The following is a 114,574-nucleotide window of genomic DNA, read 5'->3' on the forward strand; positions in this document are numbered from 1 at the left end:
CCCGGCAAGTCCCTGAGCAATGGCATCACGAGCGCTCCCGAGCTTGGCCAGCCCATCTACGAGCGCGCTATCGAGGAGCATTACGATTACGAGCACGCACTCGAGCAGTGCGGCGTTGACGTGTCGGTGCTGCCGGCACTCGAGCAGTATCCCGACAGCTGCTTCGTCGAAGATCCGGCCGTTATCACTCGCTGCGGCGCCATCATTACCAACCCCGGTGCCGATAGCCGCAACGGCGAGAAGGATGAGATCGAGCCGGCCGTCCGCCGCTTCTTTGACGACGAGCATGTCAAGCACATCGTTTCTCCGGGCACGCTTGACGGCGGCGACGTCATGATGGTCGGTGACCATTTCTACGTCGGTCGCTCCGCTCGTACCAACGAAGAGGGCATTCGCCAGTTCTGCGAGATTCTCGAGGGCTGGGGCCTCGAGGGTTCTGAGGTTCCGCTGGAGGAGGTCCTGCACCTCAAGACGGGCGTCAACTACATCGAGGACAACAACATGCTCGTCTCTGGTGAGTTCATCGATAAGCCCGACTTTGCCCAGTACAACAAGATCGTCGTGCCCGAGGACGAGGCGTACGGCGCAAACTGCATCTGGGTCAACGGTACGGTCATCGTTGCCGAGGGCTATCCGACTGTGCTCAAGGCCGTGCAGGATCTGGGCTACAAGACGCTCGTCGTTGACACCTCCGAGTATCGCAAGGTCGACGGCGGCCTTTCTTGCCTGTCGCTGCGCTTCTAACGCGATAGCTGTAACAGTCTGATGATCGCTTGACCGATGGCCCGGCACCCGATTCGGGACGTCCGGGCCATCTTTCGTTCGATCACATGATGAAGGGGGTGCACATACAATGGCCTCTAAAGCTCAAAATGAAGAGATTATCGACCCTAATGGCCTCGATCTCTTTCGTCTGACCATGATGGTTATTACCGCCAGTATTTGTGGCGGCATCTTTTCGCTTGCCGGCGATATGGCAGCAGGCGGGGCAAATACCGGTGCGGTTATCGTCTCGTGGGGAATTTGCTTTATTGGCGTCTTTGCGCTGATGATGGTGTTCAACGGTTTGTCTCAGGCCCGTCCCGACCTGACCGGCGGCATCTATGCATACGCTGCGGCCGGTTTTGGCGATTACATTGGATTCAACTCCGCTTGGGGCTACTGGATCAGCGCATGTCTTTCCAACGTGAGCTTTGCGCTCTTGCTGTTTAGCGCGCTGGGCTATTTCTTCCCCGCGTTTGGCGCGGGTAACAACCTGCTTTCTATCGTCTGCGCCAGCGTGTTTTTGTGGTTCCTTACCGCCCTTGTGCTTCGTGGCGTTAAGGAGGCTGCGGGCATTAACACAATCGTCACGTTGGCGAAGCTGGTGCCGTTGGGGCTCTTTGTGCTGAGTATCGTGCTCCTGGGTAAGTTCAACGTCGATATCTTTATGGACAACTTCTGGGGAGAGCCGGCTGGTCCTGGCTTTGGCGAGCAGGTTGTCTCGACCATGATTGCCCTTGTCTGGGTCTTCACGGGCATCGAGGGCGCTGTCGTTATCTCGGGCCGTGCTAAGTACGTGCGTGACGTCGGCCGTTCGACGGCGCTCGGATTTGCGGCTGTATTCACGCTGTATCTGATCATCTCGATGCTGTCGCTCGGCATTATGCCGCGCGAGGAGATGGCACAGCTTGCAACGCCCTCCATGGCGGGAATTCTCGAGTGCGCAATCGGTCCGGTTGGTGCTGCCATCGTAAACCTTGGCGTTATCCTTTCGTTGGTCGGCGCGCTGCTGGGCTATGTCATCATTGCGTCCGAGACGCCGTTCGAGGCGGCGCGCCAGGGATCCTTCCCTCTGGCGTTTGCCAAGACGAACAAGCACGACGCCCCGGTGGTAACGGTTCTCGTGAGCTCCGGCATTACGCAGCTCTTCTTGATCGTGTCGTATGTGGCGGCGAGCACCTACCAGTTCTTCTATAGCTGCGCAGTCAACACGATTCTGGTTCCGTATGTCTGCTCGGCTGCCTATTACATGGTGATTGGTTGGAAGAAGGAGCATCTGGACGGACCGCATGCGCCAAGCGTCGGCAAGGCGCGATTCTTCGGCACGCTCGGCTTCATTTACACATTGTTCCTTGTGTGGTCGACGGGCCTCCAGGGCGTCATGATCACGACGATCCTTTTTGCTCCGGCCATTCCCGTTTATATGCTGGGCGAGCGAGGTCGCGGTAAGCCGGTACTTCCGCACCTGCACGACAAGCTGATCGCAGCGGTGGTCATTGTCGTGGCGGTCATCTCGCTGTATCTGCACTTTGCCGGCATTGCGCCGATAGTCTAAGACTGCGGCAAGCTTCATCGCTTGGTAAGCCGACGGAGGCGTCGCGTGCCGGTGCCGTTCGGTAATCCATAACTGACGTGGGCCTCTGTAACGTGCCTTTGTGAGCGCCCACCAAGCCCGCGCAGGTGACATTTGTTGCCAGCGCGGGCTTTTGCTGTTGCGGCGAAATGCTGCCGGCAGCTGGGGACGTTCCTATTGTGCCGGCACCCTGGGACACTCCTTGGATGTTCCGCATGCGACGGAGGGAACGGATCATTTTGTCGAGGGGCGGGCGGCTGTTTCGGTCCTCGGGGAAACCGCGTCCCGTTTCGAGAGCAGATTCCGGGCCGCAGTTTCCCCGAGGGCCCCATTGGGAAATTGCATCCCAGTCTGAGTGCCGATTCCGGGCTGCAGTTTCCGCTAGAGACCTCAACCGGAAAGCGCATCCCGTTTTGATGCTTCAGAGTGGGATGCGGTTTCCCCAGGAGGCCCCATCGGGAAACCGTGGCCCAGAATCCCCCTGCACCAATCTGCCGATTGAACGTTGCTGTATGTTCGCGCTATCATGCATGGATAAATTGGTTAGCCATGGCAAACGGTTAGCCATGGTGAACATAAATGCAACGCCCTGTGGGCGCCGGGGGAGGAACACGGACGTGAAGCTCGATACACTCGAGATTGGAAAGGACGCCGTTGTCGCATCGGTGACATCCGATGATCAGGCGCTCCGACAGCATATTTTGGACATGGGACTCACGCCGGGCACCGAAGTCACCATGATGAAATACGCCCCTATGGGAGATCCGCTCGAGATCCGTCTGCGTGGCTACGAGTTGACACTGCGCAAGGACGATGCCGCCCGCATTGAGCTCGTGGATGTGCACGACACCGATACCGGCCCGCGCGTTAACGCCGCAATCGGCACGACAGATCACCCGGCCCTGGGCGAGGGGACGTATTCGCCTCGTGCTGCCAAGACGGCCGTGCCCGAGGGCGCACCGCTGCACTTTGCCCTCGCCGGCAACCAAAACTGCGGTAAGACCACGCTGTTCAACCAGCTTACGGGCTCCAACCAGCACGTCGGTAACTTTCCCGGCGTGACGGTCGACCGCAAGGACGGCACTATCCGTAACCACCCCGAGGCGAGCGTTACCGACCTGCCCGGCATTTACTCCCTGTCGCCGTACACGGGCGAGGAGATTGTGAGCCGCCAGTTTATCCTTGACGAGCATCCCGATGCCATCATCGATATCATCGACGCCACCAATATCGAGCGCAACCTGTACCTGACGCTGCAGCTTATGGAGCTCGACTGCCCCATGGTCATCGCGCTCAACATGATGGACGAGGTGACGGCCAACGGCGGCGCCGTGGACGTCAACCTGCTCGAGAGCCTGTTGGGCGTGCCTGTTGTCCCCATTAGCGCTGCCCGCAACGAGGGTATCGGCGAGCTGGTGGATCATGCCTTGCACGTGGCGCGGTTCCGCGAGCGCCCCGGTCGCCTGGACTTCTGCGCGCCCGATGGCTCGGACGGTGGTGCACTGCATCGCTGCATCCACGGCATTGCCAACCTTATCGAGGACCATGCCGTGACGGCGCACATCCCGGTGCGCTTTGCAGCGACCAAGCTGGTTGAGGGCGACGAGCTGGTGACCGAGGCGCTTCACCTGGATCGCAACGAGCTCGACGCTATCGAGCACATCATTACCCAGATGGAGGGCGAGGCCGGCACCGACCGCCTGTCCGCGCTGGCCGATATGCGCTTTAGCTTTATCGGCGACGTGTGCGGGCGTTGCGTCGTCAAGCCGCACGAGAGCCGCGAGCACGTGCGCTCCGTCAAGATCGACCGCATCCTGACGGGTCGCTACACGGCCATTCCGGCGTTTCTGGTGATCATGGGCCTCGTCTTTTGGCTGACGTTTGGCGTGATCGGTGCGGCGCTGCAGGGACTCATGGAGGACGGCATCGCGGTCATCATCGCCTCGGCCGATGCGGGCCTCAAGGCGTTCGGAACCAACGATGTGGTGCGCTCTCTGGCTGTCGACGGCGTGCTTACGGGCGTGGGCAGCGTGCTGACCTTCCTGCCGATTATCGTCGTGCTCTTCTTGTTCCTCTCCATTCTGGAAGACTCCGGATACATGGCGCGCGTGGCCTTTGTCATGGATAAGGTGCTGCGTCGCTTTGGCCTGTCGGGCCGCAGCTTCGTGCCCATGCTCGTCGGTTTTGGCTGCACCGTGCCGGCTATCATGTCGACCCGTACGCTCCCATCCGAGCACGACCGCAAGATGACGGTCATGCTCACGCCGTTTATGAGCTGCTCGGCCAAGCTGCCGGTCTACGGTCTGTTGTGCGGGGCGTTTTTCCCGCAAGCGACAGTTCCCGCCATGGTCTCGCTCTATCTGATCGGCATCGTGGTCGGCTGCATCGCGGCTTTGGTGCTCAACCGCACGGCATTTAAGGGCGACCCGGTTCCGTTTATCATGGAGCTTCCCAATTACCGCCTGCCGAGCGTCAAGACGACGGTGATGCTGGCATGGGATAAGGCCAAGGACTTCATCACCAAGGCCTTTACCATTATCTTTGCCGCTACGGTGGTCATCTGGTTCCTGCAGACGTTCGATATCCGCTTTAACGTGGTCGCCGACCAGTCGCAAAGCCTGCTTGCTGGTCTGGGTAGCATCATCGCGCCGGTGCTGGCCCCGCTCGGTTTTGGCGACTGGCGTGCATCCACGGCGCTCGTCACCGGACTTATTGCCAAAGAGAGCGTCATCTCGACGCTCACGGTGCTTTTGGGCGCAACCTCTCCCGCGGCACTGTCAGCCATGTTTTCGCCGTTTACCGCCTACGTGTTCTTGGTCTTTACGCTGCTGTACCCGCCTTGCGTGGCATCCATCGGCGCCGTCAAGAGCGAGTTGGGCGCGCGCTATGCCGTGGCCGTATTCGCGTTTCAGGTGACGGTCGCCTGGATCGTGGCGTTTGTCGTGCATTCGGCGGGCATATTGCTGGGGCTGGCTTAGTTATTTATTGATGGCGCAACCTCTGTGTATTGAGTTGATTACGGCCCCGCATCTGTTGCTGACGGATGCGGGGCCGTTGCTATATAATCGCCCATCGCTCAAGACAATCGGAGAGGGTTCCTACATGACTCAGGCAAGACAAGATGGCATCTCGCTCAAGCAGTGGCTCCCGCTTATCGGGCTCGCCTGCTGTGCGTTCGTGTTCAACACGTCGGAGTTCATGCCCATCGGCCTTCTGACTGATATCGCCGCGTCGTTCTCGCTCACCGAGGCCCAGGCAGGCATCATGATCTCGGTCTATGCTTGGGGCGTCATGCTGCTGTCGCTGCCACTCATGGTGTTTGCCTCGCGCTTTGAGTTCAAGCGTATGCTGCTCGGCGTGCTCGCCGTGTTTTCTCTGGGTCAGTTCCTGTCCGCTGTGGCACCGACATATCCCATCCTGGTCTGTGCGCGCCTGGTGGTCGCTTGCGCACATGCCGTGTTCTGGTCGGTCGCCTCGATTATGGCCTCGCGCCTGGTTGACGCCCGCCACGGGGCGCTCGCCATCAGCATGATCGCCACGGGCTCGTCTATCGCGCAGATTTTCGGCCTGCCCCTCGGTCGTGCCATCGGCCTGGCCGTGGGCTGGCGCATGACGTTTGCCGTGGTCGGGGTCTTCTCTGCCGCCGCGGTGGTGTACCAGGCAGCGGTGTTCCCGGCCATGCCGGCGGGTGAGCGCTTTACCGTTAAGCAGCTGCCCGAGCTGCTCAAGAACCCGTTCCTGATCGCGCTCTACGCGGTCACGGTCTTTATGGCGACCGGCTATTACGCAAGCTACAGCTATATCGAGCCCTTCCTGGCGCAGGTCGCGCACGTCGATGCGGGTGCCATCACCATGACGCTGACGGCGTTTGGCTGTTCTGGTCTGCTCGGAAGCTGGCTGTTTGGCCGCCTGTTCGATGGGCATCGCTTCCCGTTCTTGGCTATCACGCTCTCCGGCGTGCCGGTGGCTCTGCTGCTTATGGCCCCCGCAGCCTCGGCGCTCGTGTTGGTGCTTGCCGTCTGCGCACTATGGGGCTGCTGCGCCACGGCCTTTAACGTGGCGTTTCAGGCCGAGCTCATCAAGTACACGCCGGCGGACTCGTCGGCCGTCGCCATGTCGATCTTCTCGGGCCTGTTTAACCTTGGTATCGGCACGGGCACCGCGATCGGCGGAGCCGTGGTTTCGGGTCCCGGTATCGCTTGGATTGGCTTTGCGGGCGGGGCGATTACCGTCGTGGGCGTCATCCTCGCCATCACGGTGCTGTTCCCGGCCATACACCGCGCAAAGCCTGTCGCCTAATCACGTCTCCTCATCAGTTGCGGTGAAATACGGACTGCTGAGCCCAATAAACCCGGCAAACAGTCCGTATTTCACCGCAACTTAGAAAGGGGCTGGGGTAGCTAAAAGAGCCCCGTCCCAAAATAGCTACCCTGCTGGGCATACAATGGATGTCGTTGTGTTGAGCTTGCCGGGAGGTTGCTATGTGGGCATACGAGACGACGTTCTATCAGATCTATCCGCTGGGCTTTTGCGGAGCTCCGCGCGAAAACGCCGCGCCCGTTGCCGAGGATGAGCTCGCCCAGGCTGCCAACGCTGCGCCCAACCCCGATGCGCCCATCATGAAGATCACCCAATGGGCCGACTACCTGCAAAAACTCGGTATTGGCGCTGTGCTGATTAACCCGCCGCTCGAGTCTGATAGCCACGGCTACGATACGCGCAGCCTGCGCCATATCGACCGCCGCCTGGGCGGGGATGCCGATTTTGCCGCCGTATGCGACACGCTGCACGTCCATGGCATCCGCGTGGTGCTCGATGCGGTCTTCAACCATGTGGGCCGTGGCTTTTGGGCCTTCCGCGATGTGCAGGAGCGTAAGTGGGACTCGCCGTACAAGGATTGGTTCCACATCAGCTTTGACGGCGATTCCTGCTATGGCGACGGCTTTTGGTACGAGGGCTGGGAAGGCCATTTTGAGCTCGTGAAGCTCAACCTGCAAAACCCCGCCGTGGTCGATTACCTGCTCGAGTCCGTGCGCCGCTGGGCCGAGGTCTTTGGCGTCGACGGTCTGCGCCTGGACGTTGCCTATATGCTCGACCGCGACTTTATGCGTCGCCTGCACGCCTTTACCCGTGAGCTCAAGCCCGACTTTGTGCTGATCGGCGAGACGCTTCACGGTGACTACAACCAGATCGTCAACGACGAGATGCTCGACTCCTGCACCAACTACGAGTGCTACAAGGGCCTGTACTCCAGCTTTAACTCGGTCAATATGTTCGAGATCGCGCATTCGCTGCATCGCCAGTTTGGCGGCGATCCGTGGTGCATCTACCGCGGCAAGCACCTGCTGTCGTTTGTCGACAACCACGACGTGCCGCGCCTGGCAAGCATCCTCACCGACAAGTCGTGCCTGCGTCCCGCCTATGGCATGCTCTTTGGCATGCCGGGCATTCCGTGCGTCTACTATGGCAGCGAGTGGGGGATTGCCGGCGAAAAGGGCGGCCCCGATGGTGACTGGGCGCTGCGACCTGCGCTCGATGAGCCTGCGCCCAACGAGCTGACGGCGTTCATCACGCAGCTTGCGCACCTTCGCTCGGCCGATGACGCGGCGGCCTGTGCTCTCAACTACGGTGCCTATCGCAACGTGGTGATCCAGAACAAGCAGCTGCTGTTCGAGCGCGCCTGTGATGACGCGACGGTGCTCGTGGCGGTGAACGCCGTGGGCGAGCCTTACACCTTTGGCGCCGGCGAGCTCAACGGGTCCTTTGTCGACCTGCTTGCCGACGATGCGCCCACGGTCGAGCTGACGGGTACCCTTGAGCTTGCACCCTACGAGGTGCGCTATCTGTTGAGAGCCTAGCCCATGGCCGTGTCTGACGAGGACTATCAACATATTGAGCATGGGTTTGAGCCTGTGTTCGACCAGCGCTCGCGCGTTTTGGTGCTGGGGTCGTTTCCCTCGGTGCTCTCGCGTGCAAATGCCTTTTATTACGGCAACCCTCAGAATCGCTTTTGGCGTGTGATGGCTGCGTGCCTCGGTGTGCCTGTGCCGCCCAACGAGGGCGATCCTTTGGCAAGCGGTGAGCCCGCGACGCTCGATGCCTCCATTGCTGCCAAGCGATCTATGCTGCTGAACGGCGGCGTGGGCCTGTGGGATGTGATCGAGAGTTGCGACATTAAGGGCTCGAGCGACGCGAGCATTCGCAACGTTGTGCCGGCACATATCGAGTGCATTACCGACGCAGCTCCCATTGAGCAGGTGATATGCAACGGTGGTACGGCTGGCCGGCTCTACAAGCGCTATCTACAAGAACGCACCGGGCTGCCCGCCATCGTCCTGCCCTCGACAAGTCCTGCCAATGCGGCTTGGCGTCTGGAGCGCCTTGTCGAGCGCTGGCACGAGGCAGTTGACTGGGCTGCTTTCTAATTTAGATATTTGATTGAGCATGGGCGCCGAGGCGTTTGATGATGGTGCGCCAGATCGGCGCGGGCAGCGCGGGCTCGACACGCACCATGCCGTCGGCGTCGACGCTACCGGCATTGCCACCGCCAAGCAGCTGCGCATGCTCAATGGAGCAGCCCATGCGCACAGCGCCCACGAGCTTATCCATCGCTTCCGAAAATGGTCGGCGCAAGAGGCCCATGCGTGGGGAATGGCGAAGCGCTGCGATGCCGCCGCCGGCGCAGATGACAACGCCGCCACACCACAATTGGCCCTGGCGCTCGCATGTCTTGTGCAGACGAACGGCGGCCCCGCGTGCCTGCTCAGCGCCCTCTTGTGCGGCTCGAATCACGGCATAGACACGCGTTCCCGTACCGCCAAAGCGATCGAGTATCTGCTCGACAGCGGTCATCGCCTCATCGTCAAATGCATCATCAACAGCGAGCACCATGCCATCGACCGCAACGGCGTCATTTGACTTCAAGTTGACCGGGCGGGGGAGTGCGGTGCCGGAAAGCTGTGCATAGGCGGCGATGGCATCCTGCAGGTCCCAGAGCAAAAACTCAAGATCGGCGCTATCGGGAATGCTGATATACGCAATGGTCTGCAGCGTTTTTGGTACATCGCCGCGTGCGGTCGTCTCCATGCCGCCTCCTTTCCGGTTGGTTTCCGTTTAGGTTACACCGTCTGGCGGCGCCTCGCCGCGCTATCCTAGTGCAACCCTTACGAAAGGAACGCCATGCGTCTGCCTATGAATACCTCGCTTGCCACGCTCAAGCCCTCCGGCATCCGTCGGATTAACGCGCTCGCCGCCCAGCACCCAGGGTGCATCGCGCTTGCGCTTGGCGAGCCCGACTTTCCCACGCCCGATATGATTAGCGCCGAGGTGACCGCCGCGTTGGACCGCGGTGACACGCACTATCCGCCCAACAACGGTCGCCCCGCCCTGCGCGAGGCACTGGCTGCCTACATGGGGGATGCGGGCCTGGTGTTTTCCGCCGACGAGGTCATCCTGACCGACGGCGCGACCGAGGCCCTGTCGGCAACATTCATGGCTATGCTCAACCCCGGCGACGAGGTCATTATCCCCACGCCGGCCTTTGGACTGTACGAGAGCATTGTCATGGCCAATCACGCCAAAGCGGTCTTTTTGGATACGGAGCCTGCGCAATTCCAGATTGACGAGGACGCACTTCGTGCTTGCGTGACGCCGGCGACCAAAGCCATCGTCATCTGCTCGCCCAACAATCCCACGGGCTGCATCCTCGACGCGGCATCGCTCGACGCCGTGGCACACGTGGCGGAGCAGGCAGGCATCTACGTGGTCTGCGACGACGTGTACAACCGTCTGGTCTACGTGGACGGCTACGAGCGATTTGCCCAGCGCCACCCGGAGCTACGCGAGCAGACGGTCGTCATCGAGAGCTTCTCCAAGCCCTGGGCCATGACCGGCTGGCGCTTGGGTTGGCTCGCAGCGGCAGCTCCCGTCATCGCCGAGATCGCAAAGGCCCACCAATACCTAGTATCGAGCGCCGTCTCCTTCGAGATGGACGCCGCCCGTGTGGCACTCACCGTCGACCCAGCCCCCATGCTCAAAGTCTACCGAGCCCGCCGCGAACGCGTACTCGCAGCACTCGGCGCCATGGGCCTGGACGTCGTGGAGCCCGCAGGAGCCTTCTACGCCTTCCCGAGCATCAAAAAGTTTGGCCTAACCAGCGAAGCCTTCTGCATCAAAGCCATCAAAGAGGCAAACGTAGCCCTAGTCCCGGGCGACTGTTTCGGCACCGAAGGCCACATCCGCCTCAGCTATTGCGTTTCCGACAAAGACCTGGACGAAGGCCTCCACCGCCTATCCACCTTCGTTTCAACCCTGTAGCCCAACGGGACCCAACCCATCAGCCCACCGACTTAAGGCTTATGAGTGGGGGCGTCAGCCAACGAAAACCCGGGCTGCCCAAAGTCAACGCAGGCACGCGCCGTCGAAGGCCAGGCGCAAGGTTTTCGTAGATTCCGCACGAGCCGAAGGCCACTTAATGTGGCCTTCGTGCGAGCCCAGGACTTGACCGAGCGAAAACCTTGCGCCTGGCCTTCGGCGGAGCGTGCCGGATGGTGGAATTGTGTGCAGCCCGGATTTCCGTTGACCGACGCCGGGGTCCCCGCCATAATACTTTCGTTCACGCACGAATCCGCTGCCAGAGACAGCCGGTGCAAACGGGCATCGCCCGCGAGCTTAATGGGATATCCCGCCAGCCGAGGTGGTCGAGTAGATATGTCTTCTCGCCCCCGTCGCTCATGCAGCGCGGGGGCTTTCTTTTTGGACATGCCCCCGTCACGTCCTTGTGGCGGACCGTGCCCGGAAAGAATTCGAGGAGGTGTAATTTATGCCCCAGCAGTACAAAATCGACAAGGTTGCAGAGATCGAGTCCCGTATCGCCGAGAACGCCGGTTTGTTCGTCGTCAACTACAACGGTCTGACGGTTAAGCAGGCTCAGGAGCTGCGTCATCAGCTTCGCGAGTGCGGCGCCGAGATGAAGGTCTACAAGAACAACCTGGTCAAGATCGCTCTCAAGAACCAGGAGCAGCCCGAGATCGACGAGATCCTCGCCGGCCCCGTCGCTTATGTGTTCTACGAGACCGAGCCGGTCGAGGCCGCTAAGGCCCTTAAGGACTTCTCCGCTAAGTCCAAGGGCGTCCTTGAGATCAAGGGCGGTATCTCCGACGGCAAGGCCGTTTCCGCTGATGATGTTAAGGCTATCGCCGAGCTGCCCACCAAGGATCAGCTTCTCGGTCAGATCGCCGGTCTCATCTCCGGTTTCGCTCGCGACATTGCTGTCTGCGTCAACGGCGTTTCCTCTGGTCTCGCTCGTTCGATCCAGCAGGTCTCCGAGCAGAAGGCAGCCTAGTCGCTGTTTTCACCCGCGGCGGCAACGCCGCACCCCTGGCGCATTCGCGCCGTGTTTTAACTGATCTCCGTGCACAGACACGGAAACCGAAAGGACTTAGAAATGGCTAAGCTTACCACCGATGAGATCATCGATGCTCTTAAGGAAATGACCCTTCTCGAGGCTTCCGAGCTCGTTAAGGCTATCGAGGATACCTTCGGCGTTTCCGCCGCTGCTCCTGCCGCTGTTGTCGCCGCTCCCGCTGCTGGCGCTGCTGAGGCCGAGGAGAAGACCGAGTTTGACGTCGTGCTCGAGGGCTTCGGCGACAACAAGATCCAGGTCATCAAGGCCGTCCGTGAGCTCACCAACCTTGGCCTGAAGGAGGCCAAGGAGGTCGTCGAGGGCGCTCCCAAGGCTGTTCTCGAGGGTGCCAAGAAGGAGGACGCCGAGGCTGCCAAGGAGAAGCTCGAGGCTGCTGGCGCTGCTGTCACCCTCAAGTAATCAGGCTTTCTCGCCAGATTTCTTTGCAGACGGGGTTCGCATTGCGAGCCCCGTCTTTTTTGTTTTTCGGTTCCTCGACATCGGTTGCTCAAACTGCCATGTTCTGTGATTTGCGTCGTATCGCGTGCCCTGCCGTTGGGCAATAAAATTGCACCATTCGAGCAATAATTTGCGTTGACCTGCTGAAGAATTGTCCCTGCCTTGTAGCGACATATAGTTCCAGCGGTAAGATGTTTGGGTATCGCAATTTGGTCTGCGGCTGTGTGCCGCACGCATGGGGCGCTTTTGCGCCTGCGAAAGGATCTTTGAATAACATGAAGGCAATCATCCCCGCCGCCGGTCTTGGCACGCGTTTTCTGCCTGGCACCAAGTGCACGCCCAAAGAGATGCTGCCGGTGCTCGACAAGCCCGTCATTCAGTACGTCGTCGAGGAGGCGCTCGGCCCCGAGGAAGTCGACGACGCCATCATCGTTACCTCGCCCGGTAAGCCCGAGCTACTGAACTACTTCCAGCCCGATCGCTCGCTCGAGAACCTGCTGCGCGAGCGCGGCAAGAACGCGTATGCCGATGCCGTCGCCCACGCTGGCGGTATGCCGGTCGACTTCCGTTATCAGTACGAGCCCAAGGGCCTCGGCCATGCTATCCGCTCTGCTGCCGACGCCGTAGCAGGGGAGAACTTCCTGGTTCTTCTGGGCGACTACGTTGTGCCTAATCGCGACATCTGCGACAAGATGCTCGCCGTTTCCAAGGAGCACGGTGGCGCTTCGGTTATCGCCGTCGCTGCTTGCTCGCCCGAGGAAGTCAGCCGCTACGGCGTTATCGCCGGTGAGCGCGTCGGTTCGCTCGAGGGTGCCGAGGACGTTGCCGATGCAGAGCCGGGCGCTGTCTGGCGTATCGGCGGTCTGGTTGAGAAGCCCGCTCCCGAGGCTGCTCCGTCCAACCTGTACATCGTCGGTCGCTACCTGCTGAGCCCGCTGGTCATGGACCTGCTGGCCGATCAGCAGGCCGGTAAGGGCGGCGAGATCCAGCTCACCGACGCCATGGCCCGTTCGCTCGACCGCGAGGCCATGTACGCCGTCGTCATCGACCCGCTGTCGGGCTACGACACCGGCACTCCCTCTGGTTGGATGGCCACTAACGCCCTCATGGCTGCAAACGACCCCCGCTTTGCCGATGCCTTCTGGGACGCCATCGACGAGCGCGGCGGATTGATGCGCAAGTAAGCCTTCGGGCACCGACATTTACGGGCGTGGACCTCGGTTCGCGCCCGTTTTTTATAAGAGCTGCGATTGCCGGCTCTCTGTTCACAGAAAATATATGAACAGATGTTCGATACACATACATCTACCTGCGTGTTTTCTGCCGAAAAACTTTGCTACTCCAAAAACTCAATTGCGTCAAGGCTTTTCTTGCCCAACGGTCGGTACCTGATAAACTATTAGGTTGCGATAACTGGCGAAGCTATGCCTCGCCAACCCACCGAGCATTTCCGTGAAGGAGGAAAAACCTGGTGACCTACGCATACACTGCCACTGAGCGCAAGCGCGTCAGCTTCGGGAAAATCCCGGAGGCCATGGAGCTCCCCAACCTTATCTCTGTTCAAAGGGAATCCTTTGAGCGTTTTAAGGACGAGGGCCTTCGTGAGGCGTTCAAGGAATCCAGCCCCATCCAGAGCCAGAACCATGTTCTCGAGGTTACCTTCGGCGAGCATCAGTTCGGCGACCCCGCGCACACTGTCGAGGAGTGCCGCGAGAAGGATATGACCTATCAGGCTCCGCTTCTGACCGACGTCCGTCTCACCAACAAGGAGACCGGCGAGATCAAGGAGCAGCTCGTCTTTATGGGCGACTTCCCCATGATGACCGATCAGGGCACCTTCATCATCAACGGTACCGAGCGTATCGTCGTCTCGCAGCTCGTCCGCTCCCCGGGCGTGTACTACAGCTCCGAGATGGATTCGGGCAAGCAGATCTACAAGGCCCAGATCATCCCGTCCCGCGGTGCCTGGCTTGAGTTTGAGGTCGACAAGCGCGACCAGCTCATGGTCTCCATCGACCGTAAGCGCAAGCAGAGCGCCACGATGTTCCTGCGCGCCCTTGGCATCGCCGTCACCAACGACGACATCATCGAGCTGCTCGGTAACTCCGATGTGATCAAGCGTACCCTGGAGCGCGACACCGCTCTCACTCGCGAGGACGCCCTCATCGAGATCTACCGTCGTCTGCGCCCGGGCGAGCCTCCCACCGTGGACGCTTCCCGCAGCCTGCTCGAGGGTCTTCTCTTCAACCCGCAGCGCTACGACCTGGCCCGCGTCGGTCGTTACAAGGTCAACAAGAAGCTCAACCTCACCACCGAGGAAGAGGTCACGGTGCTCACCGACGAGGATATCGTCGCGACGCTGCGCTACCTCCTGTCCCTCGCTGCCGGCGAGCAGGGCTTCAAGGTCGACGACATCGACCACTTTGGCAACCGCCGCATCCGCACCGTCGGCGAGCTTGTCGCCAACCAGTTCCGTATCGGCATGAGCCGTATGGAGCGCGTCGTCCGTGAGCGCATGAGCTCCCAGGACATCGACGAGATCACCCCGCAGTCGCTCATCAACATCCGCCCGATCGTGGCCTCCATCAAGGAGTTCTTCGGTTCCTCGCAGCTCTCGCAGTTCATGGACCAGGCGAACCCCCTGACCGGTCTGACCCACAAGCGCCGTCTGTCCGCACTCGGCCCTGGTGGTCTTGCCGGCCACAAGTCCGGCTCCAGCCGCCGCACTAACGTGCCGACGGCCGTCCGCGACGTTCACAACTCGCACTACAGCCGCATGTGCCCGATCGAGACCCCCGAAGGCCCCAACATCGGCCTGATCGGCTCGCTCGCCCTCTACGCCCGCGTCAACGAGTATGGCTTCATCGAGGCCCCGTTCCGTCGCGTCGAGAACGGCGTTGCCACCGACCAGATCGACTGGATGACCGCTGACGAGGAAGAGAAGCACGTCATCGCGCCGGCCAACACGCCGCTCGATCCCAAGACCAACGAGTTCATCACGACCGATGCCGAGGGCAAGCTTGTCCGTCCGCACACCGTGATCGCCCGTACCCGCGACTTCGACGGCTCCTTCGGCGCTCCCGCCGACGTGCCCGTCGAGGACGTCGACTACATGGACGTCTCGCCGCGTCAGATGCTCTCCGTCGCAGCCACGCTGATCCCGTTCCTTGAGCACGACGACGCCAAGCGTACGCTGATGGGCGCCAACATGCAGCGTCAGGCCGTGCCGCTGGTTCACCCCGCCGCTCCCTATGTCGGTACCGGCATGGAGCGCCGCGCCGCTCTGGACTCCGGCGAGGTCACCCTGGCCAAGAACGCCGGCGAGGTCATCTTTGCCGACGCCGCCAAGATCATCGTCAAGCATGCCGGTGGCATGGACGAGTATCACCTGGCCAAGTACCAGCGCTCCAACCAGTCCACCTGCATCAACCACCGTCCGCTCGTGCGCGTCGGTGACACCGTTGAGCAGGGCGAGCCCCTGGCTGACGGTCCTTCGACCGATCATGGCGAGCTCGCACTGGGCCAGAACCTCACCGTGGCATACATGCCGTGGGAAGGCTTTAACTACGAGGACGGTATCGTCGTGTCCGAGCGCCTGGTGGCCGAGGACCTGCTGACGACCATCAACATCACCCGTCACGAGATCGACGCCCGCGACACCAAGCTTGGCCCCGAGGAGATCACCCGCGAGATCCCGAACCTCTCCGAGGACATGCTTGCCAACCTCGACGAGGACGGCATCATCCGCATCGGCGCCGAGGTCGGCCCTGGCGACATCCTGGTCGGCAAGGTCACGCCTAAGGGCGAGAGCGCTCTGACCGCCGAGGAGCGCCTGCTGCGCGCCATCTTCGGCGCCAAGGCCCACGACGTCCGCGACACCTCCCTTAAGATGCCTCACGGCGCTTACGGCCGCGTTATCGACGTTGTCCGCTTTAGCCGCGAGAACGGCGACGACCTGGCCCCCGGCGTCAACGAGCAGGTGCGCGTCTACGTCGCCCAGCGTCGTAAGATCCAGCAGGGCGATAAGATCGCCGGTCGCCACGGCAACAAGGGTGTTATTTGTAACGTTCTGCCGGTCGAGGACATGCCCTACATGGCTGACGGTACCCCGATCGACGTTATCCTCAACCCGCTGGGCGTTCCTTCGCGTATGAACGTCGGCCAGCTGCTCGAGTGCCACCTTGGCTGGGCTGCTGCCTGCGGTTGGGATACCGAGCAGGCCGACTCCGACAAGTACGTCCCCGGTCCGTTCTTCACCGCGACGCCCGTCTTCGACGGCGCCAAGGAGGACGAGATCGCCGAGGTCATCCGTCGTGCCAACAAGAACATGCTCAACAAGGCCACCGCTGCCTTTGGCGATCACATGCGCCCCGAGTTCGTCACCCAGCTTGACGAGCGCGGCAAGACCCGTCTGTTCGACGGCCGTACCGGCGAGGAGTTCCGCGAGCCCATTACCGTGGGTACGTCCTACATCCTCAAGCTCGGCCACATGGTCGACGACAAGATCCACGCCCGTTCGACTGGCCCTTACAGCCTGGTTACCCAGCAGCCTCTGGGCGGCAAGGCCCAGTTCGGCGGCCAGCGCTTCGGCGAGATGGAAGTTTGGGCACTGTACGCTTACGGCGCTTCCAACGTCCTGCAGGAGATCCTGACCGTCAAGTCCGACGATACCGTGGGCCGCGTCAAGACCTACGAGTCCATCGTCAAGGGCGAGAACGTTCCTGTCCCGGGTATCCCCGAGTCCTTCAAGGTTCTCGTCAAGGAGATCCGCTCCCTCGCGCTGGACATCGAGCCCATGCACGATGCCGACGAGGACGCCTCCGCCCCTGTGACCGCCGAGGAGACCTCTGCTCTCGACGACCTGGCTGCGCTCGCCGGCGTTGACACCGACGTCGAGGCCGAGGATGCCGAGACCGCCGAGGCACCCGAGGCTGTCGCCGCCACGACCACTGATAAGGAGTAGTTGACTGTGGCAGATTTCGAAGCTACTGATTTTGACTCGGTAAAGATCTCCCTTGCCTCCGCCGACCAGATCCGTTCCTGGTCGCACGGTGAGGTCAAGAAGCCGGAGACCATCAATTACCGTACCCTCAAGCCCGAGAAGGACGGCCTGTTCTGCGAGAAGATCTTCGGTCCCGCCAAGGACTGGGAGTGCTCCTGCGGCAAGTACAAGGGCATCCGCTTTAAGGGCATCGTCTGCGAGCGCTGCGGCGTCGAGGTCACCTCGGCCAAGGTGCGTCGCGACCGCATGGGCCACATCGAGCTCGCCGCTCCCGTGTCCCACATCTGGTACTTCAAGAGCCCCACGAGCTTCCCGATGAGCCGTATGCTCGACATCAAGTCCAAGGACCTCGAGAAGGTTCTGTACTTTGCCAGCTACATCATCACCGAGGTTGACTACGAGGCTCGCGAGGCCGACGCTGACGACCTGCGCGAGGAGCTCGCCGCCGATCTGGAAGAGATCGATGCCGAGTGCGCCCGCCAGATCGAGTCCCTCAAGGAGCAGGGCGACCCCGAGAACTTTGACGAGTTCTCCGACGAGGAGCCGCTGACCCCCGAGGAGATCGCCTCTGGCATCGTCGACATCGAGGAAGAGTGCAAGGACGAGAAGCAGCTCCGCACGGACGCCTTCAACGCCTTCATGAAGCTCACCGAGCGCGACCTCATCTCCGATGAGCCGCTGTTCCGCGAGATGACCCGCTACTACTCCATGTACTTCAAGGGTGGCATGGGTGCCGAGGCCGTCCGCGACCTGCTCGCTGCCATCGACCTTCCTTCCGAGGCCGAGAAGCTCAAGGCCATCATTGCCGACGAGGATTCCCAGAAGCAGAAGCGCGAGAAGGCCGTCAAGCGCCTTGAGGTCGTTGACGCCTTCCTGAAGGGTGGCAACAGCCCCGCGAACATGATCCTGGACGTCATCCCGGTCATTCCGCCCGATCTGCGCCCGATGGTCCAGCTCGACGGCGGCCGCTTCGCCGCGTCCGACCTCAACGACCTGTATCGTCGCGTGATCAACCGTAACAACCGACTCAAGCGCCTGCTCGACCTGGACGCCCCTGCGATCATCGTGAACAACGAGAAGCGCATGCTCCAGGAGTCCGTGGACGCCCTGTTCGACAACGGCCGTCGTGGTCGCCCGGTCTCTGGCCGTGGCGGTCGCCCGCTCAAGTCGCTCGCCGAGGCCCTCAAGGGCAAGCAGGGCCGTTTCCGTCAGAACCTGCTGGGTAAGCGTGTCGACTACTCCGGCCGTTCGGTTATCGTTACCGACCCCAAGCTGCTGCTGCACCAGTGCGGTCTGCCCAAGACCATGGCGCTGGAGCTCTTCAAGCCCTTCGTCATGAAGCGCCTGGTCGAGCTTGGCAAGGTCGAGAACATCAAGGGCGCCAAGCGCGCTATCGACCGCGGTGCCACCTTTGTGTGGGATATCCTCGAAGAGGTCATCGACGGCCGCGTCGTGCTGCTCAACCGCGCACCGACCCTGCACCGTCTGTCCATCCAGGCCTTTGAGCCGGTTCTGGTCGAGGGCAAGGCTATCCACCTGCACCCGCTGGTCTGCTCGCCCTTCAACGCCGACTTCGACGGCGACCAGATGTCTGTCCACGTGCCGCTGTCCAGCCAGGCTCAGGCCGAGGCCCGCGTGCTCATGCTCTCTGCGAACAACCTGCGCTCGCCGGCATCCGGCAAGCCGGTCAACATCCCCTCGCAGGACATGATCATCGGTGTGTACTACCTCACCCAGGTCCGCGACGGTCTGCCGGGCGAGAACCACGTGTTCTCGAGCTTCGACGACGCGCTGCACGCCTATGACTGCCGCTCCGAGGTCGACATGCAGGCCAAGATTCAGGTCCGCGTGTCCGCCGAGAACGCCAACGTCATCAACGAGGACGGCACCCGTATCTTCCGCGTCAAGAATGGCAAGAACGAGTTTGTCGACTACGACGTCACCGGTAACAAGACCGCACGCTTCGAGACCTCTATCGGTCGCATCATCTTCAACCGCCAGTGCCTGCCCGAAGACTATGAGTTCATGAACTACAAGATGGTCAAGGGCGACGTGGCCAAGCTGGTTGCCGACTGCTGCGATCGTTACCCCGAGGCCAAGGTCGGTCCGATCCTCGACGCCATCAAGTACTCCGGCTTCCACTACGCTACCCGCGCCGGCCTCACCATCTCGGTGTGGGACGCTCTCATCCCTGCCGAGAAGCAGGAGCTGCTCGACCGCGCCCAGGCTAACGTCGACCAGATCAACGAGTACTTCGAGGAGGGCTTCATCAACGAGACGGAGCGCCACATCGAAGTCGTTAACGAGTGGACCGCTTGTACCGACAAGGTCGCAGCGCTCATGCTCGACTTGTTCGACGAGGAGAACCCGCTCTACATGATGGCCGACTCCGGCGCCCGTGGTTCTAAGACCCAGCTGCGTCAGCTCGGCGGCATGCGTGGCCTGATGGCAGACATGTCCGGCGAGACGATCGACCTTCCCATTAAGGCGAACTTCCGCGAGGGCCTGCTGCCGCTCGAGTACTTCATTTCGACCTACGGCGCCCGTAAGGGCCTGGTCGATACCGCATCCCACACCTCGGACTCTGGTTACCTGACCCGTCGTCTGGTCGACGTGGCCCAAGACGTCATCGTCCGTGAGGAGGACTGCGGTACGCACGAGGGCGTCACCTACAACCTCATCATCCCCGGCACCACCGACCTCAACACCGACCTCGTCGGCCGTTGCTTCATTGAGGACGTCGTGGCCCCCGATGGCACCGTGCTCTTTGAGCAGGACGGCTACATCGAGAAGGTCGCTGACATCCAGAAGATGGTCGATGCCGGCCTTAAGAAGGTCAAGCTTCGCGCGCTGCTCACCTGCCGCTCCAAGTACGGCGTGTGCCAGAAGTGCTACGGCTGGGATCTTTCCACCCGTCGTCCGGTCGCCATCGGTACCGCGGTCGGCATTATTGCCGCCCAGTCCATCGGCGAGCCCGGTACGCAGCTTACGATGCGTACCATTCACTCCGGCGGCGTCGCTGGCGTCGACGATATTACGCAGGGTCTGCCTACGGTCAGCCGTATGTTCGATATCGTCGGCAACGTCAACGAGAAGATCTTGGGTCGCGAGGCCGAGCTGGCTCCGTATTCCGGCCACCTCTCGATTAAGCCCGAGAAGTCCGAGTACGTGCTGACGCTCACCGACTCCGAGGACCACACCCGTGTCCTTGACGAGCGCCGCGTCCCCGCATCGGTGCGCTTTATGCCCGAGATCGAGGACGGCTGCGAGGTTCGCGCCGGCGACCAGATCACCAAGGGCTTCGTCAACTTCCGTAACCTGCGCAAGCTGACCGACATCGAGTCGACGATGCACACCTTCGTCGAGAGCGTCAAGGACGTCTACACCAGCCAAGGCGTCGACCTGAACGACAAGCACATCGAGGTGCTCGCACGTCAGATGCTGCGTCGCGTTCAGATCACCAACCCCGGCGACTCCAAGTACCTGCTTGGTCAGTACGTCGACCGCTACGAGTTCGCTGACGAGGTCGAGCGCGTTGCCCGTCTGGGCGGTCAGGCTCCCGTGGCCGAGCCCGTCATCCTGGGTACGCTCAAGGTCGCGTCCAACATCGACTCCTGGCTGTCGAGCGCTTCGTTCATCCGTACCGCCGGCGTCCTTACCGAGGCTGCTATTGAGGGCAAGGTCGACCACCTGCTCGACCTTAAGTCCAACGTCATCGTCGGTAAGAAGATCCCGGCTGGTACCGGCCTCAAGCCGTACGCCAACGCCAAGCTGACGTATCGCACGGCCGACGGCTACGTGGACATCGATGGTCCGGCTTCGCCCAACGCCAAGTCGCTGCCCGAGTGGGCTCCTGTGGAGCTCAAGGACCTGGACGAGCAGCTTCCGCAGCAGCTCGACTGGGCCGGCTACGACGAGTTCGGCGGTGCTGACGGTTCGTTCACCCGCAACGGCCACACCATCTCTGCTGAGAAGGCTCGCCTGTACCTGTTCGACGACCTGGGCGTGTCGCAGCGCTGGACCAACAAGTTCAGCGAGGTCGGCATCGAGACGGTCGGCGACCTGGTCGGCAAGTCCGAGGAGGATCTGCTGCGCATCGATGGCATCGGTGCCAAGGCGATCGAGGAGCTCCGTGACGGCCTGGAGGCCCACGACCTGCTCTACATCCTCGAGAACAACGACGACGTTGCCGACGAGGAAGACCTCTCGCAGCTGCTGCAGATGGTCTTTAGCCCCGACGGTCCGGACGACATCCTGCTGGGCACCTCCGCCACGCCGACGCATCACGCCGACGCCGACGAGGAGCTCCTGGGCGCCCCGATCGACGACAAGAAGGCTCCCGCCAACGGTGCCATCAACGAGGACATGGCTTCCCTCGACGAGCTACTCAACCAGCTCGTAGACACCGACGACGCCGAAGAGGCCAAGGACAACGACGAGGAGTAATTAGTTCCGCCGTTCTAACGAACGGCGGCGACCTCCGTCGCTGCGCGGCCCCCAGAGCTACAATCTGTCATTCAAAAGGCAGGGCATGACCAAAAGGTCAATGCCCTGCCTTTTTCATGCCACCTTGTACGCTCTGGGGGCCGCTCGCTTGCGTATGCTCAACTTGTTTCGTTCCGTTGATCACTTGCAAAAAAGGACAGGTTTATTTTGGTAGTTTTTCCTGCTTGAATTTGAAACATTCCGTTTGGTCAAAGCGTATCTATGGTGAGGGCCCCATCAAGAACCATCAGTGTCACCGGGAGGTGATTATGGAAGAACAAGCTTTTAGACAGGCGGTCGAGGATCACCGAGATGTCGTGTTCCGAATCGCCTTGACGTATCTGCGTGATCGCGCTGACGCCGACGATGTCGCTCAAGACGTCTTTCTTAAGTTGCTCAAAAGCGACGCGCAATTTGAAAACTGGGAGCATCTTCGTCGATGGCTTATCCGGGTCACGATCAATGAATGTAAATCTCTCTTTCGAAAGCCGTGGAGGCGCGTGGAGGATATTGAGAATCTGGCCGATTCGCTTTCGACGGCGCAGGAGGAGACCAAGGCGGTCCTGTCAGACGTTATGCGACTTCCGGAGCGATTCCGTATTCCTATCGTGCTCTATTACTATCTGGGCTTCTCGACTTCAGAAATTGCCGAGTTACTGCATGTGCCAGCCGCGACCGTTCGAACGCGTTTAGCTCGCGGCAGATCGAAGCTCAAGTTCATCCTAGAGGAGGGCGACCGTGAAATCCAACCAGATCAAGCAGGCCTTCGAGTCCGTCCAAGCCGATAGCGATCTTGCTGACCGTGTTCTTTATGCCGCTGCTGGCGAGCCGCTTCGCCGAAAGGGTCACGCGAAGCCTCTGTATGTTGCCGTAATCGGATGTCTTGCCGGAGTGCTGGCGACCGGAGGGGTCGCCTACGCTGTTGTCAATTCCAGTTATTTTGCCTCTGCCTGGGGAAACCATGGCAACGGAGAGTCCGTTACCTGGACAAATGGCGGCTCGTCGGGGACGAAATATACCTACACCAGAGAGTTTGGTGATGGTATCGCGCCCCAAAGCCTGGAGGGTGCAGTCCAGAAGGTCAATCTGTCCGTCGAGGGCAACGGCTATACGCTCGACATTCATGAGATGGCAATCGACGAGAACGGTTGCGGTGCTGTGACGTTTACATTGTCCAATCCGAATGGCGTTAACTACTACAAGCCGGCGGCAGAGCTTGGCGAACTTGTTCTCTATGGTGAAGAAGAAGGGGGCGTCAGTACACCCAGCATGAACTTCGGCGAGGAATGGGCTGATACACGCTGCACCATTGATAAAGACACATCAAGCGACGCGGTCATTAACGGCACGATGTACTTTGCATCTTGGAATCGCGATCGAGATTTACGACATGCGGTCACCTGGAATATCAGTTGGACGGAGGGCAAAGGTGAGGATGCGAAGGTGATCGAGGTATCGACGCCAGAGTTTAACGTCGGAGCGCACGTCGATACAAAAGAACTCCGCTCCGATGACTCGCCTCTCGAGATCAGTCCGTTTTCCATCCAGACGCACATCGATGATCTGGGCTATGAAGCAGTTGATCATAAACTGACCGTCACCTACAAGGATGGGTCAGAGCAGATTATCGAAGATGACGACGCAGGGGCGTACAATTTCTATGTTTCGATGGGACGCAATAGCGGAGAGAACATTTGGGTGCCAACGAAGTTGATTGATGTCGACCAAGTGGTTTCAGTAACGCTCGAAGGCACACGCTGCACTTCAACAGGGGGCGCCGAAACGTCGGAACCCTTTACCATCGTCTATTCGTAAGATTTGGGGCCGCTTTCTACTAGGGGAAGCGGCCTTCTTTGCGGTAAATGGGCGGTTAGACCGCACGATATTCGCCTGCATTCCTGAAGTATGCGGCAAAATCTTGATGGGTCGACCACACCGTATATGCTCAAGCGCTCTACCTGCGGGTTTATTATCGCAAAACCCCGGTGCGCTCGGCGGGTCCAGAATTTGCCGCATACTTCCGAAAGCGCCGCCGATTTCCATGCGACAGGTGAGAGCAGATCACCGTTGGAGCGCGACGTTTCCCCAGATAAAACCGACCAAAATAAACCTGTCCCTTTTTGGCAGGTAACGTTGCCCCGACGAGCACGTCGGATCCCCGGCCCGGGCGGCACAGGGGTTAAGTTTGTCGCGAGTTCCGCACGAGCCGGAGGCCACTTAATGTGGCCTCCGTGCGAGCCAGGACTGTAGAGCAGCAAACTTAACCCCTGTGCCGCCCGGCCCGGGGATCCGCCCCCGCGCACAGGAGGGGATTCCTTTTGTGTAGGCTTTGCGGAAATGTGCCAATTTTGGGATACGCCCGGCGGCGTGGTCTGTTGACGGCACAGCTAACGGCACGTATCCTATCGAACTGCGTGTTTCGTAGGGGGATGCTGACCCCTCGATTCAAGCCGTTGCACTTTACAGAAAGCTGGAATCATTCGAGAAGGAGTACGCTTTGCCTACTATTAACCAGCTGGTTCGCCAGGGCCGTCGTTCCGTGCCCAAGAAGTCCAAGAACGCTGCTCTGCAGCACAACTCCCAGAAGCGCGGCGTGTGCACCCGCGTCTTCACCACGAGCCCCAAGAAGCCGAACTCGGCTCTTCGTAAGGTTGCCCGTGTTCGCCTCGTCAACGGCATCGAAGTTACTGCTTACATCCCGGGTGAGGGCCACAACCTGCAGGAGCACTCCATCGTGCTCGTCCGCGGCGGTCGTGTCCGTGACCTCCCTGGTGTCCGTTATCACGTCATCCGTGGCGCCTACGACGCTGCTCCGGTCCAGAACCGTATGCAGGCCCGTTCCAAGTACGGTGCTAAGCGCCCCAAGGCTAAATAAGCCAGATAACGTTTTGATACTTTCGCCGTGTGCCGCCTAAGCGCCGCACGGTAGACACTTAAGGAGATTTCACATGCCGCGTCGTGCAGCAGCTAATCGTCGTGAGGTTCAGCCTGACGCCGTTTACAACAACCGCCTGGTGACTCAGCTCATCAACAAGGTCCTTCTTGACGGCAAGAAGGCCACCGCTGAGCGCATCGTTTACACCGCTTTCGAGATCGTTGCCGAGAAGTCTGAGGGTGGCGACGCTCTCGCTACCTTCAAGAAGGCTATGGACAACGTCAAGCCCACGCTCGAGGTTAAGCCCAAGCGTGTCGGCGGCGCTACCTATCAGGTCCCGATGGAGGTCAACTCCCGTCGTTCCACCGCTCTGGGTATCCGCTGGATCGTCAACTTCTCCCGCGCTCGCAAGGAGAAGACCATGGCCGAGCGTCTCGCCAACGAGATCCTCGACGCCTCCAACGGCCTGGGCGCTTCCGTCAAGAAGCGTGAGGACGTCTTCAAGATGGCCGAGGCCAACCGCGCGTTCTCTCACTATCGTTGGTAAGTTAAGGTAAGGAACTAACATGGCTAAGCCTAAGTACAAGCTTTCCGATACCCGTAACATCGGCATCATGGCCCACATCGATGCCGGTAAGACCACCACGACCGAGCGTATTCTTTACTACACCGGTAAGACCCACAAGATCGGTGAGGTCCATGAGGGCGCTGCCACCATGGACTGGATGGTTCAGGAGCAGGAGCGCGGCGTAACCATTACCTCCGCTGCTACCACCTGCTTCTGGAACAAGGACGGCAAGGACTACCGCATCCAGATCATCGACACCCCGGGCCACGTTGACTTCACCGCCGAGGTCGAGCGCTGCCTGCGCGTCCTCGATGGCGCTGTCGCCGTCTTCGACGCCGTTGCCGGCGTTCAGCCCCAGTCTGAGACCGTTTGGCGTCAGGCTTCTACCTTCAACGTTCCCCGCATCGCCTTCATCAACAAGTATGACCGCGTGGGCGCTGACTTCTTCAACGCTATCGAGACCATGAAGGATCGTCTCGACGCTAACGCCGTGGCCGCTCAGGTCCCGATGGGCGCCGAGGACAACTTCTGGGGCGTCATCGACCTGGTCACCATGACTGCATGGGACTTCAAGGCCGACGAGAAGGGCATGACCTACCCCGAGCCGATGGACGAGATCCCGGCTGAGTTCGCCGACATCGCTGCCACCAAGCGCGAGGAGCTCCTCGACGCTGCTGCCAGCTTTGACGACGAGCTCATGGAGAAGATCCTTATGGAGGAGGACTTCACCGTCGAGGAGCTCAAGGCTGCTCTGCGTAAGGGCGTTCTGGCCAACGAGCTCAACCTCGTCTTCGTGGGCTCCGCCTACAAGAACAAGGGCGTCCAGGAGCTGCTCGACGCTGTCGTCGACTACCTGCCCAGCCCGCTCGACGTTGAGGCCGTCACCGGTACCGATCCGGACACCGGCGAGGAGATCCAGCGTCATCCTTCCTTCGACGAGCCCTTCTCCGGCCTGGTCTTCAAGATCATGACCGACCCGTTCGTCGGTAAGCTCACCTACGTCCGCGTTTACTCCGGCCGCGCCGAGTCCGGCTCCTACGTTGTCAACGCTTCCAACGGTCAGCGCGAGCGCCTCGGCCGAATCCTCGAGATGAACGCCGCCGAGCGTATCGACCGTGACGACGCTGCCGCCGGCGACATCGTCGCTTGCGTCGGATTCAAGAACTCCACCACCGGTGACACCCTGTGCGCCGAGGGCAAGGAGATCGTCCTCGAGAAGATCGAGTTCGCTAAGCCCGTTATCGACGTTGCCATCGAGCCCAAGACCAAGGCCGAGCAGGACAAGATGTCCCTGGCTCTGACCAAGCTCGCCGAGGAGGACCCGACCTTCCAGGTGTCCACCAACCACGAGACCGGCCAGACCATCATCGCCGGCATGGGCGAGCTGCACCTCGAGATCATCGTCGACCGTCTGCTCCGCGAGTTCAAGGTTGACGCTAACGTTGGTAAGCCCCAGGTTGCCTACCGCGAGACCGCTGGTCACGACGTCGAGAAGGCTGAGGGCAAGTTCGTCCGTCAGTCCGGTGGTCGCGGTCAGTACGGCCACGCCGTCATCAAGCTCGAGAAGATGGAGGAGGGCTTCGGCTACGAGTTCGTCAACGCTATCGTCGGCGGCGTCGTGCCCAAGGAGTACATCCCGTCCATCGACAAGGGCATCCAGGAGGCCCTGAACACCGGTGTTATCGCCGGCTTCCCGGTCCTCGACGTTAAGGTCACCCTGTTCGACGGTTCTTACCACGAGGTCGACTCCTCCGAGGCCGCCTTTAAGATCGCCGGTTCCATGGCTATCAAGGACGCCCTCAAGAAGTCCGACCCGCAGCTGCTCGAGCCGATCATGGCTGTCGAGGTCGAGACCCCCGAGCAGTACATGGGCGACGTTATGGGCAACCTCTCCGGTCGCCGCGGCAAGATCGAGGGCATGGAGGATCGCAAGAACAGCAAGCTCATCCGTGCCAAGGTGCCGCTGGGCGAGATGTTCGGTTACGCTACCGACCTTCGCTCCCAGACCCAGGGCCGTGCATCCTACACGATGCAGTTCGACTCTTATGAGCCCGCGCCCAAGTCCATCGTGGACGAGGTCATGAGCAAGAACGCCTAAGTTCGAGCTCCCTGTTACGTAATCCGCGAGAGCATCTCTCGCACTCTTTGGAGGTTTAAGTTGGCTACCCAGAAGATCCGCATTCGCCTCAAGGGCTATGATCACGAGGTCGTCGATCAGTCCGCGAAGCTCATCGTCGAGACCGCTCAGAAGACCGGCGCTCGCGTTTCCGGTCCTGTCCCCCTGCCCACCGAGCGCAACCTGTACACGGTTATCCGCTCGCCGCACGTGAACAAGGACTCCCGTGAGCAGTTCGAGATGCGCACCCACAAGCGCCTCATCGACATCCTCGACCCCACCTCGGGCACCGTTGATTCGCTTATGCGTCTCGACCTCCCCGCTGGCGTCGACATCGACATCAAGCTCTAAGCGATATCGCTCATAGCTTAAAGGGCCCCGCTGCCGTTACGGTAGCGGGGCCCTTTTGTTTTGCATGATGGGTTTGGATCGCCGGGTAAGGCTGCCGAGCGGCTGGCTGTGGCGACCTACTCACTCAAGGGGCGCAATGACGCTTCCTCAAAATGGAAGGATCGCACGCCGTCCTCCGTTTCGATGCACGCACGACCAAAGCCATCGACCGTTTTAAAGATGCCTCGCGCCAGCTCGTCACCGGCAGGGGAGCGGGCGATAACGTGCTTTCCAATCCAATTGAGGTGAGCGACATATTCGCCGTGGACGGGCGCGAGCGGTCCGGTGTTTTCTTCCATGGCGTTGAGGCGTTCTGCCCAGGCATCTATAGCGTCTATAACTGCGTGATAGACCTCATCGAGGAGCATGTCGACAGCTGGAACGTTCTCGTTAAGGTTCGAGAGACCGATTGCCGGCAGGCCGCCATCGGGCACCTCTTGGGGCGCATAGTTCACATTGACACCAATGCCACAGACGGCGAAAGGTTTGCCTTCGTTATCGCGTGCGGCCTCGACCAGAATGCCGCCGAGTTTGCGTCCACGCGCGACCAGGTCGTTGGGCCATTTGAGGCCAATCTCGTTTGCAAGACCCTGTTTTTCGAGCGCCTCGAGCACCGCTAGGCCGCTGACGGCAGCAAGACCAGAGTACTTCGCAGGATTAACGCATGGACGCAGGACAATCGAAAGCAATAGGTTGCCGGCGGTTGAATCCCACTTGTGGCCGCGCCGGCCGCGTCCTGCTGTCTGAGCCCGGGCGGCAAGTCCTGTGCCGTGCGGCGCTCCCTGTTTTCCTGCTTCGAGCAGGTCATCGTTGGTCGATCCGGTTACGTCGACTATCGTTAATTTGGCATCCATAACGGCTGCTACCTCCTTAATGAATAAGTGAATAACGCAATGGTGTCGAGAGAGACACAATGTGAAGCCTTTGTCGCATTTGGACAATTTAATGTTAACACGTTAACAACGACTGAAATGCGCTATCCTCTCTTGGTCGATGTAAACACGTCAACAACTCAAAGGAGGTTAGTGATGGGTTTCACGATTCTTGGAACAGGCTCGGCGCTTCCTAAGCGCAGTGTTTCCAATGACGAGCTGTCCGAGTTCCTCGATACCTCGGATGAGTGGATTTTTACCCGCACAGGTATTAAGAGTCGCCACGTCTGCACCACCGAGTCACTTGACGACCTTGCCGTAGCGGCGAGCGAGCGGGCACTTCAGGTGTCCGGAATCGACGCGAGCCAGTTGGATCTGATCGTCTGCTCGACGACGACGGGTGACCACCTTGTTCCCGCCGAGGCGTGTGCCGTTGCTGAGCGACTGGGCGCGACGTGCCCTGCCTTCGATGTCTCGGCTGCCTGCGCCGGCTTCGTATTTGCGCTCGATGTTGCCGAGGGCTATATCGCCCGAGGACGAGCCAAGCATGTGCTTGTCGTTGCCGCCGAGCAGATGACGCGCGCGCTCGACTGGACCGACCGCGCCACCTGTGTGCTCTTTGGCGATGGGGCAGGCGCCGCGGTGATTGAGGCTGGGGGAGACAGCCCCCTTGCCGTTGAGCTTTCGACGGCGCCCGACGTCGAGACGTTGTGCGTTCCCGGTCTGGTCGGCACCTCGCCGTTTAAGGCCTCCGCAGATAGCGAGAGCGTGCTGTCCATGAATGGCCGCCGCGTGTTCAAGTTCGGCGTCAACGCGATTTGCGACACGGTCCATAAGCTTGCGAGCGATGCGGGCATTTCGGTCGAGGACATCGACCATTTTGTATTCCATCAGGCTAACGAACGAATCCTGAGTCAGGCGGTCAAGCGCCTCGGTGTGCCAGACAAGCGCGTGGTTCGAACGCTGCGCGAGACCGGCAACATTTCGAGCGCATGCATTCCGCTTGCCCTCGACCGGCTGGCAAACGCCGGTGCACTTCACACGGGCGACACCATCGCCCTCGTTGGATTTGGCGCCGGTCTGGATATAGGTGGCTATCTACTTCGTTGGAAGTAGTCGCACATAGGAAATAAAAACGCCCCTAGGGCACAAACAAAGGAGAACTACCATGGCAGATCAGAAGACCTTCGAGCGCGTTTGCGATGTTATCCGCGAGACCGCCGGTCTTGACGACGTCGAGATGAAGCCCGAGTCCACGCTCGAGGAGATTGGTCTCGACAGTCTGGGCACCGTCGAGATCCTCGTCGCCGTTGAGGACGAGTTTGGCATCCAGCTCGATACCGAGGAGAACCCCAAGACGGTCGGCGAGTTCGCCGATACGGTCGAGGCGGCATTGGAGAAGTAGAGATGCTCAAGACTCCTCTCTGCGATCTGATCGGCATCGAAAAGCCCGTGTTCCAGGGCGGTATGGCCTGGATCGCCGACGCCTCGCTGGCGTCCGCAGTGTCCGAGGCGGGCGGCTTAGGGATTATCGCGGCCATGAACGCCGACGCCAACTGGCTGCGCGACCAGATTCATGAGCTGCGCGCCAGGACGGATAAGCCCTTTGGCGTCAACGTCATGCTCATGAGCCCGTTTGCCGACGAGGTCGCGCGGGTCGTGATTGACGAACGGGTGCCGGTCGTCGTGACGGGTGCCGGCAATCCCACCAAGTACATGAAGGCGTGGAACGAGGCGGGCATCAAGGTCATCCCGGTCGTTGCCTCGGTGGCGCTGGCGCGTCTCGTGGCGCGTCGTGGAGCCACTGCCGTGGTTGCCGAGGGTACCGAATCAGGCGGCCATATTGGCGAGACCTCGACGATGGCACTGGTGCCACAGGTTGTCGATGCGGTCGATATTCCCGTGGTTGCGGCTGGCGGTATCGCCGATGGCCGCGGCGTGGCGGCCGCCTTTATGCTGGGCGCCGCCGGCGTGCAGGTGGGTACGCGCTTTCTGATCGCAGATGAGTGCACCGTATCGGAGCAGTACAAGGAGATGGTCCTGAAGGCCAACGACACCTCGACGCGTGCGACCGGCCGCTCGACGGGACACCCGGTGCGTGCCCTCAAGAGCCCCTTCACTAACGCCTACGCCAAGAGCGAGGCGGCGGGCGTAAGCGTCGAGGAGCTCGGGGCCATGGGCACGGGCGCCCTTCGCAAGGCCGCCAAGGACGGCAATTACGAAGAGGGCTCGTTTTTGTGTGGACAGATTGCCGGCATGGTCAACGAGCGCCAAAGTGCACGTGAAATCGTTGACGACCTGGTCGATGGCGCCGAGCACGTCCTGAAGGGTGCGTGCGCATGGGTGGCGTAGCGTTTCTGTTTGCCGGCCAGGGCGCCCAGCACCCCGCGATGGGCGTCGACCTGATCGAGGCATCGCCGGCGGCCGCCGAGGTGTTCGCCATTGTCGACGAGGTGCGCCCGGGGACCAGTGAGCAGTGCCGAAGCGCCTCCAAGGAGGAACTCTCGCAGACCGAGAACACGCAGCCGTGCGTGTTCGTTCACGATCTGGCAGCGGCTGTCGCCCTGCGTGAGCGCGGCGTGGTACCTGCCGCCTGTGCGGGTTTTTCGCTTGGCGAGGTCGCCGCGCTCACCTTTGCGGGGGCGTTCGATACGCGAGCGGGCTTTGAGCTCGTGTGCGAGCGCGCGGCGCTGATGGCCGCGGCTGCCGAGCGCCATCCGGGCGGCATGCGCGCCGTCATCAAGCTCGATGCGGCGCAAGTCGAGAACCTGGCAAAACAGGCCGGCGAGGACTGCTGGCCGGTCAACTACAACAGTCCGCAGCAGACGGTTGTTGCCGGAGCGCCCGAGGCGCTGCAGGAGCTCGACGTCCTAGTAAAAGAGGCTGGCGGCCGCGCTATGAAAGTCGCGGTGTCGGGCGCATTTCATAGCCCCTATATGGCCGAGGCGACTGAGGGGCTGGCGACGTATATCCAAGCCGGCCACGCGCCGTCACCGCTGCTGATTCCGGTCATGGCAAACATGACGGCGGCGCCCTATCCGGCGGACCCGCGAGCGGCATCGGATGTCTTGGCCAATCAGGTGAGTCATGCCGTTCGTTGGGTCGACACGCTGCATGCTCTGCAGAATCAGGGCATCGACACGTTTATTGAGGTCGGCCCTGGCAAAACGCTGTCGGGCCTGGCCAAGCGTACGCTGAGCGACGTTCGCGTGTATTCGTGCGAAACGGCCGAGCAGGTCGCAGCTATTGCCGACGAGCTCGCATAGTCCACAGGGCTGTAACCCGAAAGGAATGACATGGGCAACTTGAACAACGGCGCGCTCGAGCGCAACGACTCACGTCGTGTGGCACTGGTCACGGGCGGCTCGCGGGGTATCGGCCGCGCCTGCGCTGTCGGTCTGGCGGAGGACGGCTTTGATATCGCCGTCGTCTATGCCGGCAGCGTCGATGCGGCGCGCAAGACGTGCGAAGCCTGTGAGGCGGTTGGCGCCACGGCACGCGCATATCAATGCGACGTGGCCGATCCCGCTGCTGTCAACGCGTGCGTGGAAGCGGTCCTCAACGACTTTGGTTCCATTTGGGCGCTCGTCAACAACGCCGGCATCACCCGCGATGGCCTGCTCATGCGCATGGGCGATGACGCATTCGATCGCGTGCTCGATGTCAATCTCAAGGGAACATTCAATATGACGCGCGCGCTCACCAAGACCTTTATGCGCCAGCGCGGCGGTTGCGTCGTCAACATGAGCTCGGTCGTGGGCCTGATGGGCAATGCCGGACAAGCCAACTACGCTGCTTCCAAGGCGGGCGTGATAGGGCTTACCAAGGCGGTGGCGCGCGAGCTTGCGCCTCGTGGCGTACGAGCGAACGCGGTCGCTCCCGGGTTTGTCGAGACAGATATGACGGCAAAGCTCTCGGAGAAGGTGCGTACGGCAACCGAGGAACAGATTCCCCTTAAGCGCATGGCATGTCCCGAGGAAGTGGCCGGCGTGGTGCGCTTTTTAGCGAGTGATGCGGCTGCCTACATTACGGGCGAGGTCGTGCGCGTCGACGGCGGAATGGCGATGTAGAAACCAGGGCCGAAGAACGGCTTGGATGAGGAGACCATGATGGAACAGAGAGTTGCAATCACCGGCATCGGTGCCGTATCGCCGCTCGGCAACACCGCGCTTGCCACCTGGGCGGCCATGTGCGCCGGGACCTGTGGCATCGGCCCGATCACGCACTTCGATACCGATGCGTTTACCGTCAAGGTGGCGGCCGAAGTCAAGGGCTTTGACGGCAACGAGTACTTTGGCAAGCGTGACGCCAAGCATCTCGATCCCTGCGTTCAGTTTGCGCTGGTGGCTTCGGACGAGGCCATGCACGATGCGGGCTTTGATGCCGAAGGCGCCATCGATCGCGAGCGCCTGGGCGTTTACGTGGGGTCGGGCGTGGGCGGCATGCAGACGCTCGTCGACAACGTCCATACGATTGCCGACCGTGGGCCCCGCCGCGCATCGCCTTACATGATCGCGATGATGATCCCCAACATGGCATCGGGCAATATCGCAATCCGTCACAAGGCAAAGGGACCGACCCTGCCAGTCGTGACTGCGTGCGCGACCTCGGCCCATGCGGTGGGCGAGGCGTTCCGTGCTATCAAGCACGGCTATGCCGACGCGATCCTCGCGGGCGGTGCCGAGGCGGCCATTATCCCCGATGCTGTTGCAGGCTTTACGTCCTGCCGCGCATTGACCACCAACCCCGATCCCGCGACGGCCTGCCGCCCGTTCGACGCAGACCGCGATGGCTTTGTGATGGGTGAGGGCGCCTGCGTGCTGGTACTCGAGAGCATGGAGCATGCGCAGGCGCGCGGTGCGCACATTTATGCCGAGGTCGTGGGCTACGGCAACACCGATGATGCCTATCACATTACGAGCCCCGACCCCGATGCCGCCGGCATTGCCCGTGCGATATCGCTGGCGGTAGCCGAGGGCGACGTCAAGCCTTCCGAGGGTCTCTACATCAACGCCCACGGCACCTCGACCAAGCTCAACGATTCGTCCGAGACGACAGGCATTAAGCGGGCGCTCGGCGAGGACGCGGCGCGCGCCGCACATGTCTCGTCGACCAAGTCGATGACGGGGCACATGATCGGTGCCACGGGGGCCATTGAGGTCATGGCCTGCGCCATGGCACTCGAGCAGGGCGTGGTGCCGCCGACCATTAACTACCACACGCCCGATCCCGCCTGCGATCTTGATTACACGCCCAATCGCGCGGTTCGCGCCGACCTTACCTGGGCGCTTTCGACCAACCTGGGCTTTGGCGGGCACAACGCCGCCATCGCGCTGCGTAGATATACGAGGAGCTAGAGCATGGATTCCAAAAGACTTGCCGAGATAGCCGATGTGATGGAGGACCGCGGCCTCACGCGCGTACGCGTTGAGGAGCCCGATGGCACCGCGGTCGAACTCGAGCGCGCGAGTGTGGCGCAGCCGGTTGCCGTGCCCATGCCTATGCCGAGCGCCATGGCCGCTCAAGTTGCAGCTCCCACAGTCGCGCCTGCCGCACCGGAACCCGCCACGCAGACACCTGCCGCCGCGCCGGAGCCCAAGGGCACCGAGGTGACTGCTCCCATGGTGGGCGTCTTCTATGCTGCCCCTGCGCCGGGCGACGAGCCGTTTGTGCGCGTGGGCTCCAAGGTCAAGGCCGGCGAGACCCTCTGCATCATCGAGGCCATGAAGGTTCTCAACGAGGTGACGGCCGAGGCAGACGGTGAGGTGCTCGAGATCTGCGTGGCCGACGGCGACCTCGTGGAGTTTGGCAGCTGCCTCATGAGGATCGGATAGGTGATATCCATGAACAAAGAAGAGCTCAAGAAGCTGTTACCGCATCGCGAGCCGATGCTTTTGCTCGACGAAGCCGAGCTGGTGGGCGACGAGGCCCACGGCAAGATCACGATTACAGGCGACGAGTACTTTTTGCAGGGACATTTTCCGGGAAACCCGGTCGTTCCCGGCGTGATTCAGTGCGAGATGCTCGCCCAGAACTGCTGCGTGCTGCTGATGGGCGATGAGGAGGCGCGCGGCGCGACGCCGTTCTACACGAGTCTGGACAAGGTGCGCTTTAAGCGTCCGGTGCGCCCGGGCGACACGGTGGATCTGGTGTGCTCCATCACGCGTGCGCGCGGGCCGTTCCGCTTTGCGACGGGTACTGCGAGCGTCAACGGTGAGGTTTGCTGCCGCGCCGATATGTCTTTTGCACTCATGCACGAAAGTTAAGGAAGGCTCCATGTTCGACAAAGTGCTCATCGCCAACCGCGGCGAAGTCGCGGTCCGTGTTATCCGCGCGTGCCGCGATATGGGCATCAAGACCGTCGCCGTTTATTCCACGGCCGATGCGGACGCGCTACACGTGCAGCTTGCCGACGAGGCGTATTGCATCGGCGGCCCGCGTCTTGCCGAGAGCTACCTCAACGACGATGCCGTGCTCACCTGTGCCGTAAAGTCGGGAGCTAAGGCAATTCATCCCGGCTATGGCTTCTTTTCCGAGAAGGCGAGCTTCGTGCGCGACTGCGACAAGTTCGGTCTGGCGTTTGTCGGTCCTTCGGCCGAGGTGATCGACAGCATGGGCGACAAGGACGCCGCACGCCGAACGGCCGCTGCTGCGGGCGTGCCCATCGTGCCGGGCTGCGATTTGCTCAAAAGCCCCGAGGAAGCAACGGCCGAGGCCGAGCGCATCGGCTGCCCCGTGCTTATTAAGGCGCGCGCGGGCGGCGGCGGTCGCGGTATTCGCAAGGTCGAGCGCGTGGAAGATGCGGCAAAGGCGTTCATCGAGGCGCGTGCCGAGGGTGAGGCCGTTTTTGGCGACGGCGAGTGCTACATGGAGAAGTTCGTTGCGCCGGCGCATCACGTTGAGGTACAGATTATGGCCGATAAGCAGGGCCATGTGTTTTCGCTCGGCGAGCGCGAGTGCTCGGTGCAGCGCCGCAACCAAAAGCTGATCGAGGAGAGCCCCGCGCCGTGCCTCGACGGACGCGATGATATTCGCGCGCGCATGCACAAGGCCGCGCGCGACCTGGCTCGTGCCGTTGGCTATGAGGGCGCTGGCACCATCGAGTTTTTGTACTCAGATGACGGCAATTTCTACTTTATGGAAATGAACACGCGCTTGCAGGTGGAGCATCCGGTTACGGAGTTTGTGACCGATACCGACCTGGTTAAGTGGCAGCTGCGCGTGGCTGCCGGCCAGCCTCTGCCCTTTGAGCAGGAGGACGTACCGGTCCGCAACCACGCCATGGAGTGCCGCATCAATGCCGAAACGCCGGACTTTCTACCGTCATGTGGAACGGTCACCGCATTGCGTGTGCCGGGTGGTCCGCGCGTGCGCTGGGATTCCGCCATGTTTACCGGAGCGAAAGTTCCGCCGTACTACGACTCCATGCTCGGCAAGCTCATCGTGTGCGCGCCCACGCGTGACGGTGCCATTCGCAAGATGCGCTCGGCCCTGGGCGAGCTCGTGATTGAGGGCGTGAGCGAAAATAGCGAGCTTCAGCTCGACGTGCTGGCAAACGACGAGTTTTTGTCGGGCATGTATCACACCGATCTGATGGGGCATCTCTATGCTGATGAATAGAAAAGCGAAGACGGTCAATGTCCTTGAGGGGCCGATAACCGAGTCGTGCGCCGAGTTCCCCGCGCGCCACGTGTTTGTCAAATGCCCGGAGTGCCGCCGTGTGATCGATGAGGCGCGCCTGCACGACAACCTCGAGGTCTGCCCTCGTTGCGGCAAACACTTTCGCGTGAGCGGTCGCGCGCGCATGCGCATGACGGTCGACGCGGGTACCTTTGAGGAATGGGATGCCAATCTGGCGTCGAAGGACTTCCTCTCGTTTCCCGGTTATGCCGACAAGCTTAAGAGCGTGAGCGAGCGTTCGGGCGAGCGCGATGCCGTTGTGTGCGGCAGGGGCAAAATCTGCGGCTGCGATACCGCGCTCTTCTTTATGGATGCCAACTTTATGATGGGCTCAATGGGCTCCGTGGTGGGCGAGAAGATCTGTCGTGTCTTTGAGCGCGCGGCCGAGTTGGGGCTGCCGGTCGTTGGCTTTACCGTATCGGGCGGCGCCCGCATGCAGGAGGGCGTGACCTCGCTCATGCAGATGGCCAAGATTTCTGCGGCGGTTAGGCGCCACAGCGAGGCGGGCGGCCTGTATATCACGGTGCTCACCGATCCCACGACCGGAGGTGTAACCGCGAGCTTTGCCATGGAGGGCGACATTATCCTGGCCGAGCCCGATGCCCTGACGGCATTTGCCGGCCCGCGCGTGATCGAGCAGAACATGCACAAGCGTCTGCCCAAGGGATTCCAGCGTTCCGAGTTTTTGCTGGAGCACGGCTTTTGCGATGCCGTTGTTCCGCGTGGTGAGATTGCGCTCACGGTAGGCGAGCTGCTGGCGCTGCACGAAGGGCACGCGCCCGGCCTGGGGGCACCGCATGAGATCGTGCATACGGGTCGTCGCGACAAAAAGCTGGGACACTTGTTTAAGCGCTCGGTCGCACCAAAAAGCGCGCTCGAAATCGTCAAACAGACTCGCTCGGCGAACCGCGCCACGGCAGGCGAGATGATCTCGTTGGGTCTCGACGGATTCGTAGAGCTGCACGGCGACCGCTACTTTGGCGACGATGCTGCCGTGGTGGGCGGCATCGGCTGGAAAGACGGGCGACCCGTGACGGTTATCGCCATCGAGCGCGGTACCACGACCAAAGAGCGCATGCGTCGCAACTTTGGTATGGCACATCCCGAGGGCTACCGCAAGGCACGTCGCCTGATGCACCAAGCCGAGAAATTTGGTCGGCCGGTTCTGTGCCTGGTTGATACTTCGGGCGCGTTTTGCGGCATCGGTGCCGAGGAGCGCGGCCAGGGCGAGGCGATTGCCCAGAATCTCATGGAGATGAGCGGCCTTAAGACGCCGATTGTCTCGGTGGTGACAGGCGAGGGCGGCTCTGGTGGCGCGCTGGCGCTGTCCGTGGCCGACCGCATCCTGATGCTCTCAAGCTCGGCCTATTCGGTCGTGAGCCCCGAGGCCTGTGCGTCGATCCTGTGGAAGGATACCGAGCGCGCGAATGAGGCCGCTGAGGCGCTTAAGCTCACGGCCCCCGATCTGTTGGCGCTCGGCATCATCGACGGCATTGTCGACGATAGGGGCCTGTCGCATGAGGAGATCGCCGGTGCCGTCATGTCCTCGGCATTTGATGCCTTCGATACGCTTGGGCAGCTCGACGACGCGACCCTCACAAACCTCCGCTACGAAAAGTACCGCGCAATCGGTCAGTACCGCACGATGTGACAAAGGGACAGCCCGCATGTCACATTGGGAAAGGCGTTCCATGTCACAAGTTTCTAACACCTCGTTTACAACGACGGTTTCATCAAACGCCATGGCCGTGGTGGACTATCTGTCCAAAAGCATGATGTCGGCGCTGCCGTTTATTGTTTGCGCGGCGTTGTTCCGCACCGCCGCCGTCGTTATGGGCGAAGGCATGCTGGGCCTGTGGTCTGCCGATTCCGAAATCTATCGCCTGTTCTACAGTTGGCTCTATAACGCCGGCTACTACTTTTTGCCCATTTATCTTGGTTGGGCGGCCGCCCGCCAGCTCGGTTGCTCGGAGCAGCTGGGCATGATGCTGGGCGGCGTATTGATTGCGCCTGATCTGCTTAAGTTCGTCGATGCCGCATCGACGACGGGGGCATCGATGACTTCCGTGTATGGTCTGCTTCCCGCGCCGGCCAACGATTACACGACGACTGTTATTCCGGTTCTCATCTCGGTGCCCGTGCTATGGCGAGTGGAGTGTTTCTTTTCGCGCATTATCCCTCAGGCCGTGGCGTTTTCGTTCGTTCCGTTTGCGACCATGCTTGTCATGGTTCCGGTTTCGTTGTGTATCACGGCGCCGGCGGGCAGCTATCTGGGCATGCTGTTGGGCCAGCTTATGTTTATGCTTGGCAATTCCGGTGCCATCGTGTCGCTGCTCACGCTCATGGGGCTTGCCGCGGGCTGGGAGTTTCTTAAGATCGCGGGTATCAGCAACGTTGTCCTATCGCTTGCGTACGCGCAGTTTATGAGTGTGGGAACGGATTCGTGCATCCTGATTGCCGCGACGATGGCGACGTTCGCCGTTTGGGGCATGCCTTTTGGCGCGTCGCTTCGCGTTGCGGATAAGGACGAGAAGGCGCTCATGCTGGGCTATTCAATCTCGGGTGTTCTTGGCGGCGTAAGCGAGCCGGCGCTGTACGGTTGCGGCTTTAAATATGGCAGGTGCCTGACGTGCATGGCCATTGGCGGCGCCGTCGGAGGCCTTGTTGCGGCCGTGGGCCACGTTACGGCCTATACCATCGGCATGACGAATGTCCTCATGGTCATTGGCTTTGCCACAGGTGGTTTTTCGAACCTGGTGTGGTGCTGCGTTGCCGGCGGTGTGGCATTTGCGGTGTCTGCGGCGCTGAGCTACTGCTTTGGCGTGGTGCCGGCGAAGGGGCAGGTGGCAGAAGACGAAGCCGATTCGCCCGAAACCTCGAAGAGCGTGGCCGAGGCAAGCGCATAAATCGATTGACAAAGGGGCAGTCCCGCATGTCACATTCCAAGGCCGTGGCCCGTGTGGGCGCGGCCTTTTTGTATCTGGAGGACAAAGTGGCTACACTACAATCCGTTTGAGCAATAGATATATAGGTAGTACCGTGGGGGCGGATGTAGATGGTCGAGTGGATTGTTAAGCGCGCACAGGGTGACCGTGCGCGCGTGGGCACGTTGGCGGGCGTGGTGTGCATTATCGCCAATGTGGCACTTTGCGCTGCAAAGGGCGCAATTGGCGTGCTGTCGGGGTCGGTTTCGATTGTGGCAGACGCCATGAACAACCTGTCCGACGCCAGCTCAAACATCGTGAGCGTGCTTGGCTTTAAGCTGGCGAGTAAGCCCGCCGACCCCGAGCATCCTTACGGCCACGGTCGCTACGAGTACCTCTCGGGTCTAGTCGTGGCGGCGCTCGTGCTGCTGATTGGCGTTGAGCTGGTGAAGTCGTCGGTGGAGCGAATTGTCAACCCCGAGCCTGTCGAGTTCTCGCTTGCCCTGGTGGCGGTTCTAGTGCTTTCGATGGTCGTAAAACTCTGGATGGCGGCCCTCAACCAAAAGCTCGGCGATCGCATTGAGTCCGAGACGCTGCATGCGACCGCGCAGGATTCCAAGAACGATGTCCTTGCCACAGGCGCTGTGCTGGTGTGCGCAATTGTTTCACAGGTGACGCACATCAATCTTGACGCATGGGTCGGCCTTGCCGTTGGCGCCTATATTGGCTGGAGCGGTTTTGAACTCATCCAGGATACGGTGAGCCCGCTTTTGGGCCAGACGCCCGATCCTAAGCTGGTCAAGCACATTCGAGACAAGATCATGAGCTACCCCGGCGTTTTGGGCGTTCACGATCTGATGGTTCACGACTACGGCCCGGGCAGGAAGTTCGCAAGCGCTCACGCTGAGATGGCAGCCGAGGCAAGCCCGCTGGAAAGTCACGACACGCTCGATAACATCGAGCAGTCGTTTAGGAACGAAGACGGCATGATTGTCACACTTCACTACGACCCCATCGTGACCGACGATCCAAAGGTGGCGAGCATGCGCTTGCGCATCAACGCTATGGCTCAAGAGATCGATAGCCGCCTTTCGATTCATGATTTGCGCTGCGTGCCGGGCCCCACGCACACCAACGTGATTTTTGACTGCGTGCGTCCCTCGGATCTGCAGATGAGTGCCGAAGACGTAAAGCACGCGCTGGTACAACGGGTCGAATCGGAATATCCCAAGTCGATTGCCAAGATTACGATCGACGAAGACTACGTAGGGCATACCCACGAGTAGGGCCGAGCCGATAAAGCAAATGATGCAGAAGGGGAGAGCATGAAGAAGCTATATCTACTCCGCCACGGCCAGACAGAATTCAACGTCAAAAAGCTGGTCCAGGGCCGCTGCGATTCACCGCTGACCGACCTGGGCCGCAAACAAGCGGGAATGGCAGCCGCATGGCTCAAAGCCCACGGCGTCGTCCCCGACAAAGTGGTCTCATCACCCTTAGGCCGAGCCATGAACACGGCAAGTCTCGTCGCATACGAACTCCTCGGTCCGGACGCCGCAGTCGAGCCCTGCGAAGGCATCATCGAGCGCAGCTACGGCTCCTTCGAAGAGGGCCCGCACGACGCGCTACCTACCGACGTCTGGGATCCCGGCGAGGATCTGGTCCCCTTCGGAGGAGAAGGAAGCCGCGCGCTGCAAGAGCGCATGGTAGGCACCCTCACCAATCTCATGGGCTCCGAGGGCATCGAAACCCTCCTAGCAGTAAGCCACGGCAGCGCCAGCCGCCAATTCATCAAGGCTGCAGCCCCAGAGGGCTTCGAGCTCCCAGCAAAACTCCCCAACTGCGCCATCATGATTTTCGATTTCGATGAGGCAAAGCTACAAGCAGAAGGCGAGCCAATGCAATGTAAGTTCACCCTCCAGCAAATAGTGGACCCCCAACAAAGTAATTAGCTGAGCGAGCAGAGTTAAGCAGACATCAACGTGTCGTCTCCCGAGCACGGCGGAGGGCCGGAGAAATATATTAAGGTCATCGCGAGTTCCGCACGCAAAGGAGAGCACTTAATGTGCTCTCCGTCTTGCGCAGGACTGTAGAGCAGGGACCTTAATATATTTCTCCGGCCCTCCGCCGTGCTCGGGAGCCATCCACGCACTTTACCTGCGTGAACAATGTGAGTGAAATATGAATCTCGATGGATACGCCCGCAGCCGTGTATACTAAACAGCTGTGTGAAACCAGGGGAGTATTCTGACTGGACAAAATGCCTGCTTAATAGGGTTGTCAGGTAGTCCGGGCGTAATACAAGACTGGGGAGCACGTCGTGTAAGTAGTGGTCCTCTAGGGGCGTACGCTCGGTGGTGTACGCATTGTCCCAAGACCACGCGAGAGTTGGGATCATATCTTGATCAGCATGATTCTCGGCCGCAAGATTGGCATGACCCAGGTTTGGGACGAGGACGATAACGTCGTTCCCGTCACGGTCATCCAGGCTGGCCCCTGCGCTGTCTCGCAGGTTAAAACTCAGGCAACCGACGGCTATGACGCCGTCCAGATCGGTTTCGGCGACATCAAGGCCAAGAACGTGAACAAGCCCATGGCTGGTCACTTCGCCAAGGCTGGCGTCGAGCCTGTCCGCTTCCTTCGTGAGGTCCGCGTCGAGAACGGCGAGGAGCACAAGGTCGGCGAGGTCGTCACCGTCGCTGATTTCGCTGATGTCGAGAAGGTCGACGTCATCGGTACCTCCAAGGGTAAGGGCTTCCAGGGTCGCATCAAGCGCTGGGGTCAGCGCCGCGGTCCTATGACGCATGGTTCTCACTTCCAGCGTCACCCCGGTTCTATCGGTCAGTGCGCCTATCCTGCGCGCGTCCTCAAGGGCGTCAAGATGGCCGGTCACATGGGTAACGAGCGCGTTACCGTCAAGAACCTTTCCGTTGTCCGCATCGATGCCGAGCAGAACCTCATCTTGGTCAAGGGCGCTGTCCCGGGTGCCAAGAATGGTCTCGTCGCCATCCGTATGGCCTAAGGGCCCAGCCCATTTAGCCCAGCGTCATACCAAGGAGAACACTTAAATGGCAAAGTTTGAAGTAAAGAACAGCGAGGGCAAGAAGGTCGCCGAGGCCGAGCTCGCCGCTGAGGTGTACGGCATCGAGCCGAACATCCACGTTATGCACCACATCGTCAAGTGCCAGATGGCCTCTTGGCGTCAGGGCACCCAGTCCGCTAAGGGCCGCTCTGAGGTTTCCGGCGGCGGCAAGAAGCCTTGGCGTCAGAAGGGCACCGGCCGTGCCCGCCAGGGTTCCATCCGTGCTGCCCAGTGGCGTCACGGTGGCGTTGTCTTCGCCCCCAAGCCCCGTTCCTACGCTAAGCGTATGAACAACAAGGAGGTCAAGCTGGCTATGCGCTCCGCGCTGTCCGCCAAGCTGGCCGATGGCGAGCTCGTGCTCGTCGACGACTACGGCTTCGAGAAGCCTTCCACCAAGGCTGCCGTCGCCATGCTCAAGGCTCTCGGCCTTGAGGGCAAGCGTCTGACCATCATCGTTCGCGATGAGGACGTCAACGCCTACCTGTCGTTCCGCAACATTCCCAAGACGTTCATCATCACTGCTGACGAGGCCAACACCTACGATCTCGTCAACAACAACGCTGTGCTGATGCCCGCCGACATCGCCGCTCACTTCGGGGAGGTGCTTGCATAAATGACCGCCCACGAGATCATCATCCGTCCGATCGTGTCCGAGCGTTCCTTCTCCGGCATGGAGCTGAACAAGTACACGTTCGAGGTCGCCAAGGATGCTAACAAGTATCAGATCAAGGACGCTGTCGAGGAGATTTTCGGCGTCAAGGTCGTTCGCGTGAACACCCTGACGGTCAAGCCCAAGACCAAGCGCGTGCGCTATGTCGCCGGCAAGACCCGTTCTTGGAAGAAGGCCATCGTCACGCTGGCCGAGGGCGACACCATCGAGGTCTTTGGCAACCAGGCCTAAGACTCGCTGCTGTTGAGTGAGCTCATGCCTCCCAAATAGGGGAGGCGGGAGCTCAAGGTTTTGGGCGTATAAAATGGACACGCCCGGAACCGTGTATACGTCCGGTGTCATCGCACCCGAGGCAGAACCTCGAATCCCTGTCTGCGATGGCTAACGGATTCCTATTGAAAGGGATTGTAATGGCTGTAAAGCACCTTAAGCCGACCTCCGCTGGTAGGCGTTGGCAGACGATCTCCGATTTCTCCGAGATCACCTGCACCAAGCCCGAGAAGTCTCTTCTCGAGCCCCTGCCCAAGAAGGCCGGTCGTAACAACAACGGCCGCATCACCACCCGCCACCAGGGCGGCGGCGTGAAGCGTCGTTACCGCGTGATCGACTTCAAGCGCAACAAGGACGGCGTGCCCGCCAAGGTTGCCACGATCGAGTACGATCCGAACCGTTCCGCTCGCATCGCTCTGCTGCACTACGCTGACGGTGAGAAGCGCTACATCCTGGCCCCCAAGGGCCTCGAGGTCGGTCAGACCATCATGTCCGGTTCTGACGCCGACATCAAGCCGGGCAACGCTCTGCCCCTCGCCGACATCCCCGTCGGTACGCTCATCCACGCCGTCGAGTTCCAGCCGGGCAAGGGCGCCGCTATCGCTCGTTCCGCCGGTAACTCCTGCCAGCTGATGGGTAAGGAGGGCAAGTACGCTATCGTCCGTATGCCTTCCTCCGAGATGCGCCGCATCCTCGTTACCTGCCGCGCCACCGTCGGTGAGGTCGGCAACGCCGATCACGCCAACATCGTCATCGGCAAGGCCGGCCGTAAGCGTCACATGAACGTGCGCCCGACCGTCCGCGGTACCGTCATGAACCCTGTCGACCACCCGCACGGCGGTGGCGAGGGCAAGAACCACACCTCTGGTCGTCCCTCTGTTACCCCCTGGGGTAAGCCGACGAAGGGCCTTCGTACGCGCAAGAAGAAGAAGGTCTCGAACCAGCACATCATTCGTCGCCGTAAGAAGTAATTTCGGATACCGAGTTTTAGGAGAAAGCACTTATGAGCAGAAGTCTCAAAAAGGGCCCGTTCGTGGAGACTCGCCTTCTCTCGCGTATCACCGCGATGAACGAGGCTGGCAAGAAGGACGTCGTGAAGACCTGGTCCCGCGCGTCCACCATCTTCCCCGAGATGGTTGGTCACACCATCGCCGTCCACGACGGCCGCAAGCATGTGCCCGTGTATGTTACCGAGTCCATGGTTGGTCACAAGCTCGGCGAGTTCGCGCCGACTCGTACGTTCCGTGGCCACAAGGCCAAATAGGGGGTTAACCGTAAATGGCAACTAAGTCTATTGAAACTGAGGCCACCGAGGTTCGCGCCGTCGCTAAGTACGTGCGTGTTTCCCCCAGCAAGGCCCGCCTGGTGGTCGATCTGATCCGCCGCAAGCCTGTCGCTCAGGCCTTCGACATCCTCCACTTCTGCGACCGCGCCGTCGCCGTGGATGTCGAGAAGGTTCTCCGTTCCGCCGTTGCGAACGCCGAGAACAACAACGGTCTGCGTGCCGACAACCTGGTTGTCGCCGCTGCCTATGTTGACGAGGGTCCGACGCTTAAGCGCATCCGTCCCCGCGCCAAGGGTTCCGCTTCTCGCATTCTGAAGCGTACTTCCCACATCACCGTCGTCGTTGCTCCTCGAAAGGAGGCGTAAAGCTGTATGGGTCAGAAAGTCTACCCCACCGGCTTCCGTCTTGGCATCACCGAGAACTGGCGCTCCCGCTGGTTCGCAGAGAAGGATTACGCTAAGACCCTCGGTAACGATCTCGAGATCCGCAAGTACCTCGAGAAGCGTCTTTCCCGCGCAGCTGTCTCCCGCGTCGAGATCGAGCGCGCTGGCGACAAGGTGAAGGTCATCATCCTCACCGCTCGCCCCGGCGTTGTCATCGGTAAGAAGGGTGCCGAGATCGATACCCTCCGCACCGAGCTCGAGAAGGTCGCTGGCGTCTCCAAGGGCCAGCTCTCCGTCGACGTTGTCGAGATCAAGCGCCCCGAGCTCGACGCCAACCTCGTTGCTCAGTCTATCGCCGAGCAGCTCGAGGGCCGCGTTGCCTTCCGTCGCGCTATGCGCAAGGCTGTCCAGTCCGCCCGCAAGGCCGGCGCTAAGGGCATCCGTATCCAGTGCTCCGGTCGTCTCGGCGGTGCCGAGATGGGCCGTCGTGAGTGGTACCGTGAGGGTCGCGTGCCTCTGCACACCCTCCGTGCCAAGATCGACTACGGCACGGCTGTCGCCAGCACCACCATGGGCGCTTGCGGCGTGAAGGTCTGGATCTACCTGGGCGAGAAGCTCCCGGGCCAGCCTGTTCCCAACCCTGCACTCGAGGGCTCTTCCCGTCCTCGTCGTCGTAACTCCGAGAGGAGGGGTCAGTAGTGCTTGCCCCTAAGCGTATTCTTCACCGCAAGGTGCAGCGTGGCTCCATGAAGGGCCAGGCCAAGGGTAATACCGAGCTGCATTTCGGCGAGTTTGGTATCCAGGCTCTCGAGGCCCATTGGATCACCAACCGTCAGATCGAGGCCGCTCGTATTGCCATGACCCGCTACATGAAGCGTGGCGGTCGTGTCTACATCACGATCTTCCCCGATAAGCCCATCACCAAGAAGCCTGCCGAGACTCGCATGGGTTCTGGTAAGGGTAATCCCGAGGAGTGGGTGGCCGTCGTCAAGCCCGGCCGCATCATGTTCGAGGTCAAGGGCGTGCCCGAGGAGGTCGCTCGCGAGGCTCTGCGTCTTGCACAGCACAAGCTTCCCATCAAGACCAAGATTGTTGCTGCCAAGAACGCTGAGCAGCGCATCGAGAAGGAGATGGCTGAGGAGGCCGCTCTCGAGGCCAAGTGGGCTGCTGAGGACGCCGCCGCCGCCAAGGAGGAGAACTAATGAAGCCCGCAGAGATTCGTGAGCTCTCGGACGCTCAGCTCGTTGAGAAGCTGAAGGAAATGCGCGCCGAGCTCTTTAACCTTCGTTTCCAGATGGCCACCAGCCAGCTGGACAACACCGCTCGCGTCAACACCGTGAAGAAGGACATCGCTCGCGTCCTCACGGAGCAGCGCGCCCGCGAGATCGCAGCGGAGAAGTCCGCTGTCGCCGAGTAGGACCTAAGGAGAGAACATGACTGATTCGCGTAACTCGCGTAAGGTCCGTACGGGTGTCGTTACCTCCGTCTCCGGTGCCAAGACCATTGTTGTCACCATCACCGAGCGCAAGCGTCACCCCAAGTACGGCAAGATGATGACCAGCTCCAAGAAGCTGCACGCTCACGACGAGGAGTGCACGGCTGGCGTGGGCGACACCGTCCGCGTTATGGAGACCCGTCCTATGTCCAAGATGAAGCGTTGGCGCCTCATCGAGGTCGTCGAGCGCGCTAAATAAGCAGTCGCTCTTACGACTTGTACGTTTCCGAAGATGTGCGTATGCCTGGCTTGCATACCACGGGCCGTATAAAGGCTGCGCACCTCTCTTCGGTTCTTAGTTCGGAGGAACATCTACCATGATTCAGATGCAAACCATGCTGAACGTCGCCGACAACTCCGGCGCTCGCAAGATTCGCTGCATCAAGGTGCTTGGCGGTTCCAAGCGTCGTTATGCAGGCATCGGCGATGTGTTCATCGGTGCTGTCCAGGAGGCTACCCCTGGCGCCAACGTCAAGAAGAAGGACGTTGTCCGTTGCGTCGTCGTTCGCACCGTTAAGGAGATCCGCCGCAAGGATGGCTCCTACATTCGCTTTGATGAGAACGCCTGCGTTGTCATCAACAACGATGGTTCGCCCGTCGGCACCCGTATCTTCGGGCCCGTCGCTCGCGAGCTTCGTGACAAGAAGTACATGAAGATCGTCTCGCTCGCTCCCGAGACCCTGTAGTTAGGGGAGATATATGTATATCAAGAAGGGCGATAAGGTCCAGGTTCTCTCTGGTAAGGATCGCGGCAAGCAGGGCGTTGTCCTGCGTGCTCTCCCCGCCGAGAACAAGGTCGTTGTCGAGGGCGTTTCGGTCGTCAAGAAGGCCGTCAAGCCCAACGCTGCCAACCAGCAGGGCGGCATCGTTTCGCAGGAGGCTCCCATCGACGCCTCCAACGTCAATCTCGTTTGCCCCGAGTGCGGTAAGGTTACCCGCGTCGGTCACGAGAAGGACGGCAAGAACAAGCTGCGTGTCTGCAAGAAGTGCAGCCACAAGTTCTAAGTTGCCCGCAACATCAAGTTGCTAGCAAAGGCCCGGATGCCACGGCACCCGGGCCTTTTTCTATCCCTACTCGATGGCTTCGGTTCTGCCGTCCTGTCATTCCGGTTGCATCCAGTTTTCGGTGCCGTCTCGAATCGAGTGCCGCCAGGTGACACCCTGTCGCGTTTCGTCGGCTTCGGGGACAAAAGTCGGGACAACTCCAAAAACTATTTTCGAACTCAGGGCTTTGAGTTTTTGTTTTTGTCCCAAAGGGCGCGGCGGGATGCCTTTGGAGGCTCGATAGCGCCGAAAACGCCCGTTTTGAAACTTAAATGCCTTTTCGCGTGCAAGCCGCCAGCTGCAATAGGAAGTGAATCAACGCAGGTGGCTTTCAAGCAGTTTGCAAAACTGCAGGTCGCAGGTTTTCATTGCCAGTAGGAGAAATGAGTAGTCTCAGGTGGCTTGCCCATGAGTTGACGAACGGGATTTGAGATTACGCTGACGTCCGGAAACGCTTCGAGCACGTCGTTACGTTTTTGGGATTTGGGCGTAGCCCCTGCACCCGCGAGCGCGGGCCTTAAGCCCGCCGAGAGGGTGACGCGTCGAAAACGAAGGGGAAAGAGAGAAGGGGCCGTCCCTATCATTCAGGTTGCGACCGAAGAAGACAAGGAGACCCCCTGAGCCTGAATGATGCCCCACAGACCGCGTCCGACCGAGCTCAAGCCGAGCTTTTCCTGACGTCCGCCTTCGCGAAGATGATGGCTGGATCGGCTATGGATTGGCAACACTTATTTGGACGATTCCGGGAGGGACGGCCCCGCCTCCCTGAACTCGACCGGCGACATGTAGCCCAGCGTCGAGTGGATCCTGAAGTTGTTGTACCAGTGCACGTAATCCAAGAGCTTGGCTCGGCGCTCGTGCGTCCCTCCTCGGTCCTTCGGAGTGGCCGACGATCTCCCCGTTGCAGAGGTCGACGAGCAGGCAGACGTAGTTCCACGACGCCCCGACGCGCACGCAGGCCAAGTCGCTGCATATATGGGTGCACGGCGCCCTGCCGCCGAAGCCGCGCGCGACGACGTTCGACACGTCGGCCTCGTTGACCGCCCCGGGGTGCACCTTGAACCTCTTCCTGCCGTATGCGCCGGCCAGGCCGTTCTCCCTCATGATGCGGCAGACGCGGCGCCGGCTGACGGTAACGCCCGACCTCCCGGGCGACGCCTTGATCTTGCGCGATCCGTTCCGGCCCTTGCTGGCGGCGTGCGCCGCCGCGGCCGCCGTCGCCCCCGACATTAAGGTCCTCAAGGGCCGCGTCGTCTCCGGCGACCAGTTCGTCTCGCCCGCGGAACAGAAGGAGCGAATCCTCGCGACCTTCGGCGACCTGTGCTGCGAGATGGAGGGCTGCACCATCGCGCAGGCCGCCTATCTCAACGGCGTGCCCCTCGTCGTCGTGCGCGCCATCAGCGACAAGCCCTGCGCCGAGGGCCGGGTCGTCGACTACAACACCTTCGAGAAGAAGGCCGCCTGCGACTGCGCCCGCATCGCCGCGCGCATGGTTAAGCTTTAGGCCCTGCGCGCCGGGGCCCTTCTTTATGTTGGGACCCCGGCGCGCCGGGGCCCTTTCCAAAGCGAAGTGTCGAGCCGAAGTGTTGAGCGTCGGCCCTGAATGTTCAATGGCCGTTGTTTTCTGCCCCTCAAGTGGTGGACTTTTCCTCGGAGCTGTTGATTCCCCCACGCGCCCCCTTCCGTTCTCTGTTCTCCCCTTATACTCCTTGTACGAGGAGGTAAGAAGTCATGGACAAGACCACACAGGACAGCTTGGCAAAGAAACCCGTCGACATGAGGGACAGGATTCTCGAGCATCTCGAGGCCCTCACCTCTGCCGTCTCGCTCGACGACCTTGCCCGTCTGTCCACCTCCGACATCGCCGAGACGCTCATCATCTCCAGGAGCCTGGCGAGCCAGTACCTCAACGACCTTGTTCGCGCCGGTCTTGTGGTTAAGGTGGCGGGCAGGCCTGTCCGTTATTTTCATCGCCGCGCGTTCCAGAAGCGTTTTCAGGTAAAGCTCTCTGCAAGCGAGTACGCCTCGCTCGCCGACCTCATCCAAGCGACGGGAATCGCCGATCACCGCGACTTCGCGCGTGCCGTGGGCTTCGACATGAGCCTCAGCTCCGTTGTCGAGCAGTGCAAGGCTGCGGTTCAGTACCCTCCGTTTGGCCTGCCCATCCTCTTGAGCGGCGGCGTGGGTGTCGGTAAGTCTTTCCTTTCTCGCCTTGTGTACGAGTACGGCAAGAACCAGGGCTTGCTGTCCCGCGACTCCTCCTATGTGCGCATCGACTGCGCCGGGGTCCCGGACGCCGCCTCGTTCAACGGGCTTCTTGACGAGTCGATCGCGAAAGCGCGCGGGGGTGTGGTCTTTGTCAACGGCATCGAGGCACTCTCTCCCTCTGCGATGGAGCACTGCCTTGCGACGGCCCTCGGGCTCGATGCCTCCCAGGATGCGCCGCGCGCTCGCCTCGTTCTTTCGACGACGCTTTCCGCCGATGACCTGAAGGTTTCCTCGGCCTACAGCAAAATGCCCATCTGTGCCCGCGTCCCCTCACTCAAGGAGCGGACCCCCGAGGAGCGCGAGGATCTCATCTTGAGCTTCCTGCGCAGCGAGGGGTGCCGAATCGGTTCTGATGTGAAGATCAGCCGCGGCGCATACCGTTGCCTCGTGAACGCGGACTTTTCCGATAACATCGCCGGCTTGCGCGCCTGCGTGACGAACTGCTGCGCCAAAGCGTTCCTCAATCGCGAGGGCGACTACGTCGTCGTTCGCCCGTATCTTCTTCCCAGCGGGCTCCTCTCCTCCGCGCAGATCGATCAACAGCCCGACGATGGCGTTCTGATCGACGCGTCTCTGGATGCCGCCGAGAGCACAGGGCCGGTCGAGCAGGCGCTCGATGCCCTGTGCTCCCTCGATGAGCGATTCTGCGCCGGGGAGCTCTCTGTCTCCGAGCTTGTCTCGCAAGCTGTCTCCGCTGTGCGCGGCGTTGAGGATCACTTGATTTTCGACCACGGCGTCGCCTCCTCGAGGTCGCGCGCCTTCGAGCGCGTCGTGGGCGCGGTCCTTGCCGACGCAGGCTCTTCTTATGGCATCGAGCTTTCGAGGAAGGTCGCTTTTCTACTGGCCCAGGAGATTTGCCTGCAGTTGTGGCCGGGTATCGGCCTGGCTAAGCGAAAGTCTGCCTGTGCGGAGCAAATCTCCCATCTCCTCGGTGCCGTGACCTCCGAATTGCCGTTTGCCTCGAGTGTCTCCGATCAGGTCGCCGCAGACGTGGAAGGGGCGCTGGGAATCTCGCTCGATCACTTCACGAAGACGCTTCTGACGCTGTGCGTCGCATCGGAGTCTCGCGATGCGAAGGCCCTTCGGACGCTCTGCGTCATCTTGTCCCACGGCTACTCAACGGCGACGAGCATCGCCGACGCGGCGAACCGTATGCTCGGCATGCATGTGTACGAGGCTGTCGACATGCCCTACGACCAGCAGCTGAAGGACATCGTCGGTCCGCTCCAGCGCCTCGTCGACCGCCATTCCTACTGCACCGGGGTCGTGTTCCTCGTCGACATGGGCTCCTTGGAGGAGGCCTATAAGGCCCTCGAGAACGTTACCGACTCCACTATCGGCGTGGTGAACAACGTCTCTACCGGTCTTGCGCTCGAGATCGGGGTCGGGCTGCTCGGCGGCAAGTCCATCGCCGAGGTTCTTGGCGATGCGACCGCCGCGTGCGTGACGCACTGCAAGATGATCGAGCGCGTCAACCGTGAGGACGCCATCGTCTTCTGCTCCGAGTCCGGGGTCGACGCCGCGGAGAGGATACGCCAGCTCGTCTCGCAGAGCCTCCCGCGCACCATAGGCGCGCGCCTGCTCACGAGGCCCTTCAAGCAGCTCGTCGCGAACGGGTCGAACGACGCCGTTTTCTCCGAGCACCGCGTCTGTGCCGTCATCGGCACGGGAGACCCCGGGGTCGCCTCCGTCCCCTTCGTCGCCCTCGAGGACATCATGTCGACGGCGTCCGCCTCTAAGGTTGATGCCGTGTTCGGCAGGTGGCTTGACGCTTCCGAGCTCTCTTCTTTCCACGAGAAGCTGCTCTCGAACATGACGCTGCAGAACGTCATCCGCTCCATCACCATCCTCGACCCGGAGCGGCTATTCCATGAGATCGAGAGCGCCGTGCACGAGCTTCAGCGCAGGACAGGCGAGAAGATCGGCAGTAACGCCATCATTGGGCTCTACGTTCACCTCTGCTGTCTCGTCGAGCGCCTTGTTACCAGAAACCCCATTGAGACCTACGTTGGCCAGGACCGCTTCGAGGAGGAACGCGCCGATTTCATCGAGTCCTTCAGGCAGAGCTTCTCGAGCATCTCGACGCGCTATCGCGTAGAGGTTCCCGTAAGCGAGATCGCATATGTCTTCGACTACATAAGCGTGAGCGCCGCCCCGGCGCGAGAAGAGCGCCTCGGCTCCTCGGACCTCCTGCTCGACGAGTGACCTTCCCCGCGCCGCCGCAAGCTGACCGCGCGTCCTCAATAATCCGATAACCCCTTGCCCGGCGCGAATCCGGATAGCGCCGAGGCAGTACCGAACGTAAAACTTCATTTGATAGGAGCAAACATGAGTGTTGTTATGGCACGAATCGACAATCGCCTGCTTCACGGCATCATCGTGACGCAGTGGGCCCCGGTGTCGGGCGCGACCCGAGTCATGGTCATCGACGACAAGGTCGCCGGCGACGAGGTCCTGAAGTCCACCATGAGGATGGCGCGCCCCGCGGGCATGGCCGTCTCGATCATCTCCGAGCAGACTGCGCTCAAGAACTTCGCGGCGGGCAAGTACGACCGCGAGAAGGTCTTTGTCATCGCCAAGGAGCCCGAGACGATCCTTCACCTGGTCGAGTCGGGCATCGAGCTCCCGTCGCTGATCGTCGGCGGCTCTCTTGTCAAGGAGGGCGGCGTCCAGCTCACCCAGCGCGCCTATGCCTCCGCCGAGAACGTCCAGAGCTACAAGGCGCTCATCGCCCGCGGCGTCAAGGTGACGGCACAGTTCGTGCCCGCCGACAAGCCCGTCTCCGTCGCCGACCTCATCTAAGGAGGGATCATGGTCAACTTCACTATCCTGCAGGTCGTCCTTTTGACCCTGCTGGCCTTCATCAAGCACGTGGACTACTACGGCATCCCGATGATCTTCGTCAACTATGCCGTCTTCTGGGGCCTTATCACCGGTGTCGTCATGGGCGACTGGCAGACCGGTCTCGTCATCGGCGGCACCATCCAGCTCATGCAGCTCGGCGTCGCGGGCTTCGGCGGCTCGTCGATTCCCGACTACGGCACGATGGCCATCATCGCCACAGCCTACGGCGTGACCCTGGGCGCGGACACGGGCCTCGCCATCGGCCTGCCGGTCGGCATGCTCGGCATCCAGCTCGACGTCATCGTCAAGATCCTCAACGGCTTCGTCGTCGAGAAGTCCCAGAAGTTCTGCGACGAGGGCAAGTTCAAGCAGATGAACGCCATCCTGTGGGTCTGCCCCGTGCTCTTCGGCCTGTGCGCCGCCCTGCCCGTCTTTGTCTCCGTGACCCTCGGCCAGCCCGCCGTCAACTGGCTCCTCGAGGTTATGCCCCAGTGGTTCCTTTCCGGCCTCACCCTCGCCGGCAAGATGCTCCCGGCCGTCGGAATCGCGATGCTGCTGCGTTACATGCCCACCGGCAAGTACTTCCAGTACCTGCTCGCCGGCTTCTTCCTCTCGGCCTTCCTGAACGTGCCCATCATCGGCGCCGCCATCGTCGGCTTTGCCCTCGCGATCGCGTTCTACCAGCGCGCCGAGAGGGACACCGAGCTCGCCGCCCACGCTTCCGCAGACGCCTTCATCGGAGAGGATGAGTAACCATGGAAAACGAGAACATCACCGCCGTCGCCAAGGGCAAGCCCTCCGGCTACAAGGTCACCAAGAAGGACCTGCGCAACGCGAACTGGCGCTGGCTCATGAGCGTGTGCACCTTCAACTACCAGACCCAGCAGGGCGCCTCAGTCGCCTACGCCCTCTCGCCGGTCCTGAGGAAGATCTACACGAACGACGAGGACTATAAGCAAGCGCTCAACAACCACTTCCGCTACTACAACACCCAGCCTTGGCTCGCCGCCATCATCCTTGGCGCCTGCGTGGCCATGGAGGAGCGCGACGGCCTAGCGGCGGCGGACGCCGTCCAAGACCTGAAGATCGGCACCATGGGACCGCTCGCCGGCGTCGGCGACTCCCTGCTCATGACCATGATCCCGACCATCATGGGCTCCATCGCCGCCTACATGGCCATCGAGGGCAACCCCGTGGGAGCCGGCATCTGGTTCGCGCTCATCCTGGCCATCTTCTGGGTCCGCATGCACGCCCTCGAGTTCGGCTACAAGCAGGGCGTGAAGCTCGTCACCGACTTCAGCGAGAAGCTTCCCAACCTCACTGCCGCCGCCTCCGTGCTCGGCCTCACCGTGGTCGGCTGCCTCATCGCCTCGGTCATCGGCGTCACCTGCCCGATTAGCTTCAGCTTCGGCGACGTCGCGATGGAGATCCAGCCGCTGCTCGACAAGATCCTGCCTGCCATGATCCCCGCCGCCATCACGGGAAGCGCGTATTACCTTCTTACCAAGAAGAACGCGAGCATGACGGCCCTCATCCTCGTGGTGATTGTCCTCGCGATGGTCGCCTCCGCCGCCGGCATCCTCGCTTAGCTTCGACCCAAGAGATTGGTGAATCAATGAGAAAGATAGTTGTGGCGAGCCATTCCCTTCTCGCCCAGGGCTTCAAGGACACCCTCGAGTTCCTTACGGGTAAGGGCGACGCCGTCAACGCCGTGTGCGCCTACGTGAACGACAACGGCGAGGGGCTCGACGCGGCGGTCGAGGCGGCTCTTTCGGGCACTGACGAGGTCGTCGTCCTTACCGACGCGTTCGGCGGCAGCGTGAACCAGCGCTTCTCCCGCTTCGCCTCCGACCGGATCCACGTGATCGCGGGTGTCAACCTCCCGCTCGCCATGACGGTCGCGCTCGCGCGCCCCGACGAGAAGCTCGACTTCGATGCCCTCGTCAACGAGGCGCGCCAGCAGATCATCTACGTGAACGGTGTCAGTTCTGCCGAGTGCGACGACGACGAATAGAGGAGGTCGACGATGAGAGAGTTCCTTAAGGACGTGTGGATGCACGGCGGTGAGGAAAGCCGCGCCATCACCCCCGAGAACATCACGGGCGAGAAGGGCCGCGCCGCCATGTCGGCCAGCCACCTCGGCGTCGGCCGCAAGGGCTCGTGCTGCGTGCCCCTTGAGTCCGGCGAGACCATCACGCTCGCGGACATCGAGGGCCCCGGCATCATCCGCCACATCTGGATGACCGTCCCCGACAAGACCGCCGCCGGCAGCTTCGTCATGCGCGACCTCGTGCTGCGCTTCTACTGGGACGACGAGGAGACCCCCTCGGTCGAGTGCCCTGTCGGCGACTTCTTCTGTAACGGCTTCGGTGAGCGCGCCATTGTCAACTCAATGCCCATCTGCGTGAACCCGACGGGCGGCATGAACTGCTACTTCGAGATGCCCTTCAGGAAGCACGCCAAGGTCACGCTTACGAGCGAGCACCCCGGGTTCATTAAGTACATCTTCTACACGTTCAACTACGCGCTCACCGACGTGCCGGACGACGCCATGTACTTCCACGCTCGCTTTAACCGCGAGCGCAGCACCCGCAGGGGCGTCGACTACACCGTGCTCGACGGCGTGCGCGGCAAGGGCTACTACGTCGGCACCTACATGGCCCTGTGCGCCCTGGAGCGCTATTGGTGGGGCGAGGGCGAGATGAAGTTCTTCCTCGACGGCGACGAGGAGTTCCCCACGGTCACCTCGACGGGAGCCGAGGACTACTTCGGCGGTGCCTGGGCCTTTCTCGACAGGCCGCCCCACGCGCTGCCCGAGGCGCAGTGCTTCAACACGCTGTTCGCCGGCTACCCGTACCGCTCGACGCGCGACGCCACGCGCGACCGCTTCAGCGCGGGCAAGCCGAACCCGAACCCGATGCTCGCGACCAACGACGACGCGCTGCCCAGGCACGGTCTCTACAGGTGGCACCTTCCCGACCCGATCTCGTTCAAGGAGGACCTGCGCGTGACATTCCAGGACCTCGGCAACGACGACATCAAGCTCTACGAGCGCGAGGACGACATCTCCACCGTCGCCTACTGGTACCAAAGCGAGCCGCACGCCGTGCTCGCCCCGTTTGCCGCAAGGCAGGACCGCGTGCCCAGGTAGGGTCGCCTCGAAACATGCCAACGTTATGGGCGCCCGCGGTTGACCATGGCTGCGGGCGCCCCTTTGCAAGGAGGATCACATGAGCGAAAAGCAAATGAGGCTCGGCGCCCTCGAGGCCGGCGGGACCAAGATGGTCTGTGCCGTGGTGTCCGGCGACGGCGAGGTCCTCGACCGTATGGAGACCCCGACGCTTGCGCCCGCCGAGACCGTCCCGCAGATGATCGAGTGGTTCGCCGCCCGCGATGTGGACGCGTTGGGCATCGGCGCCTTCGGCCCGACCTGCGTCGACCCCGCCGACGAGCGCTACGGCTCCATCCTGCAGACCCCCAAGCTCGCGTGGCGAGGCTATGGTCTTCGCGCCGCGTTCGCCGACGCCCTCGGGATTCCGGTGGCCTACGACACGGACGTGAACGTTGCCTGCCTCGGCGAAGTGGTCTTCGGCTGCTGCAAGGGGCTCGAGGACGCCGTCTACGTGACCATCGGCACCGGTGTGGGCGCGGGCGTCATGTGCGCGGGCAGGCTCCTTCACGGCATGCTGCACCCCGAGGCCGGCCACATGCTGGTAAGGACCCGTCCCACCGAGGAGGGACGCTGCGTCTGCCCGAGCCACGCGAACTGTCTCGAGGGCCTCGCCTCCGGCCCCGCCATCGCCGCGCGCTGGGGAAAGCCCGCGGCCGAGCTCGCGGACAACGATGAGCTGTGGGCGCTCGAGGGGGATTATCTGGGGCAGATGTGCGCGAACCTCGTGCTCATGTACTCGCCTCGCCGCATCGTCCTCGGCGGCGGCGTGATGCACCAGGAGCAGCTCTACGGCATCGTCCGCAAGAAGACCCTCGAATATCTGGGTGGCTACATCCAGACCGCCGAGCTTAAGGACATGGAGAGCTACATCTGCGCCCCGGGCTGCGGCGGCGACCAAGGAATCCTCGGCGCGGCCGAGCTGGCAAGAAGGGCGCTCGCGTAACTTGCGCTCTCTCCGCCATACAACGCGTTAAGAAAAGACGAGCGCTTCTTGCCAATTGAGCGGCAAGAAGCGCTCGTCTTTTGCATTTGTTTTTGGGGCAGGACGCCCCGCCTCCGCTAGAGTCCCTGGACCGCCACACCCACGAGGTTTGGACCGGTGTGGACAAGAAACGCGGGGCTGATGTCGGAGCGGACGACCTCCACCGCGTTGGCCACGCGCTCGCACAGGGCCTGCTCCATGCGGTCGTAGAGGTCGGCGTGGGCCGAGGTGCAGCTCGCGGCAAAGCGCACCTTGGGGTGCTTCTCGACGATGGCGGCGATGAGCTTGATCTCGGTGCGATGCGGTGCTTGCACAGCCATTTCGTGTGCGCGAGGCTGTTGGCTTTCTGGGCCACAGCAATCACCTTCCCCCTAGCATGATGACCTGAACAATCCTCATGCTAGGGGGAAGGTTTTTGTCGCGTAGCGGAAATTGGCCTCCACCCGCTGAGCGGGTGGCTTTCTATGCCGCGCGTGCCGTGCGGCACGGACTAAAGTCCATGAATAAAAACGAGGAAGGCCACGTCCGGCCTCCCTCGCAAAGAGTCTCTGATTGCTCCCACTCATTGGGGACAGACTTACATGAGTGATTGCACTTATTGGGGACAGACTTAAATGAGCGCTCTTGAAATGCCGGCGCCTGGGGACGTTCTTTTTCTGTCTGCAGTTTGGGACGTTCCTTTTCTGTCGGCAGTTTGGGACGGTCCTTAGAGCTGCAGCGCGCCATGAGCGACGAGGCGAAGCGGATCATCCTGTCTTTCGAGTTCTAAGCAGAATTCCCCGTCTCTGAGTAATGATTAGTGCGCATTTGTGCGTATTTGTGTGCGTAGGATTGCGTGGCTATGCGTGTATAAGCGCCGTCTGCGGCTGTATTTTGACCATTTAGCGGTTATATACGCAAAAGTACGCACATACGCGCTAATTTGTGCGAATATAGAGACGGCAGAAATGTTAGACGCTCCATGACCCAGGAGGCACATATGGCAGATTCCAAGCAGGCTCCACTCGACGCCGCGGCAGCCGCCAAAGCAGCATTCGCTTCGGTTCAGGACATGCCGTTCCCTAACGACATCTTTACGGCACCCGAGCTTCGCTGGGCTGTAATCGGTTGCGGCGTTATCGCCAACCAAATGGCCCAGTCCCTCGCTCTGGCCGGTCGCAAGCTCGCGGGTGTCGCCAACCGTACGCTGTCCAAGGCTCAGGCTTTTGCCGAGCAGTATGGTGTCGAGAAGGTGTATGAGACGGTTGAGGACCTCTACGCCGATCCGGACATCGATGCCGTCTATATCACCACGCCGCACAACACGCATATTACCTATCTGCGTGCCGCGCTGGCCGCCGGCAAGCACGTGCTCTGCGAGAAGGCCATTACCCTCAACTCTGCCGAGCTCGACGAGGCCCGCGCCATCGCCGATGATCACAACGTGGTCCTTATGGATGCCACCACGGTGCTTCACATGCCGCTGTATCAGGAGCTGCGCCGTCGCATGGATGCGGGCGACTTTGGCCGCATGAACCTCGTTCAGCTCAACTTTGGCAGCTATAAGGAGTACGGCGACCTGACTAACCGCTTCTACAACCGCAGTCTTGCCGGCGGCGCCATGCTCGATATCGGCGTGTATGCGCTCTCCGTCATGCGCCTGTTTATGGCCAGCCAACCCGTCGAGGTCGTGTCTCTGGGCAATACCTGCGAGACTGGTGTTGACGTCGCGGGTGGCATTGTCTGCCGTAATGCCGAGCAGCAGCTGGGCGTCGTGAGCCTTACGCTCCACTCCAAGCAGCCAAAGCGCTCGGTTATCAGCTTTGACAATTGCTATGTCGAGGTCAACGAGTATCCGCGCGCCGATCACGCGACGATCGTGTGGACCGCGGACGGTCATCGCGAGGAGGTCGCCGCGGGCACCGAGGCCTATGCCCTGTGCTACGAGATGGCTGACCTGGAGAAGGCCGTCGCCGGCGACGATTCCAAGCGTGAGCTTCTGGATTATGCTTCTGATGTGATGGAGCTCATGACCAAGCTCCGCGCCGATTGGGGAGTCGTGTACCCCGAGGAGGAGTAAGCGATGCTTGCGGAAGATAGGCTCAACGCGATCGTGTCGATGGTGCAGCGGACCGGCTCGGTTACCGTGCCGGAGCTTGCCGAGGCCCTGGGCGTGACACCGTCCACCATTCGCCGTGACTTGCAAACGCTCGACCGCGCGCACCGTATCGCCAAGGTGCACGGAGGCGCGACGAGTCTTGAGCGCGCGCACGTGACGCGTGACCTGACGATCAGCGAGCGCAGTGATCTCCATAACGATGACAAGGAGCGCATCTGCGCCCGTGCCGCGGCCCTGGTGGAGCTCGATAGCTTTGTGTATATCGATTCGGGCTCCACGACCCTCAAGCTCATCGAGCATCTTCCGCATCTCGACGGCGTCACCTATGTGACCGATTCTGTGCTCCATGCCCAGCATCTCGCCCTGCGCGGTATGCGCGCCGTTGTGCTGGGTGGTGAGCTCAAGCCCGAGACCGAGGCGCTCGTCGGTCCCGATGCCTTGGCAACCCTGGACCGCTATAACTTCAACTGCGGCTTTTGGGGTTCCAATGGCATCGCCGCCGAGCAAGGTCTCACCACGCCGGATATCGAGGAAGCGCAGGTCAAGCGTATCTCGATGCGTCATACCGCCAAACGCTTCGTAATCTCGGACGCCAGTAAATTTGGCATGGTGGCGCCCGTCAAGTTCGCGGACTTCCGCGATGCAACGATTATTACCGCAGGCGAGGTGCCCGCCAAGTACCGGGCAATGGACAACGTCATCACGGTCTAGCAGTGGGGCAAGGTCAAAACCATTCAGTTTTCTCAATAGAAAAGCGGCAACGTCCATTACGGGCGTTGCCGCTTTTGTTGTCTACCGGTTTGTCTAAGTCTGTAACAACTGGACCGTTAAAAGTGGGCTAGATGTTACAGATTGAGATACTTCCGAACCGCGCCGTCCCTTTGTCTCGATCTGTAACAGCTGGGACCGATTTTGCCGAGTTATTGTTACAGATTGAGATTTTCTCTTGCGGGGGATTCGAATGTCTCGATCTGTAACAGATAGACCGGAAAATGGGTTCTAACTGTTACAGATCGAGACGTTTTGGCGCCACGGCTGAGCCATCGTGGTGGTTTTGACGTTTGCCCAGATAAAACCTGCCAAAATAAACCTGTCCCTATTTGGCAGGTTTTAGGGTTCCCAGGGGCAGGGGGCTTCGATGTGGATGTGCTCGCCGGTTACGGGATGCGTAAAGGACACACTGTGGGCGTGGAGCATGAGGCCGCAAGGACGCGGCGTGCCGTACAGGTCGTCGCCAACCAGGGGATGACGCTCGCTCGCCAGATGCACGCGGATTTGGTGCTTGCGGCCGGTGAGCAGCTCGACATCGATATACGAACGCGCGGGCAGGCCTCGACGGCTCTTAAGGCGCTTGAGCACCTTCACGCGCGTCTGCGACGGCTTGCCACTGGCACCGACGCGCATCTTGCGGCTGTCGTGGCGGTCGCGGGCGATGGGCTTGTCGATGAGCTTTTCGTTCCAGTCGATCTTGCCCTCGGCGAGTGCCAGGTAGTGCTTTTCGAAAGCGTGGTCGATGACCATCTGGTCAAAGGCGGGCTGCGTCTGCTTGTCGAGCGAAAATAACACCACGCCGGTGGTGTCGCGGTCAAGGCGGTTGAGCGGCTGCATATCGGTCGCGGCAAAGCCGTCGCCCATCGCCAGCAGCAGATCGCTGGCGTAGTCGGTAAGCGTGCGCTCGCCGGTGCCGTCACCGTGGACGATCATGCCGGCGGGCTTGTCGATGGCCATGAGCCAGGCGTCGCAGTAGAGGACTTGAGGTTCTTCGTTCACGTGTAAGCCTTTCGGTCAGCTGATTCCCACAAACATGCAGCCCGAGGTCGCCCCGCGTAGGCGGGCGGCGGGCTTGCGGCCGGCCTGCGCGGCCTCGACGGCGCGACGGACGCGGGCGACGGCACGGCCAATCTCATCGGCCTCGAGCAGCGTGCCGTCCACCATAAGACGACGCACGCCGGCATCGAGCAGCTGTGGTACCTGCGGCGTAAGGTCGATGGGGTAGGCGTCGTACAAGCGAGAGCGGCCATGGATGTCGGTGCGGACGGGCATGACCTTTCCGTCGATATTCTTGAGCGAGAGCTTGCGGGCACGCAGACGGCAGTTGGCACAATCGTGGATGCAGCCGTTGGCAACCTGCAGAATGCAATGCTCGCTTGTCATGACGCGCGGGCGGCCAAAGACGGTGATGCCCAGAGCCGCGGGCGCGGCGGCGCCGAGCGAGACAATCTCGTCGAGCGTGATCTCGGGCGAGAGACAAAACGCACCGGCTCCGCGCTCGGCAAGCGCTTCCATGCAGGGCGTGTTGTGAACCGGCAGGCAAGAGCGGACCTCCGCCGTGGCACCAACTTGGGCGGCCAGAGCAAGCTCGGAGATATTGCCGACGGCGACGGTGGCTCCGGCATTGATCCAGGGATCGACGCGCTCGTGGTCGGCGGCGCGGCAGACCTCGTCGAGTACGGGCACGATACCCTGCTCAAATGCATCGGCAGGGGAGAGCTCGGCCGCATCGAGTGCGTCGGTGGTCATGTAGATGCGCGTGGCGCCCTCGGCACGAGCGGCCTCGGCGGCGTCGAGCGACGTGACGGTGGCGCAGATCTGCGGCTCATCGCGGTAGTGCTCGGGCATGGAGCGCGTACATTTGTCGAGCACCGGCAACTCGAGCGTTTTCGCGCGCTCCTCGTAGGGTGCCAGAATGGCCTCTTCCAGCGCCTTGCAAGCGGCGGCGCGCACCTTATGCACGGCGGAGAAGCCCATGCCGCAGCCGGCGTCGAGCGAAACGTCAAAGCTCGCTGCCTCAAAGGGCGAGGAGCCCATGCGGCCCACATGCTCAACCAGGTCTGCCGCCTCGACGGCGCGGGTCTTGGCGGCCTCGACGGTGAAGCCCGTGGCGGTGGCGGTGAGCGCGGGGCTGTCACAGCAGGTGAGTGTGACGGTAAACGGCTCGCCCAGGCGCGCCACGACGGACACATCAACAGCTCGGCGGCGCAGCACGTCGCGCTTGAGCGCGGCGCCGGCGGCGTCGATGGCGCGCTGGCTGCGGATGATGCGCACGCGGCAGCCCTCGGGCATGCTGCGGGGCACGCGACATTCGATGATGTCACCGGCGGCGGCATCATCGGCGGCAATAGTGGTTAGGAACTGGTCAAACTCGTTATCGTGGCGAAGCTCCAGCAGATCGCCCTTGCCCACGGGCTCAAACAGCTCAATGCGGGCGATGGCGGCGCGGCGACGGCGGTCGTCGGGCTTGAGGCCGCGCACATCGCGGTTGGCCGGGCGGCTGCCCAGCACCGTGCCCACGATCTGGCCGCGGTTGTTGGAACGCTCATAGCTCATCATCTCGTCGCCCGAGGTGCCGTCCTGATAGGCGTGCGTAAAGTCGCGGTTAAAGCAGCGCTTGAGTTGACGCTGGCGAGCGGCGTCCTCGTGCTTATCAACGGCGACCCCGGCCAGCATGTCATCGATTTGATGACGATACACATCGACGATGGAGTACACGTAATCGGGCGCCTTCATGCGGCCCTCGAGCTTGAGCGATGCGGCGCCGGCGTCATACAGACGGCGAACGAGCTGCGAAGTGTTGGTGTCGCGCGGGCATAGAGCGCGCTCGCGTCCGGCAGGGGAGAGCGTACGTCCGTTCTCGTCGATCAGCTCGTAGGGCAGGCGGCAGGGCTGGGCGCACATGCCGCGGTTGGCCGATCGCCCCGCCATGGCAAAGCTCGAAAGCAGGCACAGGCCCGAGTAGCAAAAGCAGATGGCGCCGTGGCTAAAGACCTCAAGGTCCACATCGGGCGCGGCATCGTGAATGGTGGCAATTTCGTCGATGGAAAGCTCGCGCGAGAGAGTCACGCGGTCGGCGCCCTGCTCGCGGCACCAAAGGGTTCCGCGGTCGTCGTGGATGTTTGCTTGGGTTGAGATGTGCGTCTCGATGCCGGGCATCGTGCGCTTGACCTCAAAGAACAGGCCCCAGTCCTGGATGATGAAGGCGTCGGCGCCCAACGTGGAGCAGCGGTGGATGAGTTGCAACGCATCGCCCATCTCGGACTGCTTGATGACGATGTTGACCGTGACGTAGACGCGCGACCCGGCTAGATGCGCGGCGCGGCAGGCTTGCTCAAAGGCCTCGTCGGTAAAGTTGGTGGCCTTGCGGCGGGCGTTGAAGCTGCCCATACCGCAGTAGATGGCGTCTGCCCCGGCGGCGAGTGCGGCGGCAAAGGGCTCGGGCCCTCCGGCGGGCGCTAAAAGCTCGGGTCTGCGGTTGGTGGTTCGACTGGCGGTTGCGGTCATATCCTGCCTTTCAAAATGCTCAGATACTCAAAAGTATAGTGGTGCTGTTGCGGCGGACGAGCCCTGTGGCCCAAGCAGGATAAAGTCTTCAGGCAGGTCGCCGGTCGTGCCGTTCAGCGGCCGACAGACGCCGTTGGGCGATAAAAGATTCTCGCAACGTGATAATAATCTTGCATCGCGCGGAAACCTTGAGTACTATCCCAATCAAGCGCGGTGTTCAGACCGAACTGTGCCTCCCGGTGTGAACGCCGCGCTCACGCTTTCTCAACTGATCGTAAGGAGAAAAACATGAGCGAGACCGTCGTGTCTTCCGATAACGCACCTGCAGCCATCGGCCCGTATTCCCCCGGCATCCAGACCGGCAACATGGTGTTCCTGTCCGGCCAGCTGGGCATCGACCCCGCAACCGGCAAGATGCCCGAGGGCGTCGAAGCCCAGGCTAAGCAGTCCCTTGCTAACGTCGAGGCCCTGCTGACCGCTGCCGGCGCCACCTTTGCCGATGTCGTCAAGACCACGGTCTACCTGGCCGACATCGCCGACTTCGCTGCCGTGAACGAGATTTATGCCTCCAAGTTCGAGGCTCCGTTCCCTGCGCGCAGCGCCTTCCAGGTTGCCGCCCTTCCGGCCGGCGGTCTGGTCGAGATCGAGGTCGTCGCCGCTCTCTAGGGCGTTGGCAACAACTAAACATGGCATGCAAAAAGACCCTGCGGTGCGAGCTGCAGGGTCTTTTGTCAAGTGACAGATCGCATGTGGAGCCACCAAGGGCAGTCTTTTTGTTTGTTAGCCTTCCTTGCGAACTTTTTGCAGGTAGCGGTAGACGCTGGGCTCCGAGATGCCCAGCGCGGTGGCGGCGCAGGCCACGGCGCCCTTGAGCATGAACACCCCGTTGCCGTTGAGGTGGCGAATGACGTCCACGCGGTCGCTCTGGCCAAGCGACGCTACATCCAGCCCGCGCGCGCTCAGCAACTCGGCAATGCTGCGGTCGATGAGCTCCTGCGTAGATTCCGAAAGGCTTTCGACCTCGATAGGGGCGGGCTCCGTGCGCGTCGGCGCCGCGTCGAAGCACGCCATGAGCTGCTGCGCCATGGCGTTGATGGAGCGCACGGTCGAGAGGTCGGTGTTGACGCAAAGCATACCGACGATCTCGTCATTCTCGCGGATAAAGTACGTCGCTGACTCCAGCGTCTTGCCACCGGCGCCGCGCCCCTCGTAGCCCGTAATAAACGGCAGGTCGCGATACTTGGCGTCGTGCATGATCTTGAGTGCCAGGTCGGTGGCGGGACCGCCGACCTTGCGGCCACTCACGATGCCGTTGCGAATATCGACGATGGCGTGGTCGGGATCCGAGAAATCGTGCAGGACGATCTCGCTGTTCTTACCGAGTATCTGCTCCAGGAAATCGACCATCGGCAAAAAGCGACGTACGGTCTCGTTCACGGGCAACTCCTTTGGGTGAAATCGGAAGGTTCATAACAATTTTTTCTCATGGTAACACGCTACTCTTCATCTCGTATATCCGCAGGTACATTGCGTAATACAGACGAACGGTAGGAATTTGGCGGTAAACGGTTGACCAAAAGAAAAGTTAGATGTTATTTTGACCAGACACTTTCCTGACCTGCGGAAATGCATTATCTCAGCTGAAGAATAGTCTGATAACAAAAAATTATTATTGAGAATGAGAATCATCTTTAATACGATATGCAACGAAGGCACAACCTCAACCCCGCACTGCGTCACAATAGAGCGTTAGATGCGAAACAACTATTTCGAGGATTGGTGGTCAAATGACCCAGGAGACGGTTACGAACGGCACTGAAGCCCTGTTCACTCGTGAAGGCATGCCTCCCGTTAAGGAAATGATCCCGTGTGCCCTTCAGCACGTACTGGCTTCGTTTGCCGGTATCATCACCCCGGCTGTCATCATGGCCGGCGTCTACGGCTTTAATAGCCAGCAGAGCACCGACATCATTCAGGTTGCGCTCATTCTTTCGGCAATCGACACGGCCCTTCAGGCCTTCGCTCCCTTCCGCCGCATCGGCGGCGGCCTGCCCATCGTCATGGGCGTCTCGTTCGCGTTCCTGCCGGCCCTGCAGGCCATGGGTGCCTCGGGCTTTAGCTTTGGTGCGCTGCTGGGCGGCGAGATTGTCGGCGGTGCCGTCGCGGTCCTCTTTGGTCTGGCCTACAGCAAGATTAAGTGGCTGTTCCCGCCCGTCGTGACCGGTACGGTCATCTTCTCCATTGGCGTTTCGCTGTATCCCACGGCCGTCAAGTACATGGCCGGCGGCATGGGCACGCCGCTGTGGGGCACCCCGCAGGCCTGGTGCGTCGCTCTTATCACCTTCGCAGTGGTCTTTGCGCTCGCCAACTTTGGCAAGGGCACGCTCAAGCTGGGCTCCGTGTTCTTTGGCATGATCGTTGGCATGATCGTCTCCATCCCCTTCGGCATGATCGACTTCTCCAGCGTCGCCACCGCTCAGGTCTTCGCCCTTCCCAAGCTCATGCCCTACGCGCTCGAGTTTGATCCCGAGGTCTGCATTACCCTCGCCGTCGTGTTCCCCATGGTTGCCATCCAGGTTATCGGTGACGTCTCCGCCGCCTGCCTGGGCTCCATCGACCGTATGCCCACCGAGCGCGAGCTCTCCGGCGCTATCGTGTCCCAGGGCCTCACTTCTATGGTCGGCGGCCTGCTGGGCGGTCTTCCCACCAGCGCCCTTGGCCAGAACGTGGGCATCATCTGCTCCAACAAGGTCGTCAACAAGTGGGTCTTTGTGATCATCGCGGCCGTCTTTGCCATTGCCGGTCTGTTCCCGCAGCTCTCTGCCGTCCTTTCCGCTATCCCGCAGCCCGTCATCGGCGGCGCGACCGTCGGCGTCTTTGGCACCATCACCATGAATGGCGTGCGCATGTTCACCCGCGAGGGCCTCACGCAGCGCACTACCACCATCGTCGGCACCTCCGTCGTCTTTGGCCTGGGTATCTGGATGGCCAGCGGTTGCCTTGCCGGCGAGGGTATGCCCGCCTGGGTGTCCACCGTCATCGGCTCCAATGCCGTAACCCCCACCGCAATCATGGCCATTGTCCTTAATCTGATCCTTCCGCAGACGCCGGTCGTGGCTCAGCACATCGATGCCGCCAAGGACGCTGCCGTGGATCTGGTCTTGCCCGAGAGCAAGAAGTAACCAATTCGGTGCTATTCGTCGGCGGACGTATCGCCTCGTCCGCCGACGCCATGCGGCGATAGGCCGCACTTCAAAGGGCTTGCCCCTTTGGTGAAGCGTTGACGGGAGAGGGCCCGTTTCCGGTGTAGGCCGGCGCTTCGCACTTCCGCTATGTCAGAGGTGTCAAACCCCGCCTCTGATGTTGAAGGGAGCATTCATGCTTCTGGTCGCTAACGGTTCTGTCTTTACCCGCAATTCTCAGACCCCGTTCATTCCCAACGGTGCGGTCGCCATTGACGGAGATACGATCGTCGAAGTAGGCCCCGAGCGCGAGCTCAAGGCCAAGTACCCGGATGCCGAGTACGTCGACGCCCAGGGCAACCTCATCATGCCCGGACTCATCAACTGCCACACCCACATCTACTCGGGTCTGGCCCGCGGCCTTGCCATTAAGGGCTGCAACCCCACCAACTTCCTGGAGAATCTTGAGCAGCAGTGGTGGAAGATCGATGACAACCTGACGCTCGACGGCACCAAGGCCAGCGCCTATGCCACGATTCTTGACTCCATCCGCGATGGCGTCACAACGATCTTCGATCACCACGCGAGCTTCTGCGAGATCCCAGGCAGCCTCTTTACCATTAAGGATGCAGCTCAGGAGCTGGGCATGCGTTCGTGCCTGTGCTACGAGGTCTCCGACCGCCGCGGTCAGGAAAAATGCGACCAGGCCATTGCCGAGAACGCCGAGTTTGCCCAGTGGGCCGCCAAGGAGCGTCGCGATAACGACAACCACATGATCGCCGCCATGTTTGGCGGTCACGCCACCTTTACGCTTTCGGACGAGACCATGGACAAGATGGCCGAGGCCAACAACGGTCTGACCGGCTTCCACATCCATGTGTGCGAGGGCATGAATGACGTGTGGGACTCCCGCCTCAACCGCGGTGGCATCAGCCCCGTCGAGCGCCTGCTGCAGCACAACCTGCTGGGTCCCGACACCATGCTCGGCCACTGCATCCACGTGACGCCCGCCGAGATGGATATCGTCAAGGAGTCCGGCACCTGGCTGGTCAACAACCCCGAATCCAATATGGGCAACGCCGTGGGCTGCGCTCCCGTGCTCGAGTTCTTCCGCCGCGGCATCCCCGTGTGCATGGGCACCGACGCCTACACCCACGATATGCTCGAGAGCCTCAAGGTCTTCCTGATCATTCAGCGCCACAACGCCGCCATGCCCAACGTGGGCTGGTGCGAGGCCATGACCATGCTGTTCGAGAACAACGCCAAGATGGCGAGCAAGTACTTCGATCGCAAGCTCGGTGTGCTCGAGGCCGGTGCTGCCGCCGACGTCATCGTTATGGACTACAAGCCCTTTACGCCGCTGAGCGAGGAGAACATCGACGGCCACATGCTCTTTGGCATGATGGGCAAAAATTGCCGCACCACCATCATCAACGGCCGCGTCCTGTACAAGGATCGCGAGTTCGTTGGCATTGATGAGGACAAGATCAACGCGTGGACCATGGCCGAGTCCAAGAAGCTCTGGAGCACGCTCAACGATCGCGCCTACTAATTACAAGTAGATTTGCGCGCGTCAGATGTTTCGCCGCATCCGACGCGCGTATAGGCGACCTCCGCGGGGTCGCCGGCGCTGTGCTAGCGCTACACCGTATTTGCGCCCGCCGCGCGGTCTCGCCGGGCGTTACAGAGAGGAGCTCACTATGAGCGACATCATGAGGCCGATCCCGTTTTCGCAGCTGATGAACTGGATCATCGAGGAGCACAAGACTCAGGGCGCCGTCTTTGGCGTGCGCAAGATGGCCACGACCAACCAGGAGGGCGCGCTTCCCATTTTTGACGAGCGCATCGAGACTCCGTTTGGCCCGGCCGCCGGCCCCAATACACAGCTTGCCCAGAACATCGTGGCCTCTTATGTGGCCGGTTCTCGCTTCTTTGAGCTCAAGACCGTCCAGGTTATGGACGGCGAGGAGCTTTCCCGTTGCGTCAACAAGCCCTGCATTGTGGCGCAGGACGAGTGCTACAACTGCGAGTGGTCGACCGAGCTCGAGGTTCCGCAGGCCTTTGCCGAGTACGTGAAGGCATGGTTCGCCTGCCACCTGATCGCTCGCGAGTACGGCCTGGGTAGCCCGGACGGCTTTGTCTTCAATATGTCCGTGGGCTATGACCTGGAGGGCATCAAGAGCCCCAAGGTCGACGCCTACATCGAGGGCATGAAGGACGCCAGCGGATCTGACGTCTGGAACGAGTGTCGCACATGGGCGCTCGCCAATCTGGACCAGTTTGAGCATGTCGATGCCGCGTTTGTCGAGTCCATTCCGGCGCGCGTCTCCAACTCTATCACCGAGTCTACCCTGCACGGTTGCCCGCCAGCGGAGATCGAGCGCATCGCGACCTATCTGATCACCGAGAAGGGCCTCAACACCTACATCAAGTGCAACCCCACGCTGCTGGGCTATGAGTTTGCCCGCCAGCGTCTGAATGAGCTGGGCTTTGACTACATCGTCTTCGACGATACGCACTTCCGCGAGGACCTGCAGTGGGCCGACGCCGTGCCCATGTTCGAGCGCCTGATTGCCCTGTGCGCCGAGCGCGGCCTGGAGTTTGGCGTCAAGCTGACCAACACGTTCCCCGTCGACGTGACGAGGAACGAGCTGCCTTCTACCGAGATGTACATGTCCGGCCGTTCGCTGTTCTCGCTGACCATCGAGGCCGCCCGCCGCATTACCGAGCAGTTCGATGGCAAGCTGCGCATCAGCTACTCCGGCGGTGCCACGGTCTACAACATCCGCGCTCTGTACGATGCCGGTATTTGGCCCGTTACCCTGGCGACCGACGTGCTCAAGCCCGGTGGCTACGAGCGCTTTAGCCAGATGGCCGGCGAGTTTACCGACCTGGATGGCAAGCCGTTCGCGGGCGTCTCTCTCGAGGCCGTGACCGCGATCCAGACCGACTCGCTCACCAACCCGCTCTATAAGAAGCCGCTGCGCCCGCTGCCCGACCGCAAGGTCGCCGGCAAGAGCCCGCTTTCCGACTGCTTTACCACGCCGTGCCGCACGAGCTGCCCCATCCAGCAGGATATTCCCGCCTATCTGGCGGCTGTTGACGAGGGCCGTTACGAGGACGCACTCAACATCATCATCGAGCGCAACGCCCTGCCGTTCATTACCGGCACCATCTGCCCGCATCCCTGCGGCCGTGCCTGCGAGCGTGCGTTCTACGAGCCCGAAGGCGCCCAGATCCGCGCCAGCAAGCTCAAGGCCGCCCGCGAGGCCATGACCGCCGTGCTGCCCAAGCTGCGCGCCCAGGCCGTCGCCAACGACGGCGAGCGCAACGTTGCCGTTATCGGCGGCGGCCCGGCCGGTCTGGCGACGGCGTTCTTCCTGACGCGTGCCGGCGTGCCCGTCACCATCTTTGAGGCCCGCGACTCTCTTGGCGGCGTGGTCCGTCACGTAATCCCCGAGTTCCGTATCGCGAGCGACGATATCTCCCACGACGCCGAGCTCTGCCTGGCCTTTGGCGCCAAGGTGCAGCTCAACGCTCGCGTTGATTCCATTGACGAGCTCAAGGCCCAGGGCTTTACCGACGTGGTCGTGGCCACCGGTGCCTGGATGCCCGGCTCTGCGGGCTTGGGCGAGGGTGCCGAGCTCGATGTGCTGGAGTTCCTCGAGGCCGCCAAGAAGGGCGAGAAGCTCGAGCTGGGCGAGGACGTCGTGGTCATTGGCGCCGGCAACACCGCCATGGACGCGGCCCGCGTGGCCAAGCGCCTGGCTGGCGTGAAGAACGTGCGCCTGGTGTATCGCCGCACCAAGAAGCAGATGCCCGCCGACGAGGAAGAGCTCGATTTTGCTCTTGCCGACGGCGTTGAGTTCTGCGAGTTGCTGGCGCCCAAGGCACTCAACGGTGCCGTGCTGACCTGCGATGTTATGGAGCTTGGCGAGCCGGATGCAAGCGGCCGTCGCAGCCCCGTCGCCACGGGCGAGACCGTTGAGCTTCCCGCCACCACGGTGATCTGCGCCGTGGGCGAGGGCATCGATGCCAGCCTGTACGATGCCGCGGGCGTCGAGCACGACCGCCGCGGTCGTCTTGCCGCCACCTCCACCGGCGTAGAGGGCGTCTGGGCTGCGGGCGACTGCCGCCGCGGTCCTGCTACCGTGGTCGAGGCTATCGCCGACGCCGCCGAGGTCGCCCGTGCCATTGCCGGCGTGGACTTTAACAAGTACGCCGACTGCAACGAGCAGGCCGGTCGCGAGGACACCTGCTACGAGCGCAAGGGGTCGCTGTGCCGCGACAAGCGCAACTGCACCAAGACCCGCTGCCTGGGCTGCGGCTCGGTGTGCGAGGTCTGCTGCGACGTGTGCCCCAACCGCGCCAACGTGGCAATTAAGGTGCCGGGCCTGGCCAAGCATCAGGTGGTACATGTCGACGGCATGTGCAACGAGTGCGGCAACTGCGCCGTGTTCTGCCCCTACCAGGAGGGTCGTCCCTATAAGGACAAGCTCACCCTGTTCTGGAGCGAGCAGGACATGGAGAACTCCGAGAACGAGGGCTTCCTGGCTGTGGACGAGGACCACTTTAAAGTCCGCGTCGCCGGCACGGTCCGCACCGTCTCGGTCGATGCCGTCAACACCGGTCTTCCCGAGGCCGTCCGCCTGACCATCAGGGCCGTGCGCGACAACTATTCGTACCTTCTTAAGAAATAGGCGAGTCTCTTATGGCCAAATCCATTCAACATAACGTGGCCTACGTTGCCTGCGGAAGCGGCTGTGCCTCCGCAGGCGGCGACGCCCGCTGCAACGAAGGCTGCATTTGCTGTGGCGCCTGCGTCACGGCCTGCCCCCACGGCGCCATTGCGCTGGTTGATGGCATCGCCCGCGTGGACCGCTCCAGGTGCACGGGTTGTGGCCTGTGCGGCATGGCATGCCCGCAGCGCGTGATTGCCTTCGTCCCCGGCTACCAGAACATTCTGGTGCGCTGCAACAACACCGATAAGGGCGCCATTGCGCGCAAGGTCTGCGACACGAGCTGCATCGGTTGCGGCATGTGCGCCAAAAAGTGCCCTGCCGGCGCTATCCGCATCGAGGACAACTGTGCCCATATCGACGGCGCGGACTGCCTGTCGTGCGGCATGTGCGCCGTCGTTTGCCCGCATGGCGCCATCCACGACCGCACCGGCATCGCCGCCGGCGTGTAGAAGGGAATCACCATGGCACAGGAATTCACTTTTACCGTTAACGGTGTCGAGCGCACGACGACCCAAAACAAACCGCTGCTGCGCTACCTGCGCGACGACCTGCACATCCATTCCGCCAAGGACGGCTGCTCCGAGGGCGCGTGCGGTACCTGCACCATCCATGTGGACGGTGCGGCCGTCAAGGCGTGCGTGCTGACCACCGCCCTTGCCGCCGGTCGCAACATCGTGACCGTCGAGGGCCTGCCTCAGGACGTGCGCGAGGCCTTTGTGTACGCCTTTGGCGCCGTGGGCGCCGTGCAGTGCGGTTTTTGCATCCCCGGCATGGTCATGGCGGGTGCGGCGCTGATCGCCGAGGACCCCGAGCCCACCGAGGAGCAGATTAAGTACGCCATCCGCGGCAACGTCTGCCGCTGCACCGGCTACAAGAAGATTATCGAGGGCATTTCGCTGGCCGCTGCGGTGCTCCGCGGCGAAAAGCAGATCGACGAGGACTTGGAGCGCGGCGACGACTACGGCGTGGGCAAGCGCGCCTTCCGTATCGACGTGCGCAAGAAGGTGCTCGGCGAGGGCAAGTATCCCGATGACATCGACGAGCTCGATCAGCCGGGTCTGACCTACGCCAGCGCCGTGCGCTCCAAGTATCCGCGCGCCCGCGTGCTCTCCATCGATACCTCCAAGGCCGAGGCCCTGCCCGGTGTGGTGGGCATCTTGCGCGCCGAGGACGTGCCGGTCAACCAGGTCGGCCACCTTATCCAGGACTGGGATGTCATGATCGCCCAGGGCGATATCACCCGCTGCGTGGGTGACGCCATCGTGCTGGTGGTCGCCGAGGACGAAGCGACGCTCGAGAAGGCCAAGAAGCTCGTAAAGATCGATTACGAGCCGCTGGAGCCCGTGCGTAACATTGTCGAGGCCAGGGCTGCCGACGCCCCGCGCCTGCACGACAGCTTCTTTGCCTTTGGCAACACGGTGGAGCTCAAGGACAACGTGTGCCAGAGCCGCCATGTGACGCGCGGCGACGCCGCCAAGGCGCTGGCAGAGAGCGCGTTCACCGTGACACAGCGCTTTACCACGCCTTTTACCGAGCATGCCTTCTTGGAGCCCGAGTGCGCCGTTGCCTTCCCGTACAAGAACGGCGTCAAGGTGCAGTCGACCGACCAGGGTGCCTACGACACGCGCAAAGAGTGTGCCCACATGTTTGGCTGGGACAACGAGCCCGAGCGCGTGGTCGTCGAGACCATGCTCGTGGGCGGCGGCTTTGGCGGTAAGGAGGACGTTTCGATCCAGCACCTGGCCGCGCTTGCTGCCTATAAGCTCCAGCGTCCTGTGAAGTGCAAGCTCACGCGTGCCGAGTCGCTCGCGTTCCATCCCAAGCGCCATGCCATGGACGGCACCTTTACGCTGGGTTGCGACGCCGAAGGCAACTTTACCGGTCTGGACTGCGAGATCAACTTTGACACCGGCGCCTACGCGTCGCTGTGCGGCCCGGTGCTCGAGCGCGCCTGCACGCATGCCGTCGGCCCCTACAAGTACCAGAACACCGACATCCGCGGCTTTGGCTACTACACCAACAACCCGCCCGCCGGCGCGTACCGCGGCTTTGGCGTGTGCCAGTCCGAGTTTGCGCTCGAGAGCCTGATCGACCTGCTGGCCGAGAAGGTCGGTCTGGACCCGTGGGAGATTCGTTATAGAAACGCCATCGAGCCGGGCGAGGTTTTGCCCAACGGCCAGATTGCCGACTGCTCCACGGCGCTTAAGGAGACGCTGCTCGAGGTCAAAGATGCCTACTATGCGCATCCCGGACACGCCGGTATCGCCTGCGCCATGAAGAACGCCGGCGTGGGCGTGGGCCTGCCCGATGCCGGCCGCTGCAAGATTCGCGTCGAGAACGGCGTGGCCGTGGTCTATGCCGCCACGTCCGACATCGGCCAGGGCTGTAACACCGTCTTTTTGCAGGACGTTGCCGAGGCATGCGGCCTGCCGCTGAGCTGCATTGCCAACGGCGAGTGCTCCACCGAGAACGCTCCCGACTCCGGCACCACGTCTGGCTCGCGTCAGACGGTCGTGACCGGCGAGGCCGTGCGCGGTGCCGCCTTCCTGCTGCGCGATGCCATGGTTGGCATCGAGGCCGGCAAGCCTGCGCCTACCGCCCCGGTGAGCGCCCATGGTGACGGCGTCAAGATCGAGTACGACGACGGTCGCGCCTATCAGCTACGCACACAGGAACTCGTCGCCGGCCAGGGCATGCATCCTCAGGATCCCGCGGCCGCCATCAAGGCGCTCGAGGGATGCGAGTTTGGCTACGTGTATCTGGAGCCGACCGACAAACTGGGCGCCGACGTCCCCAATCCCAAGAGCCACATCTGCTACGGCTTTGCCACGCACGTGGTCATTCTGGACGATGACGGCCGCGTGAGCGAGGTCTATGCCGCGCACGATTCCGGCAAGGTGGTCAACCCCATCTCGATCCAAGGTCAGATTGAAGGCGGCGTGCTCATGGGTATGGGCTATGCGCTCACCGAGGACTGGCCGCTTAAGGACTGCGTACCCCAGGCAAGGTACGGCACGCTCGGGCTGTTCCGTGCGCCCGAGATTCCGGATATCCACGCCATCTACGTGGAGAAGGACGAACTGCTGCCCGTGGCATACGGCGGCAAGGGCATCGGCGAGATCGCAACGATCCCCACGGCGCCCGCCGTGCAGAATGCCTACCGCGCGTTTGACGGCAAGCTGCGTCCAAATCTGCCCATGGTGGATACGCCGTACAGCCGCGCTCGTCACCGCGGGTAGGGTAGAACGCGGACGCCCATTGCTGACGGGCTGTTCGCGCTCAACATCAACTGTATATGCTGCGCCTTTGGCCCCGGCTCCATCGCGAGCCGGGGCTTTTTGTTTGGAGCGCCTCCGCATGTGGAAGCTGCGTCCCGGAATCCAGCCTCGGAACGGGATGAACTTTCCCAACGGGGCCGCATGCGGAAACTGCGTCCCGGATTTGGCGCTCAGAATGGGATGCGCTTTCCCTTTGGAGCCCTCGGCGGAAATTACATCCCAGAATTGGCACTCAGAACGGGATGTGCTTTCCTTTTTGGGCCCTCGGCGGAAACTACGTCCCGGAATCCAGTCCCGGAGTGGGATGCGCTATCCGGATCGGCCCTCGACCGGAAGCTGTGTCCCGGAATCATGCCTCAGAATGGGATGCGTTTTCCGCTGGCCGGTCGTTTGGAAAGCGCATCCCAGTTTGAGTGTTTATTCTGGGATGCGGTTTCCGCTGAAGGACTCAACCGGAAAGCGTGTCCCGTTCTAGGCCTTGATTCCGGGACACGGTTTCCGCTAGGCATGCCATCTGGAAAGCGCATCCCGTTTTGAGCACTCAGTCTGGGACATGGTTTCCGCGGGAGCTTCCGACCGGAAAGCGTATCCCGGTTTGGTAGGCAGGCGGGCATAAGCTCAGCGGCCCCTACAGGTCTACCTCGTTGAGCCATGTCGGCAGCGCGGTCTGCCGGATGCCTGCCGTCTGCAGCTTTTTGGCGAGCATTCCTGCCGAGCGGACCTCGTTCATGGTAAAGCGCAGCAGAGGGTGACCGTAGAGCGATAGATGCGCCTCGCGCTGTCGTTCGGCGACGAGCGCCTCGGCAGTGGTGCGTCCGGCCAGCATGGTCTGGTCGGTATATTTGATGAGCCCGTCGAGCTCGCCCAGCGTGAGTTCCCGCGCCTGGCGCTCCCAGGCAAAATCCGTTCGCATGCTTTCGGTCGAATCGAAGGGGTCCGTCAACTCGTATTGAAGCCAGTCGGGCGCAAAGCCCGTCTCGATCATGACGGCTCGGGCGACCGATTCCCCGCCGCTCTCGGCGCGGGCGTCGGCATATCGAAGCGTTGTGAGGGCGGTGCGAATCGCGCGACCATTGCGGGCAGTCGCTCGTTGCTCAACGGCCTCCATCAGCTGTTCCCGTGCAAGGCCGAGCTTTAAAATCGCCGAATCGGCAATGGGCATGCCGTCGGCAAAACCAGTTTGCAGCAGGCAATCTGTGACCGTTTGGATTGGCGGCGTTACCGATATGCCGGCTCTGCGTATTGCTCCGGCCGGCTCAATCTGGTGCCGCTGAATATGTGCGCCCGGACGAGCCGACGGCTTTGTCGAGCTGCAAACATGCACGATGTTCAGGTGTCGCCACGAGACCTCGAGCCCCAGCAGACAGGCGGCCGAAAACGAGCAGAACGTCCAATCGGGGTGGATGATCGCAAGGGCGCGAATAATCTCGCAATGGCGTTGCGCTCGGTTGAGTTCATCCCAGCGCGTTTTTCGCGCGAACAGTCCCGGCATGGGCGAGACGACCGCGCTGCCGATGCGCCGAAGGAGCGCTTTTCGGATCGCCGCGCTCGGGGGAATCAGACAGCGCCTCTCTTGTTCGGCTTGAGTGAGCAGTTGGTCGATGAGTTGGTCATTGCAATGGGTCATGAGCTACCGCCTCCTTTTGGGTAGCAAAAACGTATCAGCCGCAACTTGCCGCTCAACTGACCAAAAGCTGACCAAAATCTAACCATGCAGGTAGATGGCCTGTTTTCGGCGACATTTTTACATCCGAATCGGTGGGCGGTAATCGGCGACCTTGAACGGTAGCTAGATATGAAACCTTGGTAAGTTTAGGGACGTGTACTTTTTTGAAAAAGAGCATTCTATCTGCTGTTTTGTGTTTCTGGATCGCATATTTGAAGGCATGTGATAAGGGCTGCGGATCGTCGTCTGTGTCGGCGGAAACCGTGACCCGGAATTGCCGCTCGGAATGGGGCGCGCTTTCCGGGACGCCCCTCAACCGGAAACTGCGTCCCAGACTTCGGCCCCAGAGTGGGATGTATTTTCCGGTAGAAGTTTCAGTGGAAACCGCATCCCAGAATTTAGGCTCAGAACGGGACGCGCTTACCTGATAGCATGCTTGGCGGAAGCTACGGCCCAGTATTTGGCTCCAGAACGGGATGCGTTTGCCGGGACGGTCCGCGTGCGGTGGTGTAACGTCCCTTTTGCGTGGCCCGCTTGTCGAATTACGTTATAGCTAGCTATATTATAGGAAGGTATAATATAGCTAGCTATAACGTAAAGGAAGGATAGCCTATGTTTATCGGAAGAACAGCGGAAATGTCCGAGCTCAATCGACTGTATGGCACGGGCTCCTTTGAGATGCCTGTGATTTACGGCCGCCGTCGCGTAGGTAAAACGCGCCTTATCACGGAGTTCATCCAAGGCAAGAAGGCTATTTACTTTCAAGCACGTCGTACCAATGCAGAGGCAAACCTGCACGGCTTTAGCCAGGCGATACTTGCAGGCTCGGTTGGTGCTGCAGGCGTGTCGTTTCGTAGTTTTGACGAGGCGTTCGATGCATTGGCCACCATGGCCCGCACGGAATGTTTGATTGTCGTGATTGACGAGTATCCCTATCTCGCCCAATCGAATCCCGAGATCAGCTCGTTGTTGCAAGATAAGATCGATCACTTGTACAAAAAGACCAAGCTCATGCTTATCCTGTGCGGGTCGTCTCTTTCGTTTATGGAAGAACAGGTGCTGGGCTACGAGAGCCCGCTATACGGTAGGCGTACGGCTCAGTTTAAGATCATGCCGCTCGATTTTACGACGACCCTCGGTCTGTGGCAGGGCATGGAGCGCGAAGATGCAGCGGTTTGCTACGGCATGACGGGCGGCATTCCCGCATATATCGAGAAAGTCGATCCTGCCGCACCGCTCAAGGACAACATCAAACGTCTTTTTCTTACTCCTACGGGCTATCTCTTTGAGGAGCCGAGCAACCTGCTAATGCAAGAGTGCCGCAATCCCGAGCAATATGATGCGATCGTGCAAGCAATTGCTCAGGGGCGCTCGAAGATCTCAGAGATTGCGAGCTCTACGGGAATTCCTGCGAGCAACGTAAAGAGCTATGTGGATAAGCTGGCGTCGCTTGGGATTGTCGAGCGCGAGCTGCCCCTAAACGAGACGAGCAATAAGCGAGCCGTGTATCTGCTGAGCGACCAGATGTTTAGGTTCTGGTACAAGTTTGTGCCGCAGAACATTGGGCTGATTCAAAACGATATGGCCGAGATGTCGTATAAGCGCATTGAGCCGCACGTATCGGATTACATGGGTACGGTCTTTGAGCTTATATGCAGACAATACGTGTACGAACTCGCGCGCGCGGGCCAGCTCGATGTGGTTCCGGCGATCGTCGGGCGCTGGTGGGGGACGGACAATCGCACACATACGCAGGAAGAAATCGACTTGATTGTTGACGATGGCGAGGGCGCTGCGCTGTTTGCGGAGTGCAAATGGCGTAACGAGTCGGTAGGCGAGGAAGTTCTGGAAAAGCTCGTATACCGAAGCGGGCTCTTTAGGCGGCAGCACAAAAGCTATGTGATCTTCTCGAAACGCGGCTTTACGCAGGGATGTCGAGATGCCGCGGCGAACAGGGGAGATACCAAGCTGATTTCGTTTGCTGAGATGTGCGAGCGGAGATAACCAAGCGCGCTCTGATGTGATGCTCGGAATGGGACGCGCTTTCCGGATCGCCCTTCAAGCGGAAGCTCATATGTTCAAGAAATGGGAGGCAGCTCATCGCGAGCCGGGGCCTTTTGTTTGGAGCGGAGGCAGCATCCCGGAATTCGGGCAATCCGGTGGTCAGGGGTTGAGCGAGCGTCGCGCTAAGGATGTCAAGCGTAAAACCTTCAATGAAAATAGCGTAAAAACTACATCTGTAATGGCGTAAAAACTACATTGTAAGTAGCGTAAAATCCGCATTGAGAATGGCGTAATTTCGCATATCGCGTGATAGAGAGGGACGGCCGTCTATGGATGCACCAAAGAGATTGACCCAAAAGGGATATAGGCCCCGGCTCATAGAGGAGCGCCTCGACACCCTTATGCGGGCGTTTGGCTGTGTGGAGATCAACGGCCCCAAATGGTGCGGCAAGACCTGGACGGCGCTCTCTCGCTCGGCGAGCGTCTCCAGGCTCGATGAGCCTGCGCAGCGCGCGGCGGCAGAGGTCGACCCAAGCCTGGCGCTCATCGGCGATGCGCCACACCTGGTCGATGAATGGCAGGAGGTGCCCGAGGTTTGGGATGCCGCTCGGCGCTTCGTGGACGCGAGCGGCAACGAACGCGGGACACTTTTGCTCACGGGCTCGACCGCGCTCAAAAGCGAGGAGCGCAGCCATGTTCGTCATTCCGGCACGGGTAGGATCGCCCGTCTGTCAATGCGCCCCATGGCCCTGTGCGAGTCGGGCGACGGCGAGCCGCTCGTGTCACTGGCAAGCCTCTTTAAGGGCGAGGGTTTTGCCCCTCAGCGTTGCGAGAGCACGGTGGATGACGTCGTACGCTGGTGCTGCAGGGGCGGTTGGCCTGCAAACCTTGGGCTTTCGGAAGAGCTTGCGCGAGAGACGGCAAGCCAGTACGTGCACTCGGTGCTCGACGTCAACGTGCTGGATGAGGGCATGTCGCCCGAGCTTGCACACGGCCTTTTGCGAGCTCTTGCCATGAACGAGAGCCAGGCTGTCACGTACAAGACGCTCGTAAAGGACGCCTCGTACGGTGAGGCGGGCCCCGACGAGAGGACCATCGCTGCGTACTTGGACCTCTTCAACAGGCTCAAGCTGACCGAGGACCTGTGCGGATGGGAGCCGCCCATGCGCTCGAAGGCCCGCGTTCGCGTGCGCCCCAAGCGCTACTTCTGTGACCCGTCACTTGCGGCGGCGTTGCTGGGGGCTACCCCCGAGCGGCTGCTTGGCGATATGCAAACGCTGGGGATGCTCTTTGAGAACCTCGTTCTGCGCGACGTGCGCGTGTTCCTTTCCACCTACGGCGGTGTCGACAACAGTGTCCATTATTTCCGAGATGAGAAGGGCCTTGAGGTTGATCTGATCGTTGAGCACGACGGGCGCTGGGGAGCCATCGAGGTCAAGCTGAGTGATGCGAAAGCAGACGATGGAGCGAGAAATCTCAAGGCGCTGGAGAGGAAAGTGCTCTCCAATCCTGCCGCCCAGAATGCCGCGCCGGCGTTTTTGGCGGTCGTGGTTGGAAAGGGGAGCATTGCCTACACACGCGACGACGGCGTGGCTGTGATCCCCGTGGCGGCACTTGGGGCGTAGTGGTTTTGCGGGGCGTGCCGTGCTTCCTTTACCGAAAATCCATTTGGTAAACCAGATGCTCGCGGATAGAATAAAGTCGACGGCAGCCCAAGTAGCGAAGAGCTGGGCAGCGCCGTTGCTTGGTCAAGAGGTCAGTGCCTTAATGGCAGCGACTTGTTATGCTTCGAATGCTGCTTGAGTGCCTCGGAAAGTTCGATAAGCGCCGTGAGGAGCGAGACCAAAGCAACCAAGAGCTCTACGAGCTCTGATGGGCCCGGGATGACCTCTGATTCAAGTCACCGGGCCTCAATCTTTTTCATGCATTTGAATAGAGCGGGCGGCTCTCTTGGGGCCGTCTGCATGGCGTGTGCTTGGCGCATGGTATTGCGCCCGCTTTCATGTCCGTACGGGCGCCTATCCTTACGGCAATGTAGCCGCCTATGTAGCAAGCGGCAAGCAACGGAGAAAGGCCCTAACCGTGTCAGCTGAAAAGACGCCGGGTATCTCGGCCATCGATACGACGAACTTTGCGCGCCAGATTGTGCTGGACTTTGAGTTTGCGCCGGTGCCAAAGCAGCGCCAGCGTCGTGGACTGCGCAACGAGATTATCGAGGTCGGCGCTGTTAAGCTCGATTACCACGGCAACGTTATGGGCGAGTTCTCGCAGTTTGTGCAGACGGAATTAACCGAAGGCGTTGCGTTTCCCGTCCGCGAGCTTACGGGGATATCGGCTGTGGACACCGCGATGGCCGATCCGCTCTATGTGGTGATCAAAAGGCTCAGCGATTGGATCGGTCGCTACTCCGCCCAGATAGTTTGCTGGAGCGGGACGGACCGTCGACAGCTTTTGACCGAGTGCCAGGCAAAACACATCGACCTTTCCGCATTTCCTACGGATTGGGCCGACCTGCAGGCGTTTTACACCTCGATCATGGACGTGGGCAGCCACGGGTGCGTGTCTTTGGGCGACGCGGCAACGTGGTTTGGCATCGAGTTCGACGAGTCGACGGGTCACGCCCACAGCGCCCTGGCCGATGCGCGCGTAACCGCCAAGCTGCTCAAGCAGGTGATGGACGGGAACTACCGCGTGAGCCCGCGCGCTCAGGAAGTCCGCCAACGGTGGGGGATGGGCGAGCGAGCCCAGACGCGCCTTTCCAAGAAGTGCCCCGAGCTGGGTGACCTGCTGCTGAAGCTGAAGGCGGAGGGGAGGTAGGGGGCGACTATAACTGATGGGCGAGGTGTGCGGGGCGGTCGCTGCTATCAATGTCAATTTGATAGAACCAACGCATACAGATCGACTGCCTACGGCGCCCCTGGAATGACCTCAAATCCAAGTCATCGGGGCTCAATTTGTCGCATGGGTTTAGGCGTAAACGTGCGTTTGCTTTATACATTCCATTGAGGTGGGCTACTCCATTGACTTTGATCGGTGTCCGGAGCGGCAGAAGCGGCTCCAAAAAGCCCTGTCAGTCAATTTAGAGGGCCCGGGCAATCCCGGGGAAATGGCTGCGGGACCTATAATGTTTGAAATAAGTAAAAAACGCTTTTTGCAATTACGCAGATAGGTTTTGCCATGGTTTTCGATAAAGAAGCTTCGTTCGAAGAAGCGGTTATCGCTGTGTTGAAGCAGCACGGTTGGGACGATGCGGAAGGTGTTCTTCGCTACCCTACCGAACAGGACCTTATCTGCAACTGGGCGAAGATCCTGTTTAACAACAATGCCGGCATAGACCGCCTGAATGGCTGTCCACTCACGCAGGGTGAAATGGCACAGGTCATCGAACAGATCGAAACGCTTAAGACCCCGCTGGCGCTCAACGGGTTCATCAACGGCAAAACCATTGCCATCACCCGCGACAACCCTGATGACGTCCTTCACCTGGGCAAGGAAGTCAGCCTGAAAATCTACGACCGTCAAGAGATTGCTGCAGGTCAAAGCCGGTACCAAATCGCCCAACAGCCAATCTATCCCGCAAAAAGCAAAATCCTTAACGATCGTCGCGGTGATCTATGCCTGCTCATCAACGGCATGCCCGTCATCCATATCGAGCTTAAGCGCAGCGGCGTGCCCGTAAGCCAGGCAACCGGCCAGATTGAAAAATACGCGCACGAAGGTGTGTTCACGGGACTCTTCCGCCTGGTGCAGATCTTCGTGGGAATGACCCCTGACGAGGCGCGGTACTTCGCCAACCCCGGAACGGGTGCGTTTAACCCCAACTTCTTCTTCCACTGGGAAGACTTCAACAACGAGCCCGTCTGCGCGGGCGACAAGCCCGGTACTGACGAGTGGAAGCGCTTCACCTCGACGCTGCTCTCCATTCCCATGGCACATCAGCTCATTGGGTTCTATACCGTGGCCGACAGCTCGGATGGCTGCCTAAAAGTCATGCGTAGCTACCAGTACTATGCCGCCGCGGCCATCTCGGATAAGGTTCGCAGATGCAAATGGGACGAGCCGCGGCACAGCAGCACGCCCGGTCGTCCCGGCGGCTATATCTGGCACACCACCGGCTCCGGTAAAACCATGACCAGCTTTAAATCGGCCCAACTTGTCGCTGACTCCCATGATGCCGACAAGGTCGTGTTCCTAATGGACCGCATCGAGTTGGGCACGCAGTCGCTCTTGGAGTACCGCTCCTTCGCTGACGACGCCGACGACGTGCAGGGCACTGAGAATACGCAGGTCCTCAAGTCCAAGCTCGCTAGTGACGACCCCAAGAATCGCCTTATCGTCACCTCTATCCAAAAGATGAGCAACTTGAAGGCCGGCGAGACGGGGATCACCCAAGCCGAGCTCGACCGCCTGGCTGGCAAACGTATCGTATTTATCATTGACGAGTGCCACCGATCTACCTTCGGTGACATGCTCCAGGACATACGCCGCGCCTTCTCCAATGCCCTCTTCTTCGGTTTCACGGGAACGCCAATCCTCGACGAGAATCAGAAGAAGGGATCGACCACAGCCATGGTGTTTGGCGAATGCCTGCACCGATACAGCATCGCCGACGGCATCCGCGACGGCAACGTGCTGGGCTTCGACCCCTACATGGTGACGACGTTCGATGACTATGACGTGCGCGAAGCGGTTGCCCTAGAGCAGGCGAAAGCCGCAACCGTCGCCGAAGCCATTTCCGACGACCGAAAGAGCAAAGTTTTCTACTACTATAAGGACTCGGCAAAGGTTCCCATGGGGCCGATGGTCGATGGCGCCGGTAACCATATCAAGGGAATCGAGGATTTCCTTACTCGCGCCCAATACTGGCCCGACACCCCGCATCACGGAAAGGTTGTCGAGGACATCCTGCGCCGCTTTCCGGTGCTCTCCCACGGCAACAAGTTCCATGCAATCCTGGCGACGAGCTCCATCCCAGAGGCGATCGACTACTACCGAGCCTTCAAGGAGCGCGCCCCGCAGATGAGGGTGACTGCTCTTTTCGACCCGAGCGTCGACAACAACGCCGGCTCCACGGTAAAGGAAGACGCTCTGGTTGAGCTCATAGAAGACTATAACAAGGCATACAGTCAGGAATTCACTATCCCCACATGGCCCGCCATGAAGAAGGATATCTCGGCTCGTCTGTCCCACAAGAAACCCTACGTCAACGTCGACACCAACCGTGATTCCCGCATCGACCTGCTCATCGTGGTTGATCAGATGCTCACGGGCTTCGACTCCAAATGGCTTAACACGCTCTATCTCGACAAGGTAATCGACTACGAGAGCATCATCCAGGCGTTCAGCCGCACGAACCGCCTGTTTGGGCCCGACAAGCCTTTCGGCACGATTCGCTATTACCGTCGACCCCATACTATGAAGGGCTATATCGAAGCGGCGGTGAAGCTGTATTCGGGAGACCGCCCGCTCGATATGTTCGTCCAGAAGCTGCCGGAGAATATTGCGTTGATGGATACGCGCCTCCAGGAAATACTCATGGTTTTCGAGGCCGCTGGCGTGGGAGATCTCTCGAAGCTTCCCGCATCGCAGGAGGCCAGGCGCAAGTTCGCGAAGGAATTCGTCGAGCTTAACGAGTTCCTTGAGGCCGCGAAGGTACAGGGCTTCACATGGGAACAGGATACCTACGAGTTCAGGGAAGAACCGAAAGAGGGCTCGCAACTCAGCGAGTCCGTTCTCGTCCAACCCGTCATCGACGAGCGAACCTATCTTGTCCTCGTGCAGCGCTACAAAGAGCTCTTCTCTGGCGGTACCTCGGGCGATGCTCCCGATGCACCCTACGAGTTGGACGGGCACATTACGGAAATCGACACAGGCCTCATTGACAGCGATTACATGAACTCGAACTTTGAGAAATGGCTAAAGTGCCTAGAACAGGATGATGAGGGCCTCGCGGCGGCGCGCGAGGAGCTCCACCGTTCTTTTGCGTCTTTGAGCCAAGACGACCAGCGCTTCGCGGAGCTGTTTCTGCACGACGTGGAGCGCGGCGATGCAACCCTTGAGGAGGGCATGACGCTGAGGGACTACATTACGTCATATGCCTGCAAGGCCAAAAATGCTCAGGTCCAGCGCGTTGTCGAAGCTCTCGGCATAGATGGCGACCTTCTCACCGCCATGGTGGCACTTGACTTGACTGAATCGAACATAAACGAATTCGGACGCTTCGACGACCTGAAAGACTCGGTTGACAAAGTCCGCGCCAAAGCTTTCTTCGAGCAGAAGGAAGGCAAGAGCCTGCCGCCATTCAAGGTGAACACCCGGGCTGCGGCGCTTCTCAAGAGATTTATCCTGAAAGGCGGCTTCGACATCGACGAGTGAGCGGCATCATCATCCTTCATCAGCGTGAGCCGCCACACATGATGAAGGAGGCAAATAATGCTCATTGCCATCACCGAAGACTCTCTTTTTTGCGATTACTACTCGCAATGGGTTAGCGTCTATAAAGAAGGGGCCATCCGCGAAGTCACGATGGGGAAATATCGGCTCACCCAATCTTGGCTAGCCAAGCTTGTTCCTAACCTCAGGATCAAGGATTTGGACCGAACCTCGTACCAGCGGCTCATAAATGGCTATGCTGAGCATCACGAGCGGCAAACGACCATGGATTTTCACCATCAGCTGAAAGGAGCGATCCTAGACGCTGTCGACGAGGGACTCATTCCGCGCGATCCTACGCGAAAGGCAATCATCAAGGGTAAGCAACCGCGGGCAAAGAAGATTAAATACCTCAACCAGTTCGAACTCCATGCCATGCTCGGCGATCTTGACTTGTCAACAAGCGAGCCAAGTTGGGACTGGCTCATCCTTATCGTCGCCAAAACAGGCCTGCGCTTCTCCGAGGCGCTAGGCCTTACCCCCGAGGATTTCGATTTCGCCCATCAAACGCTTTCCGTAAACAAAACCTGGGACTACAAGAATGGCGGCGGCTTTGTCCCCACAAAAAACGCCTCGTCAGTGCGGAAAGTTCAGCTCGATTGGCAACTAATCATGCAACTCTCCGGTCTACTGAGGAACCTCCCCCCGTCTGAGCCAATATTCGTTAAGGGCAAGGTATATAACTCAACAGCAAACAGTGTTCTAGCGCGTCACTGCAAAAACGTCGGGGTACCAGTTATATCCGTCCATGGCTTGCGCCACACACATGCATCACTTCTCTTGTTTGCTGGCGTATCCATAGCGAGCGTATCAAGAAGGCTCGGCCATGCAAGCATGACTACCACCCAGGAAACTTATCTTCACGTCATTCAAGAGCTTGAAAACAAGGACATCGACATTGTTATGAGAGCCCTTTCTACTCTCATATAACCCATATCAGTAAATTGTGGCTCACGCTGATGAAGGGTGATGAGATGGTCAAGTTGCTTGAACATGGACCCTATTGCAGTCTGCTCATCCTTTGAAGGAAAGGCGAATTCTCCGGCCGCCAGACCCTTTCCAGATATCTCTAGGAAGGTTGATCCAGAAGCTTTTTGTTCAGCGAACTTCTTGATTCGATCGGTCATGGAGTAGACGAAATACACATCGGTATCATCGTTCACGACTAAAGACTGGAAGCCTTGGTTTGTACATGCTGACCTGCGAAGGATCGCTGTATTGCCAATGCCCGCACGGCTTGTAAAGAGAATTGTTTTACCAGCTGGAAGCAATGTTGCCGAGCAGCTATCGTAACCAGCCTGGGTTATCCTTCGAACACTCCTGTCGGCGTACACCTGCTCGCCTAATTCGGCGGGCGAATACCAGTCTATATCGCCAACCCAGTACGCATCGTTATTGGTGCTCGGCGTGCCGCCGCCCACAATAGTGGCGACATCTCCCAACTTACGCTGTTCCCAAGCGGCAATTTGAGCCAGCCAACTTCATCTTGGGAACAGCGTAAGCTTGGCGACGTGGCCGCAGTCTATGATGGAGTCCATCAAACTCCTGACTATCAGGACGAAGGTGTTATGTTCTTATCAGTCGAGAATATAGCGACACTTACATCGCAGAAATTCATCTCACGGGAAGCTTTTGCCAGAGATTATCCAGTGTATCCAAAGCGCGGCGATGTCCTGATGACTCGCATTGGCGATATCGGTACATCCAACGTTGTGGAAACCGATGACAAGCTGGCGTTTTACGTTAGCCTCGCATTGCTCAAGCCGTTTAACGTTGATTCCTACTACCTCGACAAAAGCCTACAGTCTCCAAGCGCCAAAATGGAGCTGTATAGAAGAACGCTTCACATCGCATTTCCTAAGAAGATCAACAAGAACCAAATTGCCGAAGTGATGTTGCCGATACCGAGGAGCCGTCAGGAACAGGAGCAAATCGGTGCTCTTTTCCGCAACCTCGACACCCTCATCACCCTTCATCAGCGTAAGCGTCGTAAGCGGCTATTCACGCATCTTCTCGTCTGGGAACAGCGTAAGTTGGGAGATTGCTTCGACTTCTTGAAGAACAATACTCTTTCACGTGCCGACTTGAATGGCGAGAATGGCATTGCTCGTAATGTTCATTACGGAGATATTCTTATCAAGTTCGGTGATTGCCTGGATGGTGAACAAAGCGACTTGCCGTTCATTACCGACGATACCGTGCTTCCCAAATTTGCTGGGTCGATACTTAGCGAAGGCGATGTCATCTTCGCTGACACGGCAGAGGACGAAGCGGCTGGCAAGTGTATTGAACTGCGGAAACTACCCAAAGAGCCAACTATCTCCGGGTTGCATACGATACCGGCGCGGCCTCGGTTCCCCTTTGGGACGGGCTACTTGGGGCACTACCTTAATTCCGATGCATACCACAGACAGCTTCTTCCCTTAATGCAGGGGATCAAGGTGATTTCCGTTTCAAAGGCCGCTCTGCAAGATACGCAAGTTAGATTTCCTAGCTTGTCGGAGCAATCTGCCATAGGCGTGGTGCTGAGTGAGATCGACGCCCTCATCACCCTTCATCAGTGACAGCCCAACAGCAAGTCGCACGACATTATTTTCCTCGCTGGAGCGAAAAACCGCCGACTCGACATGGCGAAATCGGCGGTTCTGGAGCTCGAAACAAGAAGCAACTCGCGAAAGTTATTAGACGAACATCCTTTCCAACAGCGATTTCTTAGTATTCCTCAGCAGTTCAAGCTTACGCTGATGAAGGGTGATGAGGGAATCGAGACGAGTCAGGCAGCTCGCAATTGCCTCTTGCTCCTTCTTATTAGGGAGCGTAAATGAGTATTCGAGCATCGTTCCAACATTCAGCGTTTTGTTCCTACCTGCACCGCTGGGGGATGCAAGCCATAAATGCCTTTCAAAGGAATCATTCAGAATTGCGTATCTAAAATAATCTGGGTGCATGTCGTCGTGAAATAGGAACTGCGGAAACCGGTGAGATACCAGGGCTTTTTCGTCTTCCGTACTAGTTATGGCTATTGCTTGTTCCCACGCAAAAACGATATTAACAACAAGGCAATGAGCCTTGACCCTGCTGAGCTCCTTTTCTTCGATTTCCGCTCCGGGCTTAACCATCGTTAGGAAGGTTCCTTTTGCATGGCTGCGAACGCCCATTCGAACGTATCCGTCCTTCGGGGTGGGAACCATTTCTTTGTGCCGTTCGCAAATGTCTCCCAACTTACGCTGTTCCCAAGGGTCCGTAAAACCGGCGAAGCGTATTTCGGGCTCAGTTTCACCCGGCTTGGGGAACATCTTATCAAGCATCGATTTCTTCAGCTGAACGAGCTTGTCATGCTTACGCTGATGAAGGGTGATGAGGGAGTCAAGCTCGGCTAAGCTCTTCGCAATTGCTTTCTGCTCGGCGTGATCGGCAGGCACGGCGAAGAACGATTGCGAAATCAGTTTCCAATCTGCACGAGGCATCTTAGAGCCCGAAGATACATTTGCGAGCCTTTGGAAGCTATTCGTTTGAATCAGCCGATACAAAAATGAACTGTCACACTCTGTAGCCCTAAGGACCCAAAAATCACCAACAGCTACACCATTGAACTGCGGGTATAGCCAATTCATCAAATAAGGACGAAGCTTCCCGTACAGAACATCTCCGGCGTAGAACTTAATTCCTGTTTTGCCGCCATCTTTGTCGCGCAAATCTTTGTTCAGCGTGCCCTCGCCGGGAATGATGTCCTCGTATTCAACCTGAGGCAAATCGGAATCGCTTGACTGAATGGAAACCCTATCGGTCAGATCGGAGAACTTACGCTGTTCCCAAGGGTCCGTAAAACCGGCAAAACGAATTTCGGGTACATTAGTCTTTTCCGTCACGCTATTCACCTCCCAACAGTTTCCGCAGTTCAGCAATGCCCGCCATATCGAATTCATTGCCCGTGAGCTGGCCCAACATCGCTGCCAACTCGTTTTCCGCCTCATTAATCTGATTGCACACGTCCGAATAGGTTGTCGCGTACTTTGCGTTCAACGCCACAATCTTCGCAATGAAGTCGCCTATAACGGCATTGGGCAGTTCGAGCAAATCAGACTGCAGCGGCTCAATCCATTTCGCAGCCAGCAATTCGTCACACTGGACATCAGTCAAGCCCTCAATAACCTTTTTTGTCGTCTCTTCGAGCGCGACAAGCGCCTTTTTGCTTGCCTTTTTGAGGTCCTTCTCCTCATCGAGCAGAGTCTGAGCACGAACAAGCGCCATCTCAAAGTCGCCATTCGGATGCTTGCCGATGCTCTTCACGGCTTTCTTGAGGGATGCCGCCACAAGCATGCCGTCATCGTCAAAAACATCGCTCGAGCCTTTCTCCTCCTCATCAAGATTCTCAAGAATCTCGTCAAGCTCTTGAGATATTTCATTCAAACGGGATTCGCGCGCGGTAATTTCTTTGACATCATCAGCGAGCAGCTGCTCTTGGACAAGCGCAAACGGCAAAATGCGGCCTGTCCAGCCATCCTGCACCTCAACGTCTTTGCCACTCTTCTTCTTAATCACCATATTTGGATCGACTTTACGCACGGCTTCCCTGCCTTCGACTTGAATAACCTCGAGGTCACCGGAAATGCCCGCCCATGCATCATCAAGAGCCTGATAGGCATCGTATTCGTCAACAAGCGCGATACCGGAAAGGGCATCGTGAAGTTGCGCCGCAATATGCTCTTCTTCGGCCACGGCGTCGATCTGCGACGCACCGTCCACCAACCTTTTCTGCAGCTCAGCAGGCAGATGCGACAGTGCATCCCGATAGCCGCCCAGAAATGAGACGACGTTGGCGTTGGTCTTTACCGTTGCCGCCACGTCGTCTGCCACGACCGCAAAGCACGACCCGCCGCCATCGCCGTAAAGCTGGCCCTTCAGGCTCGGCCACACCTTCCAGTAGCGGTCGAGAGCGTCGATCTCGGCCTTCGGAACTCCGCCGAACATAGTGGCGTACACGTCCCAGCTTTCAGCAGCTTCGGACGAATCAACATAGCGCGGAATGTTGAGGTTGTAATCGTTGGCGCGTATCTCGTCGATGGTCACCAGGCGACTGAACTTGTCGATGGTCGCTCCAGTCGTGACTGCGTCCACGATGCGGCGTATATCGCTTGCGCGCAGTTTGTTGTTTTTGCCTTCCTTCACAAAGTGCTTCGACGCATCCACGACCAGCACGTCGCTGCTCTCGCGCTGCTTGCGGAGTACCATGACGATTGTCGGGATGCCGGTGCCGAAGAAAATGTTGGCGGGAAGCCCGATAATTGCCTGAATATGGCGGTTCTCCACCAGGTTCTTGCGGATGGTGCCCTCCTCGCCGCCGCGGAACAGCACGCCATGGGGCAGAACGATGCACATGATGCCGTCGGGGCGCAAGTGGTACAAATCATGCAAGAGGAAGGCATAGTCTGCTTTGGATTTGGGGGCAACGCCGAACTTGAAGCGCGGATCGAGTTCTTTGTCTTCCGGATCCCAGTTTTGGGAGTAGGGCGGATTCGACACCACGGCATCGACGAACAGTGGATTGTAGGTCTCATCTTTGTTCTCGACCGTATCGAACCAGGGCCAATCGTCTTCGAGCGTATCGCCATTGCGCGCCACGATGTTGTCGGGGAGTATTCCGCGCATGACCAGATTCATGCGCGTGAGGTTGTACGTGTTCTCCTTAAGCTCCTGCGCATAATACTTGATGGAGTTCGGGTCGCCGTTGCGTCGCGCCACTGCCTTGCCGATATTGATAAGCAGCGAGCCCGATCCGCTCGTGGGATCGTAGATGGTGATGTTCTCGCGTCCGGCCAGGTGCCACGAGACAATCTCGCTCATGAGCATGGACACCTCGTGCGGCGTGTAGAACTCGCCGGCTTTCTTACCGGCGTTGGCGGCGAAGTTGCTGATGAGGTACTCGTAGATGAAGCCGAGCACGTCGTAGTCCTGGCGACCGTCCATCGGGATGTCCTTGATGAGGTAGATGAGATCGCGAGCGGCCTTGGACTGGCTCCGCGCGTCGGTGCCGAGTTTGGAGAGACCGGTCTGCAACGTGTCGAAGATGCCGTCGAAGACACGCTTGCGGGCGGGATCGATGTTGCGGCTAAAGGCAGAGAGGGCGTCGCGAACGTTCGAAATCTCGAAGTCGCCGCCTTTGGCGACCCAGGTGGAGAAGAGGTTCTCGTAGGCGATGAAGTAGCCGCACTCGCCCTTGACGAACTCGACCGTTTCTTTGTCGTTTTCCACGAGGCTCGGCAAATCCTCCTCGGCGAAATCACGTGCCTTCAGGCGGGTGATTTCGGTCTCGGAGAGGAACTTGTAGAAGATAAAGCCCAGGATGTAATCCTTGTATTCATTTGCCTCGATTTTCGAGCGCATCTTGTTGGCGGATTCCCATATCTTTGATGCCAGTTGCTGCTTGTTCATCTAGTTTTCCTCGCTTCTATAGACTTGGTCGAGCGTTTCTCCGTCGTCGCTTACCCATTCGGTCCAGCCGTTCTGGCTGCCGCCGAGCACGAACACCGCCGCGGCGCTGGGCGTCGGGAACTCGAGATCGTCGGCGAGCTCTGCGATACCGCCCGAATCGCCGAAAATCTCCCTGCGCGCGGCCACGACGCCCGCGTTTTTCAGCAGTTGCCGTGGTCCTCGTCGAGCAGGTAGTAGACGCCGCGCTACGGGATGTTCGGTAGCGACTTCGCCTCGGCGAGGTCCTCGCTCGGAATGACGACGGTCACGAGCGACTCGCCGTCGATGTGACAGATGCGGATACGGTCCGGCTGCGCGTCTATGAGCTGGACGGTGAGAGTCTTGACCCGGATCATGCTCATGCCCCTTTCTTCGCGAGCTCTTCGATCATGCAGGTGCGCACGAAGGCGGAGAAACTCATTCCTCGCAGCGCCGCCTCCTCCTTCGCTGCGTCGCGCAAGGTGTCGGGGATGCGTAGAGTCACGGAGACTTGATTACCGTTCACCAGGAAGCTCCTGATCTCGGTTTCGTCAGGGTTGCTCTTAATGAGTTCCTTGTAGTTATCAGGCATCTGTGCTCCCGTCACTCGAAATGCAATACAAATGCGTTTACAGCATTATAGCGTTGCGTCCTCTATGTAAAATTCGTTGATTGGTGAACATTTAATTCCAGGCGACAAGAACAAATGGGGGGCAAATACAAAATGAAGGCAACCGAGGCGAATCTGCCCCACCTTATGAGTGTGGCGAAGACTTACCTACATGAAAGCGGGTAAAAGTGGGGCTATCGTTGGCCGTTTGCCAGCGCTGTGGCAAGTTGTCGGTGCAATGCCTGGGGCATTTGAGATAAGTCATAGTGCTACAACACGGTCGTGCTATGGCAGAAAGGCAGGTTTCGCGTGGGTGCTTGGATGATTCGTGCCGGTCGTGGCGGCGTATATGCGTCCGACTGGCTCGAGCATGGCGTCATAGGTATTGGCTGGGATTTCGATGGTGCCGATATTGCCGCTATGAATCGCGAGCAGATTAGGGCAGCATACGGCCTGTCACATCCCGGCGACAGCAAGGGCAGGGTCGCGGCGGGTGTTGGCCAGGTTTACCGTTTTGCGCACGATATGACGACGGACTCGACCGTTGTCATGTACGACCCGGAGAGCCGCCTTTATCATCTTGGCGTTATCACTGGCCCCTGCGTTGCCGTCTGCGATATGGACGGAGTGACCTACACGCGAGACGTCAAGTGGGGTGAAACCGCTCCACGTGATGTGCTTTCGCCGTCCTCTAAGAATTCGCTCGGCGGCATCCAGACCATCTTCGCTGTCTCCGATGAGGTCATGGCCGATCTCACGAATGCTGCAAGGGACAAGTCGGTGGTGGCTTCAAATGATCCCGCCATCGATGATAACGATGCGACAAATGACGAAGAAACCCTCGCAGCGACCTATGACAATGGCATTGAGCTCATTAAGGATCGCGTTAACCAGCTCGATTGGGAGGATATGGAGCGCTTGGTAGCGGGCCTGCTCAAGGCTATGGGCTACTGCGCTCGCGTTATGCCCAAGGGTCCTGATGGCGGTCGCGATGTGGTGGCGTCTCCGGATGCTCTCGGGCTGGAGTCGCCTCGCATTGTCGCTGAGGTCAAGCATCGCAAGGGTGCTATGGGCGCCCCAGCGGTTCGCGCATTTATCGGTGGCCTTCGCGCAGGCGATCGCGGTCTGTACGTGTCTACGGGCGGCTTTACGAAAGAGGCACGCTACGAGGCCGATCGCGCGAACATTCCCGTGCGCCTACTCGATCTGGATGCCTTCGTGCGGCACTATGTCGAAATCTATGACAAGACCGATGACGACACCCGTTCCATTCTTCCGCTCACCCGTATCTGGTGGCCAGCATAAAAGGAGACATTGCCATGATTCAACAGGTTGCTTTCGAAGTTCCCGCAGAAATAGCGGTGGGCCTAGCTACTGGTAAGTATGTCCAATGGGGCGGTGTTGTGCGCGACGGCGCTGGTCATATTGTTCGGCATCTTAAGCCTGCAGATGTTCAAAATGGGGCCAACAAAGCGCTGCGTATAGCTGACTAGGCAGTTCAGCTTGCGAAGCAGAACAAGAAAGTTGCTATAGCTGCGCTTGCGGTTGCGGGCGTCGCTGCGGTCGGCGGGGGCGTCTATGCGGGGGTGACTTGCGTGCGCCACAGCAAAGAAGACACGTTGCGAAAGAAGCGGATGGCAGACTTTAACTCTGCATTCTCGGAATACCTTAAGGCTTTGGGGGATGGCGAACTTACGATCGAGATGATTGACAGGTTGGAAGACGCCATAACTGCCCTTAATGGCGGTAAGGAAGGCTTCACGGTCGAAATTAAGGGCGAGCAGTTTGAGGACATTGTTAAGTCTGTGCGCGACTACACCGATCGTTTGTCCAAGGCAAATGGCGAGAAGACCCCTAATGTCATTCTTAAGCTGTTCGAAAGGAAACCGAATGACGTTGAAGGCCTTAGGGAATGCCTTAATACTCAGCGTGAAATACTCTTGCGAGTGGCATAGATAAACCCAGCCGGCACTTGTGCATGTCGAAAGGCATACACAAGTGCCGGCCTTTTGACATCGTGCGGCTTGAGCGGCGGCGTGCAACGGCTGCACGCCGCCTGCGAAATGACGCGCGGGCGGCGCTTGATTTCGCCGGCTGCTGTTAGGCTTAAATCCGAAAAAGTGTCGAAATATCCCGTGTAAAAGTACTGAAAAGTGTCGTAATACACACTTCAAAATCCCGAAAAAATGTCGAAATGAGCACCTAATAACCACGGAAAAGTGTATTCTAGTGCTAAAACAGCACGTAATAAGGGGTGCGCTTATGCTGCAGAGAAAAGCGAAAGCACGGTTTGAATCTTGGCTTGCCTCGTCGCCTAACAAGGCTCTTTTGGTCAAGGGTGCCCGACAGGTAGGAAAGTCATATTTGGTCAACGTCTTTGCAAACGAATCGTTCGAAAACGTCGTAACGTTCGACCTTATCGCCGACGCGTCCGTGCGCGATTCGTTTTTGGCGGCGAAAAGTGCGGACGACCTGCTTATGCGCATGTCTATCGCTGCGACGCAGCCGATGGTTGCGAACAAGACCGTCGTGGTTATCGACGAGGTGCAGCGATGTCCCAACGTGGTGACGTTTATCAAATACCTGGTCCAGCGCGGCGACTTTCGATACATCCTTACCGGATCGCTCCTTGGCGTTGAGCTCGAGGGCATCGATTCCCTGCCGGTGGGGTATGTCGAGCAGGTCCAGATGTACCCGCTCGACTTTGAGGAGTTTTGCTGGTCAAATGGCGTTGGTACCAGCGTGTTTGACATGCTCAGAGGCTGTCTAAAGGATGAGGGGGAGCTCCCCGGCTACCTGTATGACCGCTTGCTCGACCTGTTCCATCAGTATGTGGTGGTGGGAGGCATGCCCGACGCGGTTAATTCCTTCTTGGCGACGCGCAATGTTGACGAGGTTCGAAAGATCCACCGCAATCTTCACGCTCTGTATCACGACGACATCGCAAAGTACGCTCCGCCCGAGCTGTGCTTGGTTATTCGCGATATCTATGATTTGATTCCCAGCGAGGCCGGCTCCAAAAACAAACGATTCAAGCTGTCGTCGATTAGCGGTGTCAAACGTTTTTCGCAGGTGACAGACCATTTTCTCTGGTTATCGGAGGCGGGTGTCGCGCTTCCCGTGTATAACGTAACGGCGCCAGTGGCACCCCTTTTATTGGGGGAGCAACGAAATCTGTTCAAACTGTTTTACTTGGACACCGGAATGCTCATGTCATCATATTCCAAAAGGGTCGCCCAAGGCGTTTTTGATGGGGAGGCGGAAGACCCCTTTGGCATGAACATGGGGGCGGCGTTTGAGGGCTTCGTTGCCCAAGAGCTCAAAGCCCACGGATTCAGATTGCGCTACTTTACGTCTAAAAAAGTCGGCGAGCTCGATTTTGTGGAGGAGACGCTCGATGGGGAGGTCCTTGCCATCGAGGTCAAATCGGGCAAGAGCTTTAAGTCCCACGCGGCGCTCGATAACGCACTGACAACGAAGGGCTACGGAATCGATCGCGCCCTGGTACTTGCGGAATGTAATCTTCACCGCGATGGTGACGTGTTGTATCTGCCCATCTTTATGGCAGGGCTTTTGGAGCCGTAACGTGCCGCCGGCTCTTCCGGCCTTCCCTTAACCCTTGCTACTCGTCGTCCCCGTCGTTGGGGTCGCCCTTGAGGGTGTTGATGTCTAGGTACTGGTTGTCGTCCTCCTTTTGCTGGGTCTCCGACTCCGCTTGGGTGGGGCCGGAGAACAGCTGGAATCCCTCAAACGCAATGACGCCGAGCAGGGCAATGACAATGGCGATAAAGGCAACCTTGACTGCCTGCGGAAATTCCGAGAAACGCAGTGCCTTTTCCTCGGCGTAATAATCGGCGAAGCGCTCTTCGCCCGTGCTTTTGGTATACGCCGGCGCGGACGCGGCCTCCGGGTCATATTCCGGTGCAGGCGCGGCAGCGTACGGATCGTTGAGATAATTGCTCGATGCGGTGCCATAATCCTCGGTCTCGATGCGACCGGTGCCAGTATAGCTATCGGAATAATCGGAATATGCCGCACCGCCCTCATAATCCGCGGCGCTCGTGTTGGCGGCAAAAAGCGGGTTAACTGGAACGTCGAGCACCGGCATGCCGGTTGAGGTCTCATCCAGATCGGCTGCAGCCCAGGAATCGTAGGCAACCTGATGGGCAACGGGCTCATCGAGCCTTGTGATCGGAGGCTTGCGTGCCGCAGGAACAGGCAACTGCTGGGCGCTGTACATAACGGTGCTGTCGGCCGATTTGCCCTGCGTCGCTGCAGCGAGAAATGCCGCCGTCTCGGACGGGTCGCTTGCGGGGCGGGGAGCGGGCGCGGGCGCCGAAATGGGTGCGGGCGTAGATGCGGGCGTCGAAACAGGCGGCTGCGCAGGAGTCGGCGCAGATGCGGGCTTAGGCGCAAGTGCGGGATTGGGGCTTGACGGGCGAGCCCCACCGCCCATGAGTTCGTCGGCGGTCCACGGGCGATCATCCATCACGTCGTCAAGGCTCAGCGAAAACAGGTCGTCTTCACCCTCATCGAACATGCGGTGCACATGTCCACCAATTGCCGGAATCAATCCGCGACCGGTGCATGATGCCTTGCTCAACGCCATTCTATTCCACCCTTTCGAAATACTAATGACATCGATTATATGGAACTTCCCAAGCGGCTCGGTCTTGGATTCGAGCTTTCCAGAACTCGCGCCCAAAAGGGGAGGGGCAATCTAGGCGAGTGCCTACTTGTCGTCGGCCGCCGCCTTGGCCTCATTGAGGTAGCTATAGAAGCTGTACTTGGAGATGCCAAAGAACTCGCAGGCGCGCTCGCTCGACTTGGAAATGAGGAAGGCGCCGCGACGGTCGAGGTAGCCAATGGCACGAATGCGCTCGTCTTTGGTCATGAGCGCCGCGGGCTTGCCCACAAACTGCTCGCACTCGTGCAGCAGGTCCTCGAGCAGGTCGCCGATGTTCTTGGTAATGGGCTCGGGCTCGGTGTAGCCCGTGCCGCCGGTGCCGGTAAAGGCGTCGAGCGAACGCTCAAAAGCCTTCATAAGCGTAATGTCAAAGTTGATGCCCAAAATGCCGACGGGCTTGCCCTCGTCGTTGCGGATAAAGATGGTCGAGGACTTGAGCAGCTTGCCATCGGTGGTTTTAGTGAGGTACGGCTCGCGGTCGTGTACGTCGGTGGTGCCCTCGTGCATGGACTCAAACACGATATGGCTGGGGCCGTCGCCCAGTTTGCGCCCGCTGACGTGGCCATTTTCGATCACTACGATGGAGTGGTCCACGTCCTCGGTCTCCAGATCGTGGACGACGACTTCGCAGTTGGGGCCAAATTGGAGCGCCAGACCGTGTGCAAGGCGCTTGTAAAACTCAATCTGTGCGGGGGTCATGGGTGCCTTCCTAAAAATTAGTTTGGGCACACTTTGCCATAAACCACACTTGTTCGCAAATAACGAAAGCGTTGCTGCGTTATGTGACCGTTCGGCGGCGAAAAGGTACCGATTGCGGCAACTAACAATTTGTTAGGTTATCCAATCAAAAAGTGTGATAGAACATTACTAACAAACTTTTTGTTTGGCATCCACATAAAAGTTCAGCCGTGTGAATGGGATCGGGCTGAAACGCGTATGCGGGGGCCGGCAAGAGAGGACTTAAGGAGTTCACCGTATGGCCGATAAGATCCAGTGGGCGGGCAACACGATGCCCAAGAGCGATGACAAGCACTTGGGAATCATGAGCCTCGACCACGTGAAGAAGGCCCGCGCCTTCCACCAGTCGTTCCCTCAGTACACCGTTACTCCGCTTGCCCGCCTGGACGGCCAGGCCGCGCGCCTGGGCCTGTCCAACCTGTGCGTTAAGGACGAGAGCTATCGCTTTGGCCTCAACGCCTTTAAGGTCCTGGGCGGCTCGTTTGCCATGGCCAACTATATTGCCGACGAGACCGGCAAGGACGTTGCCGACTGCACCTTCGATTACCTGACCTCCGATCAGCTGGCCGAGGACTTTGGCCAGGCTACCTTCTTTACCGCCACCGACGGCAACCATGGCCGCGGCGTGGCATGGGCTGCCAACAAGCTGGGCCAGAAGGCCGTCGTGCACATGCCCAAGGGTTCCACCAAGCCCCGCTTCGATAACATTGCCGCCGAGGGCGCCACGGTGACCATCGAAGAGGTCAACTACGACGAGTGCGTGCGCATGGCCGCCGCCGAGGCCGACGCCTGCGAGCGCGGCGTCATCGTTCAGGACACCGCCTGGGAGGGCTACGAGAAGATCCCGTCCTGGATCATGGAGGGTTACGGCACCATGGCTTCCGAGGCTGCCGAGCAGCTGCGCGAGATGGCTATCAACCGCCCGACGCACGTCTTTGTCCAGGCTGGCGTGGGCTCGCTGGCCGGCGCCGTGGTGGGCTACTTCACCAACCTGTATCCCGATAACCCGCCCACCTTCGTCGTGGTTGAGTGCGCACCGGCCGCCTGCCTGTACAAGGGCGCTGCCGCCGGCGACGGCGACCCGCGTATCGTGGACGGCGACATGCCCTCCATCATGGCCGGCCTGTGCTGCGGCGAGCCCAACATCCTTGGCTGGGATATCCTGCGCAACCACACCACCGCCTTCGTGTCCTGCCCCGACTGGGTCACCGCTCGCGGCATGCGCACCCTGGGCGCTCCCGAGAAGGGCGACCCGCGCGTCATCTCCGGCGAGTCCGGCGCCGTGACCACCGGCCTGGTCGAGACCCTCATGCTCGATCCCGAGTACGCCGAGCTCAAAGAGCTCATCGGTCTGGACAAGACAAGCTCCGTGCTCTGCTTCTCCACGGAAGGTGACACGGACCCGGATCAGTACCGTCGCATCGTCTGGGAGGGCGAGTACCCCACTTGCTAGCAGACTGACCTGTCCGGAGGCAGCCGGAGGACTTTACTCCCTGCTCGGACAGTCCTGCTCGCACGGAGAGCACATTAAGTGCTCTCCGGCTCGTGCGGAACTCGCGACGGAGCAAAGTCCTCCGTCCGCCTCCTATGGTTACTTGCTTGTGGGGTGCTCAACCTCACGCCGCTTGGCACAAGTGATCTATCTGAAATATCTACCTGTAGGTAAACCCTTGTAGAAAGGTTGACTGTTATGACTAAAGAACTCGATTTTGATGCCATTAAGGCTGCGGCTGAGTCCCATCGTGCTGATATGACGCGTTTTCTTCGCGCAATGATTAGCCACCCCTCTGAGTCTTGCGAGGAGGGTGAGGTTGTCGCTTGCATCAAGGCCGAGATGGAGAGCCTTGGCTATGACGAGGTCAAGGTCGACGGCCTGGGCAACGTCATGGGCTTTATGGGCGAGGGCGACAAGATCATCGCCATCGACTCTCACATCGACACCGTCGGCATCGGCAACATCGAGAACTGGGATGCCGATCCCTATGAGGGCTACGAGACCGACGAGATCATCTACGGCCGCGGCGGCTCCGACCAGGAGGGCGGCATGGCTTCTGCTACCTACGCTGCCAAGATGATGAAGGACATGGGCCTCATCCCCGAGGGCTACAAGATCATGGTCGTCGGCACCGTCCAGGAAGAGGACTGCGACGGCATGTGCTGGCAGTACATCTACAACAAGGACGGCATTAAGCCCGAGTTCGTCATTTCCACTGAGCCCACCGACGGCGGCATCTATCGCGGTCACCGCGGCCGCATGGAGATCCGCGTCGACGTTCACGGCACCTCCTGCCACGGTTCCGCTCCCGACCGCGGCGACAACGCCATCTACAAGATGGCCGACATCATCGCCGACGTCCGCGCCCTCAACAACAACGGCTGCGACGAGTCGACCGACATCAAGGGCCTCGTCAAGATGCTCGACCCCAAGTACAACCCCGAGCACTTTGAGGACGCCCGCTTCCTGGGCCGCGGCACCTGCACCGTCAGCCAGATCTTCTACACCAGCCCCAGCCGCTGCGCTGTCGCTGACTCCTGCGCCATCTCCATCGACCGTCGCATGACCGCCGGCGAGACCTGGGAGTCCTGCCTGGACGAGATCCGCAACCTGCCGGCCGCCAAGAAGTACGGCGACGACGTGAAGGTCTCCATGTACATGTACGACCGTCCGTCCTGGACCGGCGAGGTCTACGAGACCGAGGCTTACTTCCCCACGTGGATCAACAAGGAGACCGCTCCGCACGTCAAGGCCCTCGTCGACGCCCACAAGGTCATGTTCGGTGACGAGCGCATCGGCTGCGAGCCCAGCATGGACAAGCGCACCGGTCGTCCGCTGTGCGACAAGTGGACCTTCTCCACGAACTGCGTTTCCATCCAGGGCCGCTATGGCATCCCCTGCGTTGGCTTTGGCCCGGGTGCCGAGTCTCAGGCTCACGCTCCCAACGAGGTCACCTACAAGGACGACCTGGTCACCGCTGCCGCCATGTATGTTGCTGCTTTGAACCTCTACGATCCGAGCCAGGCCGATGGCGACGCTACCGTGTTCCGCGCTGGTCTGACCAACAACAAGATCGACTAGTCCCATTCCTTGATCTTGTTGAGCCGGGGACAGCCTGTGTCCCCGGCACCCCCTGTTGACTTGGGGCCCGCGGTCGTTATCTCCCATGCTTCCTCAACGGTAGCGGGTCCTCGTCATAGCGCTCTGCATGTTCTAGCCACACGCGCATGCCGGAGCACATCTACTCATTGCGATCGTTTCATCTATGGAAAGGATATTTACATGGACGCCAAGTTTACCGAGCTCGTCGAGCAGCTGAACGGCCTCGATTTTAAGGGCATGTACGGCAGCGACTTCCTGCACACCTGGGATAAGACCACCGATGAGCTCAAGGCTCTCTACATCGTTGCCGACGCCCTGCGCGAGCTGCGTGAGAACAACGTTTCGTCCAAGATCTTCGACTCGGGCCTGGCCGTCTCCCTGTTCCGCGACAACTCCACCCGTACGCGCTTCTCCTTCTCTAAGGCCGCCAACCTGCTCGGCCTCGAGCTGCAGGACCTGGACGAGAAGAAGTCCCAGATCGCTCACGGCGAGACCGTCCGCGAGACCGCTACCATGATCTCCTTCATGGCCGACGTCATCGGCATCCGCGACGACATGTACATCGGCAAGGGCGACGCCTACATGGCCGAGGTCTCCGAGTCTGTCCAGCAGGCCTACGAGGACGGCGTTCTGGATCACCGTCCCACGCTCATCTCCCTGCAGTCCGACTCCGATCACCCCACGCAGTCCTCTGCCGACATGCTCTACCTCATCAACGAGTTTGGCGGTCTTGAGAACCTCAAGGGCAAGAAGGTTGCCGTCACCTGGGCCTATTCGCCCTCTTACGGCAAGCCGCTGTCCTGCCCGCAGTCGCTGATCAGCCTGCTGCCCCGCTTTGGCATGGACGTCACCCTGGCCCACCCCGAGGGCTACGACCTCATGCCCGAGGTCGTCGAGCGCGCCAAGGGCTATGCCGCCGAGTCCGGCACCACCTTTAAGCAGGTCAACACCATGGCCGAGGCCTTCGAGGGCGCCGACATCGTGATCCCCAAGAGCTGGGCTCCGTTTGCCGCCATGGAGAAGCGTACCAACCTGTACGCCGAGGGCGACGACGCCGGCATCGCAGCGCTCGAGAAGGAGCTGCTCGCTCAGAACGCCACCCATCAGGACTGGTGCTCCACGACCGAGCTCATGGAGAAGACCGCCAACGGCCAGGACACCATCTTTATGCACCCGCTGCCCGCCGACATCTCCGGTGTCTCCTGCGAGCACGGCGAGGTCAACGCCGACGTCTTTGACATGCACCGCGTGGGCATGTACAAGGAGGCCAGCTACAAGCCGTACGCCATCGCAGCCATGATGTTCCTGCAGAAGGTTGCCGATCCCGCCGCTACCCTCAAGGCCCTCGACGAGCGCAACACCGCCCGTTGGTTCCAGGCCTAAAGCCGCGCTGGGGTAAGCCATGTAAAGGGGGCGCTCTGCCAACCGGCGGGGTGCCCCTTTTTGCATCGTGGGCGTGCGGGATAAGCGCTTTCGATGTAGATGCCCCGCGACGCGAGTTATGGGTACGATGGCTTCAGGGGAGGTATCGCCATGAAACTTGGTTGCGTCATTATGGCTTCGGGCGAGGGCAAGCGGTTTGGCTCTAACAAGATGCTTGCCGATATCTATGGCAAGCCGCTGATTGCCCGGACCATTGATTCGGTTCCCCGGGGCTTTGACGTCGTGGTTTCGACGCGTTGGCCCGAGGTCGCCCAGATTTGCGAGGACAAGCATTGCCCGTGTGTGCTGCACGATGGCAAACTGCGCAGCGAAAGCGTCCGTGCGGGCCTTTCGTGGGGAGTCGAACGCAACTGGAAAGGCTGCCTCTTTTTGCCGGGCGACCAGCCGCTTGTGAGTTCGGATTCTTTTGAGGGTATGGTTCGTGCGTTTGACGAGCGTGACCGCAATCATCCGGTGCGTCTTGCGTGCAACGGCGAGCCTTCGAGCCCGGTGCTCTTTCCGGCGGAATTGTTCGATGCACTTATGTGTCTTGAGGGTAAGGACGGCGGCGGTTCGATCCTCAAGGACCGTACCGACGTGGTGCTGGTCGAGGCGCGTGCCTACGAGCTGTGGGACGTCGATACCGTCAAGGGACAGCGACGCATAACGGAGCATATCGCCGCCTGCTCGTATTTTGATCGCGTGGCCAACTGCATCAATCAATAAGGAGCAATTATGATCATCATCAAAAACGGCGCACTCGTGACGCCCCAGGGGCTTCGCCGCGCCGATCTTGCCATGGATGGCGATAAGATCGTGCGGATTGCCGCGGCGATTGAGCCGGCCGAGGGCGATACCGTCGAGGATGCTGCGGGCTGCTGGGTGTTCCCGGGCTTTATCGATGGGCACACGCACATGCAGTGCTGGACCGGCATGGATTGGACAGCCGATAGCTTTGAGACCGGCACGCGCGCGGCTGCCTGCGGCGGCACGACGACCATTGTGGACTACGCGACGGCCGATCGCGGCGTGACCATGCCCGATGCCTTGGTCGAGTGGCGTCATCGCGCCGACGGCACCTGCACCGCCAACTATGCCTTCCATATGGCGCTTGCCGAGTGGAATGAGCGCAACCGCGCCGATCTTTCGGCCATGCGCGAGGCGGGCGTGTCGTCGTTTAAGACCTACTTTGCCTACGACCATCTGCGCCTGGACGATGCCGAGACGCTCGAGGTGCTGGAGGAGCTCAAGCGCGTGGGCGGTATCCTGTGCGTGCATTGCGAGAACGGCACGTTGGTCAACGCGCTGCAGAAGCGCGTGTTTGAGCAGGGTATCCACGGGCCCGAGGGCCATGCGCTCAGCCGTCCGGACGTGTGTGAGGCCGAGGCCGTGAGCCGCCTGCTGTATCTGGCGCACTTGGCCGGGGACGCTCCGGTCAACGTGGTGCACCTTTCGACCAAGCTGGGGCTCGAGGCCATTCGCGCTGCCAAAGCGCGCGGGCAGAAGAACATCTATGTCGAGACATGCCCTCAGTATCTGATGCTCGACGACACCTGCTATCTGGAGCAGGGCGAGGACGGCTTTGCGGGCGCCAAGTACGTGATGAGCCCGCCGCTGCGCCATGCCGGTGACCGTGCCGCGCTGCGCGAGGCGCTTGTGGCTGGCGAGATCGATACTATTGCGACCGATCATTGCAGCTTTAACCTGCACGGGCAAAAGGACCGAGGACGCGATGATTTCCGCGCGATTCCCAACGGCGGGCCCGGCGTGGAGCATCGTCCCGTCGCGATTGCCACGAGCTTTGAGGGACAGCTGGGCCCCGAGGACCTCTGCCGCCTGATGAGCGAGAACCCGGCGCGCGTGTTTGGCATGTACCCGCGCAAGGGCTGTCTTGCCGAGGGCTCCGATGCCGACGTGTGCGTGTGGGATCCCAAGGCGCGCTGGACGATCAGTGCCGCGATGCAGCATCAGGCTGTGGACTACACGCCGCTCGAGGGTTTTGAGGCACATGGCCGCGCCAAGGCCGTGTTTGTGAACGGCGTGCTGGCCGCGCGCGACGGCGAGCCCACCGGAGCCCAACCCGGCCGCTACGTGCCCCGCTAACGGGAAGACCGCCGGGGTAGCTAATTTGGGAGATGATTTTTTGGGACGGGGTAGCAAAAAGAGCCCCGTCCCAAATTTGCTACCCCTGGAGACTGGTGGCGATGAGGGGGCGGTTGAGGGCTGCCTCGAAGCGATCTGCCATTGTTGGGTCGGCAAGCGTGTCGGCTTGGTTGAGCATGATACGGGCATTGTTGAGGTTCAGCATCTGCAGCTCGGCATTGAGCACCTGGGCGACGCGCTCTGGGGTGGCAGCGTCGGTGGGCTCGCAGCCGCAGCGCTCGCAGAAGAGCTCGGGGCGGTGGACGGCTTCGTTGATGGGCTTGCCGAGCCCCGAGGCGCCGACGACCCAGACAACGTTTGCCGTGGCGGCGGGAATTACCGGCTCCCAGGCGGCGTGCGCCTTGAGCGGGAGCCGCTTGCTGCCGTCCGCCTCGGCCAGGACGTAGTCAAAGCGCTGCGCCAGCTGGTCGAGCGGCGCGGCGGGGGAGGAGAGCTTGCCCGTCTGGGGGTCCAAGACACCTGCTTGGCAGATCCTTCCCCGCACAAGCCCCGCGCAGGCCTCGCAGGTGCAGCCTGGGGCGTGTAGGGCACCTGGCTTCCAGGGCGCGGCGTCCAGACGACGGCTCGATCCGTCCCACGGCACGCCGGCGACGGGAAACATATGCGTGGTGGTGCAGAGGAGCACGCGGCCGCCAGCGCGCATAAGCTCAAGGCTCAGCGTCTTGAGCAAGGTCGACTTGCCGCCGCTGCCGATAATCGCGGTAATGCCCGGCTCGATCCTGAGCGCCGAGGCAAGATTACCGTTAACCGTTTCCATATGTTCACCGCCGTATAATACTGTGATAATAAATAATCATCAGAGCAGCGGTCGAACCGCTTTTGCTCTGCTCAAACCGTAGCACAGGGAGGTGCCCCGGGAATGCTCGTTTATGTTCGCGGCGCCGGCGATATCGCCACGGGCGTCGCTGCCCGTTTGGTGCGCTCCGGCGTGTCGGTCGTTATGGCCGATATCGCGGTTCCCACGTGCATCCGCCGCACAATTAGTTTTTGCGAGGCCATTCGCCTGGGCGAGGTCGAGGTCGAAGGCATTCGCGCTCGCTTGGCGCAGACGCCGGCTGAGGCGCTTGAGATTACCGAGGCCGGAGACGTCGCCGTTGTGGTGGACCCTCAGGCCAAGATGCTCGGCGAGCTGAAACCCGCGGCTGTGGTCGACGCGATTTTGGCCAAGCGCAACTTGGGCACCACGCGCGACATGGCGCCTGCCGTCATTGCCGTGGGGCCGGGCTTTACCGCGCCGGTCGATTGCGACGCCGTGGTCGAGACCATGCGCGGGCATTTTCTCGGCCGTGTCATTACCCAAGGTTCGCCCCAGCCCAACACGGGCGTGCCGGGTGTCATCGCCGGCTATGGCAAGGAACGTGTTATCCACAGCCCCGCTGCCGGTGTGTTTAGGTCCGACCATGCGATCGGCGATATCGTGAGCGCCGGGGACGTGATTGGCTACGCGGGCGATACGCCCATGTGCACGCAGATCGATGGCTGCTTGCGCGGCCTTTTGGCCGACGGCGTTCAGGTGACCGAGGGCTTTAAATGTGCCGACGTCGACCCGCGCGGCGATGCCAGCTATATCAACTATATTTCGGACAAGGCGACGTCGGTCGGCGGCGGCGTGCTCGAGGCGCTCGCCATGCTCACCGGTGTATTCCAGGGATAGGAAATTGCAATGGAAAAGCTCGATGTGGTGAATGCTGCGCTTGGCGCTCTGAAGGCCGGTAAGACGTGCGAGCTGGTGGTAGTTGCCGGCACGGCAGGGTCATCGCCGCGCGGCGTGGGCGCCTGGATGGCCGTCTTTGCCGATGGCAGCCAAGCAGGTACCATCGGCGGCGGCAAGATCGAGCTCTTTGCGCTGAACGAGGCGCGCGAGCTGCTGGCCGCAGGGCAATCGCGTCTGGTCCGCTACACCATGGGCGGCGAGAACTCCGATACCGGCATGATCTGCGGCGGAGCCATCTGCCTGTGCTATCTGCACCTGGATGTATCGCAGGTGCTGTTGTTCCAGTCGGTTGCCGACGTCTTGGCGTATCGACGCATCGGCGACTTCGTCATCGACTTTGAACCGTTTATCGCAAACGCGCTCGAGGGCGATGTGGCCGAGTACCATGGCGGGGCATCGCGCCATACCATTGCGGGCTGCCCCGAGCTTTCGCTGGTGGAGGAGGGGAGTAAGGTCACCTACACCAACGCCGCCTCCGAGATTCCCCCGGCGCACATCGAGACGCTCTGCCCCGAGGGCCTGACCTACATCTTTGGCTGCGGACACGTGGGCGCTGCGACGGCGCGCGTACTCACGGCGGCGGGCTTTGCCGTTGTGGCGTGCGATGACCGCCCCGGCACGCTGACGCCCGAATGGGTGCCCGGTGTCTACGATCGTCGCCTGGTCGATTACAAGAACCTGAGCAAGCAGTGCCCCATCGGCCCGCGCGACTTGGTGGTCGTGGCCACAGCAGGCCACAAGTCCGATATCGACGTGGTGATTCAGGCCATGCGCGCTAAACCCGCCTATCTGGGCTGCTTGGGCTCGCGCCGCAAGACGGCCTTTGTGCGCGCCCGTTTGGAGCAGGAGGGCTTTACGCAGGACCAGATCGACGAGCTGCACCTGCCGATCGGCGTTGCCATCGAGGCCGAGGATCCCGAGGAGATTGCCATCTCCATCGCCGCCGAGATGATCCACCTGCGCCGCACCAAACTCGTCCCCCGCAAGCGCTAGTCGCATCCCCATCAATAAGTTGCGGTGAAATGCGGGCTGTTTAAGCCAGTTAAGCCGTCAAACAGTCCCTATTTCACCGCAACTGTCATTTTCCTCCGTCGCATGCGGATCGGTTTGTGCGGGGGAGTTGTGGAGTTGTGCAGGCAGACGAGGTTTTTCTGGAAAAACGCTCCCGATGCGCGTATAGTACCGATTGTTTTGTCGGCTCCTGCTGTGTCGAGTCCAAACCGCGTAATGCCATGAGCGGCGCGGATGCAGCCAGGAGGCACGAGGACAACCCATCGTGGCCACGCCCCGTGCTTAAAACCCCAAGAAGGAGTGAACAATGGCAGAAGAGAAGTATGTGCCGCGTCTGAAGACCAAGTACAACAACGAGGTCAAGCAGCAGCTTCAGGACAAGTTCCAGTACGAGAACGTCATGATGATCCCCAAGTTTGAGAAGATCGTCGTGAACATGGGTGTCGGCGAGGCCGCTACCGATTCCAAGGCCATCGACGGTGCCGTGCGCGACCTGCGCGCCATCACCGGCCAGCAGCCGATGATCACCCGTGCCCGCAAGTCCATCGCTACCTTCCGCCTGCGCGCTGGTATGCCGATCGGCTGCAAGGTTACCCTGCGTGGCGACCGTATGTGGGAGTTCTTCGATCGTCTGACCTCTGTCGCAATCCCCCGTATCCGCGACTTCCGCGGCATCTCCGCCAAGAGCTTCGACGGCCGTGGTAACTTCTCCATGGGCGTCACCGAGCAGCTCATCTTCCCCGAAATCGACTTCGACTCCGTCGATCACCAGCGTGGTATGGACATCACTTTCGTGACCACCGCCAACACCGATGAGGAGGCCAAGGCCCTTCTGGACGCCTTCGGTTTCCCGTTCAAGAAATAGGTTCACCTGCCCTATGAGCGCCGTTCCCAGAAGGGGGCGGCGCTTGGGGCGAACAATACTCTATGTGAGGAGGATATAAGTGGCTAAGACATCGATGATCGTCAAGTGCAATCGCAAGCAGAAGTTCTCTACTCGTGAGTACACGCGCTGCCAGCGCTGCGGCCGTCCGCACTCTGTGTACCGCAAGTTCGGCCTGTGCCGTGTCTGCTTCCGCGAGCTTGCACTCAAGGGCGAGCTTCCCGGCGTTAAGAAGGCCAGCTGGTAAGTCACTACCAGCGTTTCAAGCATCAGTTTGGAACAGGGAAAACGCGCTAAAAAGGCTTTGCCGTTAAGGGCGGCGAAGAACCAAGAGCACGTGTTCATCAAGAACGAAGGAGAATCTGTATGAACCTTACAGACCCGATCGCAGATATGCTTACGCGCATCCGTAACGCTAACTCTGTGAACAAGGCCACGGTCTCCATGCCGAGCAGCAAGAAGCTCGTCGAGATCGCTCGTGTTCTGCACGAGGAGGGCTACATCGAGGGCTACGATGTCGAGGACACCGTTCCCCAGAAGACTCTGCACATCACGCTTAAGTATGGTCCCAAGAAGGCTAAGGTCATCAACGGCATCCGCCGCATTTCCAAGCCGGGCCTGCGTAAGTACACCGGCGTTGCCGACATGCCCCGCGTCCGCGGTGGCCTTGGTACCGCCATTATTTCCACCAGCCATGGCGTCATGACCGACCGCGATGCTCGCAAGCACAACGTCGGCGGCGAGATCATCGCTTACGTCTGGTAATTCGCTCGGTAGGTAGAAGGAAAGGAGATCACCGTGTCTCGTATCGGTAATAAGCCTGTCCAGATTCCCGCCGGAGTCGAAGTGGCAGTCAACGGCAACAACGTTGTCGTCAAGGGCCCCAAGGGCCAGCTCGAGCTCGATGTCTTTGAGAAGCTCGCTATCAACGTCGAGGACAACGTCCTCACCGTTTCCCGTCCCGACGACGAGCGTGAGACCCGTGCCCGCCACGGCCTCACCCGCGCCCTCATCCACAACATGGTTGTTGGCGTTTCCGAGGGCTTCGAGAAGAAGCTCGAGCTCGCCGGCGTCGGTTACCGCGTGCAGCAGAAGGGTAAGAACCTCGAGTTCTCCCTGGGCTTCTCGCACCCCGTGATCGTCGAGGCTCCCGAGGGCATCACCTTCGAGGTTCCCGACAACACCCACGTGAACGTCAAGGGTATCAACAAGCAGCAGGTCGGTCAGATCGCCGCTGAGATCCGCGGCCATCGTCCTCCCGAGCCTTACAAGGGCAAGGGTATCCACTACGTTGGCGAGCACATCCGCCGCAAGCTGGGTAAGGCCGCCAAGTAGTCGTAACCGACTCACTCGCATAAGACCAGCACCCCGTCAGGTGCTGGCAAGATCAACCTTTTTAGGAGTTTACGTATGAACAAGCATAAGGCGAAGCTGGAAGGCCTCAAGCGTCGTCAGCGTCGTGTTCGCGGCAAGGTCTCGGGTACCTCCGAGCGTCCGCGTCTTCGCGTGACCCGTACTAACGCCAACATCTATGCCCAGATCATCGACGACAGCAAGGGCTCCAGCCTGACGCTCGTCTCTGCCTCGACCCTCGAGGCCGAGTTCAAGGGCACCCACACCTCGAACAAGGAGGCTGCGGAGAAGGTCGGTCAGCTCGTTGGCAAGCGTGCCATCGAGGCCGGCATCACCAAGGTCGCCTTCGATCGCGGTGGCCGTATCTACCATGGCCGCGTCAAGGCCCTCGCCGACGGTGCTCGTGCCGCCGGTCTCGAGTTCTAGGAGGTATGTAGCACATGGCTCGTAATCAGAAGCAGCAGCGCGAGGCCTCCGAGTTCGAGGAGCGCGTCGTTTACATCAACCGCGTGTCGAAGACCGTCAAGGGTGGTCGTCGCATGAGCCTCGTCGCTCTCGTCGTCGTTGGCGACGGCAAGGGCAACGTCGGCGTTGGTATGGGCAAGTCCGCTGAGGTGCCCCTGGCCATCTCCAAGGCGTCTCTCGATGCCAAGAAGAACATGTTCCACGTGCCGGTGACCGAGCAGGGCACCATCCCGCACGAGGTTCTCGGCCACTTTGGTGCCGGCCGCATCATCATCAAGCCCGCTGTCGAGGGTACCGGCGTTATCGCCGGCGGCGCTGTGCGTCCCCTCTTCGAGCTTGCTGGCATCAAGAACGTCCTGTCCAAGTCCCTCGGTACCGACAACGGCCTCAACATCATCAAGGCTGCCGTCGAGGGCCTCAAGGAGCTCTCCAGCCCTGAGGACGTCGCGGCTCGCCGTGGCCTGACGGTCTCCGAGATGTTCGTCGGTAAGGAGAACTAAGCATGGCTGACACCATCAAGATCAAGCAGGTCCGCAGCACCAACGGTTGCAAGCAGGACCAGGTCCGTACTGTCCGTGCCCTCGGTCTCCACAGGATCCGCGAGGTTCGCGAGATTGCTGACAACGAGTCCGTCCGCGGCATGATCTTCAAGGTCAAGCACCTTGTCGAGATTGTAGAGGAGTAGCAAATGCAGCTTCACGATCTTACTCCCGCGCCCGGTTCCACCAAGAACCGCAAGCGCGTCGGCCGTGGCAATTCTTCGGGTCACGGCACCACTTCTGGCCGCGGCCAGAAGGGCCAGGGTTCCCGCTCTGGTGGCACCAAGGGTGCCGGCTTCGAGGGTGGCCAGACTCCGCTGGCTATGCGCCTGCCCAAGCTTCCGGGCTTCCGCAACCCCCGTCGTATCGAGTACACCGCTGTTAACGTTGAGCGTCTCGAGCGTAAGTTCGAGGACGGCGCCGTAATCGACGGTGCCGCTCTTAAGGCCGCTCGCATCACCAAGAGCGAGTTCGAGCCCGTCAAGGTGCTCGGCAATGGTGAGCTCACCAAGAAGTTCACGGTCAAGGTCGACAAGGTCAGCGCTTCTGCGCAGGCCAAGATCGAGGCCGCTGGCGGAAAGGTCGAGCTGCCGTGCTAAATGGTCTTAAGAATGCTTTCCGCATCAAAGAATTGCGCGAAAAGATTCTTTTTACCATAGCTATGCTCGTCGTGTACCGCATTGGTGCGCACGTTCCTGTGCCCGGCATTCCCTTCCAGGGGATGCTGGGCCTTTTCTCGACCGATAACAATTCGGTCGCCGCAGGTGCTATGGCCCTCCTGAATCTTTTCTCTGGCGGCGCGTTGAGCTATGTGTCGGTGTTTTCGCTGGGCATCATGCCTTACATCACCAGCTCGATCATCCTCCAGATGCTCCAGGCCGTCGTGCCTTCCCTGCATGAGCTTGCCCGCGAGGGCGAGGTCGGTCAGACCAAGATTACGCAGTATTCGCGTTACCTCACCCTGGCTCTGGCAATCCTCAACTCCGTGGGTTACCTCTTCCTCTTTAAGAGCTTCGGCATCAGCTTCAATGGCGCCGGCGCTCCCGAGATCATCTTCGACCTCATGATCGTCGGTACGCTCACCGCAGGCGCTATGCTGATCATGTGGATTGGTGAGCTCATCACCCAGCGCGGTATCGGCAATGGCATGTCGCTGATCATCTTTGCGAACATCATGGCCGGCCTTCCGCAGGCTATCTTCTCCAGCACCGAGGGTAATGCCGGTGGCATCATCACCATGGTGATCATCTGCGCCATCATCCTGCTGGTTATCCCGCTGATTGTTTTCCTTGAGCGCGGCCAGCGCCGCATCCCGGTCTCCTATGCCAAGCGCGTCGTGGGCCGTCGCATGATGGGTGGCCAGACCACCTACCTGCCCATCAAGGTCAACACCGCGGGCGTCGTGCCGATCATCTTTGCCTCGGCGCTGCTGTACTTCCCGGCTCAGATTGCCGTGTTCTTCCCCGGCATCGGCTGGATTCAGGCAGTTGCCTCTGCGCTTTCGACCGGTTGGCTCAACTGGGTGCTTAACGTTGTCCTCATCGTGTTCTTCGCGTACTTCTACACCTCCATGGTGTTCAACCCCGATGACACGGCCGACAACCTTAAGAAGCAGGGTGGCTTTATTCCGGGCGTCCGTCCGGGTAGGGCTACCGCGGCCTACATCAAGAACGCGCTCAACAAGATCACGCTTCCCAGCGCTGTCTTTTTGGCGCTCATCGCCATCGTGCCTTCGATCATCTTCTCCTTCACGGGTAACCATCTGATCCAGGCATTTGGCGGCACGTCCATCCTCATCATGGTCGGCGTCGTGCTCGACACGGTCGATAAGCTCGAAGGCCAGATCAAGATGTATGATTACGATGGATTCTTTAAATAGGCTAGAGGAGGATTGCTCATGAACCTCGTATTGCTCGGAGCTCCGGGTGCCGGTAAGGGCACCGTCGCGCAGGAGCTCGTCGCCGAGTTTGGCGTCGCTCACATTTCCACGGGCGACCTGCTGCGTGCTGCCGTCAAGGGTGGCACCGAGCTTGGTATTCAGGCTAAGAAGTACATGGACGCTGGCGAGCTCGTTCCCGACCAGCTCGTGATCGACCTTGTCAAGGAGCGCCTTGCTGCCGATGACGCCCAGCAGGGCTTCATCCTCGACGGCTTCCCGCGCAACACCGCCCAGGCTGTGACGCTCGACTCCGAGCTCTCCGCCATGGGTCGCGAGATCGACTGCGCCCTTCTGGTCGACGTGGCCCCCGAGGTCATCATCGATCGTCTGTCTTCGCGTCGCACCTGCCGCGCCTGTGGTTACACCGGCACCGCTGCCGATGCTACCTGCCCCAAGTGCGCCGGCGAGATGTATCAGCGCGACGACGACAAGCCCGAGACCATCAAGAATCGTCTCGACGTCTACGAGAAGTCCACGAGCCCGCTCGTCGACTACTATCGTGGCCAGGGTCTGCTCAAGTCGGTCAACGGCGACCAGGCTCGCGAGACCGTGTACGGGGATGTCAAAGAGGCTCTCGGTCTATGATCAAGATTAAGTCTGCAACGCAAATCGAGCAGATGAAGAAGGCAGGAGCGCTATCTAAGATGGCGCTCCGCCACGTTGGAGCCATGGTGCGCCCCGGTGTTTCGACTTTTGAGCTCGATCAGCTTGCGGAGCAGATTATCCGCATGCATGGCGGCACCCCGGCCTTTAAGGGTTACGGCGGGTTCCCGGGGACCATTTGCGCATCGATCAATGATGCCGTGGTCCACGGTATTCCCAACCCCGACATGATCCTGCGCGATGGCGATATCATCTCCATCGATACGGGAGCCGTTGTCGACGGTTGGGTCGGCGATAACGCTTGGACGTTTTTCGTCGGCACCCCCACGCCCGAGGCTAAGGCCCTGTGCGAGGTCACGCGCGATTGTCTTAAGGCTGCCATCGAGCAGGCTGTTCCCGGTAACCATATCGGGGACGTCGGTTATGCCGTTCAGTCCCTCGCCGAGTCTCACGGTTACGGCGTGCTTCGTGACTATGTGGGCCATGGCATTGGCCGCGTGATGCACGAGGACCCCAACGTTCCTAACTATGGAAAGAAGGGGAGGGGCGTTCGCCTCCAGGCCGGCATGGTCATTGCCATCGAGCCGATGGTTACGATGGGTTCCAACCATGTGAGCACGGGCTCCGACGGTTGGATTGTTACGACCAACGACCACCTGCCCGCCGCGCACTACGAGAATACCGTCGCCATTACCAATGACGGTCCGGTGATTCTCACCACGGATGCCCAAGGTGCTTGGTGTTCCTTGCAGGGCGGTGAAATGTAGGGGCCGCGTTCAAACACGTCGGCATCTACATTTCTGAAAAGTAACAAGTTCCGCTTAGTTGTGGAGCCATTACGAAGATATTACGATACGTGCATGCGTATTGTAGAATACTCAATCGCTGTCGTTTTCTAGAGAAAGATGATTGCTTGTGAAGAAGGAAGACGCAATTGAGCTCGAGGGTACGGTAAAGGAGCCGCTGCCCAACGCCATGTTTAAGGTCGAGCTCGAGAACGGTCATTCGGTTCTGTGCAACATTTCTGGCAAGATTCGAATGAATTACATCCGTATTCTCCCCGGTGACAGGGTTGTCGTGGAGCTTTCCCCGTACGACCTGACCCGTGGCCGCATCACCTATCGCTACAAATAGCGGCACGCATACACGCACTCCACTTCCGGCTGCAGGCTTAGCTCAACCTACGGTCGGATTGTGTGTGAAGACCAGCCATAGTTTTAAACGCCTGCGGCTGGGCGAGTAGATAGTAGGGAAGTAGTTTGAGCGCTACCGAAAGGAAGAACGATGAAGGTACGTCCTTCGGTCAAGAAGATGTGCGATAAGTGCAAAATCATTAGGCGCCATGGCAAGGTCCTCGTCATTTGCGAGAACCCCCGTCATAAGCAGCGTCAGGGTTAAGAGAGGAGACTACGTTGGCCCGTATTAATGGTGTCGACCTCCCGCGTGAGAAGCGCGTTGAGATCGGTCTGACCTACATTTACGGCATCGGCCGCACCACTGCGACGAAGATCTGCGTCGAGTGCAACGTTAACGTGGATACGCGCGTTAAGGACCTCACCGAGGATGAGGTTAACGCCATCCGCGATTATATCGATAAGAACCAGATCATGGTTGAGGGCGACCTCCGCCGTGAGCGCAACCAGAACGTCAAGCGCCTTATGGACATCGGCTGCAACCGCGGCCTTCGTCACCGCAAGGGCCTCCCGGTCCGCGGCCAGCGCACCCACACTAACGCTCGTACCCGCAAGGGCCCGAAGCGTCAGATCGGTGCTAAGAAGAAGAAATAAGGAGCGCTAGATAGATGGCTACTGCTAAGAAGAACGTTCGCGCTGCCCGTCTGAAGCGCGCGGACCGTAAGAACATTTCCGTGGGCCAGGCTCACATTCGTTCTACGTTCAACAACACGATCGTTTCGATCACCGATCCCCAGGGCAACGTCATTTCCTGGAAGTCGGCTGGCCAGGTGGGCTTCAAGGGCTCCCGTAAGTCCACGCCGTTCGCTGCCCAGATGGCTGCCGAGGCTGCTGCCAAGCAGGCCATGGAGCACGGTATGAAGAAGGTTTCCGTCTTCGTCAAGGGCCCCGGCTCCGGTCGTGAGACCGCCATCCGCTCCCTCCAGGCTGCTGGCCTCGAGGTCTCGAGCATCCAGGACAAGACCCCCATTCCGCACAACGGCTGCCGCCCCAAGAAGCGTCGCCGCGTGTAACTGAAAGGATCGTATCAATATGGCAATCGACAGGACTCCTGTTCTTAAGCGCTGCCGTCAGCTCGGGATCGATCCCGCTGAGCTCGGTTACAGCAGCAAGAAGGAATCTATCCGTCAGCCCAAGCGCCGTCGCAAGGAATCTGAGTACGGCATGCAGCTGCGCGAGAAGCAGAAGGTCAAGTTCATCTATGGCGTTCTGGAGAAGCAGTTCCACGGCTACTTCAACAAGGCCCGCAAGATGAACGGCGTCACCGGTGAGAACCTCATGATCATCCTTGAGTCTCGCCTCGACAACGTCGTCTTCCGTCTTGGCTTCGCCCGCACCCGCAAAGAGGCTCGTCAGTCCGTCCGTCACGGTCACTTCACCGTGAACGGCAAGCGTGTGGACATCCCGTCCTACCGCGTCAAGG

109 protein-coding genes and 2 pseudogenes (2 of these 111 only partly in view) are annotated in these 114,574 nt (G+C 60.2%); 93 read left to right on the top strand and 18 right to left on the bottom strand.

The genetic code is table 11. The features are described from left to right. From DW899_RS00350 to DW899_RS00375, 6 genes are all read left to right on the top strand, one after another. On the top strand, positions 1-744 hold the 3' portion of the coding sequence (locus tag DW899_RS00350; RefSeq protein ID WP_117583089.1) for a dimethylarginine dimethylaminohydrolase family protein. The gene continues 33 nt to the left of window position 1, outside the view; the window shows 744 of its 777 coding nt (coding positions 34-777); the start codon falls outside the window, past its left edge; it ends in the stop codon at positions 742-744. A gap of 109 nt (positions 745-853) precedes the next feature. Next, the gene (locus DW899_RS00355) at positions 854-2,317 is read left to right on the top strand and encodes a basic amino acid/polyamine antiporter (protein ID WP_117756912.1); all 1,464 of its coding nucleotides are present in this window, start codon (positions 854-856) and stop codon (positions 2,315-2,317) included. A 584-nt stretch (positions 2,318-2,901) separates the two neighbouring features. Further along, positions 2,902-5,313, top strand: a complete 2,412-nt coding sequence (gene feoB / locus DW899_RS00360) for a ferrous iron transport protein B (RefSeq protein ID WP_117799703.1) — start codon at positions 2,902-2,904, stop codon at positions 5,311-5,313. A 124-nt stretch (positions 5,314-5,437) separates the two neighbouring features. Next, complete coding sequence (locus tag DW899_RS00365; RefSeq protein WP_117799704.1) at positions 5,438-6,634, top strand: MFS transporter; 1,197 nt, start codon at positions 5,438-5,440, stop codon at positions 6,632-6,634. Positions 6,635-6,816: 182 nt separating this feature from the next. Beyond that, a complete protein-coding gene (locus DW899_RS00370) occupies positions 6,817-8,193 on the top strand; it encodes an alpha-amylase family glycosyl hydrolase (RefSeq protein WP_117799705.1) in 1,377 nt (458 codons plus the stop codon). A 3-nt stretch (positions 8,194-8,196) separates the two neighbouring features. Next, positions 8,197-8,760, top strand: a complete 564-nt coding sequence (locus DW899_RS00375) for a uracil-DNA glycosylase family protein (RefSeq protein WP_117799706.1) — start codon at positions 8,197-8,199, stop codon at positions 8,758-8,760. Between the two features lies 1 nt (position 8,761). On the opposite strand, the gene DW899_RS00380 is transcribed toward DW899_RS00375, so the two are convergent. Then, positions 8,762-9,421, bottom strand: a complete 660-nt coding sequence (locus DW899_RS00380; protein WP_117799707.1) for a hypothetical protein — start codon at positions 9,419-9,421, stop codon at positions 8,762-8,764. 93 nt (positions 9,422-9,514) lie between these two features. Between DW899_RS00380 and DW899_RS00385 the strand changes: the two genes are divergently transcribed. The 12 genes from DW899_RS00385 (at position 9,515) to rpsJ (ending at position 27,594) form a co-directional block, all read left to right on the top strand. Next, the gene (locus tag DW899_RS00385) at positions 9,515-10,651 is read left to right on the top strand and encodes a pyridoxal phosphate-dependent aminotransferase (protein ID WP_117799708.1); all 1,137 of its coding nucleotides are present in this window, start codon (positions 9,515-9,517) and stop codon (positions 10,649-10,651) included. A gap of 505 nt (positions 10,652-11,156) precedes the next feature. Then, a complete protein-coding gene (gene rplJ, locus DW899_RS00390) occupies positions 11,157-11,678 on the top strand; it encodes a 50S ribosomal protein L10 (RefSeq protein ID WP_055250258.1) in 522 nt (173 codons plus the stop codon). A 102-nt stretch (positions 11,679-11,780) separates the two neighbouring features. Then, positions 11,781-12,158 (top strand): 50S ribosomal protein L7/L12, encoded by a 378-nt coding sequence (rplL, locus tag DW899_RS00395; protein WP_006235005.1) that lies wholly within the window; start codon positions 11,781-11,783, stop codon positions 12,156-12,158. A 314-nt stretch (positions 12,159-12,472) separates the two neighbouring features. Next, the gene (locus DW899_RS00400; protein WP_117799709.1) at positions 12,473-13,381 is read left to right on the top strand and encodes a UTP--glucose-1-phosphate uridylyltransferase; all 909 of its coding nucleotides are present in this window, start codon (positions 12,473-12,475) and stop codon (positions 13,379-13,381) included. 350 nt (positions 13,382-13,731) lie between these two features. Continuing rightward, on the top strand, positions 13,732-17,160 hold the full coding sequence (locus DW899_RS00405; protein ID WP_233506176.1) for a DNA-directed RNA polymerase subunit beta: 3,429 nt from the start codon (positions 13,732-13,734) through the stop codon (positions 17,158-17,160). A 6-nt stretch (positions 17,161-17,166) separates the two neighbouring features. Then, positions 17,167-21,645, top strand: a complete 4,479-nt coding sequence (locus DW899_RS00410) for a DNA-directed RNA polymerase subunit beta' (RefSeq protein WP_199412394.1) — start codon at positions 17,167-17,169, stop codon at positions 21,643-21,645. 308 nt (positions 21,646-21,953) lie between these two features. Further along, positions 21,954-22,472 carry an RNA polymerase sigma factor gene (locus DW899_RS00415; protein ID WP_187364957.1) on the top strand — a complete coding sequence of 173 codons (519 nt, stop codon included), beginning with the start codon at positions 21,954-21,956 and terminating at the stop codon, positions 22,470-22,472. After that, positions 22,423-23,499 (top strand): DUF4179 domain-containing protein, encoded by a 1,077-nt coding sequence (locus DW899_RS00420; RefSeq protein ID WP_117799711.1) that lies wholly within the window; start codon positions 22,423-22,425, stop codon positions 23,497-23,499. The genes DW899_RS00415 and DW899_RS00420 overlap by 50 nt, the downstream gene beginning before the upstream one ends. A gap of 682 nt (positions 23,500-24,181) precedes the next feature. Beyond that, the gene (gene rpsL, locus DW899_RS00425) at positions 24,182-24,559 is read left to right on the top strand and encodes a 30S ribosomal protein S12 (RefSeq protein WP_006235012.1); all 378 of its coding nucleotides are present in this window, start codon (positions 24,182-24,184) and stop codon (positions 24,557-24,559) included. A gap of 73 nt (positions 24,560-24,632) precedes the next feature. Then, entirely contained in the window at positions 24,633-25,106 is a 474-nt protein-coding gene (gene rpsG / locus DW899_RS00430; RefSeq protein WP_006235013.1) for a 30S ribosomal protein S7, read from the top strand. 19 nt (positions 25,107-25,125) lie between these two features. Next, positions 25,126-27,225, top strand: coding sequence for an elongation factor G (fusA, locus tag DW899_RS00435; protein ID WP_022094183.1), 2,100 nt, complete (start codon positions 25,126-25,128; stop codon positions 27,223-27,225). 60 nt (positions 27,226-27,285) lie between these two features. Continuing rightward, positions 27,286-27,594, top strand: a complete 309-nt coding sequence (gene rpsJ / locus DW899_RS00440) for a 30S ribosomal protein S10 (protein WP_022094184.1) — start codon at positions 27,286-27,288, stop codon at positions 27,592-27,594. Positions 27,595-27,710: 116 nt separating this feature from the next. Here the strand turns inward: rpsJ and DW899_RS00445 are convergent, their stop codons facing one another. After that, positions 27,711-28,487, bottom strand: a complete 777-nt coding sequence (locus tag DW899_RS00445) for a biotin--[acetyl-CoA-carboxylase] ligase (protein WP_117716439.1) — start codon at positions 28,485-28,487, stop codon at positions 27,711-27,713. A 174-nt stretch (positions 28,488-28,661) separates the two neighbouring features. Here DW899_RS00445 and DW899_RS00450 point away from each other — a divergent pair, with 174 nt between their 5' ends. The 25 genes and pseudogenes from DW899_RS00450 to rplX all read left to right on the top strand — a co-directional run bounded on the left by DW899_RS00450 (position 28,662) and on the right by rplX (position 47,299). Then, positions 28,662-29,621, top strand: a complete 960-nt coding sequence (locus DW899_RS00450; RefSeq protein WP_117646091.1) for a 3-oxoacyl-ACP synthase III family protein — start codon at positions 28,662-28,664, stop codon at positions 29,619-29,621. Between the two features lie 52 nt (positions 29,622-29,673). Next, positions 29,674-29,910, top strand: coding sequence for an acyl carrier protein (locus tag DW899_RS00455; RefSeq protein ID WP_006235019.1), 237 nt, complete (start codon positions 29,674-29,676; stop codon positions 29,908-29,910). Between the two features lie 2 nt (positions 29,911-29,912). Then, on the top strand, positions 29,913-30,857 hold the full coding sequence (gene fabK, locus DW899_RS00460; protein WP_117716438.1) for an enoyl-[acyl-carrier-protein] reductase FabK: 945 nt from the start codon (positions 29,913-29,915) through the stop codon (positions 30,855-30,857). After that, complete coding sequence (locus DW899_RS00465) at positions 30,845-31,771, top strand: ACP S-malonyltransferase (protein WP_117799712.1); 927 nt, start codon at positions 30,845-30,847, stop codon at positions 31,769-31,771. Before fabK ends, DW899_RS00465 begins: the two co-directional genes overlap by 13 nt. 30 nt (positions 31,772-31,801) lie before the next feature. Next, a complete protein-coding gene (gene fabG, locus DW899_RS00470) occupies positions 31,802-32,575 on the top strand; it encodes a 3-oxoacyl-[acyl-carrier-protein] reductase (protein ID WP_117799713.1) in 774 nt (257 codons plus the stop codon). A 39-nt stretch (positions 32,576-32,614) separates the two neighbouring features. Continuing rightward, entirely contained in the window at positions 32,615-33,862 is a 1,248-nt protein-coding gene (gene fabF, locus DW899_RS00475; RefSeq protein WP_117563765.1) for a beta-ketoacyl-ACP synthase II, read from the top strand. A gap of 3 nt (positions 33,863-33,865) precedes the next feature. Beyond that, on the top strand, positions 33,866-34,339 hold the full coding sequence (accB, locus tag DW899_RS00480) for an acetyl-CoA carboxylase biotin carboxyl carrier protein (protein ID WP_117629227.1): 474 nt from the start codon (positions 33,866-33,868) through the stop codon (positions 34,337-34,339). Between the two features lie 9 nt (positions 34,340-34,348). After that, positions 34,349-34,771 (top strand): 3-hydroxyacyl-ACP dehydratase FabZ, encoded by a 423-nt coding sequence (fabZ, locus tag DW899_RS00485; RefSeq protein WP_099432064.1) that lies wholly within the window; start codon positions 34,349-34,351, stop codon positions 34,769-34,771. Positions 34,772-34,781: 10 nt separating this feature from the next. Then, the gene (locus DW899_RS00490; RefSeq protein WP_117647602.1) at positions 34,782-36,125 is read left to right on the top strand and encodes an acetyl/propionyl/methylcrotonyl-CoA carboxylase subunit alpha; all 1,344 of its coding nucleotides are present in this window, start codon (positions 34,782-34,784) and stop codon (positions 36,123-36,125) included. Continuing rightward, positions 36,112-37,836, top strand: coding sequence for an acetyl-CoA carboxylase, carboxyltransferase subunit beta (gene accD / locus DW899_RS00495; protein WP_117655032.1), 1,725 nt, complete (start codon positions 36,112-36,114; stop codon positions 37,834-37,836). Before DW899_RS00490 ends, accD begins: the two co-directional genes overlap by 14 nt. Positions 37,837-37,876: 40 nt before the next feature. Continuing rightward, the gene (locus DW899_RS00500) at positions 37,877-39,091 is read left to right on the top strand and encodes a PTS fructose transporter subunit IIB (protein WP_117799714.1); all 1,215 of its coding nucleotides are present in this window, start codon (positions 37,877-37,879) and stop codon (positions 39,089-39,091) included. Between the two features lie 149 nt (positions 39,092-39,240). Next, positions 39,241-40,395: a cation diffusion facilitator family transporter gene (locus DW899_RS00505; RefSeq protein WP_117799715.1), complete on the top strand. Its 1,155-nt coding sequence runs from the start codon at positions 39,241-39,243 to the stop codon at positions 40,393-40,395. A gap of 39 nt (positions 40,396-40,434) precedes the next feature. Then, positions 40,435-41,061, top strand: coding sequence for a histidine phosphatase family protein (locus DW899_RS00510; RefSeq protein ID WP_117799716.1), 627 nt, complete (start codon positions 40,435-40,437; stop codon positions 41,059-41,061). A gap of 449 nt (positions 41,062-41,510) precedes the next feature. Then, positions 41,511-42,131 carry a 50S ribosomal protein L3 gene (gene rplC, locus DW899_RS00515; protein WP_035137484.1) on the top strand — a complete coding sequence of 207 codons (621 nt, stop codon included), beginning with the start codon at positions 41,511-41,513 and terminating at the stop codon, positions 42,129-42,131. Between the two features lie 46 nt (positions 42,132-42,177). After that, the gene (rplD, locus tag DW899_RS00520; RefSeq protein WP_006235032.1) at positions 42,178-42,804 is read left to right on the top strand and encodes a 50S ribosomal protein L4; all 627 of its coding nucleotides are present in this window, start codon (positions 42,178-42,180) and stop codon (positions 42,802-42,804) included. Continuing rightward, positions 42,805-43,092 (top strand): 50S ribosomal protein L23, encoded by a 288-nt coding sequence (gene rplW / locus DW899_RS00525; protein WP_022094197.1) that lies wholly within the window; start codon positions 42,805-42,807, stop codon positions 43,090-43,092. Between the two features lie 179 nt (positions 43,093-43,271). Next, complete coding sequence (rplB, locus tag DW899_RS00530) at positions 43,272-44,102, top strand: 50S ribosomal protein L2 (protein WP_055250219.1); 831 nt, start codon at positions 43,272-43,274, stop codon at positions 44,100-44,102. A gap of 32 nt (positions 44,103-44,134) precedes the next feature. After that, complete coding sequence (gene rpsS, locus DW899_RS00535) at positions 44,135-44,395, top strand: 30S ribosomal protein S19 (RefSeq protein ID WP_006235035.1); 261 nt, start codon at positions 44,135-44,137, stop codon at positions 44,393-44,395. Between the two features lie 14 nt (positions 44,396-44,409). Continuing rightward, positions 44,410-44,781: a 50S ribosomal protein L22 gene (gene rplV, locus DW899_RS00540; RefSeq protein ID WP_006235036.1), complete on the top strand. Its 372-nt coding sequence runs from the start codon at positions 44,410-44,412 to the stop codon at positions 44,779-44,781. A 6-nt stretch (positions 44,782-44,787) separates the two neighbouring features. Then, positions 44,788-45,498 carry a 30S ribosomal protein S3 gene (gene rpsC / locus DW899_RS00545; RefSeq protein WP_006235037.1) on the top strand — a complete coding sequence of 237 codons (711 nt, stop codon included), beginning with the start codon at positions 44,788-44,790 and terminating at the stop codon, positions 45,496-45,498. Beyond that, a pseudogene (rplP, locus tag DW899_RS00550) lies at positions 45,498-45,893 on the top strand (50S ribosomal protein L16); the annotation flags it as partial. The gene rpsC and the pseudogene rplP, both read left to right, overlap by 1 nt. Positions 45,894-46,000: 107 nt before the next feature. Then, positions 46,001-46,216 (top strand): 50S ribosomal protein L29, encoded by a 216-nt coding sequence (rpmC, locus tag DW899_RS00555; RefSeq protein WP_006235039.1) that lies wholly within the window; start codon positions 46,001-46,003, stop codon positions 46,214-46,216. 16 nt (positions 46,217-46,232) lie between these two features. Further along, complete coding sequence (gene rpsQ, locus DW899_RS00560; protein WP_006235040.1) at positions 46,233-46,493, top strand: 30S ribosomal protein S17; 261 nt, start codon at positions 46,233-46,235, stop codon at positions 46,491-46,493. Between the two features lie 118 nt (positions 46,494-46,611). Further along, complete coding sequence (rplN, locus tag DW899_RS00565; RefSeq protein ID WP_006235041.1) at positions 46,612-46,980, top strand: 50S ribosomal protein L14; 369 nt, start codon at positions 46,612-46,614, stop codon at positions 46,978-46,980. 13 nt (positions 46,981-46,993) lie between these two features. After that, the gene (gene rplX / locus DW899_RS00570) at positions 46,994-47,299 is read left to right on the top strand and encodes a 50S ribosomal protein L24 (RefSeq protein WP_117799717.1); all 306 of its coding nucleotides are present in this window, start codon (positions 46,994-46,996) and stop codon (positions 47,297-47,299) included. A 767-nt stretch (positions 47,300-48,066) separates the two neighbouring features. Here the strand turns inward: rplX and DW899_RS10720 are convergent. Further along, positions 48,067-48,168, bottom strand: a complete 102-nt coding sequence (locus DW899_RS10720) for an IS3 family transposase (RefSeq protein WP_231501554.1) — start codon at positions 48,166-48,168, stop codon at positions 48,067-48,069. A gap of 292 nt (positions 48,169-48,460) precedes the next feature. Further along, positions 48,461-48,568 (bottom strand): annotated as a pseudogene (locus DW899_RS10725) (hypothetical protein); the annotation flags it as partial. Here DW899_RS10725 and DW899_RS00580 point away from each other — a divergent pair. The 8 genes from DW899_RS00580 to DW899_RS00615 all read left to right on the top strand — a co-directional run bounded on the left by DW899_RS00580 (position 48,525) and on the right by DW899_RS00615 (position 56,565). Then, a complete protein-coding gene (locus tag DW899_RS00580; protein ID WP_229026325.1) occupies positions 48,525-48,842 on the top strand; it encodes a 5'-methylthioadenosine/S-adenosylhomocysteine nucleosidase in 318 nt (105 codons plus the stop codon). The pseudogene DW899_RS10725 and the gene DW899_RS00580 overlap by 44 nt on opposite strands. Positions 48,843-49,069: 227 nt before the next feature. Next, complete coding sequence (locus tag DW899_RS00585; protein WP_117786162.1) at positions 49,070-51,811, top strand: PRD domain-containing protein; 2,742 nt, start codon at positions 49,070-49,072, stop codon at positions 51,809-51,811. A 123-nt stretch (positions 51,812-51,934) separates the two neighbouring features. After that, positions 51,935-52,408, top strand: a complete 474-nt coding sequence (locus tag DW899_RS00590; RefSeq protein WP_055287016.1) for a PTS sugar transporter subunit IIB — start codon at positions 51,935-51,937, stop codon at positions 52,406-52,408. Between the two features lie 9 nt (positions 52,409-52,417). After that, entirely contained in the window at positions 52,418-53,203 is a 786-nt protein-coding gene (locus DW899_RS00595) for a PTS sugar transporter subunit IIC (RefSeq protein ID WP_117563755.1), read from the top strand. A 2-nt stretch (positions 53,204-53,205) separates the two neighbouring features. Further along, a complete protein-coding gene (locus tag DW899_RS00600) occupies positions 53,206-54,039 on the top strand; it encodes a PTS system mannose/fructose/sorbose family transporter subunit IID (protein ID WP_117563754.1) in 834 nt (277 codons plus the stop codon). A 26-nt stretch (positions 54,040-54,065) separates the two neighbouring features. Beyond that, the gene (locus DW899_RS00605; protein ID WP_117629220.1) at positions 54,066-54,464 is read left to right on the top strand and encodes a PTS sugar transporter subunit IIA; all 399 of its coding nucleotides are present in this window, start codon (positions 54,066-54,068) and stop codon (positions 54,462-54,464) included. Between the two features lie 12 nt (positions 54,465-54,476). After that, positions 54,477-55,601 (top strand): glycoside hydrolase family 172 protein, encoded by a 1,125-nt coding sequence (locus DW899_RS00610; protein ID WP_172676343.1) that lies wholly within the window; start codon positions 54,477-54,479, stop codon positions 55,599-55,601. Positions 55,602-55,680: 79 nt separating this feature from the next. Further along, positions 55,681-56,565: an ROK family protein gene (locus tag DW899_RS00615; RefSeq protein ID WP_199570234.1), complete on the top strand. Its 885-nt coding sequence runs from the start codon at positions 55,681-55,683 to the stop codon at positions 56,563-56,565. Between the two features lie 116 nt (positions 56,566-56,681). On the opposite strand, the gene DW899_RS00620 is transcribed toward DW899_RS00615, so the two are convergent. Next, positions 56,682-56,918, bottom strand: coding sequence for a hypothetical protein (locus DW899_RS00620; RefSeq protein ID WP_117786163.1), 237 nt, complete (start codon positions 56,916-56,918; stop codon positions 56,682-56,684). A 665-nt stretch (positions 56,919-57,583) separates the two neighbouring features. On the opposite strand from DW899_RS00620, the gene DW899_RS00625 reads away from it, so the two are divergent. Next, entirely contained in the window at positions 57,584-58,663 is a 1,080-nt protein-coding gene (locus DW899_RS00625; protein ID WP_117786164.1) for a Gfo/Idh/MocA family protein, read from the top strand. Positions 58,664-58,666: 3 nt separating this feature from the next. Then, entirely contained in the window at positions 58,667-59,413 is a 747-nt protein-coding gene (locus DW899_RS00630) for a DeoR/GlpR family DNA-binding transcription regulator (protein WP_117786165.1), read from the top strand. Positions 59,414-59,812: 399 nt separating this feature from the next. Here the strand turns inward: DW899_RS00630 and DW899_RS00635 are convergent, their stop codons facing one another. Continuing rightward, positions 59,813-60,472 carry an RluA family pseudouridine synthase gene (locus DW899_RS00635; protein WP_233539860.1) on the bottom strand — a complete coding sequence of 220 codons (660 nt, stop codon included), beginning with the start codon at positions 60,470-60,472 and terminating at the stop codon, positions 59,813-59,815. A 15-nt stretch (positions 60,473-60,487) separates the two neighbouring features. Further along, positions 60,488-62,980 carry a U32 family peptidase gene (locus tag DW899_RS00640; protein ID WP_117786167.1) on the bottom strand — a complete coding sequence of 831 codons (2,493 nt, stop codon included), beginning with the start codon at positions 62,978-62,980 and terminating at the stop codon, positions 60,488-60,490. A 288-nt stretch (positions 62,981-63,268) separates the two neighbouring features. On the opposite strand from DW899_RS00640, the gene DW899_RS00645 reads away from it, so the two are divergent. Continuing rightward, a complete protein-coding gene (locus tag DW899_RS00645) occupies positions 63,269-63,646 on the top strand; it encodes a Rid family detoxifying hydrolase (RefSeq protein ID WP_117799719.1) in 378 nt (125 codons plus the stop codon). Between the two features lie 114 nt (positions 63,647-63,760). Here DW899_RS00645 and DW899_RS00650 read toward each other — a convergent pair whose 3' ends face one another. Continuing rightward, positions 63,761-64,417, bottom strand: coding sequence for a transcriptional regulator (locus tag DW899_RS00650; protein ID WP_233509000.1), 657 nt, complete (start codon positions 64,415-64,417; stop codon positions 63,761-63,763). A gap of 350 nt (positions 64,418-64,767) precedes the next feature. On the opposite strand from DW899_RS00650, the gene DW899_RS00655 reads away from it, so the two are divergent. The 5 genes from DW899_RS00655 to xdh all read left to right on the top strand — a co-directional run bounded on the left by DW899_RS00655 (position 64,768) and on the right by xdh (position 74,143). Continuing rightward, the gene (locus tag DW899_RS00655) at positions 64,768-66,162 is read left to right on the top strand and encodes a uracil-xanthine permease family protein (protein ID WP_055285183.1); all 1,395 of its coding nucleotides are present in this window, start codon (positions 64,768-64,770) and stop codon (positions 66,160-66,162) included. A gap of 196 nt (positions 66,163-66,358) precedes the next feature. Further along, positions 66,359-67,714, top strand: a complete 1,356-nt coding sequence (ssnA, locus tag DW899_RS00660; RefSeq protein ID WP_117773422.1) for a putative aminohydrolase SsnA — start codon at positions 66,359-66,361, stop codon at positions 67,712-67,714. 148 nt (positions 67,715-67,862) lie between these two features. Then, the gene (ygfK, locus tag DW899_RS00665) at positions 67,863-70,862 is read left to right on the top strand and encodes a putative selenate reductase subunit YgfK (protein WP_117799720.1); all 3,000 of its coding nucleotides are present in this window, start codon (positions 67,863-67,865) and stop codon (positions 70,860-70,862) included. A gap of 11 nt (positions 70,863-70,873) precedes the next feature. Further along, complete coding sequence (locus DW899_RS00670) at positions 70,874-71,353, top strand: 4Fe-4S binding protein (RefSeq protein WP_117799721.1); 480 nt, start codon at positions 70,874-70,876, stop codon at positions 71,351-71,353. Between the two features lie 12 nt (positions 71,354-71,365). Continuing rightward, entirely contained in the window at positions 71,366-74,143 is a 2,778-nt protein-coding gene (xdh, locus tag DW899_RS00675; RefSeq protein WP_117583054.1) for a selenium-dependent xanthine dehydrogenase, read from the top strand. 667 nt (positions 74,144-74,810) lie between these two features. On the opposite strand, the gene DW899_RS00680 is transcribed toward xdh, so the two are convergent. Next, positions 74,811-75,809, bottom strand: coding sequence for a hypothetical protein (locus tag DW899_RS00680; RefSeq protein WP_117799722.1), 999 nt, complete (start codon positions 75,807-75,809; stop codon positions 74,811-74,813). Positions 75,810-76,460: 651 nt separating this feature from the next. On the opposite strand from DW899_RS00680, the gene DW899_RS00685 reads away from it, so the two are divergent. From DW899_RS00685 to DW899_RS00705, 6 genes are all read left to right on the top strand, one after another. Further along, a complete protein-coding gene (locus DW899_RS00685; protein ID WP_117799723.1) occupies positions 76,461-77,852 on the top strand; it encodes an ATP-binding protein in 1,392 nt (463 codons plus the stop codon). A 70-nt stretch (positions 77,853-77,922) separates the two neighbouring features. Next, a complete protein-coding gene (locus DW899_RS10500; RefSeq protein WP_158566534.1) occupies positions 77,923-78,099 on the top strand; it encodes a hypothetical protein in 177 nt (58 codons plus the stop codon). An 82-nt stretch (positions 78,100-78,181) separates the two neighbouring features. Continuing rightward, a complete protein-coding gene (locus tag DW899_RS00690; RefSeq protein WP_117799724.1) occupies positions 78,182-79,477 on the top strand; it encodes an ATP-binding protein in 1,296 nt (431 codons plus the stop codon). Positions 79,478-79,934: 457 nt separating this feature from the next. Beyond that, entirely contained in the window at positions 79,935-80,669 is a 735-nt protein-coding gene (locus DW899_RS00695; protein WP_158566535.1) for a 3'-5' exonuclease, read from the top strand. Between the two features lie 360 nt (positions 80,670-81,029). Beyond that, on the top strand, positions 81,030-84,227 hold the full coding sequence (locus tag DW899_RS00700; protein WP_117799726.1) for an HsdR family type I site-specific deoxyribonuclease: 3,198 nt from the start codon (positions 81,030-81,032) through the stop codon (positions 84,225-84,227). Positions 84,228-84,284: 57 nt separating this feature from the next. Then, positions 84,285-85,214, top strand: coding sequence for a site-specific integrase (locus tag DW899_RS00705; RefSeq protein ID WP_089572459.1), 930 nt, complete (start codon positions 84,285-84,287; stop codon positions 85,212-85,214). Here DW899_RS00705 and DW899_RS00710 read toward each other — a convergent pair. Beyond that, positions 85,154-85,759, bottom strand: coding sequence for a restriction endonuclease subunit S (locus DW899_RS00710; RefSeq protein ID WP_117799727.1), 606 nt, complete (start codon positions 85,757-85,759; stop codon positions 85,154-85,156). The two genes, DW899_RS00705 and DW899_RS00710, sit on opposite strands and share 61 nt — an antisense overlap. Here DW899_RS00710 and DW899_RS10630 point away from each other — a divergent pair. Next, positions 85,751-86,848: a restriction endonuclease subunit S gene (locus tag DW899_RS10630; RefSeq protein WP_199570235.1), complete on the top strand. Its 1,098-nt coding sequence runs from the start codon at positions 85,751-85,753 to the stop codon at positions 86,846-86,848. The genes DW899_RS00710 and DW899_RS10630 overlap by 9 nt on opposite strands. 117 nt (positions 86,849-86,965) lie before the next feature. Here the strand turns inward: DW899_RS10630 and DW899_RS00720 are convergent, their stop codons facing one another. Genes DW899_RS00720 through DW899_RS00735 form a run of 5 tightly spaced genes read right to left on the bottom strand, consistent with a single transcriptional unit; the run spans position 86,966 to position 91,326 of the window. Next, on the bottom strand, positions 86,966-88,153 hold the full coding sequence (locus DW899_RS00720) for a restriction endonuclease subunit S (RefSeq protein WP_117799728.1): 1,188 nt from the start codon (positions 88,151-88,153) through the stop codon (positions 86,966-86,968). 1 nt (position 88,154) lies between these two features. After that, the gene (locus tag DW899_RS00725) at positions 88,155-90,716 is read right to left on the bottom strand and encodes a type I restriction-modification system subunit M (RefSeq protein ID WP_089573546.1); all 2,562 of its coding nucleotides are present in this window, start codon (positions 90,714-90,716) and stop codon (positions 88,155-88,157) included. Continuing rightward, positions 90,717-90,902, bottom strand: coding sequence for a DUF4357 domain-containing protein (locus tag DW899_RS10730; RefSeq protein WP_233539861.1), 186 nt, complete (start codon positions 90,900-90,902; stop codon positions 90,717-90,719). It lies immediately after the preceding gene. A gap of 59 nt (positions 90,903-90,961) precedes the next feature. Continuing rightward, complete coding sequence (locus tag DW899_RS10735; protein WP_233539862.1) at positions 90,962-91,117, bottom strand: hypothetical protein; 156 nt, start codon at positions 91,115-91,117, stop codon at positions 90,962-90,964. Continuing rightward, complete coding sequence (locus tag DW899_RS00735) at positions 91,114-91,326, bottom strand: YlcI/YnfO family protein (protein WP_089573547.1); 213 nt, start codon at positions 91,324-91,326, stop codon at positions 91,114-91,116. The genes DW899_RS10735 and DW899_RS00735 overlap by 4 nt, the downstream gene beginning before the upstream one ends. A 327-nt stretch (positions 91,327-91,653) precedes the next feature. On the opposite strand from DW899_RS00735, the gene DW899_RS00740 reads away from it, so the two are divergent. The 4 genes from DW899_RS00740 to DW899_RS00750 all read left to right on the top strand — a co-directional run bounded on the left by DW899_RS00740 (position 91,654) and on the right by DW899_RS00750 (position 94,929). Further along, positions 91,654-92,649, top strand: coding sequence for a restriction endonuclease (locus DW899_RS00740; protein ID WP_199408723.1), 996 nt, complete (start codon positions 91,654-91,656; stop codon positions 92,647-92,649). A 14-nt stretch (positions 92,650-92,663) separates the two neighbouring features. Next, positions 92,664-92,837, top strand: a complete 174-nt coding sequence (locus DW899_RS10505; RefSeq protein ID WP_158566537.1) for a hypothetical protein — start codon at positions 92,664-92,666, stop codon at positions 92,835-92,837. Positions 92,838-92,978: 141 nt separating this feature from the next. Further along, positions 92,979-93,299 carry a hypothetical protein gene (locus DW899_RS00745; protein WP_117799729.1) on the top strand — a complete coding sequence of 107 codons (321 nt, stop codon included), beginning with the start codon at positions 92,979-92,981 and terminating at the stop codon, positions 93,297-93,299. Positions 93,300-93,606: 307 nt separating this feature from the next. Then, positions 93,607-94,929: an ATP-binding protein gene (locus DW899_RS00750; protein ID WP_117799730.1), complete on the top strand. Its 1,323-nt coding sequence runs from the start codon at positions 93,607-93,609 to the stop codon at positions 94,927-94,929. A 37-nt stretch (positions 94,930-94,966) separates the two neighbouring features. Here the strand turns inward: DW899_RS00750 and DW899_RS10510 are convergent, their stop codons facing one another. Then, a complete protein-coding gene (locus tag DW899_RS10510; RefSeq protein ID WP_158566538.1) occupies positions 94,967-95,953 on the bottom strand; it encodes a hypothetical protein in 987 nt (328 codons plus the stop codon). A 123-nt stretch (positions 95,954-96,076) separates the two neighbouring features. After that, on the bottom strand, positions 96,077-96,730 hold the full coding sequence (locus DW899_RS00765) for a transcriptional regulator (protein WP_117583047.1): 654 nt from the start codon (positions 96,728-96,730) through the stop codon (positions 96,077-96,079). Positions 96,731-97,007: 277 nt separating this feature from the next. Between DW899_RS00765 and dpaL the strand changes: the two genes are divergently transcribed. From dpaL to hydA, 5 genes are all read left to right on the top strand, one after another. Further along, complete coding sequence (gene dpaL / locus DW899_RS00770) at positions 97,008-98,222, top strand: diaminopropionate ammonia-lyase (protein ID WP_117583046.1); 1,215 nt, start codon at positions 97,008-97,010, stop codon at positions 98,220-98,222. Positions 98,223-98,459: 237 nt separating this feature from the next. Beyond that, the gene (locus tag DW899_RS00775) at positions 98,460-99,845 is read left to right on the top strand and encodes a YgeY family selenium metabolism-linked hydrolase (RefSeq protein ID WP_117799732.1); all 1,386 of its coding nucleotides are present in this window, start codon (positions 98,460-98,462) and stop codon (positions 99,843-99,845) included. 201 nt (positions 99,846-100,046) lie between these two features. Beyond that, on the top strand, positions 100,047-101,249 hold the full coding sequence (ygeW, locus tag DW899_RS00780) for a knotted carbamoyltransferase YgeW (RefSeq protein WP_055252229.1): 1,203 nt from the start codon (positions 100,047-100,049) through the stop codon (positions 101,247-101,249). Between the two features lie 150 nt (positions 101,250-101,399). Next, positions 101,400-102,014 carry a nucleotidyltransferase family protein gene (locus tag DW899_RS00785; protein ID WP_158551618.1) on the top strand — a complete coding sequence of 205 codons (615 nt, stop codon included), beginning with the start codon at positions 101,400-101,402 and terminating at the stop codon, positions 102,012-102,014. 9 nt (positions 102,015-102,023) lie between these two features. After that, on the top strand, positions 102,024-103,391 hold the full coding sequence (hydA, locus tag DW899_RS00790) for a dihydropyrimidinase (RefSeq protein WP_117583044.1): 1,368 nt from the start codon (positions 102,024-102,026) through the stop codon (positions 103,389-103,391). Between the two features lie 79 nt (positions 103,392-103,470). Here hydA and yqeC read toward each other — a convergent pair whose 3' ends face one another. After that, on the bottom strand, positions 103,471-104,208 hold the full coding sequence (gene yqeC / locus DW899_RS00795; protein WP_117583043.1) for a selenium cofactor biosynthesis protein YqeC: 738 nt from the start codon (positions 104,206-104,208) through the stop codon (positions 103,471-103,473). Positions 104,209-104,310: 102 nt separating this feature from the next. Here yqeC and yqeB point away from each other — a divergent pair, with 102 nt between their 5' ends. From yqeB to rpsD, 18 genes are all read left to right on the top strand, one after another. Continuing rightward, positions 104,311-105,105, top strand: a complete 795-nt coding sequence (gene yqeB, locus DW899_RS00800; protein WP_117583042.1) for a selenium-dependent molybdenum cofactor biosynthesis protein YqeB — start codon at positions 104,311-104,313, stop codon at positions 105,103-105,105. A 9-nt stretch (positions 105,106-105,114) separates the two neighbouring features. Further along, on the top strand, positions 105,115-106,158 hold the full coding sequence (locus DW899_RS00805; RefSeq protein ID WP_117583041.1) for an XdhC family protein: 1,044 nt from the start codon (positions 105,115-105,117) through the stop codon (positions 106,156-106,158). A 325-nt stretch (positions 106,159-106,483) separates the two neighbouring features. Continuing rightward, the gene (gene rplE / locus DW899_RS00810; RefSeq protein WP_006235260.1) at positions 106,484-107,041 is read left to right on the top strand and encodes a 50S ribosomal protein L5; all 558 of its coding nucleotides are present in this window, start codon (positions 106,484-106,486) and stop codon (positions 107,039-107,041) included. A gap of 79 nt (positions 107,042-107,120) precedes the next feature. Next, positions 107,121-107,306 (top strand): type Z 30S ribosomal protein S14, encoded by a 186-nt coding sequence (locus tag DW899_RS00815; protein WP_022094280.1) that lies wholly within the window; start codon positions 107,121-107,123, stop codon positions 107,304-107,306. A 119-nt stretch (positions 107,307-107,425) separates the two neighbouring features. Continuing rightward, a complete protein-coding gene (gene rpsH / locus DW899_RS00820) occupies positions 107,426-107,824 on the top strand; it encodes a 30S ribosomal protein S8 (RefSeq protein ID WP_006235262.1) in 399 nt (132 codons plus the stop codon). 33 nt (positions 107,825-107,857) lie between these two features. Further along, a complete protein-coding gene (rplF, locus tag DW899_RS00825; protein ID WP_006235263.1) occupies positions 107,858-108,394 on the top strand; it encodes a 50S ribosomal protein L6 in 537 nt (178 codons plus the stop codon). Positions 108,395-108,469: 75 nt separating this feature from the next. Continuing rightward, the gene (gene rplR, locus DW899_RS00830; protein WP_006235264.1) at positions 108,470-108,838 is read left to right on the top strand and encodes a 50S ribosomal protein L18; all 369 of its coding nucleotides are present in this window, start codon (positions 108,470-108,472) and stop codon (positions 108,836-108,838) included. A 14-nt stretch (positions 108,839-108,852) separates the two neighbouring features. Further along, positions 108,853-109,377, top strand: coding sequence for a 30S ribosomal protein S5 (gene rpsE, locus DW899_RS00835; RefSeq protein ID WP_055252236.1), 525 nt, complete (start codon positions 108,853-108,855; stop codon positions 109,375-109,377). A gap of 2 nt (positions 109,378-109,379) precedes the next feature. After that, on the top strand, positions 109,380-109,562 hold the full coding sequence (rpmD, locus tag DW899_RS00840; protein ID WP_006235266.1) for a 50S ribosomal protein L30: 183 nt from the start codon (positions 109,380-109,382) through the stop codon (positions 109,560-109,562). 3 nt (positions 109,563-109,565) lie between these two features. Then, entirely contained in the window at positions 109,566-110,015 is a 450-nt protein-coding gene (gene rplO / locus DW899_RS00845; protein WP_006235267.1) for a 50S ribosomal protein L15, read from the top strand. Continuing rightward, complete coding sequence (secY, locus tag DW899_RS00850; protein ID WP_035137447.1) at positions 110,009-111,295, top strand: preprotein translocase subunit SecY; 1,287 nt, start codon at positions 110,009-110,011, stop codon at positions 111,293-111,295. The genes rplO and secY overlap by 7 nt, the downstream gene beginning before the upstream one ends. Positions 111,296-111,313: 18 nt before the next feature. After that, complete coding sequence (locus DW899_RS00855; protein ID WP_055252238.1) at positions 111,314-111,940, top strand: adenylate kinase; 627 nt, start codon at positions 111,314-111,316, stop codon at positions 111,938-111,940. Beyond that, positions 111,937-112,725 carry a type I methionyl aminopeptidase gene (map, locus tag DW899_RS00860; protein WP_006235270.1) on the top strand — a complete coding sequence of 263 codons (789 nt, stop codon included), beginning with the start codon at positions 111,937-111,939 and terminating at the stop codon, positions 112,723-112,725. The genes DW899_RS00855 and map overlap by 4 nt, the downstream gene beginning before the upstream one ends. 148 nt (positions 112,726-112,873) lie before the next feature. After that, on the top strand, positions 112,874-113,092 hold the full coding sequence (gene infA / locus DW899_RS00865) for a translation initiation factor IF-1 (RefSeq protein ID WP_035137443.1): 219 nt from the start codon (positions 112,874-112,876) through the stop codon (positions 113,090-113,092). A 150-nt stretch (positions 113,093-113,242) separates the two neighbouring features. Next, entirely contained in the window at positions 113,243-113,356 is a 114-nt protein-coding gene (gene rpmJ / locus DW899_RS00870) for a 50S ribosomal protein L36 (protein ID WP_006363204.1), read from the top strand. Positions 113,357-113,370: 14 nt separating this feature from the next. Further along, positions 113,371-113,745, top strand: a complete 375-nt coding sequence (gene rpsM / locus DW899_RS00875) for a 30S ribosomal protein S13 (protein ID WP_022094275.1) — start codon at positions 113,371-113,373, stop codon at positions 113,743-113,745. A gap of 14 nt (positions 113,746-113,759) precedes the next feature. Then, entirely contained in the window at positions 113,760-114,164 is a 405-nt protein-coding gene (gene rpsK / locus DW899_RS00880; RefSeq protein ID WP_006235274.1) for a 30S ribosomal protein S11, read from the top strand. 19 nt (positions 114,165-114,183) lie between these two features. Further along, on the top strand, positions 114,184-114,574 hold the 5' portion of the coding sequence (rpsD, locus tag DW899_RS00885; RefSeq protein WP_006235275.1) for a 30S ribosomal protein S4. The gene runs 206 nt beyond the window's last position; the window shows 391 of its 597 coding nt (coding positions 1-391); it begins with the start codon at positions 114,184-114,186; its stop codon lies beyond the right edge, outside the window.

The organism is Collinsella sp. AM41-2BH, from assembly GCF_003468085.1.
Classification (GTDB): domain Bacteria; phylum Actinomycetota; class Coriobacteriia; order Coriobacteriales; family Coriobacteriaceae; genus Collinsella.

Coding starts and splice junctions, on each gene's coding strand:
- DW899_RS00640 (WP_117786167.1), bottom strand. CDS start 62,980: ATGACCGCAACCGCCAGTCGAACCACCAACCGCAGACCCGAGCTTTTA.
- feoB (WP_117799703.1), top strand. CDS start 2,902: ATGGTGAACATAAATGCAACGCCCTGTGGGCGCCGGGGGAGGAACACG.
- rplR (WP_006235264.1), top strand. CDS start 108,470: ATGAACAAGCATAAGGCGAAGCTGGAAGGCCTCAAGCGTCGTCAGCGT.
- DW899_RS00610 (WP_172676343.1), top strand. CDS start 54,477: ATGAGAGAGTTCCTTAAGGACGTGTGGATGCACGGCGGTGAGGAAAGC.
- DW899_RS00725 (WP_089573546.1), bottom strand. CDS start 90,716: ATGAACAAGCAGCAACTGGCATCAAAGATATGGGAATCCGCCAACAAG.
- rpmD (WP_006235266.1), top strand. CDS start 109,380: ATGGCTGACACCATCAAGATCAAGCAGGTCCGCAGCACCAACGGTTGC.
- accD (WP_117655032.1), top strand. CDS start 36,112: ATGCTGATGAATAGAAAAGCGAAGACGGTCAATGTCCTTGAGGGGCCG.
- rplO (WP_006235267.1), top strand. CDS start 109,566: ATGCAGCTTCACGATCTTACTCCCGCGCCCGGTTCCACCAAGAACCGC.
- DW899_RS00615 (WP_199570234.1), top strand. CDS start 55,681: ATGAGCGAAAAGCAAATGAGGCTCGGCGCCCTCGAGGCCGGCGGGACC.
- DW899_RS00455 (WP_006235019.1), top strand. CDS start 29,674: ATGGCAGATCAGAAGACCTTCGAGCGCGTTTGCGATGTTATCCGCGAG.
- rpmJ (WP_006363204.1), top strand. CDS start 113,243: ATGAAGGTACGTCCTTCGGTCAAGAAGATGTGCGATAAGTGCAAAATC.
- DW899_RS00510 (WP_117799716.1), top strand. CDS start 40,435: ATGAAGAAGCTATATCTACTCCGCCACGGCCAGACAGAATTCAACGTC.
- fabF (WP_117563765.1), top strand. CDS start 32,615: ATGGAACAGAGAGTTGCAATCACCGGCATCGGTGCCGTATCGCCGCTC.
- xdh (WP_117583054.1), top strand. CDS start 71,366: ATGGCACAGGAATTCACTTTTACCGTTAACGGTGTCGAGCGCACGACG.
- rplE (WP_006235260.1), top strand. CDS start 106,484: ATGGCAGAAGAGAAGTATGTGCCGCGTCTGAAGACCAAGTACAACAAC.
- DW899_RS00375 (WP_117799706.1), top strand. CDS start 8,197: ATGGCCGTGTCTGACGAGGACTATCAACATATTGAGCATGGGTTTGAG.
- fabK (WP_117716438.1), top strand. CDS start 29,913: ATGCTCAAGACTCCTCTCTGCGATCTGATCGGCATCGAAAAGCCCGTG.
- DW899_RS00600 (WP_117563754.1), top strand. CDS start 53,206: ATGGAAAACGAGAACATCACCGCCGTCGCCAAGGGCAAGCCCTCCGGC.
- DW899_RS00805 (WP_117583041.1), top strand. CDS start 105,115: ATGGAAAAGCTCGATGTGGTGAATGCTGCGCTTGGCGCTCTGAAGGCC.
- rplV (WP_006235036.1), top strand. CDS start 44,410: ATGGCAACTAAGTCTATTGAAACTGAGGCCACCGAGGTTCGCGCCGTC.
- DW899_RS00400 (WP_117799709.1), top strand. CDS start 12,473: ATGAAGGCAATCATCCCCGCCGCCGGTCTTGGCACGCGTTTTCTGCCT.
- hydA (WP_117583044.1), top strand. CDS start 102,024: ATGATCATCATCAAAAACGGCGCACTCGTGACGCCCCAGGGGCTTCGC.
- DW899_RS10505 (WP_158566537.1), top strand. CDS start 92,664: ATGATTCAACAGGTTGCTTTCGAAGTTCCCGCAGAAATAGCGGTGGGC.
- DW899_RS00775 (WP_117799732.1), top strand. CDS start 98,460: ATGACTAAAGAACTCGATTTTGATGCCATTAAGGCTGCGGCTGAGTCC.
- rplJ (WP_055250258.1), top strand. CDS start 11,157: ATGCCCCAGCAGTACAAAATCGACAAGGTTGCAGAGATCGAGTCCCGT.
- DW899_RS10500 (WP_158566534.1), top strand. CDS start 77,923: ATGTTCAAGAAATGGGAGGCAGCTCATCGCGAGCCGGGGCCTTTTGTT.
- DW899_RS10735 (WP_233539862.1), bottom strand. CDS start 91,117: ATGAGCATGATCCGGGTCAAGACTCTCACCGTCCAGCTCATAGACGCG.
- ygfK (WP_117799720.1), top strand. CDS start 67,863: ATGAGCGACATCATGAGGCCGATCCCGTTTTCGCAGCTGATGAACTGG.
- DW899_RS00380 (WP_117799707.1), bottom strand. CDS start 9,421: ATGGAGACGACCGCACGCGGCGATGTACCAAAAACGCTGCAGACCATT.
- DW899_RS00405 (WP_233506176.1), top strand. CDS start 13,732: ATGGAGCTCCCCAACCTTATCTCTGTTCAAAGGGAATCCTTTGAGCGT.
- DW899_RS00365 (WP_117799704.1), top strand. CDS start 5,438: ATGACTCAGGCAAGACAAGATGGCATCTCGCTCAAGCAGTGGCTCCCG.
- DW899_RS00585 (WP_117786162.1), top strand. CDS start 49,070: ATGGACAAGACCACACAGGACAGCTTGGCAAAGAAACCCGTCGACATG.
- DW899_RS00705 (WP_089572459.1), top strand. CDS start 84,285: ATGCTCATTGCCATCACCGAAGACTCTCTTTTTTGCGATTACTACTCG.
- DW899_RS00630 (WP_117786165.1), top strand. CDS start 58,667: ATGCTTGCGGAAGATAGGCTCAACGCGATCGTGTCGATGGTGCAGCGG.
- yqeC (WP_117583043.1), bottom strand. CDS start 104,208: ATGGAAACGGTTAACGGTAATCTTGCCTCGGCGCTCAGGATCGAGCCG.
- DW899_RS00500 (WP_117799714.1), top strand. CDS start 37,877: ATGTCACAAGTTTCTAACACCTCGTTTACAACGACGGTTTCATCAAAC.
- accB (WP_117629227.1), top strand. CDS start 33,866: ATGGATTCCAAAAGACTTGCCGAGATAGCCGATGTGATGGAGGACCGC.
- ygeW (WP_055252229.1), top strand. CDS start 100,047: ATGGACGCCAAGTTTACCGAGCTCGTCGAGCAGCTGAACGGCCTCGAT.
- DW899_RS00855 (WP_055252238.1), top strand. CDS start 111,314: ATGAACCTCGTATTGCTCGGAGCTCCGGGTGCCGGTAAGGGCACCGTC.
- rplW (WP_022094197.1), top strand. CDS start 42,805: ATGACCGCCCACGAGATCATCATCCGTCCGATCGTGTCCGAGCGTTCC.
- ssnA (WP_117773422.1), top strand. CDS start 66,359: ATGCTTCTGGTCGCTAACGGTTCTGTCTTTACCCGCAATTCTCAGACC.
- fusA (WP_022094183.1), top strand. CDS start 25,126: ATGGCTAAGCCTAAGTACAAGCTTTCCGATACCCGTAACATCGGCATC.
- DW899_RS00700 (WP_117799726.1), top strand. CDS start 81,030: ATGGTTTTCGATAAAGAAGCTTCGTTCGAAGAAGCGGTTATCGCTGTG.
- rpsE (WP_055252236.1), top strand. CDS start 108,853: ATGGCTCGTAATCAGAAGCAGCAGCGCGAGGCCTCCGAGTTCGAGGAG.
- DW899_RS00685 (WP_117799723.1), top strand. CDS start 76,461: ATGTTTATCGGAAGAACAGCGGAAATGTCCGAGCTCAATCGACTGTAT.
- rpsQ (WP_006235040.1), top strand. CDS start 46,233: ATGACTGATTCGCGTAACTCGCGTAAGGTCCGTACGGGTGTCGTTACC.
- DW899_RS00655 (WP_055285183.1), top strand. CDS start 64,768: ATGACCCAGGAGACGGTTACGAACGGCACTGAAGCCCTGTTCACTCGT.
- rplB (WP_055250219.1), top strand. CDS start 43,272: ATGGCTGTAAAGCACCTTAAGCCGACCTCCGCTGGTAGGCGTTGGCAG.
- rpsC (WP_006235037.1), top strand. CDS start 44,788: ATGGGTCAGAAAGTCTACCCCACCGGCTTCCGTCTTGGCATCACCGAG.
- rplX (WP_117799717.1), top strand. CDS start 46,994: ATGTATATCAAGAAGGGCGATAAGGTCCAGGTTCTCTCTGGTAAGGAT.
- fabZ (WP_099432064.1), top strand. CDS start 34,349: ATGAACAAAGAAGAGCTCAAGAAGCTGTTACCGCATCGCGAGCCGATG.
- DW899_RS00690 (WP_117799724.1), top strand. CDS start 78,182: ATGGATGCACCAAAGAGATTGACCCAAAAGGGATATAGGCCCCGGCTC.
- rplN (WP_006235041.1), top strand. CDS start 46,612: ATGATTCAGATGCAAACCATGCTGAACGTCGCCGACAACTCCGGCGCT.
- DW899_RS00750 (WP_117799730.1), top strand. CDS start 93,607: ATGCTGCAGAGAAAAGCGAAAGCACGGTTTGAATCTTGGCTTGCCTCG.
- rpsS (WP_006235035.1), top strand. CDS start 44,135: ATGAGCAGAAGTCTCAAAAAGGGCCCGTTCGTGGAGACTCGCCTTCTC.
- DW899_RS00605 (WP_117629220.1), top strand. CDS start 54,066: ATGAGAAAGATAGTTGTGGCGAGCCATTCCCTTCTCGCCCAGGGCTTC.
- map (WP_006235270.1), top strand. CDS start 111,937: ATGATCAAGATTAAGTCTGCAACGCAAATCGAGCAGATGAAGAAGGCA.
- DW899_RS00785 (WP_158551618.1), top strand. CDS start 101,400: ATGAAACTTGGTTGCGTCATTATGGCTTCGGGCGAGGGCAAGCGGTTT.
- rpsH (WP_006235262.1), top strand. CDS start 107,426: ATGAACCTTACAGACCCGATCGCAGATATGCTTACGCGCATCCGTAAC.
- DW899_RS00625 (WP_117786164.1), top strand. CDS start 57,584: ATGGCAGATTCCAAGCAGGCTCCACTCGACGCCGCGGCAGCCGCCAAA.
- DW899_RS00505 (WP_117799715.1), top strand. CDS start 39,241: ATGGTCGAGTGGATTGTTAAGCGCGCACAGGGTGACCGTGCGCGCGTG.
- DW899_RS00765 (WP_117583047.1), bottom strand. CDS start 96,730: ATGACCCCCGCACAGATTGAGTTTTACAAGCGCCTTGCACACGGTCTG.
- rplL (WP_006235005.1), top strand. CDS start 11,781: ATGGCTAAGCTTACCACCGATGAGATCATCGATGCTCTTAAGGAAATG.
- DW899_RS00370 (WP_117799705.1), top strand. CDS start 6,817: ATGTGGGCATACGAGACGACGTTCTATCAGATCTATCCGCTGGGCTTT.
- DW899_RS00645 (WP_117799719.1), top strand. CDS start 63,269: ATGAGCGAGACCGTCGTGTCTTCCGATAACGCACCTGCAGCCATCGGC.
- DW899_RS00595 (WP_117563755.1), top strand. CDS start 52,418: ATGGTCAACTTCACTATCCTGCAGGTCGTCCTTTTGACCCTGCTGGCC.
- DW899_RS00590 (WP_055287016.1), top strand. CDS start 51,935: ATGAGTGTTGTTATGGCACGAATCGACAATCGCCTGCTTCACGGCATC.
- DW899_RS00490 (WP_117647602.1), top strand. CDS start 34,782: ATGTTCGACAAAGTGCTCATCGCCAACCGCGGCGAAGTCGCGGTCCGT.
- yqeB (WP_117583042.1), top strand. CDS start 104,311: ATGCTCGTTTATGTTCGCGGCGCCGGCGATATCGCCACGGGCGTCGCT.
- DW899_RS00415 (WP_187364957.1), top strand. CDS start 21,954: ATGGAAGAACAAGCTTTTAGACAGGCGGTCGAGGATCACCGAGATGTC.
- DW899_RS00735 (WP_089573547.1), bottom strand. CDS start 91,326: ATGCCTGATAACTACAAGGAACTCATTAAGAGCAACCCTGACGAAACC.
- DW899_RS00465 (WP_117799712.1), top strand. CDS start 30,845: ATGGGTGGCGTAGCGTTTCTGTTTGCCGGCCAGGGCGCCCAGCACCCC.
- DW899_RS00355 (WP_117756912.1), top strand. CDS start 854: ATGGCCTCTAAAGCTCAAAATGAAGAGATTATCGACCCTAATGGCCTC.
- DW899_RS00680 (WP_117799722.1), bottom strand. CDS start 75,809: ATGACCCATTGCAATGACCAACTCATCGACCAACTGCTCACTCAAGCC.
- rpsG (WP_006235013.1), top strand. CDS start 24,633: ATGCCGCGTCGTGCAGCAGCTAATCGTCGTGAGGTTCAGCCTGACGCC.
- DW899_RS00385 (WP_117799708.1), top strand. CDS start 9,515: ATGCGTCTGCCTATGAATACCTCGCTTGCCACGCTCAAGCCCTCCGGC.
- DW899_RS00670 (WP_117799721.1), top strand. CDS start 70,874: ATGGCCAAATCCATTCAACATAACGTGGCCTACGTTGCCTGCGGAAGC.
- DW899_RS00450 (WP_117646091.1), top strand. CDS start 28,662: ATGGGTTTCACGATTCTTGGAACAGGCTCGGCGCTTCCTAAGCGCAGT.
- rpsK (WP_006235274.1), top strand. CDS start 113,760: ATGGCTACTGCTAAGAAGAACGTTCGCGCTGCCCGTCTGAAGCGCGCG.
- DW899_RS10510 (WP_158566538.1), bottom strand. CDS start 95,953: ATGGCGTTGAGCAAGGCATCATGCACCGGTCGCGGATTGATTCCGGCA.
- fabG (WP_117799713.1), top strand. CDS start 31,802: ATGGGCAACTTGAACAACGGCGCGCTCGAGCGCAACGACTCACGTCGT.
- rplD (WP_006235032.1), top strand. CDS start 42,178: ATGGCAAAGTTTGAAGTAAAGAACAGCGAGGGCAAGAAGGTCGCCGAG.
- DW899_RS00445 (WP_117716439.1), bottom strand. CDS start 28,487: ATGGATGCCAAATTAACGATAGTCGACGTAACCGGATCGACCAACGAT.
- DW899_RS00745 (WP_117799729.1), top strand. CDS start 92,979: ATGGCAGACTTTAACTCTGCATTCTCGGAATACCTTAAGGCTTTGGGG.
- rpmC (WP_006235039.1), top strand. CDS start 46,001: ATGAAGCCCGCAGAGATTCGTGAGCTCTCGGACGCTCAGCTCGTTGAG.
- dpaL (WP_117583046.1), top strand. CDS start 97,008: ATGGCCGATAAGATCCAGTGGGCGGGCAACACGATGCCCAAGAGCGAT.